This is a genomic window from Novosphingobium mathurense (assembly GCF_900168325.1).
GTDB classification, from domain to species: domain Bacteria; phylum Pseudomonadota; class Alphaproteobacteria; order Sphingomonadales; family Sphingomonadaceae; genus Novosphingobium; species Novosphingobium mathurense.
The window spans coordinates 504,721-619,818 of record NZ_FVZE01000002.1 but is presented as its reverse complement, the minus strand read 5'-3'; the positions used below and the strand labels follow the sequence as shown (position 1 = coordinate 619,818).

Below are 115,098 nucleotides of genomic sequence, written 5' to 3'. Positions count from 1 at the left end.
CGGCCCCATGCCGTACTGACCCAGCACTGCCGTCAGCACCGCGATGACCTCGTCCCAGAGCCCCTGCTGCACTTCCGGATTCGTCAGAGGAAGCTGACGCATCACGGCCTCGACGGTCGCTACCCACTTCACCGGGTCGGTGTAGTGCGATTTCTCGCCCGTGGCCTTGCCCAGCTGCTCGACCTGGAACTCGGCCCAGATCGACTGCAGGCGGCCGGCGACTTCCGCCCAGTGCACGGCTTTCTGCGCTTCCTGAGAACCTTCGCCCGGAAGCATCTGCCCAAAGAGTGTCGCCATTCCCATGGCCTGGCTGCGAAGCATATCCGAGAACACTTCCGTAGCGTCAGTAGCCATGAATCATGAAACTCCCTTGGTTCGTGACCCAGTCTTAGCTGCAGTGCACAAACTGTCGAGCCCCTTGCGGGCAATATCCTTGCGCAAACGGCGTGATCGCCATTTGCGCCGGGCGCGTAATCCCCTACAGGGAGCCACGCGGCAATCCCGCCGCCAGCATGGATTTACCGAGGTCATGGAAGACGAGTTCTACCGCATCAAGCGCCTGCCGCCCTACGTCATCGCCGAAGTCAACGCGATGCGGCATGCAGCACGCCAGGCGGGACGGGACATCATCGACCTCGGCATGGGCAACCCCGACCTGCCGCCGCCGCAGCACGTGATCGACAAGCTGTGCGAAGTGGCGCAGAAGCCCGATGCGCACGGCTACTCGGCGTCTTCGGGCATTCCGGGAATCCGCCGCGCCCAGGCGAACTACTACGGCCGCCGCTTCAACGTCGATCTCGATCCCGAGACCGAAGTGGTGATGACCATGGGTTCGAAGGAAGGCCTGGCCAGCCTCGCCACCGCAATCACTGCGCCGGGCGACGTCGTGCTCTCGCCCAATCCGAGCTATCCGATCCACACCTTCGGCTTCATCATCGCCGGGGCGACGATCCGCTCGGTGCCGACCACGCCGGACGAACGCTACTGGCACTCGCTGGAGCGCGCGATGGCCTTCACCGTACCGCGCCCGTCGATCCTGATCGTCAACTATCCGTCGAACCCCACGGCCGAGACCGTCGACCTCGCGTTCTATGAGCGCCTCGTCGCCTGGGCGAAGGAGAACAAGGTCTGGATCCTGTCGGACCTTGCTTACTCCGAACTCTACTATGACGGGCAGCCGACCCGCTCGATCCTCGAGGTCCCGGGCGCGAAGGACGTCGCGGTCGAGTTCACCTCGATGTCCAAGACCTTCTCGATGGCAGGCTGGCGCGTCGGCTTCGCGGTCGGCAACCCGAAGCTGATCGCCGCGCTCAAGCGCGTGAAGTCCTACCTCGACTACGGCGCCTTCACGCCGATCCAGGCCGCCGCCTGCGCCGCGCTCAATGGTCCGCAGGACATCGTCGAGAAGAACCGCGAACTCTACCAGAAGCGCCGCGACGTCATGGTCGAGGCGTTCGGTCGCGCCGGGTGGGAAATCCCCAGCCCCAAGGCCTCGATGTTCGCCTGGGCGCCGCTGCCTCCGGCCCTCAAGGACATGGGCAGCCTCGAGTTCTCCAAGCAGCTCCTCACGGAAGCCGAAGTCGCGGTGGCACCGGGGGTCGGATATGGCGAGGAAGGCGAAGGTTTCGTGCGCATCGCCATGGTCGAGAACGAACAGCGCCTGCGTCAGGCAGCGCGCAACATCAAGCGCTTCCTGAGCTCCAAGGGGGTCAACACACCAGGCGCCTGAAGCCCCGAAAACGGGCCGACATGGTATTTTCTCACATAAAAAACTGTGATCTGGATGACATTCCTGTAAGTTTTTATGTGTTGTTTTTGAACGCCCAAGACCGACAATCTGCGTGCATGAATTGAAGGCGTGCACGGAGATGGGGGAAATGATGGCCAGCCTGGATACCGCCAAGAATGCCGACCAGCGAAAGGGAGCCAAACATGGCTTCTGCTGGTTGGCCTCGGGCGACATACCCAAGGAACTGGATCTGCGTCGGTCAGGCTGGAAGCTTGTCGACCGCGATCGGCCGAGCGAGGAATGCATCGGCATCTTTCATGCCGTCGGCCTGGACAACATGGGCTGGATGCACATCCTCGCCTCGTTCGGAGTGGAGATGCGGCGCCACGTGCTGGTGACAGGCGTTGAACTTGCGCATGAACGGGCCACGCTGCTGCAGATCGGGTTCGGCGATGTCGTCTCGTCGGACATCAGCCTCGAGGAACTGGAAGCCCGCGCCAGCCGCGTCGCCGAAGCGCTGCAATGGCTGCCGCGCCATCGCAAGATCGGCGCCCTCTCGCTCGACCTTCTTGCACGAGAAGCGTTCGGGGGCGACAAGCCGCTCAACCTCAATCCGCGTGAATTCGCCCTGCTATGGCGCCTCGCGGACTCTGTCGGGCAGACTGTCAGCAAGCAGTCGCTGATCCAGGACGTATGGCGCATGGGCTTCGTGCCGGAGACCAACAGCATCGCCGTTCACATGTCCCGCCTGCGCCGCAAGCTCTCCTTCGTGGGGCTGTCGGGCATGATCGAGACGAGCTCGCCCGGCGGCTATCGCCTCACCCTGCCCGATGAACAGGAAGAGGGGCCCGGCGTGCGCTCGCAATACGGGAAAGTGGCTCCGGCGGGCTCTGGCCAGGCCCGCGCCTCCAAGCACTGACGAAAAAAAGGTGCGCCGCCGTCCTACGCCTTGCCGGAGATCGCCGAGAGGTCCGCTGGCGTATTGATGTTAGGGATCGCCCTGTCGATCTTCACCTTGCGCGCGCCGATCCGGTCGGCAAAGCGCAGCATCGAATGCTTCTCGTCGCTGTGGAGCAGCGCTTCGATCGTCTTCGTCGCCGAAGCGGGCCAGAGGCCGATCACCGGTTGATCCGCCAGACAGGCCGGCGCCGCGCCCAGAAGATCGAGCAGGTTGTCGGGCAGCATCGCGACATCGACACCGCAAGTGAGCACCGTTTCGTATCCCTCGTCCCGTGCATGGTGCAGGGCTGCGGCAATACCGCCCAAAGGCCCCACACCGGGGCGCGGCCAGTCGGGCAGTGTCGGTGCCGGCGCCGTCTCGCGCCCCACGACGATCACGTGATCGCACAATCCCGCAAGCGCATCGACCGCCAGAGCCAGCAACGTGTGCCCCTCCAGCTCCGCCAGAGCCTTGTCACTGCCGAAGCGACTGGATTGTCCACCTGCAAGAACGGCTCCAAGGATCATCAACGCGGCTCCTCCTGCGGCCCCGCCAGGTCCGGCGCGGCAAATCGGACCCAGCGTAGCGCAAGGAAGCCCTTAGCCAAACGATAGTTTTCAACCGACGCGCGAATCGGATTGCGCCCGGCCCAGAGGGTTGCTAGGGGCGCACCTCCACAGGAACACCACCTTGGATGGCCCGATGGCGGAGTGGTGACGCAGCGGACTGCAAATCCGTATACGCCGGTTCGATTCCGGCTCGGGCCTCCAGAGTTTTCAAGGGTTTAGGCGTAAAACCGCCAATGATGACTAGAGGGTGGGGCAATCTAGGTGGGGCAAATGCCCCTCCCCAAAAGACCCGAAGCAGTGGCCTGTCGCGCACCTGAGCCGCGAATCTCTCACTCCACCTTGCCGTTTTCGCGCCTTACGCCTGTCCCGATCAGATGGGGCGCAAATTTCTGCTGGTGACAACGTTGAGACTCACTGGCCGCAACGAAGCTCCTAGTTATATTGTTCGCTGCCGAGGAACGCGTGAGGGCAAGTTGTTGGCAAAGAAGCCGTTCAAGTATGGCCTAAAGACATGCATCTTCTGCGGCAAACCAGCCAATAGCAGCGAACACGTCTGGCCGAAATGGGCGCACAAACTCTTACCTCAGTTCCCGAACCACACCCAGCTCACGCTTGATGCGCCAGTAACAAAGAGCATCATGTCGCGGACGTCTGAACGAAAGCGTCAGGGTTCGGTCGCGAAAGTCGCGATCAAGCGAGTATGCAGTACGTGCAACAATGGGTGGATGAGCGCTTATGAGGAAAACGCCAAGGCGATTCTCAGCGCTATGATGAGAGGGGGACATTTAGCGCTTGGTGCGGAGTCCCAACAACTACTAACAGAATATTTCACGTTCAAGCTCATGGTCCTCGACTGGACTAATGCAGACCCAATATTCACCCAAGACGAACGCACAGCTTTTTACGTGAACCGCGCGATACCTGCCAGTTTGCAGCTCGCTATGGCCTATTGCCGCGATGCCAGTGCCCATTCTTACTATCGAACACACTTCATAGAAGCTGCGATGAAGACCCATCTCTCTACACATACGCCCGGAAGGAACGTAAAGACTATCGCGGTAGGCTTCGGCGGCATCTTCATTTTCGCGCTATGCATTCGAGGTGAGGTCGATCTTTCGCTCAAAACGATACCGGGCTTTGTTCAATTGATTCCGGGGAAGTTAGCAACGATCCGCTGGCCTCCGTTCCTTGTGATTGGCCGCACCACGCTTGAACGAGTAGCGAGCAGTCTTGACGCCCTGAAGCACCATAAGAAGGTTACGTTGATAGACGATCCCAATGACGCAGAGGCAAGTCAAACTAACAAATAGGCAGATACTTTGCCTTTCTTGACGTCCGCTTTGAGAGTTGATTTCTCGCGTCCCTGTTCGATCCTAAAAGGCGCTCCCCAGCCCCCCGGACATATCAAGGCGGTACTTCGACGGTTTTCTGCCGGTTTTCGGTAAGTGATCCGCAGATTCCCTACTATTGCGAGTGGTTCGCAAAACATGAATTTCGGCACTTCGAATGACGACTATCAAGCAACTGATTTCAAAAAGAAATATCAAAAATCGGAATATAGTGCCTACTTAAGGAGAACAGACAACAAGACCGCACTGTTCCAGCGTTTCCCGGCACCTGCCGAAACCCACGGTTTTCTGCCATTCGGAATAAAAGCCGGATTTAAGCAGGAGCCTGTGCTCTTGTTGCCAGTCCGGGAATAAAAGCCGGATTTAAGAAGATACGCTTTCGGCCACACTCAAAGCCAGCTCTCAGCCTTCACTTTTGAGTGACCCCTAAGCCCCGCCCATAGGATTGAAAATAAGGGTCATTCCCTTTCAGCCTTCCTTCTAACATCACTTCCAGACCTTACCCAAGGTCAATCCCACAAAATCACTATGACCAAACGATCCTTCGCGTCTCCTAAGCGGACGCGGAAACCTCCCCGTACGTCTCGGCCAGACACACCCGAAACTGTAGCCAGCTTTGTCGAAAAGGCACTGGCAGAACCTATGGCCCCGCCGCCCCCAGCGCCTCCTAAGCCCCGCAATCCGAATAGGAAGGCTGGAATCTGGGATAAGCTCAGGACGCCGGAAGAACGCTCAGCCTATGCCAAAGAACTAGCAGCCCGTCGCAAGCCTCAGAACATGGCTCGAAAGGGGCGTTTCCCCGGCACACCCGTAGGATGGGACCATCGATCCGCCGCTGTAGCGAAGACCGCAGCACGGCTAGAAGCCGACGCTCTCGTCTCCAAGCTCCAATCGCAAGGGGTCATTGCCCCTGACGACGAAGACGGCGCAAAGGCTACGGCTGAGGCTCTCGCCATCGTCCGGTCTCCGGGAGGCATAGGAGATAGGCGGAAGTGGGCGAAACGCCTGCTCAGTCATTATCACCCTGAAATCGCTCAGAGCATCGCCCTGTGAGAGACGGACTGCAACCATCCTATAGGCAAGCCACAACGATGCGCTTCTTTGCCCTGGAGGCCCCGCTTCCCGGATTAGCAAAGCCTTGCCAAGTCTGTGTCTCCCACAAGCCTAATGCAGACGGCTACCTCTACAAAACTTGGAAGGTGGGAGACCGAAAGGTCAAAGAGGCTTTTCATCGCTTCATCTTCCGCGCTCATAACGGCTGGAACGAATGGCCTAAGGGCCTCGAAATTGACCACAAGTGCGGCCAGCGGCTGTGCTGCGAACCAACGCACCTGCGGGCGCTTCAAGTCTCAGACCATAAGAGGGTCACAAACACCTTACGCTATGCGGCCAGACATGAGGCAGCTCACTGCCACTGGCTCGCCACCGGCTGCACAGGGACCGCGCTTGCCGAGAAGTTCGGCGTCACCGTTTCCTCCGGTTGTCGCTGGATTCGCGAATGGCGTGACAATCCAGACGCAGCCTGACCCCAACAACTAACCCCCTGCCTCTCACCCCTTCGTCACTGTGCGCACACCTTCAGACGAAACCACTGAGAGGTCCTGCAATTCCATGGAAAATATCTAATATGCCAACTATCGAAATCGACGGCGTAGGCCGTGTCGAAGTCGATGACAGCTTCCTGAAGCTCTCCCCTCAGGAACAGGAAGCCACAGTCGCAGAGATCGCTGCCTCAGCGCGATCTGCGCCTGCGTCACGAGACATTACCGTATCCTTCTCGGACGGGTCATCGCACGTTTACCGCAACGCTCCCGGAGACATTACGCCTGACCAAGTGACCTCCCGCGCTCAGCGTGAGTTTGGGAAAACGGTCGCCCACATTGACGGAGGCAGGAAGCCGACTTCCGCCACCGAAACGCCAACCTCGGTTGCTTCGTCTGAATCTGCGGGAAGCGAACCGGAAATCTACGCCCCGGATGGCTTCGGCGGAAACGCCTATGATCCAGCTCATGACCGTTTCAACGACACTTGGGCGGCTGAGCAAGAAGCCGCATATCAAGCCAGTCTCAAGGGCCAGCCGAACGGCCCTACGCCTCCGAAGGCACAAGCAACCCCCGCGCCTGAGCGCACCTCGCGTCTTGGGGCCTTTGGCCTTGGGGCGCTGGACGGCCTGACTTTCGGCCTAGATGACGAAATTGGAGGCGGTCTTGCTGCCGTCATTCCGGGCCTAGGCAAAAGCTCTGTCTGGGACGGCAAGGGTCTGTCCGAAGCCGCCAACGAGAACATTGACGCCTATCGCGACGTAAAGAAGGCCGCAGAAGATGAGCATTTCGGCTATTTCGCAGGCGGTGGCATTGCTGGGGGGCTTCTCCCTGTCACCGGAGGACTTGGAGGTCTCAAAGCCGCCACCACCCTCGGCAAGCTAGGCCGCAGCGCAGCCACTGGCGCAGCTTACGGCGCCGCTTACGGCTTTGGTTCTGACGAAGGCGACATTACCGACCGACTCGACGGAACAGCAGGAGGCGCGGCCCTTGGCGCTATCGGAGGCGCTGCGCTCCACGGCGCAGCCAAGGCAGGCGAAGCGGCTGTCAGTCCCCTCGCCCGTCGCCTCCTTCCGAAGCTGGCAGATGCTCAGTTTGTGAAGGAGCAGGCCGGGAATCCCCACGCCCTCACGGATGCCAAGGTAGCCAACGACTTGGATAAGATTGTGAGGACTCTCACTGTAGACAGTGCGAAGCGGAAGCTATCACAATCTCAGCAATCTACCCTCCTGAGCCGCATCAACGACCTTGAAGCGTCCTACCTCCCAGTCGATGAGATCAAGGCGCTAGACCTTCCTCCTTCGGCCAAGGCTCGCCTCCAGACTGCAATGGCGAAGCGGCATCTACTCTCGGATAACGAAGTCCAGTCCCTCCGCGATGGCACAGCAACCGGAGACGCAGTGGCGGAAGCAATCGAAAAGTCACGACGCCTTCGAGCTTACGTCCCTGAGGGTCGTGCCGGTGGTTCCGGTAGTCGCATCGCAGCGTCCTTGGGCGATGCAATCGGCTCCACCGCAGGCTGGAAGATCGGAGGTCCCATCGGCGGCGCGGTGGGTGGAAGTATCGGTCGTGCCGCTATGTCGCGACTGGACGCCAGAGCGGCAAAGGATGCATTGGCACTCGCAGACAAGGCACCGCGATTCGCTAAGCTGCCCGAAGTCATCGCGGCTAATGATGCAGGCAATGACAGCCTATCCCGTCTCTCTGCCGATGCACTGGACGCCTCCTATAATGCCGAGAAGGCAATGCAGCAGGAAACCGAACGCCTGACCAACGAGGGCCGCAAGGTAGCCATCGCCAACTCTCGCGATAACGTGAAGCCCTCGGGGGGCTGGCGCGGCACGATCTACGAAAGGACTGGTCTACTACCGGCTGAGCAAGACGCAGCGGCACTCAAGGCCCTGAAAGACGGGGCAATCAGCCAAGACCAGTTCCAAGCCTATCTGGATGACCCTGCTAAACTCATGGCGGGGAAGGCGGGGAACGCCTTGATCGATCGCTTCGCATCCATGGCAGACAATGGGGTCTTGAAGCGTGATCCCAAGTGGTCATCTTCGCCTGTTTCGCCCCGCATTGGCCGTGAGGCCGCACAAGCTGCCTTTGACGAGGCGGACGCTCTGTGGCGACAGGCTCATGATGCCGATGCCGCGCTATTCGAGCAGACTGGCCTTGATCGCACACAGCGACCCACTGCCCCAGCCGTCGCGGAGGCGTTCGCGAAGCGCGAGCAGGCCCAACGGTCGCTGCAAGAATCCACCACCGTTCGTAATCCCTCGGCCTACGCAGCCACGGCTAAGGCCAATCAGCAGCGTGTAACAGACACACTTTCTGCGGTGCGCGAAGACCGCTCGCTTCCGAACGACGCCAGAGAGACGATTGCCACGGCCATCACAGCCATCGGAAATACTTCCAGCCGTGAGAAGGCCCAAAGCCTCGCGACTGATGCTCTCGACCGTATCGGCGCTGAGCATCGCGATTTCGGACGCAGCCTGCTTAGCCCTCTTGTCGCCCAGATTAAGAAGTAAGCCCTAGAAACCCCTCAGGGACTCACTGGGCGCGAAGGTGACGAATAGGCCCTATGACAGCCTTGAAGTCTCCTTCGCGCTCCACGGAGTCCCTGAGGGCAATTCAGATGCCGTTCCCTTCTGCATCCCCCTGCGTCTATTAGTTCCAAAGTCTTACGCCTCCTTCGGGAAAGTGGGACTGACCCTGCAACGATCTTCCAACGAACCCGCCCCATGTCTCTCACTCAAGACTGCCCTGCGCTTCCTCAAGACCCTGCACCCCAGCCTCGTGTGCAATCACGAAACGAGGAACATGCGCGGGCTATCTACGCGACCCTACTGGACCGCCCTGCGTCTGGGGTGGCCGTGAGCCTGTGCGAGGAACTCTTAGACGGCTTGCTGCGCGACAAGCAGAAGCGGAATCCTCGCGCCAAGCAGAGGGTGGCGTTCGGCGCACTTATAGCCGACCTGTTGCATCGTGACCCTGCGGACAATGGCGGATGGCTTTACCGCTCACTTCGCCCTGAAGGCTTCACTGGGGAGGCTATCGGCTATCGGGTCTTTCGCCCCATCGTCGAGGCAATGGACGGCACGATGCTTGAGGTCGTGACCGGCAGACAATTCTGGACCAAAACCGAACTGACCGGAGGCAAGTGGCAAATCGCAAATCAGCAGGCCACCCGCTTTAGGGCGACAGACCACCTACGCCAGTTGTTCGAAGATCAGGGTATCAACCACGCCAACTGGTCTGAACATTTCGAACGCGATAGCGGAGCCGTGGAGAAGGCGCAGGGGAAACGCCCGGTCAGCGTGATCCTGAGGGGCGGAAAGCCTCCACGGTCTACAGGAGTTACTAAGGGGCATCCGCTTCCGATTGACCTGAAAGACCCTGTAGTCTCCGCAATGGTTTCGCGAATGGATAAACTGAATGATTATCTCAGCTCTCAGCGTATCGAGCCTTATGGCCCCACGGTCCAGCTCAAGCGCATCTTCTCCGAAGGCGACAAGCCTGACCATGATTGGAGACAGGGAGGGAGGCTGTATACCCCCGGAAGGGAGAGCTACCAGAACGCCAAGAAGGAGGCGAGGAAGGCCATATCGATCAATGGCGATCCTACAGTCGAACTGGACATTCAATCCAGCCATCTGACCCTTCTCGTAGGCTTGGGGCACCTTCCGGTCGAATGCCTTGATAGCGACCCCTATGCTGTTGAAGGCATCCCTAGGTCTGTCGTGAAACAGTGGGTCACGATGACCATGAGTCATGGCAAGCGGCACCTAAGGTGGCCAAAAGATGCATCCGACGAATTGCTCAGCAAGCATGGCATTGATGTGAAGAAGGATTATCCCATCGGTAGGACGGGAGACACTATCCTTGAGAAGCTGGCTCTCATTCAAAGCGATGGAAGGTCTGTCCCGGCAGGCTGGGGTGAGCTTCAGTTCCTAGAAAGTGAAATCATGTTGGCTTGCATGGAGACACTGGCCTTCGACCATGATGTGCCTTCGCTCACAGTCCACGATAGTCTTATCGTCCCGGTGGAGGCTGAGAGCTTGGCTAGGGCAACCTTGCAGGAGAAGTTCAAGGAAATGCTTGGGGTCATGCCTGAGGTCATGGCCTGAGGTAGGACTAGGAGAGGTAATCTCTATGTTATTTCCTCTCTGTCCCACTCCAAGCAGACTTGAAGCCCCCAGTACACTAAGGGTGGGCAAGGGGTATACCGGTAACGTTTTTTGCGTAACGACACCCACTCGCCTTCTCTTGCCTGTTAGGCCGCAAGCTCCGCAGGCCGCTCTGTGTTTTTCGGTTCGTAGCGAGGCCGCAGGACCTCCACAGCCTGTATAAGCTGAGGCCATTCCAGCACTACCCTGTGCAGGTCCCCTGACTCTGTGACTTGGCTAAGGACAATGCTTTCATCACCCATGTCATCGAGTTCCACGATAGTTTCGCCTTCAAGTTCAAAACTGCCTTGCATGTATTCCCTCATTGCCAGTGGAGGCGTTGACGTAGGGAATCGAGATTCCGGCGGCAATACAAAAAGATGCTGAAATGAAAATTATTTAGTCTACTATCATAGACTTACTGCATTTGCGGAATGCCCCAATAATCAAAAGTCAAAAACTCATCACATTGATTGCATTACATTCCGAACTTTCGCCGCGTCCCATGGTCCACCGCGCCTTGTCTGGACCCCCTTCTCGGTCAGGAACGATGCAATCTGCCGGAGACTGTTCGCCCCCGTAGCCTGAGCCTCCGCAATGACCGGACGGACGCGAGCTGCGAAGTCCTCAGCACGACGCTGACGCTCCGCAAGTCCTAAAGACGGATCGACCTTCTCGCCTCCACGGTAGCCGCCAAGCTGGACCCCTCGCTCTTTCGCAGCCTTTAGTGCTGCCTTAGTCCGTTCCGAAATCAATCCGGCCTCAAGCTCTGCAACGCCCGCCATCTGATTGACAATGAAGCGGCCCATCGCACCTTGCACCTGAGGGAGATCGCAGAAGGCAACCTCCACACCGCTTTCTAGGACCGAGTGCAGGAAGCGGACATTACGCGCCAAGCGGTCCAGCTTCGCGACGAGGAGCGTTGCCCCAGTCAGTTTGGCATGGCTCAGTGCCTTCGCCAGCTCTGGCCTGTCACTACGCTTGCCGCTCTCCACCTCTACGTATGTAGGTGCAAGCAACGTATCTTCTGGCTTGAGGTAGGCATTTATCGCTTGCTGTTGCGCTTCGAGGCCCAAGCCTGAGCGGCCTTGCTTAGCGGTCGAGACGCGAGCGTAAGCTATATAGGTGGTCATCGCAGTAGCCTGTGTGATTTCTGTCTACGGACGTTGACTGAAACAAAACACTATCTGACGCGTAATGTCCAGAGGGAAACAGCAGGGCGACAACAGGTACGACCTTATGTCCCGGCAACGCATGGTCGGATGATAGCTTGCGGGATGCACTGCGACGCGGGCGACTGGGAAGCACGGACTTAGGCCATGACGGCTATGGGTCCCCTTTTAGGGTCCCCTTTTCGCTTCTTAGGGTCCACCTGTCGCCTGCCGATTGGTGACTTCAAAAAGACCGTTAAAGGCTTCGGTTGTTAGTTGTTGTTCGGCCTGAGTGAGCGGAGTGTCCGCCCCGAAACTTGCGCAAGCCATTTAGCATTAAAATTCTGAAACTTGCGCAGGCCCGCCACCCCCAGTAACGGCCCGCACTGCAATAAAGCAACTAAGGGGGAAACCACCAACAATGAGGAAACTACTCGCCACCGCAACCGCAGCTCTGGCCCTTGCCTTCTCGCCAGCAGCAAACGCCAAGGGCGTCGCACTGGAAGCCAACGGCGCTCGCGCTCACTCCGTCTGGGGTGGTGAACTCGGCATCGGCTATAATGTGACCCTTGCCGGCTTCACTCTGCGCCCGATGGCAGGGGCTTTCATCTATAAGGGCGACAATGATCGCTACTACGAAGACGACCTTTCCAACGGCCAGACGCGTTGCCGTGACAGCTCAAACGGTCAGTTCGCGAGCGATGCGAAATGCGACAACACAGCCGTAAAGGGCTACGCCAAGATTGAGGCGACCTACACACTGCCCGCAAGCATTGAGTTCGGCGGCGGTGCTCGCTTCAGCAGTGATAAGGTCCGCCCCTATGGTACGCTCAGCTTCCCTGTCGCGCCGAAGGTTCGCGTGAAGGCAAACGCTGGCGACAAGTATTATGCAATCGGTCTTCGGGCTGACATTTAAGACCATCTTTCGCCGCCCGGTGTAAGCTGGGCGGCACTCCAAACTTCCTAACAAGTAACGCTATTGTAAGTATTTTCCTACCTGATACCCTCTAATCTAATAGCAGATGGGGCGGAAATGGACGACTTCGCTGATCGCTGGTACTGGGCCATCGGAGACTGGATAGGCGCTGTATTCGGCCTAATCGCGTTTTTGGGGTCATGGTGGTACTGCGTAGCGACCTATGGTTATCTATTCGGCTTTGGCCTCGGCTGGCTTCCTTCGATCATTCTAGCGGCAATCGTCGGATTCGCTTCCAAGCTCCTTTGGGGGCCTGCGGTTCTTTCTGTCGCCGGACTCATAGCCCTTTCGCTGAGCTAACCGCTCAACAAACTTGGGGGAAAGTTCCCTGAATGTTCTTGTTAGCTCTGCGATGACCGAATACATTATCGCCCCCACCAGGAGCAGCGAGTATGTCGTCGGAAAGTAGGAACAGACGCCGAGAGTTGAGAAGACAAGTAGGTAAGCGCGTACTGGAGCATCCCTATATGAAGCGGATGCGCATTAATTTGCGCGAAGCTGGTGATGCTGCAACTGAAGTTTACAGACTTGAGAGACAATCCCCAGAGGAACACCTCTATTTCGACGTTTACACAATGCGAAAGTGGACGCTGGGAAATCTTAGTGTCGTGGGCACGTTTCTAGATTGGGGACGCGCGGACCACCTCATAACATCGGGAGCTGTAGACCCGGATCGGATAAAAGATCACACAATTCTAGCAACACCTGAACCGATTATCATTGGCGTGAATGTTTGTGGTCCGGGTAACGATCAAGTTCTGGATGGTGCACACCGCTACGTGACCTGTGCGCTGGCCGCAGCGGCGATGGGCTTGCAAGGTCAACCCGTCCCTATGCCAGCCTATTTCCTAGAACCTGAACAGTGGAAGAAATTCTTGATACCGAATTTTATCGCCAAAGCACTCCGCTTCGATGAAAATTACGTGAATGATAGCCACAAGTGGACGGCGAGAAAGGACTAATTCGACTTTGGCAGCGCAACAAGATTCCCCTCCTAGTCTTGAAGTTACTCTGACTTCAGAGGAGTTGTTTGATCGAGTCCTAGATTTTCAGAGCGAGCTTATTGCGTACTTCACAGGGGGCAAGAACCTCGAAGAAGCCCAATATCAGCTAATGCGCCGCGAGCTGTTAGAGGACCCTCGTTATGGCGGTCTTGCGCCGTCATGGCTTCGTCGTAACCGCGATCTGAGCGCCCTGTGGTCCTTCGCGAAAACAGTAGACGGCAGTTGGGAGCCTCGACGCCAATTTCTGCGAGAGCAATTCGAACCATTATTGGATTTCCTAGAAAGAGGGGGAGCCGCATCGTCTCCGAAGATGCCCGGACCTTACGATGCGAGCGCTTGGACCGGCGTACAGTCCACAGCTCAACAGGCGAAAGCTATCAAAACGCTCATTCCTGTCGCTCAAGCTGCAATCGGTTCCCTTATTGCGCACTTGGAACAGCCCAACCACAACGGCGGGCCACCATTGGATGAAGTGGAATTTGCTCTTGAGCGTCTGCGCAAACTTCACGTGGCACTCGGCACCCTTCTCACCGCAGTTGAAGATGGAAAACTCAAAGACACGATCCAATGCGGCCTTGTGGCAGAAATCGCTAGATACGGAAAACAGGCTGCGCGAGCATTAAAACATGACCCACTGCCGTACGCCTTATCAGGGACGCTTCTAGCCGTCTTCACAGCCTGCGGGTTCGACGGTTTAGGCGGATATTTGGGAGGCATCGCCATGGCAATCAGAAAGGCTGGCCCGGAATAGATTTACAAGAGCGTTGACGACTACCCGGAACGCAAGCCAATCATATCCCATGCCAATCTATCCTGACCGCAAGAACGGAAAGCTCACAGGCCGCTTCCGTGTCGAAGTAACTGTCGAAGGCAAACGCCTCCGCAGGCGAGCTGCCGACATGAAGGAAGCCCGCGCGGTCGAAGCTGCCTTAATGCGACGACTGCAAGGCGTCGAAGACAACGCTGAGCCTGTGCCTACAGCACCCCCTCCCCCTCGCCCTGCAGTTCCCACTGCCCTGACTGTCAGGGACGGCATAACGAAGGCGAAAGGCATCCTCTGGTCAGGGCAGACCACGGAGCATGAGAGCTTCCGCAAGCTGGAACGCATAGCGTCTATCGTGGGCGATGCGCTTCCCTTGGATAGCTTCGACGTAAACAACGCGGACAGCATCGTCATGAAGCTCAGGGACGAGGGTTGTTCGGACTCGACAATCAACCGCTACATTTCCTGCGTCAGCGCCTTCCTGCGGTTCTGTAAGCGCAGAGGACTGAGGACCTGCGACCTCCCAGAACTCGAATGGAGAGACGAAGACGAAACCCGAATACGCTGGCTTACCGCAAAGGAAGAAGCTCAGCTCTGCGGCATCCTTCCTGACCCATACAACGATCTGGTATACATCGCCGTCCGTACCGGCCTTCGCGCAACTGAGCTGCTCACCCTGAAGCCCGATCAAGTCACGCCCGCTTGGGTCCACCTCTGGAAAACCAAAAACGGACACGCCCGGTCTGTACCTATCTCAGCAGACGTATATCAGCGCCTAGCGCCTCTGGTCACGAAGGGCCTGATGCCTGACTATTGGCAGCTCAGGAACGAATGGGACTACGCCCGAAAGGCGATGGGCTTGGAGCACGATAAGACCTTCGTGTTTCATGCCTGTCGTCACACCTACGCAACGCGGGCCGTACAGGCTGAAGTGAATCTGAGGGTCCTTCAGCAGCTCTTGGGCCATAGGACCATCCAGACGACACTTCGCTACGCCCACGTAGAAGATAAAACCCTATCTGATGCGGTCCAGAAGATGACCGTATTCCATGCCGACAAATCGCCTCCCAAGGGTGGGGCAAATGGTCCGAAATGCCCCACCCCACGCACTGAGGGGAGCGTCTACAAACCGCAGAAATCTGCGCCTTTCCGCAAACCGAGTGCCTCCCCAGCCATCCTGCAAATCCGTATACGCCGGTTCGATTCCGGCTCGGGCCTCCATCTCATTTTCTCAGAACTTCTGAGTGTGTTCGAAAGTGGTTCTTCTGCACCTCTATCTGCCGGCAGAACCCGCGGTGGCCGCAGGCGTTCTTCGATTGACGAGCATCGACCGGCCCTTGGGGCATCTGTCGAGCATAAGCCGAAGTGCCCCCTTGTACGATTTGTCACTTCCTCTGGAACGAACGTTCGAATTACCTGTCGCGTGAGCTTTCATGCCGAAGGACTGCCTCCGCCGGGACGATCCGCACGATGCCCCCGAAACGGATGAAATACGCAGCCAAGGCAGAACAGACCGGGAGACCGTAATGGGGATACTGCACACCAAGCGCATTCTTGCCGTCGCTGCCTCGCCATGCGCGCTGGCCTTCGCAGCACCCGCCCAGGCAACCTGTTCGGACCTGACGGACCTCGCTATCCGGGGCGGCAGGATCACCAGCGCCGGGATCGTCGCCAAAGGGGGCTTCGAACCACCTGCCGACTCGGGTCCGCCGCCCGGCGTTACCGCAGCGGCCTATTCGGGCGTACCCGCCTTCTGCCGGGTGCGCATGACGCTGACACCCTCTTCGGATTCGGACATCAAGAGCGAGGTCTGGCTGCCGCTCGATGGCTGGAACGGCAGATATGCCGGGGTCGGCAATGGCATTTGGGCCGGCTCGATCAGCTTCGCCGAACTGGGGCGCAATGTTGCGCGCAACTACGCTACAGCCGCCACCGACACGGGCCATACCGGCAATGGCATGACGGCCGAATGGGCCGTGGATCACCCGGAAAAGCTGGTCGATTTCGGCTATCGAGCCATACATGTGACGACCGTCGCGGCAAAACAGGTGATCGAAGCGTTCTACGGCCGCGCGCCTCAGCTCTCCTTGTGGAACGCCTGCTCCACCGGCGGCAGGCAGGGCCTCATGGCAGCGCATCGCTATCCGGAGGATTTCGACGCGATCAGCGCCATGGCTCCGGCCAATCCGATGACAGACCTGATGACCCAGAGCATGTGGCAAGGCTGGCAGCCGCAGCGCTTCAGGGTGCGGATCACGCCCGCCGAACTGGGCCTGGTCCACGCCGCGGCGGTCGCACAATGCGATCGGCTTGATGGCGTCAAGGATGGGCTGATCGGCCGACCGCAACAATGCAGCTTCACCCCTGCCAGCCTGCAATGCAAACCCGGGCAGGAGAAAGGTTGCCTGAGCGCAGGCCAGGTTTCCGCCATTCGCAACATGTATGACGGGGTGCGCGCCACGGACGGTACGCAGTTGCTGCCCGGATGGCCCATCGGTTCCGAAATGCAGATGGCCGCGCTGGTCATGGGCGCGGAGCCTTTCCCTGTTGCGATGAGCTATTTCCGCGACCTCGTCTATCGCGGCAGGGATCGTTGGGACTGGCGGGCGTCAGACTATCGCAGCCTGACGAACGACGCGCGCCAGTTCGGCGCGAGGATGCTCAACGTGCCTTCGGACGGGCTCGGCCCGTTCTTCGCGCGTGGCGGCAAGCTGCTTCTGAGCCATGGCTGGACCGATGGCTTGATCCCTGCAACCAATACGCTGCGCTTCTATCGGGACCTCTATGCAGCGCTCCCGCGAGAGACAGCGCAGAAGCAGCTGCGCCTGTTCATGGCGCCCGGCATGGATCACTGCTCGGGCGGCGAAGGGCCGAGCGAGTTCGACACGCTCGGCACGATCGATGAATGGGCGGCTACGGGCCATGCCCCCGATCGCATCACCGCCACACGCCCGACGCAATTGGTGCCCTTCCCCGGACAGCCGCCCATCCCGCCGCGCGCGCCAATGGAACGGCCGCTCTGTGCTTATCCATGGGTTGCGCACTATGACGGCGACGGCGATCCAATGGCTGCGAAAAGCTATTCCTGCGGCTTGCCCGACGATCTGTGAAGCAGCGCAACGATAAGTGAACGTACTGCCTCATGGCCATTGCGGCCGCTTGGGGCGAACGAACGGCATGACGCCCCCTTTCCCGTTCTAGACCATCCCAAGTGTCGCCGTGACCCTGCAGCACGGTCATCCCCAATGAGCGGCCGACCGATCCACCCGAGCCTGCCCCTTGTCCGCGCGGCCGCGCCGGGAGGCCGTCCAAGCGGACACTTTCGGTATTGATCGGGCTCATTATTCATGATAGCGGGAATAAATAATTCATTCATCAAAGAATAAATGGTGGAAAGCAGAGGGGAGAGTGGGATGAACGTCTTTCATCGTAGCGTATCTGCACTTGCGATTTGCGCGGCCATGGTGCTGCCGCAGATTGCTGTCGCTCAGGACAGCGATGCACAGACCCGCCTTGGAGGTCTGGAAGAAATCGTGGTCACTGCCCAACGCGTCAGCCAGAGCGCGCAAAAGGCGCCCTTGCCGGTCGATGTGGTGACGAGCGCGGATCTTCGTCAGCAGATCGTGACCCGGGCGGAAGACCTGTCGCGCACATCCCCGGCGCTCGCCACCGTCGGCGGTGCAGGCGGCACCACCACTTTCTACCTGCGCGGCGTCGGCAACAACACGGTGAACGCCTATTCGGACCCCGCCATCGCGTTCAACTATGACGGTGTCTATATCGGCCGACCCAGTTCGACATCCGGCATGTTCTACGATCTCGCGCGCGTCGAAGTGCTCAAGGGGCCGCAGGGCACGCTTTACGGGCGCAATGCGACAGGCGGCGCGATTAACGTGATCCCGAACAGGCCGCGCCTCGATGAGTTCGGCGTTGACGCCACGGTCGGCTATGGCAACTACAACTGGTGGACCGCGCAAGCTGCGCTCAATGTCCCGGCAGGCGACTCGGTCGCCATGCGCTTGGCGGGTACGCTGTCGCGGCACGATGCGTTCATGAGCGACGGCACCGGCAACCAGCGCGAATACGGCGCGCGCTTCCAGATCTACGCCGAACCCGCCCCGCAACTGGATCTGCGCATTGCCGCCGACTACGCCCATCAGGGCGGCGCCAGCTCCTCGAGCTATTATTTCGGCTCGGTAGATCCGACCTTCGGCCCGAGCGGCTTTGCCGGCTACGAATACAAGCGATCCGGTTTCTCGTCCCTGCAGGGCCTCGGTGATCCGGCATCCCAGGATTACCTGGCCTCACGCTACATCACGCAAGTCGGTCGCGCAGGTGCGGCGAGCGATGGCAACCCATCGAACGATAACGATTACTGGGGCGTGACCGCGGAACTGAACTACAAGACCGATATCGGCACCCTGACGATCCAGCCCGCCTGGCGCGAAGCGCACATCGATTACCGGTTCGCCAACATATTCCGCGAAGCCGGTTCGAAGGAGGACGATCGGCAGGCAAGCATCGAGGCACGCTGGGCGGGCCAGGCCGGTCCCCAGATCGACTATCTGCTTGGCGGCATGTATTTCGATGAGAAGATCGGCGCCACGGCCTACTATAACCAGTGGACGCTTTCGCCTTTCCAGGAGTTCGATACGCACACCAAATCCTGGGCGGGTTTCGGCAAGTTCACCTTCCGGCCCATCGAAAGGCTGAGCCTGACGGCGGCGGGACGCTATACGTCCGATCGCAAGTCCTTCGACGGCGTCTCGAACGTCTATATCCTGTTCTGCGGCAACCCGGCATTGCGTAATAGCTGCCCGACGCTGCCCTTCATGCCGCTCGCGACCAATGGCGCGGACGTCGAGAGCTTCTATGGCGCGGCAGGGATCCCGGTCACGTCAGTCCCGCTCTTTGTTCTGCCCGATGCCTTCGGCGGCTCGCAAACGGCGCCTTTCGTTCTGCGCTCGCCCATCGTCATCAATTCGTCGCTGAAGAACAACAAGTTCACCTACCGCCTTGCGGCGCAGTACGATTTCTCGCCCAGCAACATGGTCTATGCCAGCTTCGAAACCGGCTACCATGCCGGCGGCTTCTCGTTCGCCCGGGGGCTGGACAGCTATCAGCCCGAAACGCTGGACGCCTATACACTGGGCTCGAAGAACCGCTTCCTTGGCAATCGCCTGCAACTGAATGTCGAAGCCTTCCTCTGGAAGTATCGCAACCAGCAGTTCAGCCAATTCGGATACGATCTGGGCGATCCGCCGTCGACGGTGCTGCTGACCCGGAACATCGGCACCAGTACGATCAAGGGCGTCGATCTCGATGTCGAATTCCAGGCAACGCCCGATACGCTGCTTTCCGGTAGCATTCAGTATCTGGACACGAAATACGACAGCTTCGTCTATTACGCGCCGAACCAGGGCCTGCCGCCCAAGACAGCCTGCGGCTACAGCCCAACAACCCAAACCACGCCCGGCGGCTCGGTTGTCAACGTGTTCGAGATCGATTGCTCGGGACGGCAGGCCTTCAATGCACCGAAGTGGTCCTTCACGGTCAACGGCGAACAGACCGTGCCGCTTGGCGACCTCAAGCTCGTGCTGCAGGCCGGAACGCGCTACCGCAGTTCCACCTACTTCAGTGCCGATTATCTGCCTTTCCTCAAGAGCAAGAGCAATTTCGTCACCACGCTGTCCGCAACCCTGGCCCAGGCGAGCGATCGTTGGTCGATCACGGCTTACGCATTCAATGTCACGGACAGCCGGCGCCTGGCGAACGCGGTCATCAACAGCGCCAACCTCTATGTGGCCGATGCCGAACAACCGCGCACTTACGGGTTGCGCGCCAGCTTCCACTACTGAGGGCAACCCGTCCTGAGAGGACTGAAATGACAGCATCAGTTAACGATCTCCAGTATGTCGCGCTTGCCGTGCCCGATCTCGCGGCAGAGCGGACTTTCTTCAGCAACACCTGGGGCCTCGAGGAAGTCGCCGAGGTGGATGGCATGGTCTATCTCGCGACTGCCGCCTCCCCTCATCCCTATGTGATCCGACTGCGGCAGGACGATGAGAAGAAGACCGACCTGATCGGATTCACTGCCAACAGCAGCGCCGATGTCGACGCCTTGTTCGCGCAAGTGAAGGCGTCGGGCGCAAAGATCATTGCCGAGCCCGGTCCGGCCAGCGGTCCAGGCGGCGGTTACGCCTTCCGCTTCTTCGATCCCGATGGCCGCGCGGTGGAGATCATCGCGGATACTATTCCGCGCGCCATCCGAACAGTCGAAGAACATGAGGCGATCCCGCTGCAGATCAGCCATGTCGTCCTTCACTCACCCCAGCATGGGGAACTGGAACGCTGGTATCGCGAAGTCCTGGGCTTCCGCCTGACGGACTGGCTGGGTGACTTCATGGTCTTCCTGCGCTGCAATCCGGCCCATCATCGCCTTGCGATCCTGCCTGGTCCGCCCGCGCTCAACCACATCGCCTTCGATGTCGCGTCCATCGACGCGCTGATGAAGGGGCTCGGACGCATGACAAAGGCCGGTGTCCATCTCCAATGGGGGCCGGGACGGCACACCGCCGGCAACAACACCTTCAGCTATTACTCGACGCCGAACGACAACACGGTCGAATATACTTCCGATCTCGAAACGGTGGACGAGGAAAGCTGGCAACCCACCGTTTACAAACCGGGCATCGAGGTCATGGACCAGTGGGGCACCGGGCGCATCATCCCGGGCAATCGCCCGCATGCGGAAATGGCGCCGGACAAGGGCCTGTGGCAGGTGCCGGCATGATTGCAACCGCACTGGTCATCGGCGGTGGCATTGGCGGCATGACGGCCGCGCTTGCGCTGGCACGCCGGGGGGTCGCGGTCGAACTGATCGACGCGGATCCGAACTGGCGGGTCTACGGTGCGGGCATCAGCGTCACCGGCCTGTCGCTGCGGGCTTTCGACGATCTGGGCATCCTGGATGACGTACGCCAGCGCGGACACGTCGGAACCGGGATGCGCGGACGCGCGCCGGACGGCACGGTCCTGTTCGAGTCACCGGTGCCGGAAAACCCGGCACCGATCCAGTCGGGGGGCGGGATCATGAGGCCGGTACTGCATGACATCCTGTCCGCGCGGGTACGGGAGGCGGGCATTGCGGTGCGCCTGGGCGTGCGCGTGGATCGGCTCGAGGATGACGGCCTTGGCGTCGGCGTGGGCTTCGACGATGGCGCTGCGGGCCGATACGATCTGGTGATCGGCGCAGACGGCATCAACTCCCAGACGCGTCAGGCAGTCTTCCCCAAGGCCCCTGCGCCGCGCTTTACCGGGCAAGGATGCTGGCGCGCCATCGCGCCGCGCCCGGCGGGGTTCGACCGTGCGGAAATGTTCTTCGGCGGTCCGGTCAAGGTGGGCTTCAATCCGGTCTCCGACACGGACATGTACGTGTTCGTCCTTGAGCATGTTCCGGACAATCCCTGGTTCCCGGAAGATGCGCTCGTCGATCACCTGAAAGACCTGCTTGCCCCGTTCGGTAGCTACGTCGCCGAAGTGCGCGAGGGCCTTGGACCGCAATCACTGGTCAATTATCGTCCGCTCGAATGGCTGCTCCTCGAAGAGCCCTGGTACAAGGGTCGTATCGTGCTGATCGGCGATGCCGTCCATGCAACGACACCGCACATGGCATCGGGTGCGGGCATGGCAGTGGAAGACGGCCTAGTGCTCGCCGATGAACTGGCACGGCACGATGATATCGGGGCAGCGCTGGCAGCTTTCATGGCCCGGCGGATCGAACGCGCGCGGCTCGTCGTCGAAAACTCGGTGCGCATCGGCGAAATCGAGATGACCGGAGGCGATCAGGTCGAAGCCAACAGGATGCTGGGCGCCACCATGGCCCGGCTCCAGCAAGCCTACTAGGCGATCCCGGGAGAGTAAGATGAGCGACTATGGACTGGCGACACTGGCGCTGGACGGCAAGGCGCAGTCCGTCCTGGTCCGGGATGGCAAGGCCCTGCCACTCGTGCGACACGGCCTGAAGGACGATCTTCTGGCCCTTATCGACAACTGGGATGCGACCTGCGCGGCGATCGAACGGCTGGACGAAAGCGTCTGGGCCGATGCGGTTCGCTTCGACGAACGCACCGCGCTCGCGCCCTACATTCCCCGGCAGGTATTCTGCGCCGGCGCCAATTACCGCAAGCACGTGATCGGCCTGATGATGGGCGACCCCTCGATGCGAACGGCAGAGCAGGAGAATATGACTCCCGAGGAGATAAGGGCCGATGCCGAAAAAGTGATGGACGCAAAGGCTGCGACCGCCACGCCCTTCTGTTTCATCAAGCTGCCTTCGAGCGTGATCGGCCCGAATGACCCGGTGATCCTGCCCCACAATGTCCAGAAGCCGGACTGGGAGCTGGAACTGGGCGTGGTCATCGGCAAGCGCTGCCATCATGTGACGGCCGAAAGAGCCATGGACTACGTTGCCGGCTTTGCAGTGGTCAACGACATCACGGCGCGCGAACTCCTGTTTCGCCGTGACGGTTCGGCGATCGGACCGGATTGGCTATCGGGCAAGAGCTTCCCGACCTTTCTCCCCTTCGGTCCGCTGATCGTGCCGAAACAGGCGATCGCAAACCCGTACAATCTCGGCATCCGGCTGTCGGTGAACGGCAAAGTCTATCAGGACGAGAGCACGGCCGACATGATGATCAGCATCGAACGCCAGATCGCCTTCCTTTCCGAGCGGGTCGTGCTGCAGCCCGGCGACCTCCTCTGCACCGGCTCTCCCTATGGCAATGGCTCGGCCTTCGGGGTCTTCCTGCAGCCTGGCGATGTGATGGAAGGCAGCATCACCGGCCTTGGCAACCAGCGCAACCCCTGCGTTGCCGAAGAGATGCCGTGAGCGGGCCAAGCCACATGTCGCCTTCGTGCGACGCCCGGTTGGCTCAGGACTCGCGCCGACGCAACCCGTCCAGCAGAACACGCACGACAAACGCCTCGTAGCGCTTCTCCAGCTCTGCCAGGTCTTCCCCCTCGGGCGCCAGCATCTTCACCACGGATGCGCCGGAACGGAAGAAGTCGCTCATGCCGACAACCGCGAGATGGAGAAAGAGCGGATCGTATTCCGCCAGGGAATCACCGCCATCGCGCTGCCTGATCGCCTCGTAGACGGATACCGGCCGCTTCTGCCATTCGCGCAGCTTCTGCTGGATCTCCGGGGATTTCGCCTCGCTCAGTTCCTCCGTCATCAGCCGCTGCATGTACTTGGCCGATCGCGTGAAGGCGAAGGCGGCGTGAATGAAGGCTTCCAGCTGGTCGATCGGGTCGATGTCGGCATCAATGGCGAGAACTTCGGGCGGATTGGCAAGCCGCTGTGCGACTTCGAACAACAGGGCCTCGCGATTGCCGAAATAATAGCGGATCAAAGCGGGATCGACGCCCGCCTCGCGTCCGACCGCAGCGATCGTGACCTGAGCGGGCGGCAGATCCTGCAACAACTTGCACGTAGCTGCGATCAACGCATCGCGCCCTACGCCGTTCTTCGAGGCGATCGGTCGCCCCTGTCCGCGCTTCTTTGATTTCCCGGTCGTCATGCCGGGGACGCTAGACACAAATATTATTCTTGTGAACAGGAATTCAGGCGCTAGAGTCGGCGCAGGAGAAGGAGGCGACAGATGGCGAACTGGCCATTCACGCAAGGCGTACATGATATCGGCAACGGCGTTTACGGCTATGTTCAACCCGACGGCACCTGGGGCTGGTCCAACGCCGGCCTGATCGCATCGCAAGGCGAAACGCTGCTGGTCGACACATTGATGAGCCGGTCGCTCACGCGCGACATGCTGGATGATTTCGCCCGCGTTCCGGGCGGTGATCATATCGACAGACTGGTCAATACCCATGCCAACCCGGACCATTTCGTCGGCAACGGGCTCGTCGAAGGCGCAGAAATCATCGCTACGCGCGAAACGGCCAGCGAGATGGCAGATTTCAACCCGCAGCAATTCGCCAGCCTGCCCGACAACTGGGAAAAGATGGGTGATGCAGGCGCCTTTCTCTACGAGACGATGGGGCGCAAGTTCGACTGGACCGATCTGGACTCCGTTGCCATGCCGACGCGCACATTCGAGCATCGGCTGACATTGAACGTGGGCGACAAGCAGGTGGACCTGGTCGATCTCGGCCCGGCGCACACGGCCTCGGATACGATCCTTTGGCTTCCGGAGGATCGCGTGGTTTTCACCGGCGACTTGCTGTTCAACGAAGGCCACCCGATCATGTGGGAAGGTCCGGTGGAGAACTGGATCGCCGCCTGCGACCATATCATCGCGCTTGACCCGCAAGTGGTCGTGCCGGGTCATGGACCGATCACCGACAAGTCTGCGGTCGCCAGCCTGAAGGTCTATTTCGAATACGTTCGTGAAGAGACCCGCAAGCGCTATGAGGCGGGAATGGGTTGGAAGGAAGCCGCGCGCGACATCAATATGCGCGAATATCGCGGCTGGACCGATCCTGAACGGATCGTCGCCAATGTCTTTTCGCTCTACCGGCAATGGGGCGTCGAGATGCCGCCCGAGGATGCGCGCGACCTGTTCGGCGAGATGGGGCGCTACAGCCGTGAATTGGCGGCGCATGCTGACGGCTGTGGTCATGACCATTGACCTGAACGAAACGCACGATCCCGCGCGTCGATCCTGGTTCGCCTCTGCCAATTGCGAAGATACCGATTTCCCGATCCAGAATCTGCCGTTTGGCCTTTTTCGTTCCGCCGGGCGGACAAGAGGCGGCGTCGCGCTGGGCGATGCGATCATCGACCTCAATGCTCTGCTCGATGGTGGCCTGATAGATGGTCCGGCGTCGAGCGCAGCGCGCGCGGCATCGGGGGAAACGCTCGCGCCGCTACTGACCTGCGAACCCAAGGCAGTCAGCGTCCTGCGCGCCCGCCTTTCCGACCTGTTCCGCCAGGACGGCGGCGGCGATCCGAACGTGCTGCAGAACACGCTTGTGCCCATGGCCGAGGCAGAACTGCTGCTGCCGCTCAAGCCGAAGGCCTTCACCGACTTCTGCACTTCGATCGACCACATCGTCCGCATGGGCGGCACCCCGCCCAAGCTCGCGGCAATGAGCCTGCCGGTCGCCTACAACGGGCGTGCCAGTTCAGTCGCAGTCAGCGGGACACCGGTCGTGCGCCCCTGCGGCCAGTACGAATTGCCTTCGGGCAGCGGTGCCGTCAGCTTCGGCCCCGAACCGATGCTCGATTTCGAACTGGAATTCGGCGCATGGCTGCGGGCAGGCAACGCCCTCGGGGAACCGATGGGCATGGCCGATGCGCACACGTCCCTATTCGGCTGCTGTCTCGTCAATGACTGGTCAGCGCGCGGAATCCAGTTCTTCGAGTCCATCCTCGGCCCCCATCTGGGAAAGTCCTTCGTCACCACCATCAGCCCCTGGATCGTGACCATGGAAGCCCTGGCCCCCTTTCGCGTGGCCGCTCGCGGACGCGCCGAAACGGAAGCGCCTGTCCCCGCCCACCTGCTCTCTCCGGCCGATCAGGCACGGGGCGCAATCTGCGTCGAACTCACCGCCGAACTGACCAATGAGGCGGGCGCTTCGCAGCAAATCGTGCGCAGCAATCTGCGCGACCTGTTCTGGACGCTCGCCCAGATGGTCGCGCATCAAGGGTCGAATGGCGCACCGCTGGAACCGGGCGATCTTATCGCCACGGGCACCGTATCAGGCCCGGACGATGAGGCCCGCGCCTGCCTTGCCGAAATCACCCTGCGCGGCGGAGCACCGATCCGCCTGCCCGACGGCAGCGAACGCACGATGCTGGAAGATGGCGACACGCTGACCCTGCGCGGCCGCGCCATGGCCGAAGACTTCGTCCCCATCGGATTCGGCCCGTGCGCGGGTACCATTCATCCAGCACGGAGTTTCACATGACCCTTTTTACTTGCGGCGAGCGCAAGCCGATTCCCGTGCAGGCGCGGGGCAAGCACCTGGTCGTCGACATTCATTGTCATCTCGGCATTCCAGCTGCGGACGCCATAGTCCAGGCGAAGTACCCGGGACCTCCACCCGGCATCAACGATTTCACCAGCGCCAAGACCGCCGAAGTCAACCGGGCCCAGTTCGCCAGCATTGGGCGCACTCTCAACACCCTGGACACCCGCCTCGCGGACATGGACCGTCTGGGTATCGACGTGCAGGCCATCTCGCCCAGCCCGGGTCAGTACTTCTACTTTACCGACGCCGAAACCGGCCGTGATGCAGCTCGCGCCGTCAATGACGGGATGGCGCAGGCGGTGGCACAGCATCCCGACCGGTTCGTCGGCATGGGCTCGGTGCCGCTGCAGAATGTCGAGATGGCCGTCGCGGAAATGCGGCGCTGCGTAAAGGATCTGGACCTGCGTGGGATCGAGATCAGCACGAACGTGAACGGGATGGATTTCCATGCCGAAGCGCTGCGCCCCTTCTGGGCCGCAGCCGAGGAACTGGGTGTGCTCATCTTCGTCCATCCGCTCGGCTTCACGCACGCGCAGCGGATGAGCGAATATTACTTCAATAACCTGATCGGCAACCCTCTCGAATCCACTCTGGCGATCGGCCACATGATCTTCGGCGGCGTTCTTGATCGTTATCCGGGCCTGCGCATCTGCGTGGCCCATGGGGGCGGCTATATCCCGGGTTATTGGGGGCGCATGGACCATGGCTGGCGCGCGCGCGGCGATTGCAGCGAGCATTGCCAGCATCCGCCCTCAAGCTATCTGCGCAAACTCTGGCTCGACACGCTGGTGTTCGACCACGACGAACTCGACAGCCTCGTGCGCACCCATGGAGCGGACAGGCTGTGCCTTGGCACCGATTATCCCTTCGACATGTCCGAACCCGATCCCGTGGGGTTTCATGCAAGGCTCGACGCGGCCGACCAGGCCAGGATCCTCGGCCTCAATGCCGCCGCCTTGCTGGGCCTGGAGGTAGCGCCAGTGCAAATCTGACGCACGAACGGACGGTAGAGCCATCATCATGGCGCTGGCTCTCCTCTCCTTCGTGAACACCCTCGGGATGGCCAGGTTTTTAGTTTGGACTTATAGGCAGCCCGGATCCGGGAGGCATACGCGCAGCGGCGCGAGACGGACGCACCATGTTTGGCATCATAAGCAGCGCAAGGCCGCCTGCATGCCGCCGTCAGGTTCGTCCCGCCCCTGGCTGGGCAAGCGCGCAGACCAATTCAGCCAGACGCGAGCCTGCGGCATCCCACGATAGGGTCGCCGCACGATTGCGACCGCGCAGGCGCTGTCGCTCCGCCAACTCGGTATCGTCCAACAAGGCCAGGATTGCCTCCCGATAGGACCGCGGATTGTCCGCTTCGACCAGCAGGGCCGCGTCGCCGCAGACTTCCGGCATGGCGCCGGCACGTGCCGCCACCACCGGGGTATTGCAGTGCATGGCCTCGACGGGCGGCAGTCCAAACCCCTCGGTTAAGGACGGGAAGACGAAAGCGCCTGCAGATCCGTAAAGCGCGCGCAATTCGCCATCGGAGACGAAGCCGGTAAAAATCGTCCCCTCCGGCGGTTTCCAGCCGGCACGCCGATAGTTCACTTCATCGGGGCCACCGGCCACGACCAGTTTCTGGCGGCCGGGCAGCGGAGATGCCATGGTTTCAAACACACGGCGCAAATTCTTGTAGCCCTTGGTCGACCCGATCGTCAGCACGTAACCGCCCGGCTGCAAGCCGTGGCGGCGCAGAATGGAGGCATCTTCGGCCTCGGCGAGGATGTGGTCGGTCCCGTTGTGGACGACGTCGATCTTCGCAGCTGCCCCGATGCCGTGCGCGATCAGCGATTCCCGCGCGAAGTGCGACACCGTCAGGATCTTGCGCGCGCGCCGCGCGATACGTGGCAGGAGCGCGCGATAGGCCAGCGCCTGCCGCCCCCTGTAATCGCCGGGATATAGAAAAGTCTGCGCATCGTGGATCATGACCAGCGAATTGGCATGGGCCAGAGGCGCGAGATTGCAGAAGTTCACCAGCAGATGCCCACGTGCGCGGGCAGGCAAGGTGAGCATTTCCCAACCCTGTCCGGCGCCGAAAAGGCCCTTTGCCATTTTCGGCGCAAGGTCACGGAAGCCCGGAGGCACCGCAGCGCCTTGCGGTGCCAGGACCTGCACCCGATGGGACTCCCCGGCGCGCCGGATCAGTTCGCGCGCATAGAGTGCTGCCATGCGATGCACCCCATTGAGCGGTGCGCCGAGGAACTTGCCGTTGATGGTAATGCCCGCCATGAGTCAGGCTACGACCCCGAGGTCCTGCCGCTCGGCAAAGGTCACGGCTTCCGCATGAAGACGGGCATCGGCGGCATAATAGTCCGATATGAACCTCTCCACATCGGGGCCGAGATCGATCGCTTCGTACCGACCTGCCGCGTCGGCAAAGAGGCCGCTGTTCATCCAGAGCGGATATATCGCCTTCTTGACGGCCAAGGGCAGGACGCGGCGCCCCACCAGACGCGCGGCAGGCTGGAGTGCGCCTGCCCATTTGCGAGGTTCCCGTCGTGCGTGATCGTGGGCGAATTCAAGGTGCAACCCGGTTTCATTGCTGAGCCATTGCGCGGCGCTACCGATCCGATCGAGCGGAAAAAGCGCCGAGACGATCCGTTTACCTGCACGATCGGCATAGTCCACTTGCCGCGAGAAGTGGATGTATTCGACATCGGCAAAGACGCCGCGCCCTTCGAGCCAGGCGCAAACACGTTCCGCTTCCTGCCGCACGCGGGGATCGTCGGCACGGATCGAACGCATATCCGCGAATTCCCCCAGTCGCTGCAACAGCGCCGAAAAGAAACGATCGCGTGGCGGGCGCGTGAGGATGAAGCTGCGGGCGGACCGGATCGTCACCCAAGTCTGCGGAAAGTGCATTGCCATGATCGGCAGCGGCAGATGCGCCGGCTTGACGCGGCCGAGCCCGGGCACGTCGACTTCTTCGTCCATCGCCCGTTCGGCTCGCGCCTCACTGACACCAAGATCGCTCGCCAGAAACGACCACGAGAGAGCCGCATGACGGGACAGAGCATGACGCACGCTCTTCCCGGCATTCTTGGGGACATGGACGAACACCAGGTTTTCAGCAGGACAGTGAAGCAAGGCTTGATCTCCCGGAAAGTTAGCAGTCAGCCTGAAAAGGCATGGAGGCTGAAGATACGCAGACGCATCGCCAGAACGAGAAGAAAGGCCCCCAGAACGGTCGCGGCAACGAGACCGGCAAGGAGCATCTGGACAGGCGAAATCCCCGCCATCGGCAAGAGCTGGTGCCGGACGGCGGCAAGCGCGAGGCCATAGGCCAACGCCAGCACGCCGGCGCCCAGAAAACGCCGACCGGCATCGCCGATATCGACATTGCCACGTCCGCGCATGAGGAAGAAGGCCAGTCCCGTCATCGCGAGCACGGCGAGAACCTGCCCCCAGGCCAGCGCACCCAGTCCGAAGGGCGCCGTCACCGCGATAGCGGCAATCGACATGAAGCCGGCAACGAGGTTGAACATCAGGACCCAACTCGTCCTGCCCAGAGCTGCGAAGACCGGTTCGACGAGGGACTGCCCAACTCCGGCCATGCCCCGCAAAGCCATCGCCGCAGTGACGACGAGGGCTCCCCGGTATGAAGCCTGAAAGAAGGCAGCGATAACGTCCGGCGCAAGGACTATCACGACCGCCCCGACCATCCCCCCGAGCAAGGCAATCGTGCCGGTAAAGCGCGCAAGGACGGCACCGAGTTCACGGTCATCGCGGGCCGCCGCGCCGAATTGGGTCGCCGCGAAAGTGCTCATCGGCTGCATCGCGATATCGGTAGCTCCAGTGGCGACACGGTTGCCGAACCGGTACAGGCCCACGGCACCCGGGGAATGAAACAGGCCGAGCAGGATGTCCCCGGCATAACGCGAGAGAAAGCCGAGCAGGCGGGAGAGATAGAGCCCGCCCGAAAACCCGGTAGCCTCGATGGCAAGCGTGCGGGAGAAGCGCAGGCTGGGCCAATCGCGCCCCAGAGAGGCAAACAGCACTGCTCCCGAAACGACCCGCAGATAACGTACGGCTACGAGCGCGTAGAGCGAATGCCAGAACCAGATGAGCAACCCGCCAGCAAACAAGGCAATCAGGTTCTGCAGGAACATGATCGTGAAATTCAACATCACCGCCCGTCTCCGCAGCAGGGCAGCTGAAGACCAGGCCCCGATGCTGGCCAAAGGCTGGACCAAGGCGAGCAGGACAATGACGTTCCCCAGGTGCTTCGCACCGAAGAGCCGCTCAATCGGATAGGCTGCCGCGGCGAGGATGACGGACGCTGCGGTGACAAGCCCGAAGATCAGCCAGAAGCACGTCGACAGCACAGCGGCATCGTCTTGCCTTGCATTGAGAATGAACTGGTAAAAGCCGGTGTAGGTCAGCGTCTGGATCAGAACGACGAACACGATCCCCAGGGCATAGACCCCGTATTCGGAAGGCAGCAGGAAACGGGCTGCCAGAAAAGTCATGACGAGAGTCGACACCTGCTGCAGAGACCGCGCAAGAAATGCGAAGAGCGCTAATCCGGAGCGCCTTCCCGACGCGCGCAGATCCCTGATACGGCGCACCATGCCTTCCAGTTCTTCGGCTGTTCGTCGCTTCAACTGATCCTCGCGCACCGGGTCGAACGGACACAGCCGACCCTGCATGCGATCGACCTGCGGCAATTCGGGAGAAACAGGCGCACCGGGCTTGGCCACCTGCCAGGCTTCACTTCGGGAGTGACGCCTTCCTTTTAGGGGGCGCGCCCCGGCGATCCCAAGCGCGACTAGCTCCACGATGGACCCAGTTGCGGCGGCGTCCTGCCTGCCCGACCGCTAGAGACGAGCGCGATCCAGACCATGAAGGAGGCGTCCGCCCCATGATCCAGGCCCTGCGCGAAACGGGCAAGCGCTCAGCCGGCTGGTTGCTGAGCCGCACCAGCGACCTTTTCAGCTATCGCAATTGCGTCTTCGTCCTCGCGCATATGCGCTGCGGGTCCACTGCCCTGTCCAATATCCTGTGTTCGCGCGACGACATCAGCGGCTATGGAGAAGCCCATGTGCGCCACGACGGACCCGGCGCGCTCGGCCGACTGGCGATCAACCAGATGCGACGCGAAGGCTGGAAACCGGGGGCACGGCTGCTCTTCGACAAGATCCTGCACAACCGGCACGATGCACAAGCCTGGCCCGAATTTTTCGAAGCGCGTGCCATCTTCATTGCGCGCCGCCCGGATGAGACGATTGCCTCCATTGCCAATCTGTTCGCGCGCCTCGAACGCCAGGCTTACGACACGCCGCTCAAGGCAGCGGGCTATTACGCAGAACGAGTCGAAGCGCTGGCAAGGCTCTGGCCCCACTTCCCCCCGCACCGTCGGATCGGCATTCTGCACGAGCAACTCCTGCAGGCTCCGGATGAGACGCTAGCGCGGATTTCGGGGCGGCTGCGCTTCGATCCTCCCCTCAGGAACGAATACATCAGCACCGCCGCCTCGCGAGAACGGGGTGGCGGCGACCCCCTCGTCAGCGGCCAATACAACCGGATCGAACCGTCTCTCCTTTGCCCGAAAGGGACAACTATCATGGCCGAGCTGCCTGACCCCCTGCAAGCTCGAGTGAACGACGCATACCGGCAGCTCACAGCCGAGTTCGATCTTCCCCTCGGCGTACCGTTATTGCGATCCACACCCAATATTAGGATCAATTCCGATATAGTTCCATAAATTATCACGTAAACATGCGTATTCTTCAATTAATAATAATAATTTTCGAACTCATATCTTCGTAAACGAACCATTTCCAATATAGTAATATTTTTCATAATTTTCATATAATTACAATCAAGACGCTCTCACTTCACCGCTACAGAAGCCCTACTGCAAGACAATCTGGTGCAGTATGGAGGAAACTCCGGTTGTGAGCCTGATTTGGCCAATGATACCCAACCAACAATTATCAGCAACAATATCGATTACGATAATAGAGGGGTATCTGGTGAACAGGCCAATCATGGAAATAAATGTCGCCCGAAATGACAACTATTTCCTGCTGGATAATGCCGTTGAGCACACTCTAGCACCAAGCCCGTCATCGATCCTCGCAACAATTCTCTGGAGATTGTTCGATATCGTCGTGGCCATCGCACTGCTCGTGTTTGCCTTGCCCTTTCTCGTCCTACTTTCGGCGGTACTGCTGGTGAGCGACCCGGGCCCTCTGTTTTACAGACATCGGCGCATCGGCTTCAGGGGCCGCTATTTCGATTGCATCAAGTTCCGAACGATGAAGGTCAATGGCGATGCGATCCTTGCAGCCCACTTGCGGCGCAATGCGGCGGCCCGGCAGGAATGGAACGCAACCCGGAAATTGAGGAATGATCCGCGCGTCACCGGGATCGGCGCACTCGTCCGGAAACTGAGCCTCGACGAATTTCCCCAGCTTATCAATGTTCTGCGCGGCGAAATGAGCATTGTCGGACCTCGGCCGATCGTCGAAGCCGAAGTCGAACGCTACGGTCGCCATTTCGAACACTACTGTTTCGTGCGCCCCGGACTGACCGGCCTGTGGCAGACAAGCGGCCGCAGCGACACATCCTACCAGCAGCGTGTCAGCCTGGATGTCGCCTATGTCTCCCGCAAGGGCCTGCTGCTCGATACATGGCTGATCTGCAAGACGGTGCCGACCGTCATGCTGGCGCGTGGGTCCTATTGAGATGACACCCCGTTCAGCGCGACTGCCGCATTGCGGACGGCCCGATTCGAGGCGATCTGCGCATGCTTGATCCCAGACCCTCGCACGCGACCGAAACCGTCGTTGTGCTCGGCGCCGGCATTGCCGGACTCGCTGCGGCAGATCGTCTGACTAACGCGGGATTTCGCGTTACCGTGATCGATCGGCACAATGCCTGCGGCGGGATCCACCGCTCTCGCCAAATCGGCGAATACACCTTCGATGTTGGCAGCATCTTCTATGAAGACAATGCCAAGATCTTCGAGCTGGCACCGGACATCAAGGAACTGTGTCCCAGGGTGCGGCGCATTCAACGCCGGGTCAGTCCCTCAGGTCGTCTTCTGCATTATCCGCTCGATGTCCGGGAGATCGTTTCGGAACACGGCTTGCAGCTAATCCCTGCGGCGTTCGACCTTGCGCTATCCCGTCTTTGCGTAAAACGAGACGGGACGCTGGATGCCATTTCCCGGCAGCGGCTGGGCAGCCGCCTTTTCGACGCGACCGGCCTCAGGGCGTACATGGCGCGCTATCATCATCGACCGCCGAACCAGATCGACGAAGAATTCTTCTTTCGCCGCATGGGGCAAATCGAAAAGTCGACGCGCCTGAATGTCCTGCTGCGCACCGGCATTGCGTCGCTGCGCAGATCTTTTCAAGGTCAGGAACCGGTAAGGCGGCCCTTGCGGATTCGCCCGCGGCAAGGCTTCGATGCGCTGTTCGATCGGATCGTCGCCGCACTGGTCGCCAAAGGCGTTCTCTTCGAACTGGGTCAGGACCTGCAGACGATACGCTTCGACGGCAAGACCTACATGCTGAGGAGCGATAAGGCATGCCACCTCGCCGACGCCGTGGTCAGCACAATCCCCATCGATACACTGCACAGGGCCTTGTTCGGCAGGGCATCCGGCCTCGTTTCGCTGGACATGACAACGCTGTTCGTCTCCGCCAGTTGGATTGCGCCCGAAGCCGGAAATGTTCTTTTCAACTTCCACAACGACGGTCGGTGGAAGCGCGCGACGATATATTCCCGGCTATACGATAAAGGCGAGAACCAGAGGGAATACCTCGCGGTCGAGACGACCATTCCGCCAGGCGGTCAGCATGACCCGATCTCGATTTTCGACGACTTTCGCCGCCATGCCGCCGCTCTCGGCTTCGCCCGTGGCCTGTCGCTTGAAGGCCATGAGCGGGTAGCGGACTGCTATCCGCTGCATACGCCCGGCACGGGCCCAAGAGTGGAGTCACTGCTCGCCGCGATCTCGTCCAGGGGCGTCGTCACGGCAGGGCGGCAAGGGCGCTTCGAATACCTGCCGACTTCCAGCGGAGTCATTCGGCGCGTCCTCGAAGAACTTGAAGTCGCCGGCCTTGCTTCGCCTGCTCGAGAGTGGGCCGCATGATAGCGCAAGGCCTCACACAACTTCGCACGCAGGCCGATGCTTCGCCGCGGGTCGGCCCGCGCATCCGGCTATTCAACGTGAAGTTCAGCCCCAACCTGGGCGACGGACTGCTCTCCGAATGCCTTGAGCAGGCCCTGATCGATGGCGGGGCCGACGCCGATACATGGTCGGTCGATCTGGCGGCGCGCACAGCATATGGCGAAGGCGCGGAAGGCAGGGCCCTGAAAATGCGCGTGCTGGGCACCTTCCCCGACCCAGTGCGCAAGCTGGCCGTTCGCGCGCCCCTGGCTATTCAGGGCCGACGGTTCTGGATGCCGCATTACCTGCGATCACTCGAAGGGGCGCAGTGTGCCGTCATCGGCGGCGGCAACCTGATTGCCGATCTCGACCTGAACTTCCCGACGAAGCTTTCGCTCGCTCTTGCGGCTGCGGCATGGCGCGACTTGCCAGTGTTCATCTACGGCTGCGGCGTATCCTCCGGATGGAGCCGCCAGGGCCTGACCCTTCTGAAGAGCGCCGTGCGGCGGGGAAACATCCGCAGAGTCTGGGTGCGCGACGAGCGATCCCGCCTGATCTGGAACGACCTGATCGGCCACGACACAAGCCTTCCCGCCGATACCGTGCGAGACCCCGGACTGCTTGCCAGCACACGCTATGACATTCGTCCGAACCCCTTCGCACGGAGTGAACCGCTGATCGGCCTCAACCTGACAAGCCCGCTGGCGGTCCGCTACCACGCCAGCCATGCCCCCGGCGAAGCCGAACTGACCGAATGGTATGTCGCACTGGCGCGCAGCCTGCTCGCTCGCGGATACAGGTTGGCGGTATTCTCCAACGGCAGCCCGGAGGACCGCGAATATACCCGCAGCCTGCATGCTCCCCTGATGCAGCTGGACAAGTTGGGGCGCGTCAGTTTTCCGGTGATCGACACCCCTGCCGAACTCACAAGGCTGATCGCCAGCTGCGCCGGCATTGCCGCGTTCCGCATGCACGCGATCATTGCGGCCTATTCCTGCGGTGTACCGTTCCTGGCCCTGAGCTGGGATCCGAAGCTGGAATCGTTCGTACGCTCGGTGGACCGCGGCGACTGGCTCTGTACGCCGGTAAGGACCTCCAGCAACAATGCCGGCGACCAACTCATCAGGGCCATGGATCAGGGAATCGCACCCGGCGAACGCGCGCGGATCGCGGACCGGACGCGACAGGGCGTGTCCGATCTGCTGGCCGAGATCAATCGTGCAATCGGATAGCGGAAGCCCCCATGCCCAATTGCCTGACAAGATGCAGGACGCCGCTCGCAGGGCTGGCAGCCATTCCATTACTCGCACTCGCCTGCGTTTCCGTGCAGGCAGCGGACACGAACACGGGACCCACCGCGTCCTCGAAGGCTGTCGTCCACAACACCAATCGGCCTCCGATGGAGCTGGGGGCGGCATCGAACTTCTCGCAAGGATGGAACCTCGCGACATTTCAGTCCGCCGTACAATTGCCGATGCGCCGTTTCCGGGACGGCATACGCTGGAGCGAGGTTGAGCGCGAACGAGGCCGTTACGATTTCGAAACGCCGCGCACCGCTTATATGGCGCAGATCGGCCAGGCCGGCGCGCATCTGACCTTGACCCTCAACTGGGGCAATCCGCTTTACGATGCCGGCAAGACACCGCACTCGGCTGAAGCGCTGGAAGCCTTCGGGCGTTTCGCCGCCGCCCTGATTGCCCGGTTTCCTACCGTAGACCAGCTAGAGATCGGCAACGAATTCAACGGCGGCAATTTCGTGAGCGGCCCTGTTGCCAAGGGTGGGCTTGAGCAGCGTCGCCGCTATCACCTTGCCATGGTTCGCAGCGCTGCGCGGCATGCCAAGGCCGTTCGCCCCCAAGTAAAAGTGCTGGGCGGCGCAACCCATTCGCTGCCTGCGGGCTATCTCTGGCCCCTGTTGGAGGAGGACTCTCCGGCGGTCATCGAGGGGCTTGCGGTTCATCCCTACACGACGGCCATCGATCAACTCCAACGGCAGATCGCGGTGCTGCGCAGAAGTGCGCGAGCGGCACACATGCCGCTATACGTCACCGAATTCGCCAGCCGCGATCCGGCCCGCGCCGCCGACGATCTGGTCCGGGCCTATGCGACCCTGTCTTCGGCGGGCGTGAAGGAGATGGACTGGTATCCACTCAATGAGCGGGGCGATGGCCATGTTCCACTGCTGAATCGCGACCAGAGCCTGACCGTGGCCGGTCGCGCCTTCCGCTTCGTGCAAAACAGATTGGCGCGCCATGCCGCAGCCGATATCAGCCCGGATTTCTTCACCATGATCCATGCCTTCGGACCCAGGACCTGGGTGATGTGGGGTGCGTCCCGCCCGGTCATGGCCGATGGCAGCATCGTTCGCGCCTTCGATGCAACCGGATCTCCGCTTCCCGTCGATAGGCTGCAAATGGCGGCTGATCGTGCAATCGTGCTCGTCGGCAGCAAACCTCTCGTCCTTGGCACCAACGTGCGCATCGGCTGCAATCCGCTGATTGCAGACAGCTTTTACCAGTTCACCTACCCCGCTTCAACCGATACCGCCGATCTGCAGGAAGAGGACGGTTTCGAGCGCTTCATCAAACTTGGACAAGATAGGTTCGCGCTGGAAACCATGCCCGGGCAACAGCGGCGCGGTGTCCCCTGGACGCCCTACCTTGGACGGCAAGACCTGCCCGGCTTGCGGCTAACTGCCGATACCATCGCATGGGCGGGTAGAACGCGCCGGGAGTCGAGGAGAGATGCTCCTTATGACGGGGCTACGGAGATCGTCCATCGCTATCGTGTCCGAGAGGCCGGTCACCTCATGATCCGCGCCAGCTTTACCCCCGCTCAGGAGAGCGGCCCGGAATTCCGCGTCTCGATGGACCACAATGACCGCCAGCTCACGCATAGGTCCGGCAGGTCGCAGATCACCATCGAACGAGCGATAAGGGTGGATCGGGGCGACAGCCTATCCGTGGCCCTCGCCGTTCCTGCCGGAGTAAAAACCGGGCCGGTTGCCTATCGCATCCGCCTGCTTGACCCGGACAAATGCCCGAGCGCGGCCGTCGCCCTGTCAAACTGATCCAGCCCCCCGAGATCATCCTTCCCGCGTTACCACGATTCGCGCTTGCATATCTCTAGCGCAAAGGCGCGGCACGCCACCGGACTGGCCTGAACCTCACATTTCGCCATCGATTTCTTCCATGTGTGCGAAATCCGCCTTTCCGCACCACTATGGAAAGATCCCGAGGAATATGCCGGTCGAACGCTCTCCAGTGGATCCGGACGGGATTGCACCGCATGCACCCTGCTGCGACCCACCTTACGGAACTCACAACAGAACTTCTGCAAGAACCGTGAATATACTTAGAAACGACACCTAACCGGATATATACTTCGCGATCATGAATATATCCGAAATAGACCGAGATCCGTTTACCACACAAATACAGACTCCATTCAATACGCGACCGATATCCGACCTGCACTTTCGCAGAAACAGGGGCGCTCGTCACAATCGCCATTCTGCGAGTGAAGAAGAAACAGAGGGTCGCACATGTCGCAGATTTTCCATGCCGTGAAGGCATCCAGCAGCCTTGCGCCTGCCGGGCAGTATTACAATGACACCCGCGAGAACAAGCAATGGTACCTTGACGGATCCTCGCTCTCCTCGCTCAGCATCGACGTCTATTCGGTCTGGAAGGACTACGTCGGCACCGGCGTGAAGATCGGCGTCATCGATTCCCAGATCGATTATACGAACACCGAGCTGAAAAAGGCCTATGACATTGCGCACGATTACAACTTCGCGCTCGACACCGACGCCCCCGTCATCGACCCGAACGACCTCCCCCTGTTTCACGGTACATCGGTCGCGGGTATCATTTCCGCCGAAGCCAACAATGGCTTCGGGATCGTCGGCATCGCCTCAGGCGCAACCCTGATCGGCCTTGGCATCGACTACGGTTCCAGTGCCGTCACCGAACAGATCGTCTCCGCGCTCAAGGCCTCCACTGGCCTTGATGTGGTCAACAACAGCTGGAGCTTCGTATCGAACCTGGCCGACAACTTCGCCAAGAACTCACAGTATCGGGATGCGCTGGAGGAACTCGTATCGCAAGGCCGCGCGGGACTTGGCACATCGGTCGTCTTCGCGGCAGGCAATGCCGGCACCTCCGGCACGTCGAACTACCACAATTTCCAGAACTCGCCCTACACGATCGCAGTCGGCGCGGTCGATCCGGACGGATCGCCGTCATCCTTCACCAGCCTGGGCGCCAATGTCCTGATCTCGGCTGCCGGGCGGGACGTCTATACCACCGACCTCAAGGACCGGTTCGACACGGTCAACGGCACCTCCTTCGCGGCCCCGGCGGTATCGGCCGCAATCGGGCTGATGCTGGAGGCCAATCCGGAGCTGGGCTATCGCGACGTCCAGCAAATCCTCGCCTACTCCGCGCACCGCGAAGGCCTGGCCGATTCTGCCAATTGGGGCGACGGCTGGCGGACCAATGGGGCAACCGACTTCAACGGCGGCGGCCTGCACTTCAGCGATGCCTTCGGCTACGGCTTCCTCAACGTCCATGATGCGGTGCGCCTTGCCGAAACGTGGACGAGCCAGCAGACCTTCGCCAACCTCGCCCGTATTTCCGAAAGCGTCGAACTGTCCGAGCACCTCGTCGCCGGAACGTGCGACCATATCTCGGTCGCCATCGCGGTTGGCGAGGAGATCGACATTGAACACGTAGAACTGGCGATGGACCTGCGCTGGCTCAATACCGGTGATCTGGACGTTTACCTGACCTCTCCTGACGGCACGCAAGTACGCCTCGTCTATGACATGCCCTACGACGACCGGATCGGTAACCTGCGCAATTTCACGCTCGATTCGGTCGCCTCGATGGGAGAGCAGTCAGCCGGGACCTGGACTGTCGATATCTACAACCGCAATCCCGATGCCACCGACAAGAATGGCAGCCCGCTCACCGGCGAATTGCAGGGCGTTACCCTGACAGTCTCGGGCAATGGCCAGAACCTTGCCGATGATGTCTATATCTACACCGACGAATTCGGCTCGCTCTACTCCGGCGCTGACCTAGCCGCGCGCAAGGTCCTGCACGACACCGATGGGGGCAACGACACCCTGAATGCCTCGGCGGTGACCGGAAACTCCGTGATCGATCTGAGCGCAGCGAGTCACAGCGTGATTGCCGGCGTGTCACTCGCCCTCGACGCCAATGCGATAGAGAACGCCTGCGGTGGTGACGGCAACGACGTGCTGATCGGCAGCAAGTTGGCAAACGTGCTGGACGCAGGACGCGGCGACGACGTCATCTACTTCAGCTTCGGCGATGACCATATCGATGGCGGCCAAGGCCACGACACGCTGATCCTCGATTGCAGCATCACGGCCCTCACCGGCTATGCCACACAGGACGGCGAACTGGGGATCTCGGTGCGCGCCGGAGACGTTTCGACGGTCTGCGATGTCGAGACTTTCGTCTTTGCCGATGGCCAGTACACCCTTGCCCAGATCCTTGGCAGGCTTGCCAATGGGTCCGTGCCCGGGGAGGCCCCGGCGACCGACGAAACGGACCAGCCTGCGACGGACAGTGGAAGCGATGCCGAAAACGGCACCGACGATGTTCCTTCGACAGGATCGCCATGGGCCTTCAACGAAGCCACCCGCAGCTATGACAAGCATATGATCGGAACCGAGCTCGGCGAAAAGATCGTCGGAACCAAGGTGGCCGACCTGATCGAAGGGCTTGCCGGCGACGATGTCCTGCTCGGTCGGGGCGGCGACGATGCACTGCGGGGCGGCCAGGGCAACGACAAGTTGGCAGGCGGCGCGGGTAGCGACCTGCTCCAGGGCGGTGACGGCATGGACAAGCTCTATGGCGACATTGGCATCGACAAGCTGATGGGCGGCGCCGGCAATGACCTGCTCAGGGGCGGTGACGGCGACGACTGGATCGAAGGCGGCAGTGGCAGCGACCGTCTATATGGCGATGCCGGTGCGGACATCTTCGTATTCAACATGGCCGATCTCGACGGGCTCGACGTGATCTACGACTTCAATGCCGCCGAGGGCGACCGGATCATGGTGACCGGCCTTGGCGCCAGTAGCGATGCGACCTTCGAATTCGCCACCTACGGCACGAGCACCTACCTCGAGATGCACGTCGACGGCAGCGTGACGGAGATTGCCCGGATCAAGGGGGAAGGCCTCGACCAGCTCAGCCTGAGCGCGGCCGATATGGGCCTGATCTGGGCATAGCCCCGAGGGGCGGACGGTCGTCGCTTCCGAAAACGGGGGCCAGGCGAAGTGGCGACCGTCCGAATGTGCTTCCACGAGCGGGCAGTTAGCTTCCGGCCCCGCCATGGCGGGGCCATTTTGCGCGTTCACCGCGGGCGCAGCAGGCAGATAATGCTCTAAATTGGATTATGGGCGCGCAAGCGGCGTCCCGTCCTCCATGGCGGAAATCCCGCGCCAAAAGCAGTTCAAGTCTCGCGATCGGGGCGAGGTCGCCTAAAGAGGCCCCTCCGATACCGAGCCATCTAATCAGACAAAATATCGCGAATTTAAGAGGGTTGGGCGCGTTCAACAACGCGCCTTGTTTCGTGACGGATCGTCGCAAGACGGCCCGGCTCGCCGAAAAGACAAAAGGGACGCCGGCACCTCGAAGTCGGGGCAAATCAACTGACGGATCGATTGGAAAGGAATGTTCCCATGGCAGAAGTTCTTGGCACAGACGGCGGCGACAATATCGCCGGCACTGCGGATTCCGATGTCATCTTCGCCGGTGGCGCGCGCGATGTCGTGAAAGCCGGAGCGAGCGACGACGAAATTCATGGCGGTGCCAATGCAGACCGCCTCTACGGCGACGAAGGCAACGACTACATCGAAGGCGATTCTTCGAACGACAAGCTCTTCGGCGGCGCGGGCGACGACACCCTCGACGGCGGCGCCCAGAACGACCGCATCTACGGCGGCGACGGGAACGACATCATCATCGGTGGCGACGGTAACGACGTACTGTACGGTGACAATGCCGGTGACGGAAACGACAACGAAATGGGTCTCGACACGTTCGTTTTCGACAGTGACGACGGAACCGACAAGGTATTCGATTTCGAAGTGGGATACGACAATGTCGAACTCACGGACGGTGGCACCTACAGCCTGTCCTATGCCGGCAGCAACACGATCCTCACTTACGGCAGCACAACCATCACTTTCTATGATGAGCTTCTGACCGGCAGCGACATTTCCGGGGCGACCCTGGTCGTCTGAGGGGCGCGCCCGCCTGGCGGGCAACGTGAAGCCGGATCGGGAAACCCTACGCCCGATCCGGCGCTCGCACGTATCGCGAGAAAAACTCCGCGCGCCGTGCCTTCAGAGTAAAGCGATGGCGACAGCCACCCAGAAACATGCCGAAAAGGTCAAGGCGATGGCAAGGCCGAGCGCGGGCTTGCGCCCTTCGGATTGCGTATCGGTATCGGCCGGGGCCGCCGCGACAAGCCAGGGCGACGCTTCATTGCTCTCTCGCGCCGTTCCCGATGCAACCTTGGAGGTGGCGCCGGCGCCCCCCCGATGCATCGGCTTGCGAAGTGTTGAAGCGGCCATTTTCCAGCTCCCGCGTTGTAGCCGCGGCAATCCCCCTGTGCGCGACCTTGCAACCTTCTAACGTCAAGACGTTAATTTTCAGATAGTTCGTTAGGCGGGATTCCCTTCCAACCGCACTTACAGACATGGTTAAGTCGTGCCTTCCGGATTGCGTGACCCGGTTAACTGCAGTTGACTGAAACCTGACGCCCATCCCGGTAAGGCCCCGCAGATTTCATCCGGTTCCGGCAGAGCGCGCCGATGAAAGCCACGGGTCCGCACCGGAATGGAGCGAATAGCAGTCGATAGCGTCATTCCCGAAGCGTCTGGAATATCGGGGCATGGCTGGCCGGGTTAGGGTACCGACTTGCTCCACAACTGCACCGGGATTGCGCAATTGCCCCAGGATAGCGCCCTTCTCCTTACCGAGCCCCTGCCGGATCATGCCATTGACCGCGCGGGCGCCTTCCACGCGGGATCGCATGGATTGGCGCTGGGGTCACTCGCGCCCAACCTCTTCGTCATCGGCGCCTCCAAATCGGGCTCAAGTGCACTCCACGCCTACCTCAAACCGCATCCGGATATCTGCATGAGCAGTGAGAAGGAGCCATGTTTCTTCGTCGATCCGGGCGAACTGGAAAAGGCTTGGCCGATCATGGCCCGCAAGCCCTGCTCCCACGATCCAGCCGCCTATCTCGATCTCTGGAAGGGCGGCGAGGCAGCGCGCTACCGCGGCGAAGGCAGCGTCTATTATTCGCAGGCTCCGCATCGCAGCGGAGTTGCAGGCCGCATTGCCGCGGCCTGTCCCGACGCGCGCATCATCTACACGGTTCGTGAGCCGGTAACGCGGGCGATCGGTCATTACTGGCAGCGTTACAAGGAATTTCAGGAGCTCCGCCCCGTTGCCCAAGCCATGCGTGAAGATCCCCTCTATCGCGACACTTCGGATTATGCGCTGCAACTTCGCGAATATCTCGAATACTTCGATCGCGAGCAGATCCACGTGGTCGTTGCAGAGGAATTGCGCTCGAACCGGCGGGAAGTTTTGTCCGGCGTGCTGGACTGGCTCGGCCTTGCGCCATTCGACTATCACGAAGCGCAACTCAGCGACCGCCATCGCTCGCCGCCCACCAGTCGCCGACAGCGCTTCACCGCAGTCGGCAAGCTTCGCGATTCCGCCCTGTGGGCAGCCCTGCGCACACGCCTGCCACGCGGCTGGATCGACTGGCTGCGGGAGACATCGACCGTCACTTTCGACAAGGCGGAAGTCGACGAGACTGAAGCCCGGCAATATCTCTCGGAATATCTGACACCGCGCCGCGCCGCGTTCGAAACCCTGATCGGGCGGAAGCTGGACTTGTGGGACGCACAACACCCCAAGATTAAGGCCGGCACCACCGAAACTGCGCCCAAGGCCCTGATCGATCCCCACGCGGCGCCGAGGCACCGGTGATCAATCTGCTGCCCATCGCCGCATTCTGGAGCCTTGCTTTCTGGGGACTCGTCAGCCGTAAGCCGGTGTTGATATACCTGTTCTTCGCCACATTGCCCTTTGGCGCTTTCGCCGCGGTCCCGACGTTCCTGACCGGAGGGCTGACTTTTATACCCACGCCGCTCGTCACCCTGCTCATCATCCTGCGCACATTCTGCAAGCCGCAGGGCCCGGCTGCGATGCTGACCCTCGCCTTGATGCCGCAAAAGCTGAAGCTGCTGTTCCTGTTCTGGCTTGTCGCCGCCGTCACGACGTTCTTCATGCCGCGCCTGTTCGAGAACGCCGTCATGATCGTGCCGATCCGCGGCATATTGAGCGATACCGCTCCCTTGCGACCGACCCTGCAGAACCTCTCCCAATTCGCCTATCTCACGATTGCTGTCTTTTCCGTGTTCGCCTTTGCAGTGGTCCTGCAATCGGCGGTCATGCGCCAGCATGCGCTCAAGGCCCTGTGCCTGGGAGGAGCGATGACTGCGGCAACCGGTCTGGTCGATCATGCCAGTCGCTACCTGCCTCTCGATCCCTTGCTCGCGCCCTTTCGCACCGCGACGTATGCGCTCGTCACCGATGTGGAAGTTCTGGGCGCGCGGCGTATCGTCGGTCTCATGCCGGAAGCCTCGGCTTATGGCGGAATTTGCCTGGCGCTTATGGCAACCCTCTACTTCTACCGTCGCGCGATTTTCGATGACGCACTCCGCACGGTCTGGGTCCCGGTCATTCTTTCCCTGCTCGCGCTGTGCGCATGGCTTTCGACTTCATCGGGTACTTATGTAGGGGTTGCCCTGCTGGGCGGGGTCGCCGGGTTGGAATGGCTGCTTCGTGCCAATACAGATGGCCAGAGGTTCGCGATCTATCGTCGGGGCTTGGGCGGCGAACTCTGCGTCCTCCTCACACTGATCGTGGGCGTGTCGCTGCTCCTGATCATCCGGCCCGAAATCCTCAATCCGGTATTCGAGCTGGTGGATCGCATGGTCCTGCAGAAAACCGCTTCGAACTCGTTCGCCGAACGCGGCATGTGGCGCGCGGTGGCCTGGGACAGTATTCTGGCCACACACGGTTTCGGAGTGGGCATCGGCAGCACCCGGGCTTCAAGCAGTTTCGTGGCCATTCTCAGCGGCGCGGGACTGATCGGCGGCGCGCTCTATTACGGCTTCGTTCTGCAATCGCTTCTGCGGCCGACCGCGGGTGCCTCGATCGAAAGCCAATTGCTCATTTCGGGCTTCCGCTTCTCTTTCGTTCCCAGTTTTGTCGTGACCTTGATGGTCGGCGATGCCGACTTCGGCGGGATGACGGCTTTTGGGTTCGGTTTGGTCACCGCGCTTTCGATCACCGATGCCAGGCGCCGGGAAAATCTGCACGGATCGCCTCTTCCCCACTCACTTCATGCCTATGGGTAGCTTCGTACCGAAATCGATCAGTCGACATCGTTTGGATCAAGCGCACTGATTAGTGCCTGCTTCAGTCAGAACCTGACGATATTGACTGACGACTGCGTCCGCCCAGGTTTCCTCGGAATTGCAGAGCGATCTGAAACCCGCCTGCCCGGCGCGCGATATCGCTTCGACAACACGATCGTTGCGATGCAGGGCTGTCAGCGCGCCGGCGAAGGCATCCAGATCCGCCGTATCGATGGCCAGGCCAAAGCCCGCCTGCGCGATTTCCTGTGCAACAAGGGCGCGGTCGCTGACGATGACAGGAACGCCTGAGGCGACGGCTTCCAGCGCGACGAGCCCGAATGGTTCGGACCAGCGGCTAGGCATCACCGCGACGCGGGCCGATGACAAGGCGCGCGCAACGCCGGCTCGGTCCTGCCTGCCCACGAAGATCGCGGCCGGATTGCACTTGCGCACCACTTCGACTTCGCTGCCATCGCCCACGAAAGTGATCGGCAGGCCTGCCTTTTGCGCCGCTCTTGCAGCAAGGTCTGCACCTTTCTCCGCTGAAATCCTGCCAATAAAGACGATGCCGCAGTTGGCTTCGGCCGGAATGCGATCTGTCGAAAGGGGTGAAACGGGATTGCGGACTGCGCGAAGCCTGTCGGCCCTCCACCCGCTTAGCCGGAACTGCGCTTCCTGTCCCGGGTGGATCATCAGCAGGCGTGCTGCCTTGGTTCCGCCATGTTGCAGGCCGCGCCGCAAGACTTCCCTGCCCACGCGCCAGAGCTTCTGCGCATGGGAAGCCTTGTCGCAACGGCTTTGCAGGCATGCCGTGCCCAGCGGCGTCAATGTGCAGTCCCGCTCACGAGGGTAATCGAAGAAAGCCCCGTTGGGGCACCCATTGAAGTAATCATGGCCGTGCAGGATCAACCGATCCGAAACGTGCCGCAGGGCCGCAAATATCGCCGGGGTCAGGATCTTGGACCAGCCGTGGAGATGGTAGACTGTGCCCGGCGTATCGTTACGCGCGATCCAGTCACGGGTCTGCGCGTAGGCACGACGGTTGTACAAACCGCAGGTCAGCGCGCTCAGCGTCGAGCGTTCGAGCAAGGCCTTGCCGTGGAGTGGCAGAAACTCAACATCGCTGCGATCGAAGCACACGCCGCTATCACCTGCGATGAATGTCGTCGCTATGCCACGTCGGCGCAGTTCGCCGATCAAGACCTGTACCAGGTAGGAGGCACCGCCCAGAGCCTCACTGAAATCGTGCAGAACGACCACCCTTTCAGGCAAGGCTGCGACCTTCGAAGGTTTCACGAAGTTCCGATCAGAAATAGCGCTGGCCGACCCGAACCGTGTCACCGGGCAAAACGGCGGCGCCACTCGTCAAACGGTAGGCTGTTTCCTCGGTTTCGCGACCATGACGAATGTACACAACATGCTCGTTCGCACGATACGTGAACCCACCGGCTTTCGCGACAAGCCCATGGACAGACATCCCTTCTGCGTAAGGATATTCGCCCGGTTTCTCCACTTCGCCAAGGATGTAGATCGGCCGATATCCCACAACATCGATGGCGATGCGTGCATCCCGAACATATTCGCGGCTGAACAGGGTTTGCAGGTCCTGTCGCAATCGCGCGAGCGTCTTGCCTGCGGCTTGTACATCGCCGGCCAGCGGCAAGGTAATGAAGCCCGCATCATCGATCGCGTATTCTCCGCTCAAGGCGTCTTCCCGGAAAACATCGAAACGCAGCCTGTCACCGGGAGACAGATGATATACGAGACTATCGACATTGGGCAACGAACGCGTCGCGACCGTCGTACAGCCCGCGATCAGCATGAAAAGTGCGACTATCATCAAGCGAATTGCCATGATTTCCCATCCCTTGTGAAAGCCCAGTCAAAGCACCGATCGGGTCGTGACGGCCCACGCGCCGGAAATGGTCGAGCGCATCGAGGATGCCACGGGCGAAGGCATCCGGGCCAAACCGAGCCGCATTGCGGACGGCCTCTTCGGGCTGAAACTGCGGTTGCCATTTCTCGAAGCGACGGATCGCATTGACGAGGTCCATGGGCGTTTGACGGTCGAAAAAGATCCCCGTCCGCCCCTCGACGATGGAATCCGTTACACCGCCCCGACCGAAAGCTATGACCGGGCGGCCGCTGGCATTGGCCTCAACCGGAACGATGCCGAAGTCTTCCTCCGGCGTGAATACAAGCGCGCGGCACGTGGCATAGGCGTGCTGTAATTCGGGAAAGGAAAGCCGCTTGCGGACCTCCACGCTCGGCCCTGCGCTTGCGACAATCCTGTCGAACATTTCGCCATCGCCGACCATGAGTGCGGGTACACCCAGCCGATTGAATGCCTCGAGCGCCACGTCCGCGCGTTTGTAGGGGGTCATCTGGCTCACCCAAAGATACCGGTCGCTCACTTGAGTGGATGGCGCGAAAGCATCCACGGCAACCGGCGGATGCACCACGCGTGCCTCACGTCCCCAGACCTTGGCGATGCGCCTTGCGATGAAGCCGGAATTCGCGATGAAGCCATCGACCCTGCTTGCCGAAGTGACATCCCACTGACGAAGGCGGTGGAAGGCAAGGGGCATGATCCGGCGGCTGAGCCAGCCCGCGCTTTCCCGGTAGTCCTGGTAATGATCCCAGAGATAGCGCATCGGCGAATGACAGTAGCAGAGGTGCAGGGTATCGGGCCCGGTGATCACGCCCTTCGCAGGCCCGGACTCGCTGCTGATGACAAGATCGTAACCGCGCAAGTCCAGTTCCTCGAGAGCGAGGGGCATGAGCGGCAGGTACTTCTGATAGTGCCGCCGTGCGCCCGGCAGGCGGCCGATGAAGCTCTGCCTGACTTGGGCCTTGCGGATCCGGGCAGAAACCTTCTGCGGGTCGTAGACATGGGTGAACAGGTCCGCATCGGGAAAGAGGTCCAGCAGATGCTCGATCACGCGCTCCCCGCCGCGCATTCCGACAAGCCAATAATGCACGATGGCCACGCGAAGCGGTCGCGTAAGCGCCCCTTCCCTCATCATCGGTAGTATCCCTTATAATGCGCGTAGAAGCTGGCGACATCCTCTCCGCCGAAGCGCACCTGCTTCTTCATGTCGACCTGGTTCAACACCACGCCGCATTGCTTGAGGGTACGCCCGGGCAATTGCCGGATCGCCGCCTTGACGATCCGATCGACGGTCATGCGCCATCGCACGACCAGCAGCACGCTATCGGCCTGGGCGACGATCGCACGCGTTTCCGCAATCGGCAGGATCGGGGGACAATCCAGGATCACCACGTCGAACTCTTCCCGCAGGCGGGCAACCACCCTGTCGAGCCTGCCCCGCTCCGTCAGGCGTTCGCCCTGCGGGAAAGCGCGGGTGATCGGAACGATCCGCAAGGGAGAACAAGCATCCTCGTATTGGGCGATATCCAGGCTTTCGTCATGAAGAGCTTCGTACAGGCCGGGCTCTCCCTCAGGCGCGCAGAAGCGCTTGCTGAGCTGCGAGCGGATGACGTCGCAATCGATCACCACCACTCTTTCGTTGGCCATCGCCAGGGCCCGGCCGATGCAGGCGGCTAGCGTCGATTTTCCCTCGCCGGGAATGGCAGAGGTGATCGCCAGGACCTTGCCCGATCCCGATACCGAATGGCGCACCGAAACGATGATGTTGCGCAGCGCTTCGGAGAAAGGACCTTCCGGGTATTCGCGCAGGGTATCCATCGGCGTATTCGCGTGGGGTTCGATCGAACGGATGGCCGGAACGAAGCCCCAACCCGGCAGTCCGATGCGCGTCTCCACATCGCCCAGGGTGGTCAGCCCGCCGTAAGAAAGTTCCGAAAGTATCGCCAACATCGCGCCAGAAAGCACCCCTACGACGAGCGCAAGCGCCAGATTCAGTAACAGGTTGGGCGAGACCGGAAGGACCGGAACATTGGCCGCGGATATCAGTCGCGCAGAGGGCTGCTCCGACCCGCTTCCTGCCACCACCGCATTGTAACGGCGCAGGTAGGATTCGTAGAGCGTCTTGGACGCGTCCGCCTTCTTTTCCAGATCGGCCAGTTCAACCAGCGCGCTGTTGCCCGTCTGTAATTGCGATTGCGTGCCGCCTCGGCTGCGACGCAACGAGGCCAGCCGCTGCGCCGAGGCCATGGCCTTGGTTTCCAGCCCGCGCAGGGTCCGCGAGACTTCCCCGGAAATCTGCCGGTCGAGATCGGCGATCTGCTGTCGCACGGTCACAAGGTCGGGATTGTTGTCAAAATAGCGCTGCGAAAGATCGCGTTCGCGGATCACCAGTTGCGCGCGTTGCGACCGCAAGGTCGCGACCACAGGAGACCCTGCACCGAACCCCACACCTTCAGGGCCGCCACTGCGCAACTGAGCCCGCGCGCTGGCGAGCGCTTCGGCATCCTGTGCCGCTTCCGCCTCTGCGTTGACGATCTGCTGGTTATAGGTCGACAGTTCCTGCTCGGTCAGGCCCGTGGCCTGCGAACTGAGCAGTTGATGGCGGTTGCGATAGGCCTGCACTTCGGCGAAATCACGGTTTGCCTGCACGCGCAGGGCATCGACCTTCGATTTCAGCACACGTGCGGCCGTGGCGTTGGTCTGCGCCCGTTCACGGGCATCGTCAGTCGTGAAAAGGCGCGCATAGCCATTGGCGATCGCGGCTGCGCGTGACGCTTCGGCATCTTCGAAGGCAATGCGCAGGTTGAACGAATTGCCCACCCTGGTCACATCGAGACGCTTGCTCAGGTAATTGACCGCGCGTTGGCGAAACTGCACTTCGTCCCCAGTGGCCCTGTCCGACTGCCTGATGGCGCCGAAGCCGACGGACGCCAGGATGTTGTCGAGCGCGGTGCGGGGCATCTCCACGTCGCGGCGGAACAGCCGGTCATGTAGAAGTCCCGTTGCGTCGAGCACCTGCCCGGCCATCTCCCGCGATCGGATGAGTTGGATCTGCGTCTCGACTTCTTCGGCCCGGGTCGGCGCATCGCGGGTCTGCGCATCTTCGTTCGGCACGACGTCTGTCGACCCGGTGATCATCACCACATCGGCCCAGCTGCGGAAAATGCGCGGCAAAGCGGAAGTCCAGACCACCGCCAGCCCAAGGCACAGGATCAGCGTCATGACCATGACCGGCTGCCGGCGCCGCAGCAACGAGAGCAGATAACGCACGGAAATCTGCTCATCCCTGCTACGAAAGTGCCCGGCACCGCCCGGCATGAGTGACGGCAGTCCCGTTTCCGGTTCATAGATGGCGGGGAGATTCAAGCAGCAGGCTCCTGGCAGCAAGAATTTGGGACACCGGGCGCGTCGTCAGAATTGGACTGGCTCTCTCCGAATACGAAAAAGACGCGTGCAACCCCGAACTGATACGTATACGAATAAGCCCTCATTACAGGGCCGGGAATATCCAGGTTCATCCGATCTCGTCCCTATCCCGCAATTATAGATCCATTCCGGAAGACACATCACCAGGCATGAAAGACGCCATCAGCCTGAATTGGGTTCATTCACGCAGAGCACGTCTCAGTTGATCGCCCAAGGGGCGCAAGATGTAGTGCAACATCGTGCGCTCGCCCGTCTGGACGAAGACTTCGACAGGCATTCCCACGGCCAGACGCGTCTTGCCCAACTTGCGCAGCTCCGCTGCCGGAATCGCTATCGTCGCAGGATAGAATGCCGTATTCGTCGCGCGGTCGATTGTCCTGTCAGCGGCGAGTTGAACGACCTTGCCTTCAAGTTCGGGCGTCGTGCGCATGCTCAAGGCGGTAAAACGCAGGTGCGCCACCCGATCCTGCGCCACCTGGTCGATATCCGTGGGGCGAATGCGGGCCTTCACGACGAGGCGGTCCTGCTCCGGAACGATTTCCAGCAAAGTTTGACCTGCAGGTACAACACTGCCCAACGTCCGCACAGCCAGCTTGTCGACAATCCCGGTCTGCGGGGCGCGAATGACCGAGCGATCGTTCTGATCGCTTGCCGCTACCTGCTCCTTGCGCACTTGTGCGATGGCACTGCCCACCTGTGCCAGTTCGAGCGCCGCCTGACTGCGGGCCACGCTCTCGATCGAGGCCATCTGCGCGCGCAGTTCGGCGATCCGCGCCCGCGCCTCGGCCATGCCCGATCGCGCTGCGGCATTATCCGCCTCCACACCAACCGCGGCGCGTTCAAGCGCATTGAGCCGGTCCAGCGTCGTCAGCCGTTCTGTGTAGAGTTGGCGTGTCTGCGACAGTTCCTCATGAACAAGATCCGATTGCCGGGCATAAGCCGCGGCGCGGCTGCTTTGCGCCGCAACTTCCGCCTGGGCTTGCGCGATGCGCCGGGCCAATTGCAGCCGTTGATCGCCGCGCGCCGCCCGTTCGAGTTCGAACGACCTGCGCTCGTCTGCCAGAATGGTCGCCACTTGCGGCTTCTCTGACCGACTTCGTAATTCGTCAGGGAATGCAATATTCGCGGCATTGTTTCGCAGGGCCCGCAGCCTCGCTTCCTTTGCAAGCAACTGATCGAGATCGAGCCCGATGTACTGGGCTGCGGCACCGGCGACGCGTGCATCGAGGCGGATCAGCGCCTGCCCCTTGTGAACGTGATCGCCGTCCTCGACCAATATCGCCTTCGCGACGCCGCCGAAGGGATGCGAAATCTCCTTCACATGCGTTTCGACGCTCACTTCGCCGGGCGCGATGACTGCGCCAGCCATTGGCAGAAATGCGATAAGCACACCGACCCCCAGAACCAGAACAGCCACGGCGCCCAACCCAAGCCGCAGAAGGTCCGAGAGGCCGCGTTCCACCCCGGCGGAGAATTCACGCCCCGCAAGTGCTGCATGGATGGGGGGCGCCAGCATTGTGGCTTGGGCCAAGGCGCTCACTCACTCACCTCCACTGGCCTGGCAGCAGATTCGACGGATTTCGAGGGATCGCCCGGGGGGGCCTCACTTCGGTTTTCACCGGGACGGGATCGCAAACTGCTGTCTGACCCCGCCGGCGATGCGATGCGCGCCTCGAATTCTTGCCTTGTTTCGAACCTTTCGATCCTGCCGTTGTTCATCGCCATGATGTGACTGGCATGGGCGATCACGCTGGGGCGATGGGCAATGACGACGACGATCGCCCCGCGCTGACGGGCCTGCCTGATCGCCAGACCCAAGGCCCGCTCACCATCGTGATCGAGATTGCTGTTGGGTTCGTCAAGTACCAGCAGGAAAGGATCTGCAAACAGCGCCCGCGCGAGTGCGATGCGCTGTTGCTGCCCGGCAGACAGACCGCTGCCATGCGCCCCGATGACGTGATCGTAGCCTCCTTCCAAACGCACGATTAGATCGTGGCAGTCCGCCGCATTTGCCGCGGCCAGAATCGCCTCGCGATCGGCATCGGGCTGGAACCGGGCGATGTTCTGGCCGATCGTTCCCTCGAACAGTTCGATCGACTGCGGCACGTAGCCGAGAATCCGCGCGATCTCGTCCGGCGACCACTGGTCCAGAGTCGCGCCATCCAGCCGAATCGCACCGCGAAGGGGCTTCCAGACGCCGCAAAGCACGCGCGCAAGTGTCGTTTTCCCGGACCCGCTTCTGCCTACTACCGCCAGTGCATCGCCCGCGCTCAACCGGAAGCTCAGATCGAGGACCGCGACTTTCTGCGTCCCCGGAGGTCCGGCAGCGAGCCCCTGCACTACGAGATCGCGCCGGGGGCCTTCCAGTCCCATGGGCGCAACGCGAAACGGTACAGCTTCGAACAGGTTGCGCAGGCGATCCAGCGCCTGCCGGGCCGAAACCATCCCCTTCCAGTTGGCGATGACCTGTTCGACGGGAGCAAGCGCGCGGGCGGACAGGATCGACCCGGCAATAATGATCCCACCGGTCGCACGCCCGTCGATCACCAGAAACGCGCCCAGAGCCAGCGTCGCCGACTGGAGCAGCATGCGAAAGGCCTTGGTCGATCCCGACAGGGTGCTGGAGATCGCCGAGAACCGATCATTGGCGCGAAGGAATTCGGCCTCGACACTGTGCCATTCGCTTTGCCGCGCGCTTTCCATGCCGAGCGCCTTGAGCGTTTCGGCGTTGCGCAACGTGGATTCTGCCAGACCGACCCGCCTTGCTCCCGAACGCATGGTCGCCAGCGCCAGCGGTTCGGTCATCCGGTTGTTGACGAGCATCAGCGTCACCAGCACCGCCACACCGAACAGGGCGAGCAGACCGATGTTCCAGTGGAATATGGCGAGAATGAGCAGATAAACCGCGATCCACGGCAGGTCGACGCAGGCCAACGGCCCCGGCCCCGACAGACAGGCCCTGACGGTATCGGCGTCGCGCACGATTTGCGTTCCATTGGGCATCGCGCCGCGCGTCAGTTCATGGCGTGACAGGACATCGAGCACCCGGTCGCTAATCCCGCGCATGAACAGCGAGCCGACCTGCACCATCACCCGCCCCCGCACCACGTCGAGTAACGCCTGGAAGGCATAGGCAAGCGCCACCATCAGCAGCAGGCTGACGAGCGAGGGAACGCTGCGGCTGGGCAGGACATCGTCATAGACGAGCAACATGAAGAACGATCCGGACAGCAGCAGCACGTTGTAAACGCTGCTGATTGCCAGGACCGGCAAGAGCACGCGCCTGAGCGGCACAAGCGCCTGCTTCAGTTCCGTATTCAACCGGGGCGCGAGGATCATGCAGTCACTTCCATGGCGAGGGCCGCATTACATATCGCCGGGCATGGTTCTGGCGATCAGAAGTAGGTCCGTTCCCGAACCAAACCGGATGCAGTCGCGGTTCCCATCTGCCTCGTATCTCCTAGGATCAGTGCAGCAATCGCGCCTTTGCCGGAGGGAGGCGGCGGAGCGGGCAACCGGAATCCGGACAGCCCGCTCCGCACGGTTCCCCCGCGCCCGGTGCGATGCCTTCCAAACCATCTCATGAGGAACCATGCGTGAAGTGCAGGGCATTCTTGCATCTGTCGATTGGCCTGTTCGCGGCCCTGTCCGCCCTCAAGGCGAAGGCGGACACGCTGGAACAGGCCATTGCCAGGGCGCATGAAAACAATCCGCAACTGAAAGGAACCAAATTTCTGGCCCGGGCCGCCGATGCCGCAGTCATCAGGGCCAAGGGTGCCTATGGTCCCAGCCTCTCGGTTTCGGTCCGTCATGAATATACTTTCGATCGCACGACGCTGGACGATCTCGCTTTTGACGATCAGGGCTTGGGCACCACCGCCTCCCTTTCGCTTTCGCAACCGCTGTTCACATCGGGGCGCCTTGCCGCTGGCCTGGATTCAGCGCGCGCGAACCGGATGATCGCGCAGGAAAACCTACGCGCCGCCAGCCAGCAACTGACGCTCGATGTCGTGAATGCCTACGCCTCGCTGCAGCGGGACATCGCCCTCTATCGCGTCGCCCGGGACATCCACGCCCTGCTTGCGCAACAACGCGACGTCACAGCCGCCCGGTTCAGGCTGCGCGATTCGACAAGATCCGATCTCGATCAGACTACCAACCGGCTGGAGATCGCTGCCGGACGGGTGATCCGGGCCCGCGCTGCCGTGGAAACGAGCGCAGCGCGCTATCGCAATATCGTCGGCGCTTATCCCGACGATCTGGCCGCGCTTCCCGACATTCCGCCCGTTCCGCCGCTCTCTGACCTCTATGCACAGGCGGACGCGAGCAATCCACAGGTCCGGGCGGCCCGCTATACGGCGCTCAGATCACGGGCCGCGGTCGCCTCGGCCCGCGCGGCGATGGGCCCGCAATTCAGCGCCTTCGCTTCGGCCGAACGCGCGCCGTTAACCCCTTACCAGAACACCCGGCGGGTTGAACGGGTAGTGGCCGGTGTCAGTCTGGCGATGCCGCTTCATTCGGGCGGACAGCTAACCGCGGCCCTGCGGGAAGCGGAGCAGCGCAACCTTGCCGACAGCCAGTTCGCCGAACAGACCCGCCGCGACGTGCGCGAAACGCTGGCGACCGACTGGAACCTCTATCGCGCCGCAGCCGAGGCACTCCCGCGCTTCGACGCGGCCGTTCGCGCGGCAGAGAGCGCCGTCGCCGGGGTGAAGCGTCAGGAAACCGCCGGCATACGAACCCTGCGCGAAGTTCTGGAGGTAACCAACGACCTGCTCACTGCCCGCACCAGCGCGGCCGAGACGCGCGCCGAACTGTTCATCCGCAAGGTCGCGGTCCTGCGCGATGCCGGAATTCTCGGCCCGGAGATGTTCGATATCAGCTCAACGCATCTTGAAAATGACGTGGCGGACGAGAGCGCGCCGCAACCGTTCATCCCGGCTGGGTTGCCCTTGCGCCCGATCCTCGATCCGTTCGACCGCATCCTGAGCAACAGTCATGTTCCGCAAGTCCCCGTCCTGATCGAGAACGATGAAACCTTCCTCTGGGACGATGGGGCGGACGGATTGAAGAAACCCTCACCTTGAGCCGTGCGCGCGCTTAATCCACTTGGCACAGGTCGGCAACGAAACCCCTGTGATCCGAACCCAGATCGGGGCTGGTCCGGATGGCTTCGACCTTCCAGTCACGACCCACCAGCAAGTGATCGATTTGCCAGAACCCGGGATAACGGTGTCCTTCGTAAGTAAGCGGCCACGTGGGCCGATCGGTACGCGTCAGGCTCATGCCGTTGCGTGCGGCGTAATCGGCCAGGAGCCGCATTCTTGGCGAAAGGTTGAAATCACCGATGATCACCGACGATGCCGGTACGGTCAGCGCCTTGCCGAGTTGCTGCAGTTCATGAGCCTGTCGCCCCAACGGCAAGGGGCGTGACAGGTGGACCGCAAAGACCTGCAGATCCCCCGCGCGCCCGGCATGATCAGAAAGTCCTTTGAACGGGAGGTCCATTCTTGCGGCCGGCAACGACTTGCGGTTGAAAGGATCGCCGTGGGTCAGCGCCTCCATCCCGGCAGGTTCGATGCTGGAGAACAGCGCCGTCGAGCATCGGCCGTTGTCGAGACACGATTGCCAGTGGGGATAGCGCTTTTCGAGCATGCCGTGCAGCGGCAGGTACCTGGGCAATTCGGCCACACCGACGACCTGCGGCGATTCAGCGTCGAGCCAGGCGGCGATGCGATCCGGCTCCTTCGGCTTGTGGGTGTTCATCCAGGCGATCCGCAGACGCGCGCCGGAGGGCGAACAGGCCGGGGATCGGGTCAGGTCCGGCCAGAACAGGCCAAGCGCCGGCAGGCAGCAGAAAGCCAGTGCGCCACGCCCCGTCCACGATCGGGCCCACATGGCGAGGACCGCGACGAGAAGCAGACTGATCCCTCCGAGCGGTGCGGCAAGAAGGTTGATGAGGTCGAGCGCAGGATGCGCATTGCCGAAGCGCGCAAGGATCAGAAGCAGAAGAATTATCGCCAGCAGGCATTGCCCCAGGCAGTACCAGCAGGAACGTCTGGTGGAGCGCGACTTGCCATCCATGCACCGCTTCTCCTTGCTGAATCGACAGGTCACTGGATTGCAGCCTCCCGCCGGAACTGCAACGCCCTCACCCGATTTCGCGTCGCCCCGAAGATGAAATTGGGTCCGATTTGGCGGAGTCAGATCCGCGCATCGCGTCCCGATGGCGCTAGCCTCGTCAAGTACGCAGCGCGCGGCTGCTTGCCTGCGGCAGGAGTCGCGGACCCAATCCAGCTCGGGAGCAACGGACCTTGCGAGAATCCTTCTTTCTGGCGCTTGCCAACCGCATGCCACGCGGCCGCTTTGGAATCCGGGCGCGCCGGGAATTGCTGAGGCTTGCCGGCATCGCAGTAAAAGGAAAGGTCATGGTTCTGGGTCCGGTGACGATCGTACCGGTCGGTGGCGGCCGGCGTATACGCATCGGCGAGCGGACCTTCATCAACAATGACGTGCGCTTCGCCAGCCACGGCGGCGTAACGATCGGGCGCCATGTGCAGATTGCCGCACGGGTCAATTTCGAAACCGCAACGCACCCGCTCACCGCCACGCCGGGCTGCGCAAGGCCAAGTGTTTACGCGCCGATCGTCGTCGAGGACCATGCCTGGATCGGCGCCGGGGCCATCGTGCTGCCCGGAGTGACGATAGGTCACGGGGCAGTCGTGGCTGCCGGAGCCGTGGTGCACCGCAACGTGGCGCCGATGACTGTCGTCGGGGGCGTGCCCGCACGCTTCCTACGCGACGTGCCCACAGCAAGCGCAATCCCGACCGAAACGGCGACAGATTGTACCACGCGCGACGAACGCTGGCGCGCCTGACCAGACCTGTCTGCGCAGGGCTCAGGCCCACGCTCGATCGTCCCCGGGCATGGATCGGATTCGGATCCGCCTGACGTTCCGGCCCTGACCTTACCGTCCTAGAACAGCTGAAAAACAAAACCCAAGTTGCGGAGACGTGAGCAATGACTGCATGTGACCAGATCCCGGCCCTTGAGCCATCGGTGGCCGTTATCGTCGCCAGCCTCGGCCGCCCTGACCTCGTCCATCAGTTCCAGGACCTGATGGCACGGCAGACAAGCAGCCCGGACATGCTTCTTTTCTCCGTCGTCAGCGCGGCAGACCTTCCATCCGGCCTTGAGGAAAGCACGCGCCTGCGTGTCGTCCGGGGCAGCAAGGGCCTGTGCGCCCAACGCAATCGCGCGCTGGACTGGCTGAACGCGCGCTTCGATATCGTCGTATTCTATGACGACGATTTCGTCCCGTCGAAGTTCAGCATCGAACATATCCGCGCATTCTTCGCCGAGCACCCGCACGTCGCAGGAGCGACCGGCACCGTCCTGGCGGACGGCATCAACGGCGCAGGCATCTCTTACGACGAGGCGCTGCAGATCGTGCGCGGACATGAGGAACGCGGGTTCGCGCCCAACTGCATCGTCAGGGAATTGCGGGGACTTTACGGCTGCAACATGGCCTATCGCACCGCCGCCATCGGAGAACACCGTTTCGACGAACGGCTTCGGCTCTATGCCTGGCAGGAGGACATCGACTTTGCCGCCTCGGTCGGCAGGAATGGCCGGATCGTCCAGACGTTCGCCTTTGCGGGGGTCCATCGCGGCGTCAAGCTGGGCCGCACGCCCGGAATGAAGCTCGGCTATTCGCAGATCGTCAACCCCTCCTACCTCGTGCGCAAGGGTACGATGTCACATCGCTTCGCCGCCCGGCTGATGCTGCGCAATCTCGCGGCCAATCATCTGAAGGCCTTTCGGCCGGAACCCTGGGTGGACCGCGCGGGACGGGTGAAAGGCAACTGGATCGGCCTGTTCGATCTGATTCGCGGCCGCCTGACTCCGGAACGGATCGAAACGCTGTGATTTCAGATAATTATATCCAATGTAACCTAACCAACGTCTTCCACCGACTTGCCCGTGCAGGATCGCGGCGGGGACTACGCACCTGTTGCGGCAGGAGCAAACAACCGCGGGTTGACGGTTCCATAACCACACAAGTTCCTCTATAAGCGCACAAACAGGTGCGTTATGTACGCTCCTCAACAGTAAAAACGATGAACGAAGGTCCGCACATATCCAGTCCCATGCAGCGGGGACGACGCGAGCAGAGTCGCTTACGCGTCCGCCTGCCCTTGCGCCTGGAAACGAGGACGATGACCTGTCGGGCGATACTGATCGATCTGTCATCGAGCGGCGCGCGGCTGGCCCTTGAGGAACTGCCCCGGGTGGGTACGGACGCGCTGATCCTCTGGGACAAGTACGAGGCATTCGGCGAAGTGGTCTGGGCCGAAAGGATGCAGTGCGGCATTGCCTTCTTCGACCCGATCCCTGCAGACGTGGTGCTGAAAACCCGCGAACTCGATGATGCCGCCCACCTGCCGCAGGACAGGGAGCTGCTGCGACAGGTGGCACGGCAATGGGTCGAGGGGTCGACCCGTCTCTGACCGAAGAGGGAAATCCCCTTGCCTGAGGGGGTCAGACAGGCGCGGGAGCGGCCAGAGAAACTTCTGAAAAATAGCGAGCCATGGCATCGACGGCCGGCTCGGTCAGTTCGATGAAGGCACGGCGGCGATCGCTGTCGTCGCACACGCGGACGAACAGGCCCGCTTCGACCATCTGCCCGATCCAGCGCAGCGCCGTCGTCGGCGGCACGCCTGAAGCGATGCACAGCGAGGTTACCGAGACCCGCTTGCGTTCCAACCCGGCAGCCGTGAGATCGAGCAGCATGTCCCACGCCGGGTCCGCGAAGAGTTCCTCGTCAAGGAAACGCCCCCGCAATTGCCGCAAGCGAATGATCTGCCGCACCATCTGCGCGTCGGGCAGCGTCGGGCGTGCAACCTCCCGCCCGGCATAAGCGCCGCGCGCTTGCCCCTGCGATCCTGCGGGTTCGAACGAGAAGGCCGATGCCGCACTGGCCGGAGCGGGATTGGCGCCGGGCGCCAGCCGCTCGATACGTCCGGCGATCTGGCTGACCTGCTCGGTGAGCCGCAAGAGCATCAGTCGATCGTTCTCGGACAATTCGCGCAGGCGCCCCTGCGGGAATTCCGCAAGGACGCGGCCAAGCGCCAGAACCCGCTCGGCCCGGTTGGGATCGACAAGCAGAATGGGGGCTGACTGATCCATGCAGGCAAAGACCGCATCGAGCGCATCGACCGTAGTCGAGACGATCAGCCGACAGCCCCCCGAGGCCGCTCGCTGGTCCAGTTCGGACAAAGTCGCCATCGCCTTCCCATCGACTTGCGGACAATCGAGCAGAACCACGTCGCCCAGGGCGCGCAACGGCGCATCGACAATGTCCTGCAACGGCCCCGCGGCTGACACCGTCAGCCCGGCGGCGGCGGCATCTTCGCGCAGGCTTGCCCGCAAGTGACCGCGATTGGCAAAAATCGAAATCGAGACCGACTGCCCGGTGTCGCCATTGCCGGCCGGGCCACTGCCGCTATCCGCCTTGACGTAGGAAAAATCGCTCTGGGCAAAGTCCGTCGCTGCCATGTCGTCCCGCCCTCATGCTCCTTGATGAGAACATAGTTGGAACAAATTGGCCTCAAGTCAATGAGGACTGGCGTTAACTTACTGTCACCAGCCGGAAAGCTCCCGCGTGACCAGAGATTTCAGCATGGTCATGCCCAGGTCGGTATCGTTGAGGCAGGACAGCACGGCGTAGCGTTCTCCACCGGCCGCCTCGAAGACTTCACGTCCGCGAATCGCCAGTTCCTCCAGCGTTTCCACGCAGTCGGCCGAAAAGCCAGGCGCTGCGATCGCCAGTCGCCGCGTGCCTGCCTTGGCCTGTTCTTCAAGAACCGTCTCGGTCGCCGGTTCCAGCCACTTGGCGCGACCGAACCGCGACTGGAAGCTGGTCTCGATCCGCAGGTCCGGGTGGCTTTGGGCAAGACGCTCTGCCAGCAGGCGCGCGGTCTTGCGGCAGTGACAGTGATAGGGATCGCCCAGGTGCAAGGTACGTTCCGGCATCCCGTGGAACGACAGCAGCAGCGTTTCGGGCGTAAAGTCGAGCCCCTCGACCTGCGCGGCGATGTCCGCCTCCAGCGCGCCGATATAGGCTTCGTCGTCATAGTAGGGCGGCAGGGTACGCAAGGCAGGCTGCCAGCGCAGGTCGCGCAGCGCAGCGCCCAACTTGTCCATGACCGAAGCCGTCGTCGCGCCCGAGTATTGCGGGTAAAGCGGGGCCACGAGGATGCGGTCGCAACCGGCGTCCATCAGCGCCTTGAGCTTCGAGGGGATCGACGGATTGCCGTAGCGCATCGCCCAGTCCACCCGCACGCTATCGCCCAGCATGTCCTGCAGCTTGCGTGACTGTGCGGCGGTGATGGCGGCAAGCGGGGAGCCCTCGTCGGTCCAGACCTGTGCATAGGCGTGGGCGGATTTCGCAGGCCGGGTGCGCAGGATGATGCCGTGGAGGATCGGCTTCCATGCGATCGCCGGGATTTCCACCACGCGCTTGTCCGAGAGGAATTCGGCAAGGTAGCGCCGGACCGCATCGGGAGTGGGCGCGTCTGGGGTGCCCAGATTGACGAGCAATACCGCGACGCCTCCACTCGACACCGTGGGGTGATCGGCAGGCTGGATCTCGGGGCTGGTCATTACAGTTCCTCGGCAAAGAGCGGAAGGCGCCGGAAGCGGTATCCGGTCGCGGAGTAAAGCGCATTGGCGACCGCCGGAGCAACGGCGGCGACACCCAGTTCACCCGGGTCGGCAGGCTCGGCATCGCTGGCGATGAAAGCCACGTCGATCTCCGGGCTGTCGGCCAGGCTCGGCAAGGCAAGGTCGCCCAGACCGTCGGTATCGGGGCGGCCATCGGTATAGCGCGTACTGCTGCCCAGCGTCAGGCCGAGGCCGAAGATCAGCCCGCCTTCGATCTGCTGGCGGGCAATGTCGAAATTGACGATCCGCCCGATGTCGGCCACCGCGCTCAGCTTCTCGACCCGCACGCCGTTCTCGTCGCGCCGGGCGCTGGCGACGACGGCGATGCGCCCTTCGCCGATCATGTGGCAGGCGATCCCCTGCCCACTGTTGTCCCCGCCGCCGCCCCACTCGGCCAGCGCGGCAACGCGCTGGAGGCATTCGGCAAGGCGCGGGTTCTGTCCGAGCATCGCCATGCGGAAGGACAGCGGCTCGCGCTCGGCCTTGTGAGCGAGCTCGTCGATGAAGGATTCGGTGAAGAAGGCGGTATAGCCGTGCGCATTGCCGCGCATGCGCGCCGTGGGCAGATCTATGCGCGCGGGCACGTGATCGACCGCGACATTGGCGATGCGATAAGGCGGGATTGCGCCGTCGACCGCCATGGCATCGCTTTCACCGACGACAGCGCGGATCGCCTCCTGCGGCGTATCGCCATCGAACAGGCGCCTGCCGAATTCATGCGCCGTGGGCGGAGCGGCAATGCGCGCCCGCCAGCCGACCGGATTGCCCTCTGCATCGGTTCGCGCCGCCATCACGGCAACCGCGGGCGTGCGTGGCAGCCCTGCCGCCTGCTCCTGCCGGCGCGACCACGTCAGCTGCACCGGTTTTCCCACCTCGCGAGCGATCAGCGCGGCCTCCACCGCGTGATCGAGCTCAAGGCGCCGGTCGAAGCTGCCGCCGATCGGCATGGGATATAGCACGATGTCCGCCACGCTCATGCCCAGAGCCTGTGCAGCGGCCTTGCGCGTTGCCTCGGGCGCCTGCGTGCCGACCCATAGCTCCAGCCTGCCGCCCTCGATCCGAGCCGTTGCGCTGGCGGTCTCGATGGTGGCGTGAACGGCCGGAGCGATTTCATAGCGGATCTGCAGGGGCAGCCCGCCCTTCACCTGCTCCATGTCGCCATAAGCGAAGATGCGGTGGGCCTCGCCCTGCTGCATCGCCGCGTCGAGCGCGGTATCTGCCTGGCCGCTGTCGGCTGCGCCGGACACCCGGTACCGGGGCGCTGCGCGGGAAAGCGCGGTGTCGGCCGTCCACCAGTCGCGGGCGACGGCGGCGAGCCAGGGACCGTGCTGCACGAAGCGGTCGAAGGCACGCAAGCCCTTGCCGGCATCCTGCTTGTAGCCGATGACTTCGGCGCGACCGAGCGGCGCGTGGCGGATCGCGGCGTGGACCATGCCCGGAATGCGCACATCGCCGGCGAAGGTCCATGTCCCGTCGACCTTGGAGGGAAGATCGAGGCGCGGAAAGGCAAGCTGCAGGCCAGGCACGAAATCGCCGGGATCCTCGCTCATCGGCTGCGGGTCGAGCGGCGGCGGATCGGGCGGCGAGAAACCGACCGCTTCGCTGGCGAGCGTGCCGAAAGGCAGGCGCTTGCCCTCGTGCATCACGAAACCGCCCTGTACCCGGCACTCCTCCCAGGCAACGCCCCAACGGACGGCGGCAGCCTGCATCAGCATCGCGCGGGCCGAGGCGGCCGCTTCCCGGGCGGGGGTTTCGAAGGCGGCTAGCGCGGTGCCATCCGCAGTCACGTTGAAGCGGGTATCCTGCGCCCAGCGGCGGGTGAAGACGCTGTCCGGTTCCTCGGCGAGCTTGGGAAAGGCCGGCATCCACAGCGGCGCCCAGCGCGCGGCGAGGACCAGATTGGCATAGATCGCGCTGGTGGGGGCAGGCTCTACCGCCACCTGCCGCCAGTCGGCGCCGAGTTCATGCGCCACGATCTGCGGGATGAGAGTGGTGACGCCCTGCCCCATCTCGACTTGCGGAACCGCGACCGAGACGACCCCGTCGCTGCCGATCTTGATCCAGGCATCGAAGGCATACTCGTCCCGCCCCGGCTCAAGCGGCAGCGGAAAATGGCGCGGACGCAAGGCGTAGCCGATGGCAAGTCCGCCACCTGCAAGGGCGCCGATCAATATGCCTCGGCGCGTGATCGCCATCAGGGGCGAGCCTTGCCCGCGCCGCCGTCGAGCCACTCACCGACCTTGCGCGCAAGATCCGCGAAACCTTGCGCCTGCGGCCCTTCCCCGGCAGCGGGTGGCTGTCCCGCATCGCTGTCGAGCCGAATCGACATGTCGAGCGGGATGCGCCCCAGGAAAGTCTGGCCCATGGTTTTGGCCACCGCTTCCGCGCCGCCGGCGCCGAAGGGATCGCTCACTTCGCCGCAATGCGGGCAGGCGTAGCCGGCCATGTTCTCGACGACGCCGACGATCGGCACGCCGCCCTTCTCGAACAGTTCGATCGCGCGGGTGGCGTCCATCAGCGCGAGATCCTGCGGCGTCGAGACGATCACCGCGCCGGCCGGCTTGAACTTCTGCAGCATCGTCAGCTGCACGTCGCCGGTGCCGGGCGGCAGGTCGACGATCAGGATTTCCGCGCCGTCCCAGTGGCCCTCGAGCAATTGGGTCAGGGCACCGGCCGCCATCGGCCCGCGCCAGGCGATGGCCTGCCCGGGATCGGAAAGGTGTGCCATCGACAGCACCGGAACGCCCCAGCGGCTCGCGATCGGCACAAGCTTGCTGTCATGCGCGACCGGGCGCTGCCCCTCGGTGCCGAGCAGGCGCGCCTGCGACGGGCCGTAGATATCGGCATCGACGAGGCCGACCTTGCGCCCCTGCCGGGCGAGCGCGACGGCCAGATTGGTGGCCAGCGTCGACTTGCCGACCCCGCCCTTGCCCGATCCGACCGCGATGATCCGGCGCTCGACCTTGTCGGCCATCATCGCCACGCGCACTTCGGAAACGCCGTCGGCGCTTGCAAGCGCCTGCTTCGCCGCAGCTTCGAGCGCGTTGCGCGCCGACGAATCGAGTCCGGTCGCATCGAGCACCAGCGTGGCCCGGCCGTCTGCCAGCCGCACCGACTGCAACCGCGTTGCCGCCTCCTGCGGCAGCAGCGCTTTCAGTCCCTCGGCTTGATCGTTCGACATGTCTACTCCGGCCCTAGTTCAGGGGCTCAGGTGGCAAAGGGAATGAAAAAGGGCAAGAGAGGCACTGTTTTTGTGGGGATAGGCTTCCTATAGATGGTCCCATGAAAGCAATCGGTGGTGCAATCGCACGAGCAGGCCTTGCCATGTCCGGACGTCGCAGTCCCTGGGGCGGAAGTGACAAGGGCGGCGAAGGGCCTTCGGACGAGTCCGGCAAGGACGGCGAAGACAACGACGGGGACGGCGCGTCCGACGGGGACGCGGATCGTTCCGGGGACAAGCGCGGCCCGCGCAACCCCTGGCTGCCCAGCGGCTCCACGCCGCCGCGCCGGTCTGCCAGCATCGAAGACATCTTCCGCACGCGCGACCCGCGCCGGCCCGGCGGCGGCTCGGGCGGCCCCGGCGGCGGCGGTGGCGGCTTTCCGCGCCTGCCGCAGCGCCCTGACGGCAAATCGTGGCTGCCGCTCGGCATCGGTGCAGCGGTCGCAGCGCTGCTTGCGCTGTCGAGCGTTCACATGATCGGCCCGAAGGAACAGGCCGTCGTGACCCTGTTCGGCAAGTATGCGCGCACGATCGATTCGGGCGTGAACTTCACCCTGCCCTGGCCGGTCGAGCAGGTCGACGTGGAAGACGTTCGCACCTTCACCGTCGATTCGATCCCCGAGGGCGAGACCGAGAAGCTGATGCTGACGAGCGACAAGAACCTTGTCGACCTTAGCTATCTGGTGCGCTGGAACATCAAGAACCTGGTGAACTACAAGTTCCGCCTCACCGATCCGAAGGAAACCGTGCGCGAAGTGGCCGAGGCCGCGATGCGCGCCTCGATCGCGCAGATCTCGCTGAACGATGCGCTTTCGGGCGCAGGCCGCGCGCAGGTGGAGCAGGACGTGCGCGAGCGCATGCAGCGCATCCTCGACTACTACAAGGCGGGTGTGGCCGTGCAGGGCGTGGAAATCAAGAAGGCCGACCCGCCCAGCAAGGTGGTCACCGCCTTCCAGCAGGTCACCGTGGCCCAGCAGGAAGCCGAGCGCGACCGTTCCGAAGCGCGCGCCTGGGCGCAGCAGCTGCTGGCCCGCGCGCAAGGTGACGCGGAAGCCTTCGACAAGGTCTATCAACAGTACAAGCTGGCCCCAGAGGTCACCAAGCGGCGCATGTATTACGAAACCATGGAGCGGGTGCTGCGCGACAACGACACGGTCGTGGCTGAAGCCAAGGGTGTGACGCCCTACCTGCCGCTGTCCGAAGTGAGACGCCGCGCCGCGGACACTGCCCCGGATGCAACCGCCAAGGGAGGCCAGTGATGTCCAACGTCTGGCAGGACTACAAAGCCTTCTGGATCGGCGCCGGGGTCATCGTCGTCGCCATCCTGATGAGCATGATCGTCGTTCCCGAAAGCGAACAGGCCGTCGTCATCCGCACCGGCAAGCCGATTGCGGTCTACAACGGCTACGACCCCAAGGCCGCCTTCGGCCAGACCGACGCGGGCGTGCATTTTCGCATCCCGCTCGTCGACAAGGTCCAGCGCATCGACAAGCGCCTGCTCTCGGTCGACATGGAACAGCAGCAGGTGCTCTCCACCGATCAGGACCGCCTGATCGTCGATGCCTATGCGCGCTATCGCATCATCGACCCGATCAAGATGGTCGAAACCGCTGGCACGACCGAGCGCGTCACACAGCAGCTTGAGCCGATCCTGTCCTCGGTGCTGCGCCAGGAGCTGGGCAAGCGCACGTTCCAGTCGCTGCTCACCGCAGAGCGCGGCAAGGCGATGGAGAACATCCGCGACGGTCTCGACCGCGAGGCGCGCGAATATGGCGCCCAGGTCGTCGATGTGCGCATCAAGCGCGCCGACCTGCCCGAAGGGGCGCTGGCCAGCGCCTTCACCCGCATGGAAGCGGCGCGGCAGGAGGAGGCCAAGACGATCACCGCCGGGGGTCAGAAGGACGCACAGATCATCCGTGCCGGAGCCGAAGGGCAGGCCGCGAAGATCTACGCCGACAGCTTCGGCCAGGATCCCGGCTTCTACGACTTCTATCGGGCCATGCAGAGCTATGACGTCTCGTTCGCCAAGAGCGAGGACGGCAAGACCATTCTGCTGGGTTCCGACAATGCTTACCTGAAGCATTTCAAGGAACCGTGAGAGCGGCCTACTTGGCCGAAAACTGGCGGAAATCAGGCGCCATTCAAGGTCGGTTAAGCTCATGGAGCGTCAATCGGCAGGGGGTCGATGGATGGTGTCGAACACCGTCGAAATGGAGGAATCAAAGGACGTGAAGCCCGTGCGATATGCTTATGGATTGACCACAGCCCTCCTGCTTGGAGGCGCCACCCTGTCGCTCGCAACCGGCTATCCGGCAGGAGCGCAGGTCGCCCAGAACGAAGCCGGCCAGATGGCCCATGTAGTGCCGCGTGCCGGCGCTCCGGCCAGTTTCGCGGACCTGACCGAACAGCTTGCGCCGGCGGTGGTCAACATCTCGACCCGGCAGCGAATCCAGGTCCAGCAGAGCAACAATCCGTTTGCCGGAACGCCTTTCGAAGGACTGTTCGGCGGTGGCGGCGGCGGCGCCAGCCCGCAAACGCGCGAGGCGCAGTCGCTCGGCTCCGGCTTCATCATCAGCGCCGATGGCTACATCGTCACCAACAATCACGTCATCACCGCCGAAGGGCGCGGCGAGGTGGAATCGATTACGGTGACCACGCCGAGTGGCGAGGAATACCCCGCCAAGCTGATCGGCAAGGACGCGGCCTCGGACCTCGCCGTGCTGAAGGTCGAACGCTCGAAGCCCTTCCCCTTCGTGAAGTTCGGCGATTCCTCGCATGCGCGCGTAGGTGACTGGATCATCGCCATCGGCAACCCGTTCGGCCTGGGCGGCACGGTGACTTCGGGCATCATCTCGGCGGTCTACCGCAACACCGGCGGCGGCGGCGCCTACGACCGCTACCTGCAGACCGACGCGGCGATCAACCGCGGCAACTCGGGCGGCCCGATGTTCGACATGAACGGCCAGGTCATCGGCATCAACAACGCGATCTTCTCGCCCACCGGCGGCAGCGTCGGCATCGGCTTCGCCATCCCGGCGGAAACCGCAGCGCCGATCGTACAGAAGCTGATCAAGGGCGAAGCGATCGAGCGCGGCTATCTGGGTGTACGCATCCAGCCGCTTAACGACGATCTTGCCGACTCTCTGGGCCTCGATCGCAACAAGGGCGAGTTCATCCAGTCCGTCGAACCGGGCGGCGCGGCTGACAAGGCCGGGATCAAGGCCGGCGACGTCGTCGTCAGGGTCGGTGGCAAGGAAGTCACCAAGGAGCAGACGCTTTCCTACCTCGTCGCGAACACCGAACCGGGCAGCCGCGTGCCCGTCGACGTGATCCGCAACGGTCGCAAGATGACTCTCAACGCTACGGTCGCCAAGCGCCCGAGCGACGACGAGCTTCAGCAGAGCTTCAACTCTGACGACGACCAGCAGAACGCCGATCCCTTCAACAACCCGCCCAAGCAGCAGGAGCAGGGCTATATCGAGAAGTCGATCGGCCTCTCGGTCACCCCGCTCACGCCGCAGATCGCGCGCCAGCTCGGTGCGTCGGACAGCGTCAAGGGCCTCGTCATCGTCGCCGTGGACCCCAACTCGGACGCCGGTCAGAAGGGCTTTTCCCGCGGCTTCATCCTGCTCCAGGCCAATGGTCAGGACGTGAACACGCAGGCCGACCTCGAAAACGCCATCCGCGCCGCCAAGACGGACGGCCGTTCGGCCATCCTGCTGCGCGTCCAGCCGCGCGGCCAACCTTCCGCCTTCGTGCCCGTCCGCATCCGCTGACGGGATCTAGCGCCCCGACCGCAGGGTCGGGGCAGCGGACATACAGGAACACCCGCCGGAGCGATCCGGCGGGTGTTCCTGTATGGGCCGATGGTTCGCGCGTGCCGCGAGGTCCGACCCGACCTCGGCAAGCGCCAGGCAGGATCGAAGACGATCCTGCCTGGCAGGGCGTCAGTAATTGGGCACCGGCGTGCGCGTTGCGCCGGGTGCCGGAATGCGGGTCGCGCCCGGCGCTGGCGGGGTGACGATCTTGGGCGCAAGGCCCTGTCCCGGCCTGAGACCCGGATCATTGGCCGGGGCACGGCCGGTCGCACGGTCGAGGAAATCGTCATTGGCGGCAGGCGGATTGCCATAGTCGGGAACCATTGCCGGGCCGGGCCCCGGTCCGGGGCCGACCGTGCCGTCCTCATAGATCGGCGCGTCATCTCCGGAGCCGCTCCCCGGGTGCACCAGGTTGCCGTTCTCGTCGACATAGTAATAGTCGTCCGGGTTACCCTGGAGATACTCGTCGTCCGGCTCGAGCTGCCACTCGGGAAGCTGCAGTTCGGTATCGAAGTTTTCGACCGGTCGCTTGGCGACGGCAACCTTCATGAAGTCGGCAAACGCCCGCGCCGGGGCGTGGCCGCCGGACAGACCCGGCACCGCCTTGGCATCATCGCGGCCCATCCACACGCCGGTGGTCACGCCGCTCGAAAAGCCGAGAAACCAGCCGTCCTTGTTCGAACTCGTCGTGCCGGTCTTGCCGGCCACGGGTCGGCCGATCTGCGCCGCCCGTCCGGTGCCGGTTGCAACCGCAGACTGCAGCAGGTCGGTGATGCCGGCCGCGACGTAATGCGGCACCAGCACCTGACCGCGCACCGACTTGTGCTGGTAGAGCACTTCGCCATCGGTCTTCGTGACCTTGGTGATACCGTAAGGCTCCACCGAAGTGCCACCGGCGCTGACCGCGGCGAAGGCGCGGGTCATGTCGATCAGCCGCACTTCCGAAGTGCCCAGGACCATGGCCGGCTGGGTGTTGATCGGCGTGGTGATGCCGAAGCGGCGGGCCATGCTGGCCACCGTTCCGAAGCCCACCTCATTGCCGAGTTGCGCGGCAATGGTGTTCTTCGAATAGGCGAAGGCGGACCGGATATCGATCTGCCCGGCATACTTGCGCCCGGCATTGTGGGGGCTCCAACCGTCGATCGTCACCGGTTCGTCGACCACCGGATCGCTTGGCGTATAACCGGCTTCAAGCGCGGCCAGGTACACGAACAGCTTCCAGGCCGACCCCGGCTGGCGCTGCGCATTGGTGGCGCGGTTGTAGTTCGAATTGACGTAGTCGGTGCCACCGACCAGCGCGAGCACCGCGCCGTCGTTGTCCAAGCTGACGAGCGCGCCCTGTGCACCCTTTGGCGCATTGGCGATGATCGCTGCGGTCGCAGCCTCCTGCATCCGGGGGTCGAGCGTGGTCCACACTTCGATCGGCTCGTTGGTCTCGGGCAACAGCATGTCGAGCTGCGGCAGCGCCCAGTCGGTGAAGTAGCGAACCGAGTTCTGCCCCTTCTCCTTGGCGAGCTTGACCTTGGTGAGGTCGGTATTGTCGGCCTCGCTCTGTGTAATGACGCCGTTGTCGGCCATCGTACCCAGTACGACCTTGCCGCGCGTGATCGACGCCTGCACGTCGGCAGTCGGCGAATAGTTCGAGGGGGCCTTCACCAGACCGGCAATGATCGCAGCCTCTCCGGTCGAAAGCTCGGTCGCGGGATGGCCGAAGAACTTGCGGCTCGCTGCGTCGATGCCATAGGCGCCGCCGCCGAAATAGACCTTGTTCAGGTAAAGCTCGAGGATCTGGTCCTTGCTGAACTTGCGCTCCAACGCCAACGCCAGCACCATTTCGCGCGCCTTGCGCCCGAAAGTGCGGGCGTTGTTCAGGAAGATATTTCGCGCCAGCTGCTGGGTGATCGTCGAGGCACCCTGCTTCCAGCGTCCGGCTTCGTAGCGGACCATGACCGAGCGCACGATGCCGATCGGATCGACGCCGTAGTGATCGCGGAAGCGGCGATCCTCGACCGAGATCATCGCATCCTTCATGATGTGCGGAATCTGGTCGTAGCCCAGCCACTTGCCATAGCTCGGCCCGAGCGAGACAAGTTCGCTGCCGTCGCGCGCGCGCACGACAATCATCTGCCCGTTCTGGCTGCTCTTGAGCGCATTGAAATCGGGCAGTTCGCGCATGGTGAACGTCACGGCCGCAGCAAGGAAAAGACCGCCCAGCAATGCCAGGGCAAGCCCCCAGATCATCAGTGAGCGGATTGCGCGGAACCAGAGCGGTTTCCTGGTCGGCTTGGAGGAAGGGCCGCCCGATGTGCGGCGCCGGCCGGTATTCTTGGCCATCTTCTAGATGCAAACCCCTTTGACGGACATTCTGGTCCGAACGCGTCGTACACCTTGTACGCCGGATTTGTAACCCGACCTTAACAACGAGATGTGCATGAAGCGGCGCGTTCCGGCTCAGTCTTCCTTGGGCTGAAAGTCGAGCGAGGCACTGTTGATGCAGTAGCGCAGGCCGTCGGGCCCGGGACCGTCCGGGAACACATGGCCCAGATGCCCGGCGCAGCGGGCGCAGGTCACTTCGGTGCGCACCATGCCATGCGACACATCGCGATGTTCGTCGACAGCATCACCGGTCACGGGCGCCGTATAGCTCGGCCAGCCAGAGCCGGAATTGTACTTGGTATCGGAGGAAAACAGCGGCGCCCCGCATCCGGCACAGGTGTACATGCCTGCCTGCTTGTTGCTCTCGTACTTGCCGGTGAAAGCCCGTTCGGTGCCGGCCTGCCGCAGGACGTGATACTGCTCGGGCGACAGCCGTTCACGCCATTCTTCTTCGGTGAGGTTGAGCTTGTCGGTCATGTCTGCACTTCTCCTTGGGCGCAGATATGGGGCGGTGAAGCGCCGGTTTCCAGTGCGCACGCCGCCGCTTTCCCGCCGAACCGGCTCCCTGCTCAGCCGATCGGCTCGACGACCAGCACCACCCCGTCATGCCCGACAACCTTGAGGCGCGTGCCGACGATGGCATCGGCGCCCTTGGCGAGCCATTCGCTGTCGCCCAGCCGCACGCGGCCCGAACCGCCCTCGATCGCCTGCGTCACCACCACGGTTTCGCCCACCACGCGCTCGCCGCGCTGGTTCATCTTGGGATCGGCGGCCACCACCGGATGATCCCTGAGCACGCGCTTGCCGGTGAACACGGCGATGATCGACAGGAGCGCGAAGATCACGATCTGCAGCGGCAGGCCGATCGGCACGATCCACGCGACCAGTCCCGTGATCAGCGCCGCCCCGGCCATCCAGATGAGGAACACCCCCGGGATCGCCATTTCGGCGATCGCCAGCACGAGGCCGATGGCCAGCCAGGTGTAATGCACCTCCAGGTTCATCAGGTCGTCCATCAGCGGTCACCGCCGGCAGAAGGCGGCACGCTCGGCGCTGCACGGCGCGGCTGGGCCGGAGGCGCCGGGGGCGAAGACGGCGGATTGCTGTTCAGCGCTTCCTTGGCCAGTTCGCCGATACCGCCCAGCGTGCCGATGAGCTGGGTCGCCTCGACCGGGAACAGGATCGTCTTGGCATTGGGCGAAGTCGCGAACTTGGACACCGCCTCGGTGTACTTCTGGGCGATGAAGTAGTTGATCGCCTGCGAACCCGATTCCGCAATCGCCTGGCTGACCATGTGCGTCGCGCGCGCTTCGGCCTCGGCTTCGCGTTCGCGCGCCTCGGCGTCCCGGAAGGCCGCTTCGCGCCGTCCTTCGGCAGAGAGGATCTGCGACTGCTTTTCGCCTTCGGCACGCAGGATCGCCGATGCCCGGCTCGCCTCGGCCTCGAGAATCTCGGCGCGCTTCTCGCGCTCCGCCTTCATCTGGCGGGCCATGGCATTGGAAATGTCGAGCGGGGGACGGATGTCCTTGATCTCGACACGGGTGATCTTCACGCCCCAGGGCGATGTCGCATGGTCTACCACCGACAGCAGGCGGGCATTGATCTCGTCCCGCTTGGACAGCGTCTCGTCGAGGTCCATCGATCCCATGACCGTGCGCAGGTTGGTGGTCGTCAGCGCCATGATCGAGCTATAGAGGTTGTGCACCTCGTAAGCCGCCTTGCCGGCATCGAGCACCTGGAAGAACACCACCGCGTCGACACCGACCATTGCGTTGTCCTTGGTGATGATCTCCTGCCCCGGGATGTCCAGGACCTGCTCCATCATGTTCACCTTCTGGCCGACGCGGTCGACGAAAGGAATGATGACATGGAGCCCGGGTTGCGCCGCAAGCGTGAACTTGCCGAGCCGTTCGACCGTGTAAACGTAGCCCTGACGCACGACGCGTACGCCCATCATCAGGAAGACGACCACGACGACAATCAGGGCAATAAGAAATTCAGTCACGGCGCAATCCCCTCATTACATGCCGATAAACCACGATCCTAGCGGCAGGGCCGTAACGGACAAGTAAAACCGGAAGACTGTTAGATGCGATCGGGGCGACTGGCCGCCTCGACATTCACTCGCGCCGAGCCTGTCGAAGCCGCGCAGGCGCGCCGACACATGTTCGACAGGCAACCGGATCAGAGCTTGGCGAACAGGGCCAGCATCCGGTTCCATGCCCTGTCGGCCTCGGTCGGATCCCATGACGGCGAGTCCGGCACGCACCAGCCGTGATCGGCCTGGTAGACCTCGATCTCGGCAGGGCGGCCCGCGGCGTCTGCGGCCTTGCGCAGCTCGACCTTGACCTGCGGATCGGGCGCGTCGTCGTTGCGGGCGATGGCGAAGAGATAGGATGCCTCGGTCTTCGCAAGCAGGCGGTGCGGGCTGTCCGGTTCTTCGGTCACTAGTCCCCCGCCGTGCAGCGAGGCCGCAGCCCCCACGCGATCGGGCACGGCCGCCGCGGTGCGCACGGTGAACGGGCCCCCCATGCAATAACCGTTGCTGCCGATCCCGCGGCCCTTGTCCACTTCCTGCTGGCCATCGAGGAACGCAACATAGGCCTTGGCATCGCTGGTGATCGCCGCGGGGGTGAGCTGTTCGCGCAAGGGCTCGATCTTGGCCTGCCCTTCGGGCGTGCGCCACTCGGCAAAGCTCTCCAGCAGTGGCGCCGGGCCGCCCCGGTAGTACTGGTTCACCACCAGGACCGCATAGCCTTCGGCCGCCAGGGTGCGGGCCATGATCTTCTTCGCTTCGCGCAGGCCCGCGATGTCGGGCCACATGACGATGCCGGGATGGGCACCTTCGGACGGGTGGACGAAGAAGGCATCGGAAACGCCATCGGGCGTGGCGATCGAAACCATGCGCTCGGCAACCTGGCTGCCGCCACCGGCCTCGACCGACTTCGAACAGCTCGCCAGGGCAATCGTCGCTCCCATGGCCGCAAACTGGCGACGGCTCAGACCGCGCCGGGCCAGATTGGCGTCTTCGCTAGCTAGACTGAATTCATCGCACATCGAACCACGTCTCCCGGATTGTCGAGATTTGCCGAGAGGTTACCAAGCCGCTAGCGAGATTGCGAGCGAATGGTTTCTTCTGGAGTTATGGCCCCATGCCGAACGATCCCGACGACATCCCCTGCTGGCAGCGCATCGATGCGCGCCTGACGACATCCGGCAAGCTGTCGCCCGCCGACCCCGAGCGGCTGCGGGCTCTGGGCGTGCGGCATGTCATCAACCTCGCGCTAACGGATTCGCCCGGTGCGCTGGCGAACGAGGCGGCGCTGCTGGCCGAGGCGGGAATCGCCTACAGCCACATCCCGGTCCCGTTCGACGCCCCAGACGAGGCGCATTTCGCGGCCTTCAGCGAGACCATGGCAGCGGCGGCCGAGGTGCCGGTCCACGTCCACTGCATCCTCAACTGGCGCGTATCGGCCTTCGTCTATCGCTGGAACCGGCAGGTCCGCGGCATGCCCGAAGACGAAGCGCGAGACCTGCTGCAGGTACAGTGGGACCCGGCGCAAAGCGACCACAAGGACGCCCCCGCCTGGGCCCGCTTCATTGACGATCCACGCTGAATATCAGGCCGCGACGATCTGGTTGCGGCCCTGTTCCTTGGCGGAATAGAGGGCGACGTCCGCCGCCTTGAGCGCATCGCGCGTAGTCGGATAGGCGAAAACGTCGGCGACGCCACCGGAGAAGGTGATCGTTCCGATCGGCTCATCGGTGCGCCGGTTCACGAACTTGCGACGGGCGAAGACCTCGCGCACCGTATCCAGCTTTTCCTTGGCTGCCGTCTTGCCCAGACCGCGAAACAGCATGACGAATTCCTCACCGCCGTGGCGCGCGACATGGCAGTTGTCGTCAGTGATCTTGGCAAGCGTGGTCGCGACGGCCTGCAGCACACGGTCGCCGGCATCGTGCCCATGGGTATCATTGATCTTCTTGAAGTAATCGATGTCGCAGAAGGCCACGCTGAGCGCATCGAGTTCCTGCTGCGCCTCGCGATAGTGGCGTTCGAGAAGACCTTCGAAGGCGCGTCGGTTGGGCAAGCCCGTCAGGTGATCGTGCTCGGCATCGCGCCGCGCCTTGGCCAGGCTCACGCGCAGTGAATCCGCCTCGCTCTCGCTGCGGCGCATTTCCTGTTCAAGGTGGCGCGTGCGCTCGATCATCGCCATCGCAACGGCCGTCAGGTTGCGGATTTCCTCGCGCTCGTCAGCGGAATCGACCTTGTCGACCTGCGCTTGCATCTCGGTGTTGTATTGCGCGGCGGTATCGCGTGCACTGCGGCTGGTCTGGGCGAAGCTTTCGAGGGTTCGCTCCAGCTTGTCCGAGATACGATTTATGGCCTCGTCGCCATTCTTGCGCTGCTCGTCGAGCCAGGCCTGATTGATCGGCAGCCCGTTCGCGCTACGTTCGGCGACCCGGTTGGCAAGGCCGATGTCGTTGCCCGAGCAAAGGCCGAGTGCTGCCGAAAGATTGGCCTCGGAAATTTCCAGATCGTTGCCGATCAGGAACTCGCCGATGTCCTCCATCAACTGCTTGCGGACAAGATCACGCGCGGAAATGGCGCCCTCGCCTGCCTGAGACTGTTCGACGGAGTGATCGGCCGACGAAGCTGATTCTGAGCGCCCGCCCGACAGAAACCGCATGATACTCAACGAATTGCCCCCCAACTTGCCATCAACCCCGAATTACCGTGCACCATCTATCTCGAACAGACCGTTCACTTGGGCGCTCTAAGTAACAGCCCCTATATCTAGAAAGAATGAATGAAAAATTGCAATCGATTGCCATCAACCATCTCATGAGACTATTTGGCAAGCCGGTGCCCGCTGCGTCCGCTGATCCGTCTCAGGTGTCGGCGAAATTCAACTCGAGGTTGACCGCGTTGGGGTCACGCAGGTTGATCTGCATGATATTGATATGGGACAGGTCGTTGACGCGATAGGCGCAGCCCAGTTCGTCCAGCCGCGCGCACATCGCTGCGAAGCCTGCACAGCGCAGGGCGACGTGATGCAGCGCGTTGGTCAGCTCGCCCGGCCGATAGGCGTCGTAGCGCCCCGAGACGGTCCCGCGGTCGATGAGGTGCACGATAGGGGCACCGGTCACGTCCCGCATCCAGTACCCGGCAACGCCGCTGGCGATCGCCGGGTTTTCGCTGCGCGTCAACCCCAGGACGGTCTCGTAGAACGACGCCGACTTTTCCAGATCGTCGGTAAGGATGTTGACGTGGTCGATGCCACTGACTGTCATGACGTTGCTCCGCTGGATTTCCAGCCGAGCATGGCCTTGCGGACCGTCCCGGACAAGGGCCGCGTCGCTCAGCTGCGGAAAACCACCGTACGGCTGCCGTTGAGCAGGACCCTGTCCTCCAGGTGCAGGCGCACCGCCTCGGCCAGCACGCGCCGCTCGATGTCACGGCCCTTGCGTACCATGTCCTCAGGCGTGTCGGCGTGAGTCACCGCTTCGACGTCCTGGTGGATGATCGGCCCTTCGTCGAGGTCGGCGGTCACGTAGTGCGCGGTCGCACCGATCATCTTCACCCCGCGCGCATGCGCCTGGTGATAGGGCTTGGCCCCCTTGAAGCCGGGCAGGAACGAATGGTGGATGTTGATGCAGCGGCCCGAAAGGAACGAGGCCATTTCGTCCGAGAGGATCTGCATGTAGCGCGCCAGAACCACGAGCTCGGCGCGGCTTTCCTGCACCAGAGCGCGAACCTGCGCTTCCTGTTCGGCCTTGGTTTCCTTCGTCACCGGCAAGTGGTGGAAAGGAATGTCTCCGATCATCTGGGCATTGATCGCATCGCGCGGATGGTTGCTGACAATGCCTACCACCTGCATCGCGATTTCGCCGATCTGCTGGCGATAGAGCAGGTCGACAAGACAGTGGTCGAACTTGCTGACCATGAGCAGCACACGGCGCGGCCGGTCGCGGCGCACCATCGACCAGGCCATGCCGTATTCGTGCGCAATGGCACCGAAGCCCTCGCGGATCTCCTCGCGATCGGCCGAACCCGGATCGAAGGCGACGCGCATGAAGAACTTGTCTTCATCCAGGTCGTTGAACTGCTGCGCCTCGATGATGTTGCCGCCCATCTGCGCGAGATAGCCGGTAACGCGGGCGACGATGCCCGGACGGTCGTTGCAGGACAGTGCAAGGATCAGGGGCTGGGCCACGCGTGCGAACCTCAGGCTGCCGCGGCGCCGCGATTGGAAAGCGCCGCTTCGCTCTCGGTCAACAGCTCGGCGATGATGTCGGCGACCGGCTCTTCCCTGGTGACCATGCCCACTGACTGCCCGGCCATGACCGAACCGCTCTCGACGTCGCCGTCGATCACGGCGCGGCGCAGGGCGCCAGCCCAGAAGTGCTCGATCTCGAGCTGGGCCGCACCCATGTCGACGACGCCCTCGTCGAGCAGGCGAGCCACTTCGAGCTGCTTGGCCGTGAACTCCTCGGTGCCCTTGTTGCGCAGCGCGCGCACCGGGATCACCGGCAGGCGCGGGTCGACCTGCACGGAGGCGATGGCATCGCGCGCCGAGGCGCGGAAGAACGCCTTCTTGAAATCGGCATGGGCGATGGATTCGCTGGCACAGGCGAAGCGGGTGCCCAACTGCACGCCGGCAGCGCCCATCTCGAGGTAGCCGGCGATCAGCTCGCCGCGACCGATGCCACCGGCGACGAACACGAGGTTGTCGGCAGCAAGATTGGGCAGGATTTCCTGCGCCAGAACCGAAGTGGAGACCGGGCCGATGTGGCCGCCCGCCTCCATGCCCTCGATCACCAGCGCGTCGGCACCCGAACGCAGCAGCTTCTTGCCCAGCGCCAGCGTCGGCGCGAAGCAGATGACCTTGGCGCCGCCCGCCTTGATTGCCTCGACGCTGCCCTTGGGCGGAATGCCACCGGCAAGCACCACATGGCCCACGCCATGCTTCTTGCAGACTTCGATCAGGTCGAAGAGCTGGGGGTGCATGGTAATCAGGTTCACGCCGAAGGGCTTGGAGGTCAGCGCCTTCGTCCCCGCGATCTCGGCATCGAGCAGATCGGGCGTCATCGCGCCACAGGCGATCACGCCGAAACCACCGGCATTGCTGATCGCCGAAACCAGGTTGCGTTCCGACACCCAGGACATCGCGCCGCACAGGATCGCGTGCTCGGTGCCGAGGAATTCACATCCCCGCGCCATCAGCGCAGAGGTCTTGGAGTAGGCGGCCATCGATGCTCCCGTAACCCGCTTTGAACCGGGCATGGGCCATAGGCGGACGTGCCGCGGCGCACAAGCGGCGAGAACACCTCGCCTTCGGCTATTTCGCGTGTTCAGCCGCTGCGGAAGGTTCGATGCGGTCCGTCGCCGAGGCATCGTGCGGGGCCGCCGACTTGATCTTGTCGCATGGCAATGCGAGCCTTGCACGCAATGGACGTCCAGGAACTCTATCGCTCGAAGCTGATGTCCGCGCGGGACGCGGCGCGGCTTCTCGTTGCCGACAGCGACGTCGCCATGGGCATGGCCGTTGCCGAGCCACCGGCACTGCTTGCCGAAATCGCCCGGCGCATCGAGGCACGTGACCTTTCCGCCCTGCGCCTGTGGTACTTCCACTCGATGACCCACGCGGCCGGAAGCGTGCTGCGGCGCGACCTGCTCGACCGGGTACGTCCACACTGCATGTTCCTGTCCAGCGTCGAGCGCAGCCTGATGAAGAACGATCCGGCGCGTTGCGACGATCTGATCGAATTCGTGCCCACCGCCTTCAGCGCCTCGCCGCAGCTCCTGCGTGAGGACGTATCGCTCGACGCCTGCGTCACAATGGTCTCCCCCATGGGCAAACATGGCTATTTCACCTTCGGCACGGCGAACGACTACACCTCGGTTGCGGCACGCGCGGCAAAGAAGCTGATCGTCGAGGTCAATCCGCTGATGCCGCGCGTCTTCGGCGAATCGCCGCTGCACGTCTCGGAGATCGACGCGATCGTCGAGAACCGGTCACCGCTGATCGCCGTAGGCGATCGCACCGCAGCTCCAGAGGACGAGGCTATCGCGCAGATCGTCGCCGGGATGATCGACGACGGGGCCTGCCTGCAAATGGGCATCGGCAATCTGCCCGCCGCCGTCTGCAGCCGCCTGAAGAGTCGCAGGGATCTGGGCATCCATACCGAACTTCTCACGCCCGCGCTCGCCGGGCTGATGCAGTGCGGGGCTGTGAACAATCGCCGCAAGGCCACCTTCCCGGGCCGCAGCATCTTCACTTTCGCGATGGGCGATACCCCGTTCTACGAATGGCTCGACGACAATCAGGCGATCTATTCGCTACCGGTCGACCTCGTGAACGACCCGCGCCACATCGCCAAGAACGACAATGTCGTCTCGGTCAACGCGACGCTCCAGGTCGACCTGTCGGGCGCGTGCAATTCCGAGCACATGATGGGGCACCAGTACTCGGGCTCGGGCGGACAGCTCGATTTCGTGCGCGGCGCCAATGCTTCGAAGGGCGGCATCTCGATCATCGCCTGCCGATCCACCGCCAAGGGTGGAACCGTCAGCCGCATCGTCCCGCGCCTCGAAGGCCCGGTGACGACGCCGCGCAACGACGTCCACTGGATCGTCACCGAATTCGGCGCGGCCAACTTGCGCGGCAAATCGCTGAGAGAGCGGGCCGAGGCGATGATCGCCCTCGCCCATCCGCACTTTCGGGACAAGCTGGCCAAGGCTATCTGAAACCCGACCCTGGCTTGGGCCGAGCCACTCACCGCACGGCCCGATGACCAACGCGATTATGCGATAGCGTTATGCCGCCACGGGGTCCGCGCAAAAGCGCGAAGCCCGGTCTGGCGGGAAATCAGGCTGCAGCGTCGAGCCCGTAGGCGGTGTGCAGCACGCGCACGGCCAGTTCGGTTTCGTCCGAGTCGATCAGCACCGAGACCTTGATCTCGCTGGTCGAGATCGCCTGGATGTTGATGCCGCGATCGGCCAGCGTCTTGAACATCGTCGAGGCAACGCCGGCGTGGCTGCGCATGCCGACGCCAACGACGCTGATCTTGGCGACCTTGTCGTCGGCGATCAGGCGGAAGAAGCCGATCGTGTCCTTGCGCTCTTCAAGCATCGCCTGCGCGCGGGCGAGGTCCGCCTGCGGCACGGTGAAGGTCACGTCGGTCTCGCCCTTGTCCTTGGGGACGTTCTGGATGATCATGTCGACGTTGATGTTCGCTTCGGCAAGCGGCGCGAAGATCGCGGCAACCGAGCCCGGGTGGTCGGGCACGCGGGTCAGGGTGATCTTCGCTTCATTCTTGTCGGCGGCGATGCCGGTGATCAGCTGGCGTTCCATGTCGCTTCCTTCCAATTCCTCATCGCTGACGATCATCGTTCCGGGCAGGTCGTCGGCCGGCGGGGCATTCTCGTCGATGAACGAAGAGAGCACCTGGACGCGTACGTTCTCCTTCATAGCAAGGGAGACCGAACGGGTCTGCAGGACCTTCGAGCCGACCGAAGCCAGTTCGAGCATTTCCTCGTAAGTGACGAGAGGCAGCTTGCGCGCCTTGGCGACGATGCGCGGGTCGGTGGTATAGACGCCGTCGACGTCGGTGTAGATATCGCAACGGTCTGCCTTGACCGCAGCAGCCACGGCAACGGCCGAAGTGTCGGAACCGCCACGGCCCAGCGTGGTCACGCGGCCATCGGGCGAAACGCCCTGGAATCCCGGGAAGACGGCGATCTCGCCGCCCGCCATAGAGGCCAACACGGCCTCGGAATCCATTTCCTCGATGCGCGCCTTGGCGTGGGCGTCGTCCGTCCGGATCGGCAGCTGCCAGCCCAGCCACGACCGGGCCTTGCAGCCCATCGACTGCAGCGTCAGCGCCAGGAGACCGGCAGTAACCTGCTCGCCGCTGGCGACGACGACGTCATATTCGGCCGGATCGTAAAGGGCATTGGCCTCGCGGCAGAAGTTCACGAGGCGGTCGGTCTCACCGGCCATCGCGGAAACCACCACGGCAACCTCGTGCCCGGCTTCCTGCTGGCGTTTGACGATGCCCGCCACGCGACGAATGCGCTCGGTCCCGGCCATAGAAGTGCCGCCGAATTTCATCACGATACGTGCCAAGGTGCCGGTGCTCCCGTCAAATTGCGCGAGTAGATAAGAGTTCGGCGCGCTGTTAGGGATGGTCCATGAACAATGCAACTGCCACGAGCACTGACGTGAACAAGCCTTCCGCAAGTGCGACGATCCGCCCTGAAGAAGCCGCACATTTCGGGGCTTTGGCAGCCGAATGGTGGGACCCGAAAGGCTCCTCCGCGATGCTGCACAAGCTCAATCCGGTGCGACTTTCGTTCATCCGCGAGGCGATCGACCTGCATTTCGGCAGTGATTCGCACGAACTGCGCCCCCTGTCCGGCAAGCGCGTGCTCGATGCCGGGTGCGGCGCGGGGCTGCTGTGCGAACCGCTCGCGCGGCTGGGCGGACAGGTCACCGGCGTCGATGCCGCGGCCGAGAACGTCGCGACCGCCAGCGCCCATGCCGCAGCCATGGGCCTGGCCATCGACTATCGCCACGGCGAACTCGGCGCGCTGGGCCTGAAGGACCATGACCTCGTCTGCTCACTGGAAGTGATCGAACACGTGGCAGACAAGGCGCAGTTCATGGGCGAACTGGCTGGAGCACTGGCAGCGGACGGGTTGATGATCCTCTCGTGCCCCAACCGCACCCCCGCCTCGCGCCTGTTGCTGGTCGAGGCCGCAGAGCGCCTCGGCAAGGTCCCGCGCGGCACGCATGACTGGAACCAGTTCGTCACGCCCGAAGAACTGCGCGAACTGCTCACCGGAGCCGGTCTCGCAATGGGCGAGCCCAAGGGGATTTCATGGTCGCCGGTGAGCGGCCTGCACCTCTCTTCGGACATGTCCCTCAACTACATCGTCACCGCGCGCGCGGCCTGACCCTTCCGGTCGGGAACGCAGCACCGATGACCGCCGACATGATCGACATCGCCATGGCCGTGGCCGGCATCGCCGTGGCTGCGCTGCTGTTCTTTCCTCCCCTGGCGAAAGCCAAGCTGTGGCGCGCCACGGTGACGCCGCTCGCTTCGATCATAGGCAGCGGCTTTCTCATCCTCGGCCCGATCCTGACCGATACCTTCGGCACCTGGGGCATCGTCGCCATGGGGATGCTGTGCCTTGCCGGTTACGCCTTCGGTTCGGCGATCCGCTACAACATCGCCCGTCTGGACCAGCCGGACCGCGACACCGATTTCGCCAATCGCGTGGAAGGGATCGCCAGCTGGGCACTGGCCTTCGCCTACGTCATTTCGGTCGCCTATTACCTCAACCTGTTCGGCGCCTTTGCCGCGCGCATCTTCGGCGCGCCTTCGGACCTGCTGGGACGCGCCATCACCACCGGCGTCTATCTGGTGATCCTGGCTGCGGGGCTGACCAAGGGCTTCTCGCTGCTTGAGCGGATGGAGCAGTTCACGGTATCGATCAAGCTGGTGGTCATCGCCGCGCTGATCGCCGCTCTGGGCGTCCATGCCGGGGTCGAATGGAACGGCCACCATCTCGAAACCAGCGGCATGAAGCTGGGCTTCATCGGCTCCGTCCAGCTGATGTTCGGCCTGATCGTGACCGTGCAGGGCTTCGAAACGTCGCGCTATCTCGGCTCGCACTACTCGCCCGACGAACGGCAGCGGTCCATGCGCCTGTCGCAGTGGATCGCGACCGGCATCTATCTCGCCTATGTCGCGCTGCTGGCGGTCAGCTTCGAAAGCGGTTCGTTCACGCTGGAGGAGACCGCGATCATCGACATGATGCGCGGCGTTTCCGTCGTTCTGGGCCCGCTGCTGATCCTGGCCGCGCTCAGCGCGCAGTTCAGCGCGGCGGTGGCGGACACCAATGGTTCGGGCGGGCTCGTGCGGGAACTGACGCAAGGCAAGGTCGGCGGCAAGACGACTTACCTGATTCTCGTCGGCGTCGGCCTCGCCATGACCTGGCTCGCCAACGTCTTCGAGATCATCGCCTACGCCTCGCGGGCCTTTGCCTTCTACTATGCGGCGCAATCGCTTCTGGCCGCCCTGCGTGCCTGGTATGGCGGCGCGCAGGACGGACGCAATCGGCGGGTTGCGACTTACTCCGCCCTCGCCGTTCTCGGGGCCGCAGCGGCTGTCTTCGGCACGTCAGCCGAAGGCTGAGCCGAGGGGCGCTTCAGCCCAGCGCGCTTTCCCATTCCGGCTGCTTGAAGCCGACGAGGATGCCGCCGGGATGTTCCACCAGGGGGCGCTTGATGCAGCTCGGGTTGGCTTCCATGATCCGCACCGCCTTGGCCGCGTCGAGATCGGCCTTGTCCTCTTCAGGCAGCTTGCGGAAGGTCGTGCCTGCGCGGTTCAGGACGCTTTCCCAACCGGCTGCGGCAACCCACTTCTCCAGCTTGGCCGCATCCGCGCCTTCCTTCTTGTAGTCATGGAAGGTGTAGTCGAGCCCCCGCCCCTCCAACCACTTGCGCGCTTTCTTGACGGTGTCGCAGTTGGGAATGCCGTAGAATTCGAGGCTCAATGTCAGCTCCTTTCAAAGCGGTGGATGCGCGGCGAATCGCACGCGAAGAGAGTGTAGTCCTGATAGTAGTCGGCGCGGCCGCGGCCCTGCACGGTTGCGTGCTCGGCCTGGCGCCCCCACGCCCGGGCGCTGGCTTCGTCCTCCCATTCGGACAGCGCGATGACTTCGCCGTCTTCGCTTGCATAGCTCTTGAACGAGATGAAACCGGGCTGGCTGCGGGCCAGCGCCTCCATCGCGTCGGCATCACGGGAATAGGCTTGCGCATCGATGTCGGCGCGCTTGCGGTTGCGGAAGACGACGAGGAACATCCAAGCCCCCTATCCCACTCGCCAAGTTCGCGAAAGCGGCGATGACGCAGCCCAGGTACAGGCTCAGGCCGACGGACCCCGCGAAACGCTGGACAAACCGCCCTTGTCGGGACAAAGCGCAAGCCATGAGCGTCAACACCTTCGGCCATATCCTGCGTTTCACCACTTGGGGCGAAAGCCACGGTCCCGCGATCGGCGCGGTCGTCGACGGGTGCCCTCCGGGCCTCGAGATCGACGAAGCGCTCATCCAGCCGTTTCTCGATGCGCGCCGTCCCGGCCAGTCGAAGTTCACGACCCAGCGCCAGGAACCCGATCAGGTCCGCATCCTGTCCGGAGTCTTCGAGGCGCCCGACGGCGTGCGCCGCACCACCGGCACGCCGATCAGCCTGATGATCGAGAACGTCGACCAGCGCTCGAAGGATTACTCCGACGTCGCCAAGGCCTATCGGCCCGGCCATGCCGACTATGCCTACGACGCCAAGTACGGCTTTCGTGACTATCGCGGCGGCGGCCGCAGTTCCGCGCGCGAAACCGCCAGCCGCGTCGCGGCCGGCGCGGTAGCGCGCCTCGTCATCGATGACGTCTCGATCCTCGGTTACGTCTCGGAGATCGGTGGCGACACCATCGACATGGCGAACTTCGATCCCGCCGAGATCGGCCGCAATCCCTTCTTCTGCCCCGATGCCAAGGCCGCTGCACGCTGGGAGAAGATCGTCGACGATGCGCGCAAGTCCGGTTCCTCGGTCGGCGCCGTCGTCGAGTGCGTGGCGACGAACGTGCCCGCAGGCTGGGGGGCGCCGCTCTACGGCAAGCTCGATGCCGACCTCGCCGCCGCGATGATGGGCATCAATGCCGTCAAGGGCGTTGAAATCGGCGACGGCTTTGCGGCCGCACGTCTGACCGGCGAACAGAACGCCGATCCGATGCGGCCCGGCGAACATGGGCCCGACTTCCTTGCCAACCACGCCGGCGGCATCGCCGGAGGCATCTCGACCGGCCAGCCGGTGACCGTGCGCGTCGCCTTCAAGCCCACCAGCTCGATCCTCACCCCGCAGCCGACGGTCACGCGCGAAGGCGAAGCGACCGAACTGTTCACCAAGGGCCGCCACGACCCCTGCGTGGGCATTCGCGGCGTACCGGTGGTAGAAGCGATGATGGCGCTGGTGCTGGCGGACCACAAGCTCCTGCATCGCGGCCAGTGCGGTTGAACGCGATCGGCCGGGTGAGGCGCGAAAGTGCTGCGCGGCCTAGATCACCCGGTTCCTGACCAGCGTCTTTTCGATCGTCGTGCGCTCGACCGCAGGCATGCGGATACCCTGGCTGGCTTCGAAGGCGGGCGGAACCCGGCTCATCGTGGATCGCCACTGAAGCTCCAGCCCGCGATCCGATGCGAACTGCTCGAACTGCGCCAGCACATCCCGCGGCTCGGCACAGAAGTCCACGTAGTCGATTTCGTGGAAGCGGTTATCGGGCAGGCTTTCCTGCGCTTCGCGCATGGCAATTTCGGTCATGGCGACCTGTTCGGCGACATACTCCACCGGGGGTAGATCGCCGAGTTCCTCAAGCCCCCGCGGAATGACGGAATAATGCCCGCGCGCGTTTCCGCAGCGCTCCCGGCGCGCCTTGAGCAGCGATTGCGCCACTTCCATCAGGTCGCGCCGAACGACGACGAAGAGCGCGTCGGGGAAGATCGCGGCCAACGCGGAGATCCGCAGGCTGTTGCAGGGAACCTTGGACAGGAATGGCGCATCGAACTGTTCGGTCAGGCTGGCCACCGAGTTCACCAACCAGCGCTCGCGATGGGGATCCACTTCCTCCGGTTCCACCGCCTCGTGCGTTTCGCTGGGGAAGGCGTGCTGCCAGAAAGCGATGCCCTCGCTGGGCCCGGACGGCCCCGGCGTCCTGCCGACATAGCTGCTGAACTCCGGCGGCACTCGCCAGGTATGCGTGCGCAAGAGCCGGGAAACACGTGCATTGCTCCGGGGGAAGCGCTCGGTGATGTTGTTGATGTAGGCGAAGCGCCAGACCGTCGTCATCGCCTGATAGACGACCGTGGTCCCGGACCGGGGCAAGCCGACGATGAAGATCGGGGGCAGCTTGGGCCCGGTCGCACGGACAGGCACGAATGGAGCAAGGGATGCATCCAGCAGCTTGAGAGCCGAACCGGCAACGCCGCGCGCAACGCGCTCCATTCTGGCGTGCATGTTCAGTTCCTCGTTCCCACTCACACCGCGACTCCGAAACCGCTTTTTTAATCTATAGTTACAGGGAACAGGACCGGAGCCGGGGGAGTCAATTACCCGTTCGGGATAGCGGACCGCAGCACCCCGGCCACCCAAGGTAACCCTTCCGGCATGGTCCGGGTCGGCACTTTCTGCGACCTGCGGAACCCGCAGCAACGCTTTATCGATGAAATCGGTCAATCCGGCTTCGAGTAATCGAGCAATCCGATCAAGCCAATCGAATCATCGCGCTACAAATCGTCATGCGTTGCGCCTATCTCCCTCTCGTCCATTCAACACCCAATCTAGAGGGAAACACGACCATGGGTATCATCGGCAGCACCATCAAGCCGTTCAAGAACACCGCTTTCCAGGCGGGCAAGGACTTCTTCGACGTCACCGAAGCCGACATCGCGGGCAAGTGGGCCGTGTTCTTCTTTTATCCGGCCGACTTCACCTTCGTCTGCCCGACCGAACTGGAAGACCTCGCCGACCAGTACGAAGCACTGAAGGGCATGGGCGTCGAAGTGTTCGGCGTTTCGACCGACACGCACTTCAGCCACAAGGCCTGGCACGACACTTCGGAAAAGATCGGCAAGTGCGGCTACGCTTTCCTCGGTGACCAGAACCACGCCCTGACCAACAACTTCGGCGTTCTGCGCGAAGATTCGGGCCTTGCCGACCGCGCCACCTTCGTGGTCGACCCGGACGGCGTGATCCAGATCATGGAAATCACCTGCGAAGGCGTTGGCCGCAACGCTTCGGAACTCGTGCGCAAGATCAAGGCCGCCCAGTACGTGCGCGCCCACCCCGGCCAGGTCTGCCCGGCCAAGTGGGAAGAAGGCAGCGAGACCCTCGCTCCCTCGCTCGACCTCGTCGGCAAGCTCTGATTTCCTCCGGGTCGTACCGGAGAACGGCGGCCTGAGGGCCGCCTGAAGGACGCGGCTCGGGGCGGATCCCTCCCCCCGAAAGCCCCGGGCCGCGGACCTTCGCAACCTCTCCCAACATTCTCACAGGACCCAACACGATGCTTGATGAAAACCTGAAGCAGCAGCTCTCGCAATATCTCGGCATGCTGCGCGAACCGATCGAACTCGTCGCCTCGCTCGGCGATGATGCCAAGTCGGCCGAAACCCGCGACCTGCTGACCCAGATCGCCGCGCTTTCCGACAAGGTTACCGCCCGTTTCGACGGCGACGACGCGCGCAAGCCCAGCTTCATCATCCGTCGTGCCTCGAACACCGAAGTATGGGTCCGTTTCGCCGGCGTGCCGCTCGGTCATGAATTCACGTCGCTGGTCCTCGCGCTGCTGTGGACCGGCGGCCACCCGCCCAAGGTATCGGACGAGGTCCTCGACCAGATCCGCCAGCTGGAAGGCAACTTCGATTTCGAGATGTACTTCTCGCTCTCGTGCCACAACTGCCCGGACGTCGTTCAGGCGCTGACCCTGATGGCCCTTTACAACCCGCGCATCAACGCCACCCTGATCGAGGGCGGCGCATTCAAGGACGAAGTCGAAGGCCGCGGCGTCCTCGCCGTGCCCGCCGTCTTCCTGAACGGCGAGATGTGGGGCTCGGGCAAGATGAGCATCGAGGAAATCCTCGGCAAGCTCGACAAGGGCGCGAACGCCAAGGCTGCAGCCAAGCTCGCCGACAAGAAGCCCTTCGAAGTTCTCGTCATCGGCGGCGGTCCCGCCGGCGCCTCGGCCGCGATCTACACCGCGCGCAAGGGCTTCAGCACCGGCATCGCCGCAGAACGCATGGGCGGCCAGGTGATGGACACCATGGGCATCGAGAACTTCATCTCGGTTCCCTACACCGAGGGCCCGAAGCTTGCCGCCGCGCTGGAACAGCACGTGGGTGAGTACGACATCGACACGATGAACCTGCTGCGCGCCGAAAAGCTGATTCCGGCCACCGAGGCCGGCGGCTACCACGAAGTGCAGTTCTCGAACGGCGCCTCGCTCAGGGCCCGCTCGCTGATCCTCACCACCGGTGCGCGCTGGCGCAACCTGGGCGTGCCCGGCGAGGCGGAATACCGTACCAAGGGCGTAGCCTATTGCCCGCACTGCGACGGCCCCCTGTTCAAGGGCAAGCGCGTGGCGGTCATCGGCGGCGGCAACTCAGGCGTCGAGGCGGCGATCGACCTGGCCAACATCGTCGGCCATATCACCCTGATCGAGTTCGACGCCAGGCTGCGCGCCGACCAGGTCCTGCAGGACAAGCTGCGGTCGATGAAGAACGTCGACATTATCGTCTCCGCCCAGACCACCGAAGTGACCGGCGACGGCGAGAAGGTCAACGGCCTGACCTACAAGAACCGCGAGAGCGGCGAGGAACACCACGTCGAACTCGAAGGTGTCTTCGTCCAGATCGGTCTCGTGCCCAATACCGAATGGCTCAAGGACTCGGGGCTGGAGATGACCCGCTTCGGCGAGATCGTGATCGACGGCAAGGCGGCGACCAACCTGCCCGGCGTCTTCGCCGCAGGCGACGCTACCACGGTACCCTACAAGCAGATCATCATCGCCATGGGCGAAGGATCGAAGGCGGCACTCTCCGCGTTCGACTACCTGATCCGCAACGAGGCGCCCGAAGAGATCGCGCAGGCCGCCCAGGCAGCCTGATCGCACGGCAGCGGTGGCCGGATCGTCCGGCGCACCGCACGGGAAAACCGGACGCGGGCGGGGATCGCAGGATCCCCGCCCGTTTTCGCATTTCGGTCAATGCCGAACGAAAGGCATCAAGCGCAGGGGAAATGAGCATAGGAACCGGCGAAAAAAATCGTGCTGAAATCGCGCATGCGAACGGCAAAATATCGCAAACCCTTGCGGTTGAAAATTTCGCAATCTTCGTATATACTTCGCCACATGACCAACAATATATCGGACTTTCACCGCTTTACGTATAGAGAAGACAAATTCCACGAACTTCGTGACTATTGCGAAGATCATGGCATCTGGATTTGCCAGTCTTTGAGAAGATCTGGACCCATGACTTTCGCGCTCGCAAGAACTGACACAGTCGCGTCGGATCTGCACAGTCGATTTGGGTGAATTTGACTGAGCCCTTTCGGGCTCAGCGCCTTCTTTTCAACACCACGTAGATAGCCCCCTGCCCGCCATGGCGGCGATGCGCGCCGCGAATGGCGACGATGTCGGAGGCATGTTCGCTGGCGGCCAACCAGTCATTGATCTTGGCCCTGATAGCCCCGCGCCGCTCACCGCGATCCATCGCGTCGACCGGCCGGGGTTTTCCCGTCACCACCAGAACCACGCGCGCGCCCATGGCCTTGGCCTGCCCCAGCCCATGCATGAGGCGATGATAGGCGCTGTCCAGCGTCGAGCCATGCAGGTCGAGACTGAAGTCCGGCACAAGCGTACCCTTGGCGATGCGTTTTTCCCATGACCCGTCGAGATGCAACTGCGTCTCGCCCTTCGGCCTGGCCGGTTGGGGTTTTGGCGGCAGCGGCGGCGGCACACGCCCCTTCACCTTCTTCGGCGTCGGTATCGGCGGAGACGAAATGCCGGAACGTTCCGCAGGCGCAGTCGGGACAACCGGGATCGGCTTGCGCTTCTCCAGCGGCGCGACCGTGCGCGCGACACGCGCCCACACTTCCGCCTCGTCGGGCGACAGCTTGCGGCTGGGGCGCCTCATTGCGCGCCGATGCGCTTGAGCGTTCCCTTGGGCAGGAAAATCAGCGCGCTACCCCGGCTGCTCATGCCACCGGCAGTCAGTCGGGCCTGCTCACCCGCACCCCAGAACGTATCGAATCGATTGGCGCCCTTGATTGCCCCGCCAGTGTCCTGTGCGATCCACAACCCACCTGCCTCGCGGCGATCGAGGTCCAGCCAGACCGGCGCCCCGAGCGGCACGAAACGCGGATCAGCCGCAAGCGAACTGAGCGGGCGCACCGGCACATTGAGAGCGCCGAGCGGGCCCTCGCCCTTGAGCTCCCTGAAGAAGACCCACGAACGGTTCTCCCGCATCAGGGCCGCACCCTCGGCCGGGTAATCGCGGATGTACCGGATGATCCCCTGCATCGAGCCGGGATACTGACCCGGCCCGGAACCGATCAGGCCGCGTTCGCGCATAAGCCCGCCGATGCCGGTGTAAGGCTGGCCGTTCTGCCCGGCATAGCCGATCCGGACAACCGAACCGTCGGGCGCACGCAAGCGCCCCGAACCCTGCACCTGCAGGAAGAACACTTCGACCGGGTCGGCCGCCCAGGCGATCTCCAGCCCGCGCCCCATAAGCGCGCCCTGCTCGATCTCCGCCCGGTCGTAATAAGGCACGAAGCGGCCGTCGCGATCGTAACGGCCCAGCGGCATGCGACCGCTCTCCAGCGGCTGCGCATCGCCCGGCCGCGCCCGTACGAGGTCGGGCGGCAGGCCGTAGATCGGTACGTCATAGCCCGGGCGGCGAATGCGCGAGCCTGCAATCTCCGGTTCGTAGTATCCGGTCGCGAAAGCAGATCCGTCGCCGACGCGCGCGGCTTCGAAGAACGTGGTGAAAAACTGCGGCGCGGTCGCAGGCGCCCAACTGGCCGCAGCGACACAGGCCTGGCGCCAGTCCTCCGGCCGGGTGAGCCCGCTGCCATCGGCTCGCGCCGTTACCCGCGGGCAGCTTTCGCGGAACGAGGCCAGCGCGGAAACCGCGTCGGACTGCCCGAGTCGCAAAGCGGCGATGGCCGGCCCTTGCCGCACGCCGAGGGCGAGGGCCGATTCGGCGGTCGGTGGCGCAACCGGCGGCGTCACCGGTCCGCTCACGCTGCCGCCCGGGATCAGTCGCACGCACGAGGCCAGCAGAACGGCGAGCGAGAGAGCGGCGATCTTGCGCGCGGGAGCGCCGATGCTGCCCGATGCGCGCTTGTCCTCCGGTGCTTTACCTGCGGTATGAAATGCCTGCCGCAAGACCATGCTCCCCAGACGGAACGGGGCCGGTAAACCGGCCCCGCGCAGTTCAGTTTCGAATGCGTGACATTCGAGCTGCCGTGATCCTGAACCTCAGGCCGCGTCGGTCTCGTCGAGCAGCCAGTCGGGATCGGGCGAATTGACAGCGCGCGCGAACGTCCACATGTCGACGGCCTCGATCGCATCGTCGAGCGAACCGGCCACGACGTGCCCTTCCGCATCGCGGGTCACCGCAGCGATATCCGAACGGAAGCGCAGGGTGATACGGGCGAAGCCATTGTCCACACCGGCCGCCGTAACGGCGCATTCCTCGATGCGAATCAGGCGGTTATCCAGCGTTTCGCCAGCGTCGATGCGGGCATCGATCGCGGCCGAGAAGCTCTCGTACACGTCGTCGTCGCACAGGGCGCGAAGCTCTGCCTTGTCGCCCTTCCAGAACGCCTCGAGGATCATCCGGTAAGCGCTGCGCGCACCTTCGAGGAAGGCGAGCGCATCGAACCGGCGATCGACTTGCGCGATTTCGGCAAGACCGCGCTCCACCGACGGCGGTGCCAATGGCATTTCACGCAGGCGCTGCGCCTGGCGAGCCGGGTTGCGATCATCAGTCTTGGCGTCGGGCTTGGGAGCCGGAACGCGCGCTGCACCCGGCTGCCCCTGGCGGCCTTCGAAGCGTCCCTGAATGGGCTCTTCCTCATGCTCGGCACGACGCCCAAGCACGGAATAGAGCCGCAAGCCCAGGAAGGCTGCGATCATGGCCAGGATCACGATTTCCGGTGTCACGTTCCTTATTCCATCCCTTCTTCGCTGTCAGGGTAACCTGTGAAACTGCGGTTGCGCCATGTTCCGGCAAACAACCCTTCAGGCATTCAACTCGAAAGACGAGCCCCCGTTCCAGCGATTCAACATAACCTGAGATAGGTAGCCTTTACAAATGAACAACGCGTGAGTGGGCCGGTCGGGGCATTTTTTCGCCCGTCCGTTGCCCGATTGCCCGATGGCACCCCCTAACTTGATGAAAATCCCCTGCGCGAATCCACGTTGGAAGGCAAATTCACACGCTTCGGGTGTTCCACAGGGGGGCAAAATGCTTTAGGCGCGCGGCCAGAGTTTATTTCAGACCTACTTGCGGGAAGACAGCAAAATGGCCGACGACGGCAACATCATCTCCGATCTCAACCTCGGCAATGGCGAGGACACCGGTCCGTCCGCGGGCATCATCACCCAGTACGTCAAGGACCTCTCGGTCGAGAACCCGAGTTCGCCGCAGAGCTTCCAGTGGCAGGACCAGCCGCAGGTCGACATCCAGTTCAACATCGGCGCGCGGCCGATCGACGGCGAAGTCCATGAAGTCGAACTGAAGATCACCTGCACCTCGAAGGCCGAGGCCGGCACCGCCTATGTCGTCGACCTGTCCTATTGCGCGCTCGTGGGCATGCGCAATCTCGATGACGGCCAGGCGCACGCCTTCCTGTTCGCCGAAGCGCCACGCATCCTGTTCCCCTTCGCGCGCCGAATCGTTTCCGACGCCGTTCGCGATGCCGGCTTCGCGCCGCTGATGCTCGAGCCGATCGACTTCAACGGGCTCTACGTCCAGCAGCTCCAGGCCCAGCAGCAGGCTGCCGAAACCCAGCCCGCAGGCCACGCCTGACCTCTGCCGAAACGCGGCTAACGCACCGGACGCCAAGGGACTGACACGATGAGTCTCGTCCGCAATGTCGGCACGATCGGCGGCCTGACCGCCCTCAGCCGCGTCTTCGGTTTTGCCCGCGACATGCTGCTGGCCCGCGTCCTTGGCGCCGGGCTGGCGGCAGACGCGTTCCAGCTCGCCTTCGTCCTTCCCAACACCTTCCGCCGGCTGTTCGCCGAGGGCGCCTTCTCGGTCGCCTTCGTGCCGATGTACACGCGCACGCTGTCCGGGGAAGGCGGCGAGGACGCCGCCGACCGCTTCGCCAGCGACGTGCTGGCGGTCTTCGTGTGGGTCCTGCTGGGCTTTTCGGCGCTGGCCATGCTGGCAATGCCGCTGATCGTCTGGCTGCTTGCCGGCGAGTATCAGGCGATACCCGGCAAGTTCGAGCTGGCCGTCACGCTCAGCCGCGTGACTTTCCCCTACCTCGGCCTCGTCAGCCTCGTCGCGATGCTCTCGGGCCTGCTCAATGCCCATTCGAAATTCGCGCCCGGCGCCTTCGTGCCGGTGCTGCTCAACATCGTGCTGATCACCGGCATCCTCACCGGTTACTTCCTGCGCGAGCACGGCGGCAGCGACGTAACGGTCGCCTGGTCGATCGCGGTCGCCGTGACGGCCTCGGGCGTGGCCCAGCTCGCCTACATGGCCTGGGCTACGCGCAAGGCCGGCGTGACACTGAAGCTCACGACGCCCAGGTTCACGCCCGAAGTGAAGCGCCTTGGCATGCTGATCCTGCCCGCCACCTTCGGCGCGGGCGTCTACCAGATCAGCCAGTTCGTCGACACTTTCTTCGCCACTTCGCTGGCGCAGGGCTCGCTCACCCTGCTCAAGTACGCCGACCGCCTCAACCAGATGCCGCTCGGCATCGTCGGCATTGCCCTTGGCACCGCGATCCTGCCGATGCTGGCGCGTCACATCCAGAGCGACGACAGGGCCGGCGCCCAGCGCCTTCAGGCCAATGCCGTCGAGATCGCCACCCTGCTCACGCTGCCTGCCGCCACTGCGCTGGCGATCTGCGCGCCCGCCTTCGTCACCGCCTTCTTCGTGGGCGGCAAGATGACCGGCGCGAACGGGGCGGTCATGGCCGACATCGTGGTGGCGCTGGTCATCGGCCTGCCCTCCTACGTGCTGGTCAAGGTGTTCCAGCCCGCCTTCTTCAGCCGCGAGGACACCCGCACCCCGGTCTGGATCGCGGCCGGCGCGCTGATCGTGAACATCGCCATCAACATCGTCGTCGTGCCGATCTACGGCATCGTCGGCCTGGCCGCGGCCACAGCATTCACCTCCACGCTCAACGTGCTCACGCTCTATACGATCCTGCAGGTGCGCGGCTGGTTCCACTTCTCCGGCAAGCTTGCCTCGCGCATCGCGCGCCAGATCGTCGCGAGCGCGGCGATGGGGGCCGTCCTGTGGCTGCTCATGCCGACCATGGCCTCGCGCTACGGCGGCAACGTGTTCGAGAAGGTCTGGTCCCTCGGCGTGCTGTGTGCGGCGGGCCTCGTGGTCTTCTTCGGCGTGGCCTATCTCGTCGGCGCTCTCGACAAGAACCTGCTTGGCCAGCTACGGCGTCGCCGGCCGACCGCGAAGGCGGAACCGGTCGATCTTTCGGAATAACATCAGGCTTCATCCATCATGCGTATCGTCTCCGGCATCCAGCCCACCGGCAACCTGCACCTCGGCAACTACCTGGGCGCGATCCGCAACTGGGTGAAGATGCAGGACGACATGGCCGCCCAGGGCGGGCAGAGCCTGTACTTCCTGGCCGACCTCCACGCGATCTCGATGCCCTTCGAGCCCGAGACGCTGTCCGCCAACACGCGCGAGATGGTCGCCGCGCTGGTCGCCTGCGGCATCGATCCGGACCGCTCGATCCTGTTCAACCAGGCGCAGGTTCCCCAGCATGCCGAACTGCAATGGCTGCTCAACGGCACGGCCCGCATGGGCTGGCTGAACCGCATGACGCAGTGGAAGGACAAGGCCGGCAAGAACCGCGAAGGCGCTTCGGTCGCCCTGTTCACCTATCCGGTGCTGCAGGCCGCCGACGTCCTGCTCTACCAGGCGACCCACGTGCCGGTGGGAGAGGACCAGAAGCAGCACCTCGAGCTGGCCCGCGACATCGCGCAGAAGTTCAACAACGACTTCGCATCGGAAGAGAACCCGGTCTTCACCCTTCCCGATCCGATCATCCCGCCCGAGGCGGCGCGCATCATGTCGCTGCGCGACGGCACGGCCAAGATGAGCAAGTCCGACCCTTCGGACATGGCGCGCATCAACCTGACCGACGATGCCGAAACGATCATGAAGAAGGTCAAGAAGGCCAAGACAGATCCCGAACCCCTGCCCTCCGAGAAGGCCGGGCTTGAGGGCCGAGCGGAAGCCGCGAATCTCGTCGGGATATACGCGGTGATGACCGGCAGCACGGTCGACGGCGTGCTTGCCGATTTCGGCGGTGAAGGCTTCGGCAAGTTCAAGCCGGCGCTGGGCGAACTGCTGGTCGAGAAGCTGGCGCCGATCAACGCGCGCTTCGTCGAACTGCGCCGGGACCGCGACGCGCTCGACGCGATCCTGCACAAGGGCGCCGAAAAGGCCCGCGCGCTGGCCGTGCCGACGCTCGACGCGACCTACAAGGCGCTCGGCCTCGTCAGGGGCTGAGCGTCCCTCAGCGGAAAGGCCGTCAGCCCAGGAGTTGCGTGCGCCGCCGGGCCCAGGGCTCGGCGAGCGGCGCGACTTCGCCCAGCGCTTCCAGGCTCGCCCGGTCGCGCTTGTGATCCCCTGCGATGAGCAGGCCGAAGACGCGCAGCACCGTCCACTCCGGATAAGGCCGTAACTCCAGCGCCATCGCGTCACCGGCGGCGACTTCGCCTTCCTCGATCACGCGATAGTACCAGCCCGGTCGCCGCGCCCTGACCGTTCCGGCATTGACCGGTGCGCCATCGAAGCGGTGATCCAGCTTCCAGCAAGGCTGCCGCCCCTGGCTCACCTCGACCAGCGCCGTGCCGAGCCGCCAGCGGTCGCCGATGCAGACCATGTCCTCGGTCAGCCCCTGCGTCGAAACGTTCTCTCCGAAGGCGCCAAAGTCATCGAGCAGCGGATGCGCACCGATCGCCTCGCGCCAGAAGGCGTAATGATCGTGCGGAAAGTGATGGATCGCCTTGTCCGGACCGCCGTGGACGGCAAGATCGGCCTGCTCGTCGCCCGCAAGACCAAGGCGGCCCACGCGCACCGGCCCTGCGACCGGTCGCTTGCCGATGGCGCTCGATTCGTCTGCGCCGCGAAAGCTGCGGACCTTGCCGCACTGGATGGAAAGAACGGAAATGGGCATCGGGGACATCGGACTCGCCATTTGCCTTTGTCTTCCTACATATAGACCGAAGCGCGTACGCCAAGACAGCCTGAAGCGCACCATCGGTCCGTCGCGGCTGCGCCTCCATTCAACAGCTATTCAGGCCGTTGAATCTAGGACAGTATCGCAAGGAATCGCGGGTCGCGTCAGGCGGGGCAAGACAGACCCCGCACGGATCGTGGAGAAAACCAGGATGTCACATCAATCCGGATCATTTTTGGGCAGGTTGCGCTTCGTCGCTGCTGCCATGCTGCTGATGGCGGTTGCCGCCTGCGCCACGCCGTTCAAGGCGGACGTCTCGCGCTTCCAGTCCCAGCTTCCGGCCCCTTCGGGGCAGACTTTCGCCATCGTCGCAGACGATCCCAAGCTGTCCGGCGGCCTCGAATTCGCCCAGTACGCCACGCTCGTGCGCGAGCGCATGGCCAACCTCGGCTACGTAGCGACCGAAGATCCGGCGAAGGCGGACATGATCGTGCGCTTCGACTACGGCGTCGACAACGGCCGCGAACGTATCCGTTCGACCGGCATCGGCCCGTCGTCCTACTGGGGCCCGTGGTATGGCTACAACCGCTTCGGCTACTGGGGCCCGTCCCGCTTCGGCTATTGGGGCGGACCGTGGCGCTACGGCCTCTACGACCCGTTCTTCGATGGCGGCGTCGACAGTTACACCGTCTACACCAGCGGCATCAGCCTGAAGATCGACCGTGCGGCCGACGGCCTGCGGCTGTTCGAAGGCAAGGCAGAGGCCCTCTCGACCTCCAATCGCCTGCAGTATCTCGTTCCCAATCTCGTCGAAGCGATGTTTACCGGTTTTCCCGGGAACTCAGGCGAGACCGTGCGCATTACAGTCGCACCGGAAAAGAAGTGATCTGACAGGCTCCCCCTTCGCATAGAGGGAGACACCGAGGGGCGGGTCCGCTGAGACATGCGGGCCCGTCCTTTTTTCATCTGCTTGCTGGCTGCGCTGCCTATCGGGCCAGCCGTCTTCGCCCGATTTCATGCCCGGACGGACCCGACGGGCCGGTTCATGCGTTGCGATAGCTTGACGCGCCCGCCCCTAACCCGGACAAGCCCGAGCAATGAACACGTTCATGGCCATCATGTCGCAGCTCTTCTGGGGCGTGACCGTGGGCGCGCTTTCGGCGGCCTTCTCCTCGCTCGCCAAGGGGTTCGCGACTGTCGGCACGCTCGGCCTTGTCGGCTGGTACGGCGTGAAGCGCCGGCGGGCCAAACGCGAAAGCGCCAGCCGCGACGACTGAGGCAGCTCAGTTACCGAGGGCGACGACCCCGCCGGTCGACCCGAATCCACCCTCACCACGCTCGGTCTCGTCGAGTTCCTCCACCGGCAGCCACGACGCCAGCGTGACCGGCGCAAGAACGAGCTGGGCGACGCGGTCGCCGCGCCGGATCTCGAAGGGCGCGTTGCCGTGGTTGATGAGGATCGCCTTCACTTCGCCGCGATAGTCCGAATCGACCGTTCCCGGCGCGTTGGCGACCGTAATGCCATGCTTGAGCGCCAGGCCCGAACGCGGGCGCACCTGGATCTCGAAACCCTGCGGGATCGCCACGGCAATCCCCGTCGCCACCGCATGGCGCGCGCCCGGTGCGATCGTCACGTCCTCGGCCGAGACGACGTCCATGCCGGCCGCGCCCGACGTCGCATAAGCGGGGAGCGGAAGCCCCTCGCCGTGCGGCAGGACCTTGATCGGCACGGGAACGTTAGTGGGCGAGTGCATCTGCAAACCTTTCTACGAGGATGCGCGCGACATCCTCCTTGGGCATTTCGGGGAGGCTGACGACGTCGGAGCCGGTGACGATGTGCACGGCATTCGCGTCGCCGCCCATGACATCGCCCGACACGTCGTTGGCAATGATCCAGTCCGCGCCCTTCCGCTTGCGCTTCTCCTTGGCGTACTCGAGCACGTTGTCGGTTTCTGCAGCGAAACCGATGAGGAGCGGCGGCCGGTCCGGCCGCGCGGCAACGGTGGCGAGGATATCCGGGTTCTCGGTCAGCAGCAGCGCCGGCGGGGCCGAACCGCGCTTCTTGAGCTTTGCCTTGGCGGTATTGATCGTGCGCCAGTCCGCGACCGCGGCGACCATCACCGCGATGTCGGCCGGAAGCGCATTCTTGACCGCGTCGGCCATTTCCAGCGCGCTCTCCACGTCGACGCGGTCGACGCCCGGCGGAGTGGGCAGGTGCACCGGTCCTGCAACCAGCGTCACACGGGCACCCGCAGCAGCAGCAGCAGCGGCAATCGAGAAGCCCTGCTTACCCGAGGAGCGATTGGCGATGTAGCGCACCGGGTCGATCGGCTCCCAGGTCGGACCGGCCGTGACGAGCACGTGACGACCGGTCAGCGGACCGTCCACGGGGAAGACCTGCTCCGGCGTGCCGGAAGCACTGGAATTATGAACCGCGCCCATGTCGGCGACCATCTCGACGCCACCATCGAACGGTTCGGGCCGCGAGAAGTCCGAGGCGCCGGAAACGAGGTGGTTGATTGCGGCCGGATCGGTCGGCGGCGCGGCGCGGGCGGCGCCCTTCTTGGCCACGAGCAGCGAGGATGCCGGCGACGGCGCAGCTTCGCGCGTTGCGGCCAGATCATGCTCGTGGTGCCCGAAGGAAATCGCCTGCTTGGCCTTCTTCAGCCCGCGCGAGATCATCGAGCCCGAAAGACCGCCCAGCCCCTGTCCTTCACCTTCGGGAAGGTCCGGTTCCGGCTCTTCGAATTGCGGCTGCCACTGAAGTGGATCGTGCTGGGGTTCGGGAAGCGCCCGGCCCGGCGTTTCACCGGGCAGCGGCGCGACTTCGACCGGGCCGAGCCCGAGCGCCCAGGCGATGCGCTGCCAGATCGCAATCGGGTCGGGCAGGCGGCCGGGACCGAATTCGCCGCAGGCCATCGTGCCCTCGTCGGGCTCCATGACGTCGACGCCCGCCTCGCGCAGGACCTGCACGTTGCGCACCGTGGCGGCATGCTGCCACATACGCACGTTCATCGCCGGCACGGCCATCACCGGCTTGTCGGTCGCCAGCATCATCGTAGTGGCAAGATCGTCGGCAATCCCCGAGGCCATCTTGGCCAGCAGGTCGGCCGTCGCCGGGCAGACGACCACGAGGTCCGCCTCGCGGCTGAGCTGGATATGCCCCATCTCCGCCTCGTTCTTGAGGTCCCAGAGCGTGGTGTAGACAGGTTTTTCGGACAGCGCCGCGAGCGCCATCGGTGTCACGAACCTGGAGCCGCCCTCGGTGAGAACGCAGGTAACCTCGCCACCTTCCTTGCGGATGTGGCGGACTAACTCACAGGCCTTGTAGGCGGCTATACCTCCGCCAATGACCAGAAGAATCCTGGGTCCACTCATCGTCGGCGCTTGTGCAACAGCATCGAAGTTCACGCAATTACTTTACCGCGACTAACCGCGGCCTTTCCCCTGATCCGGCTGCTTCCAACAATGCGGCAATTGCACGCGGAGCGAAAACGATGCCAGCGAACATCGCCGGCGCGATCATCGCGCCCCAGTAGAAGTTGTCCCAGCGTCCGGCGAGCATGAAGACGAAGCCATACCCCGCGCTGAGCAGGAAGCCGAAGGTCCCGGCCCGCGAATTCCAGCCCAGCCAGCCAAAGGCCATGAGCACCACGGCGGGTCCCGCCAGCCAGTGCGGCAGGAACCGCAGATTGCTCGCCTGCACGACATTGGCCAGCCAGCCTGACAGCCCGCGCATCACCAGCCAAGGCGCGGAATGCGGGTCGCTGGGCAGGACATCGCGCGAGACGATGTCCAGATGCCATGCCAGCGCGGCGAGGAAGACCGCGACCAGCGCGATCCAGGCCCCGGCCTCGCGCCAGTTGCGGTAATAGAGCGCAGTTGCCGCCATCAGCAGCACGAAAGGCAAGGTATGCTCCCGGATTGCCAAAGCCAGTGCCGCGGCGAGGAAAGCCCCTGCCCAGCGCCCGCCCTGTCCAGCCGTACCGATGCGGTGCAGGCCGAAGGAGAGCGCGACGAGCATGCCCGCCCATAACTCATGGAGCGGGAAATAGTGACGGTTCAGCCCCAGCGAAGCGTCGACGAAAACCATGGTCGTCGCCATGCGCGGCAGGCGGCCGAGCGAGGTATCCTCGCGGAAGCGCGACCACCACGCGGCGATCACCCCAAGCATCAGCGCAATGGCAGCGACGATCTGCCCCGGCTCTCCCAGCCACGCATCGAGATAGGCCAGCGTCGGCAGGCGCACGGCAAGGCCCGGATTCACCGGATAGTTGCGCGCCCGCTGCTCAGGGACGATGAAATCGTAATAGTTCTCGCCGTGGCGAATGCGCTCGATGGCCGCTTCGTAGAGGGCGATATCCTCGTCGTAGGGCTCATCGGCGGTGTCGACCGGCCCGTCCGGCGAGGCGACGATGGCCCCGGGCGTGCCTTCCGGTCGGCCGACCGGCACCATGGCCGAGGCGACAAGCAGCAGGCCGAGGATCGCCAGGACCAGCCGGGCGAGCATCGGCGACCAGTCGGAAAAACGCGGCGCGACAGGAGCATGAGCCGAGGCAGGCGCAAGCCCCCCGGCCCTCGGGCCTAGCCCAGAATGCTCCAGTACGTGACGGCCCATGCAGCAATGCCCCCAGCAAGCGCTGCCACAACATAGCCCCCCCAATGGTTAACATCAGGTGTGCCCGAAGCCTCCCGCGCCGATCTTCCGGCCCAGATCAGGTCCACTTCAGGCAGCGGCGCCTGTTCGGGCGCACCGCCCTTGGGCGGGAACTTCTCCTCGATCCGGCGTACCAGGTCGGGCAGGCGCGCCAGTGTGCCGAGGTCTTCGCGCAGGCGGTCGGCGATCTTCGCTTCCGGCCCCAATTCGTCGCGCAGCCAGTCCTTCACGAAAGGTCCTGAGACGTCCCACATGTTGATCTGCGGATCGAGCGCGGTCGCGAGCCCTTCAACCATGACCATGGTCTTCTGCAGCAACAGCAGATGCGGCTGGACCTGCATGTCGAAGTCACGGGTGATGGCGAAGAGCCCATCGAGCATCTGCCCGACCGAAAGCTCCGACACCGGCTTGCCGCGCATCGGCTCGCCTACCGCGCGCAGCGCCGTCGCGAACTCCTCGACGGTGTGATAGCTCGGCACGTATTGGGCTTCGAAGTGGATCTCGGCGACACGGCGATAGTTGCCGGTGGTCAGGCCATAGAGGATCTCGGCCAGCCAGAGGCGTGCCTGTCGGTTGATCCGGCCCATGATGCCGAAGTCGATGGCGACGATGGTGCCGTCATCGCGCACGAACAGGTTGCCCTGGTGCATGTCGGCATGGAAGAATCCACTGGAGATCGCCTGGGTCAGGAACGTCAGGACCAGCTTGCGGGCAAGCCGGGGCAAGTCGTGCCCGGCGGCGCGCAGCGCTTCGAGGTCGCTCATCTTGACGCCGTCGACCCATTCGACCGTCAGCACCGAGCCGTTGGTGCGGTCCCAGTCGATGTCGGGGACGGCGTAGCCTTCGATGCCCTTCATCGCCTCGGCCAGTTCCGAAGCCGAGGCTGCCTCACGCCGCAGGTCGAGCTCGCGCAGGGTCCAGCGCTTGAGGTTGTCGATCACCGCGCGCGGACGCAGGCGCGTCGCCTCGCCGCCCAGCGCCTCGAGGTGTGCCGCGGCCCATTCGTAAGTGCCCACGTCCTGGGCGAACTTCTCGCGAATGCGCGGGCGCAGGACCTTGACCGCGACATGGCGGCCATCGGTCGTCACGGCCCGGTGCACCTGCGCAATCGACGCCGCGCCGATGGGCTCTTCGTCGAACGAGGAGAACATCGCCTCGATCGGTCTGCCGAAGCTCTCCTCCACGCGTTCGCGGATCAGCCCGAAGGCTACGGGTGGCAGGCTGTCCTGCAGGGTGAGCAGATTGCGCGCCGGCCCTTCGCCGACGAGATCCGGGCGCGTCGCCAATGCCTGGCCCAGCTTGATCGCCGCAGGGCCGATTTCCTGGAAGGCGCCGGCATAGTCCGGTTCCTTCGGCTGGCGCGTCCCGAAACGGGCGATGCGGCACAGGCGCTTTACCGGCGCCGGGGCATTGCGGTCCTTCTCGATCCCGCGCAATGCACCGTGGCGCGCCAGCACCCGCCCCCATTTGAGCAGGCGGGCGATATGCATCACCTTGCCGGTCACGCGGTCGCACCCGAATGCCGCGCGCCTGCGGCCCTCGCCGTGGCATTACCGTTCGGGACCATGGCTGGCTTACACCTTCCAGCCCGAATGGATCGCGACGAGGCCGCCCATGATCGGCTCGACCTTGGTGTGCCGGAAGCCCGCCTCGCGGATCATCGCCTCGAATTCGGGCATCGGCGGGAAGCGCCGGATCGATTCGATGAGATAGCGATAGGAATCCGCGTCGCCGGCAATCGCCTGCCCGATCCTGGGGACGAGGTGATGCGAATAGGCGTCGTAGACTTCCTTGAAGCCCGGCCATTCGGTCGTCGAGAATTCGAGGCAGAAGAAGCGTCCGCCGAACTTGAGCACGCGGTGCGCCTCGGCCAGCGCCTTGTCGATATGCGTGACGTTCCGGATGCCGAAGGCGATCGTGTAGGCGTCGAAGAAGCGGTCCGGGAAGGACAGTTCCTCGGCGTTCTGGCGCGACCAGACAAGGCTGTCGATGCCGCGTTCCATGGCCCGCTCGATGCCGACGTCGAGCATGTCCTGATTGATATCGGAGACCGTAATCGCCGCGCCCGAAGGCTCCATGCGAAAGGCGATGTCGCCGGTGCCGCCCGCCATGTCGAGGATCTGCTCGCCCGCCTGCGGCTTCACGCGGCGCACGAACTTGTCCTTCCACAAGCGGTGCATGCCGGCGGACATGGCATCGTTCATGACATCGTACTTGCGCGCGACGCTGGAGAAGACCGCGCCGACGCGGCCCTCCTTGTCCTCGGGGGCGACTTCTTCGTAGCCGAAGGAAACCTTTTCGTTCATGCGCCGTCCTCTAGCGTCGTGCCGCCCCGGGCGCCACCGGAGTTTTGCCCGCTGCACTGCTGCACAACGCAAGGGCCGAGAGAATGATCCCGCCGAGAATCAGGACGATACCGGCAAAGTGGTAGCCGTGCAGCCGCTCGCCCAGCAGCAGCGCCGAAAGCAGGGCTCCGAACAGCGGCATGAGAGTGATGCCCTGACCCGCGCGCGCCGGTCCGATCTTGGCAGTCGCGGCATTGTAGATGAAGTAGGCCAGGATCGAGGGAAACACGCCGACATAGGCGAAGGCGCCCAGCACCGGCAGGCTCCAGTTCACCCGCTGCCCCTGCAGCCATTCCATCGCGGCCAGGGGCGCCAGCACTACCGAGCCCAGTGCAAAGGTCAGCAGCACGAACACGAGGGCACTGACCGGTGGCTTCTTGCGCAAGAGCACGGTGTAGAGCGACCAGACCACCACGGCGCACAGGATCACGGCATCGCCCTTGCCGCCGATCTCCAGCTTCAGAACCGCGGAAAGCTCACCGCGAAAAACGATAGCGGCCACCCCCAGCGTCGATGCACCGACACCGATCGCCTGCATCCTGTCGGGCCGCGACTTGAAGAAGATGCGGTCGAACAGCAGCACGAGCGCCGGCACCGAGGCCTGCAGCAGAAGAGCATTGGCCGCCGTCGTATAATGCAGGCCGGAATAGATCAGCGAATTGAAGCAGACGATGCCCAGCACACCGAGCGCGACGATCCAGCGCCAACCCGCCCGCACCGCCTCGCGTTCCAGTACCAGCTGACGCCAGGCGATCGGCAGCAGGATCAGCACTGCGATCGTCCAACGCCCGAAGGCCAGCGTCAGCGGCGGGATATCGTCGCGCACGGCGCGCCCGATGATCGAATTGCCTGCCCAGCACAGCATGACGATGCCCAGCATGAGAAAAGCGCGAAGGTGCGACCGGTCGTTGCCCATGCCCGCGGCCTTAGCCGGGAGCTGCGCGATTGGCGAGCGCGACCGGGCCCAACGATCACGGACGATGACAGGAGGGCATCGCGCGCCTATCTGCATGGCGATGCCAGAATTACCCGAAGTAGAGACGACCGTGCGTGGGCTTGCCCGCTTTCTCGAAGGCGAGAGGATTGCGCGCATCGCGGTCAACCGCCCCGACTTACGCCGCCCCTTCCCGCCCGATCTCGTGCAGGTCATGACCGGTGCCACGGTCACCGCGATGGGACGCCGGGCGAAATACGGGCTGATCCATAGCGACCGCGGCCAGACCATGGTCTTCCATCTCGGCATGTCCGGTCGCTGGCGGATCGAGCCGGAACGGCCCGAGAAACACGACCACCTCGTGATCGAAACGGGCTCCGGCCATGTCCTCGCGCTCAACGACGCCCGGCGCTTCGGCTCGGTCGACCTCGTTGCAACCGAAGGACTCGAAGCTTGGGGCCCGTTTGCCGACATGGGGCCGGAACCGCTGGGCGACGCGCTCACGCCCGCGCACCTGCGCGCCGCCTTCAAGGACCGCACCGCGCCGATCAAGCAACTCCTGCTCGACCAGACGATCGTGGCTGGCCTCGGCAATATCTATGTATGCGAGGCGCTGTTCCGGTCCGGCATCCGCCCGGACAAAGCGGCGGGCCGGGTATCCCTGCCCGCCCTCGCCCGACTCGTGCCGGCGATCCGCGAGGTGCTGACCGAATCGATCGCGGCCGGCGGGTCGACCATTCGCGACTATGCGCAGCCGACCGGCGAACTGGGTTATTTCGCCGCCTCCTGGCAGGTCTACGGCCGCGAAGGGCAGGCCTGCACCTGCGGCGCGCCGGTCCTGCGCTTCGTCCAGGGCGGGCGCAGCACCTTCTGGTGCAGGCGCTGCCAGAAATAGTGCGAGGCCGCTTGCCATTGCGAGTCTGCGCCAAGGTCGCCCGCAACAGGCCCGGCCACGCGCACCGGGAGCGGCGATATTGGGCCAAAGCTGCAGAATCAGGCGGTTTGCAGCCATGCCTGCGGCTTGACGCAAGCACCGCCTGCCGCTAAGGGGCGCGCTTTCCGGCGAGTCCGCTCGCCAGCAGCAGATTCGACAGGCAATTGGGCCGCCCGGCGGCCAGACAGAGGAAAGTTCATGGCCAACACGCCGCAAGCCCGCAAGCGCATCCGTCGCAATGAGCGCCGCGCCGAGATCAACATCAACCGCGTCAGCCGCATCCGCACCTTCGTGAAGAAGGTCGAGAGCGCCATCGCCGGTGGCGACAAGACTGCCGCTGCGGAAGCCCTGAAGGCTGCCCAGCCCGAGCTGGCCCGTGGTGTTGCCCGTGGCGTGCTCCACAAGAATACCGCTGCGCGCAAGATGTCGCGCCTCAGCAAGCGCGTCGCCGCTCTCTGAGTCGCCGCGAATCACCTGAGACTGGAGTCGCGACTCCAAACGCAGGGTGAAGCAGGCACGAAACAAGAACGGAGCCGGAGAGATAATCTCCGGCTCCGTTCTTGTTTCCGGTGCTGCAGTGCGGAAGAATCCGCAAGTGCGCGGAATAGCTGCGATTCGTCATAGGCATTTTCGTAAGTTACTGAAATTTCAGTAAGAAAATACTTCATGACGCTTTTTCGGCAGTCTTCCGTGAGTCAAGCCGAGATAATTTTATTTATTTGAACCGACCGTCTTGCCTGTCGGCCCAAGGCCTCCTTATGAAGGTCCTCGGCCGTTGCGGAACTGGCCGGGGAATATCGAAAGCATGTAAGACAATTGCCGCAAACTCGCGTTTGCGGTGACGGGGTCGTTTTGCCTTGCAATCGTGATGAGACCAGTTCCGTTGCCGGCCCGAATATCGGGGGTTGGTTGCGGGCAAGGGGAGTTCGACCAAGTGACAGGTAATTCGGCGGGTCAGGGCGCAAACCAGACAGTGAAGAAATCGAAGGCAGGAAAAGTGGTGATGGAAGAGGATCAGGAAGCCGTGAATTTGGCGGCGGACTGGGCAGACATCAGCCAGGGCCTGCGCAAGGACCTGGGACACCAGGCTCACAGCCAGTGGATCAAGCCGATCCAGCCCGGCAACTATTGCAAGGAAACGGGTACGCTCGATCTGTACCTGCCGACCGAGTTCTCGGCGAATTGGGTCAATGACCGATTTGCCGATCGCCTCTCGCTGGCATGGAAGATCGCCCGTCCCGACGTGCGCCACGTGCGCATTCTCGTTCACCCGGGCCGTCGCCAGCTGCCCGAGCTGCGTCTCGGCCATGGCGGCCGTCCCAGCCACGCGCCGGCGAACGATTCGGTCGTGGGTGCAAGCGACGCGATCTCGGCGGCGCTGAGCGGCGATGCCTTCGCGTCGCTGGGTCAGGGGCCGGCAGGCATCGATGCGTCGCAGACCTTCTCGACTTTCGTGACCGGCACCGCCAACGTGCTCGCCTGCAATGCCGCGCAGCGCATGGCAGCCGGTGAAAAGCCCCAGTTCTCGCCGCTTTACCTCAAGGCAGCGACCGGACAGGGCAAGACGCACCTGCTCCACGCGATCGGGCATGCCTACCTTGCGAACCACCCGCATGCGCGGATCTTCTACTGCTCGGCAGAGCGCTTCATGGTCGAATTCGTCCAGGCGCTGCGCCAGAACCAGATGATCGAGTTCAAGGCGCGCCTGCGTGGTTTCGACCTGCTGCTCGTGGACGACATCCAGTTCATCATCGGCAAGGCCTCGGCGCAGGAAGAGCTGCTCTACACGATCGATGCCCTGCTTCAGGAAGGCAAGCGCCTCGTCTTCGCAGCCGACCGCGCGCCCCAGGCGCTCGACGGCGTCGAGCCGCGCCTGCTCTCGCGCCTGTCGATGGGCCTCGTCGCCGACATCCAGCCGGCCGACATCGAACTGCGCCGTTCGATCCTGGAGAACCGCCTCCAGCGTTTCTCCTCGATCGAGGTCCCGGCCGACGTCATCGAGTTCCTTGCACGGACGATCAACCGCAACGTGCGTGAACTCGTCGGTGGTCTCAACAAGCTGATCGCCTATGCCCAGCTTACCGGGCAGGCCGTCTCGCTGCAGCTGGCCGAGGAACAGCTCACCGACATCCTGTCGGCCAACCGCCGCCGGATCACCATCGACGAGATTCAGCGCACGGTCTGCCAGTTCTACCGGATCGACCGGACCGAGATGAGTTCGAAGCGCCGCGCGCGTGCCGTGGTTCGTCCGCGGCAGGTCGCCATGTATCTCGCCAAGGTGCTGACGCCGCGCTCCTACCCGGAGATCGGCCGCAAGTTCGGCGGACGCGATCACTCTACGGTGATCCATGCCGTGCGCCTGATCGAGGAACTGCGCACCCGCGATGCCGACATGGACGGCGACGTCCGTTCGCTGCTGCGACAGCTGGAAAGCTGAGTTTTCCCGGGCTTGCCCCGGTAAATTCACAGGGTTCCCAACAGGGATATCCCATGAGGAGCGCGAAAGGTTCGAGCCTTTCGCGCTCCTTGCGTTTGGACATTTGACGCCCGCGGGCCGATAACCCGTAAAAGCGCAAAATCACCTTACAAGAAATTAATCTCCATTTTTCAGATGGTTCGAAAATTCAATTAACTATTGGAAAAGCACTTCCCGTTACTTTTCGAGTAGAAAGGCCGAATTGCAACGAGAAGGCACCCCCCCCATGCGCTTCTACCGAGCCACGACATTCTTGTTCCCGCGCAATTACGAATGGCGGATCCTCCTGATCTGCTTCGGCGCAGTTCATGTCCCGCTGATCACCTACGTCAGCCTGCAAGTCATCACCGGTGAGTGGCAACCGACCGCCCTCATCGCCCTGCTCCTGGCGACATTGCTGGGCACCGGGTTTGGGATCACCGCGATCCACGCCCTGCTCTCGCCGATCGCCCGGGCCACGGCAATGCTCGAGGCTATCCAGAACGGCGAGCGCATATCCCATATACCGGACGGCGGCAGCGATCTCGTCGGGCGCCTGCTCCATGGCGTCGCGACCGCCGCCAACGAGTCCGCTGCGCGTATCGAACAACTGGTCACCGCAGCCGAACGCGATGCCCTGACCGGCATCCGCAACCGCCGCGGTTTCCTCGATGCAGCCGAGAAAATCCTGCAGGGCAACGCCAATGCCGTCCTCGCCTTCATCGACATCGACCACTTCAAACTCATCAACGACCAGTTCGGCCACGATGCCGGCGACTCGCTGCTGCGCGCGCTGGCCAAACGCCTTGAAGGGGGGCTGCGCCGCACCGACGTCGCCGCGCGCTGGGGCGGCGAAGAATTCGCGGTCCTGTTTCCCGACACCCAGCTCGACGAGGCCCGCCTCGTGCTTGAGCGCCTGCGCGCCTCGATCGCGCTCGACTGCGAACTGGGGCAAGACAGTTGGCCGGTCACCTTCTCCTGCGGGCTGGCGCCGCTGCGCAGCTTCGCCGAACTGGGCGATGCAACCAGGCGAGCGGATGCGGCGCTCTATGTCGCCAAGGCGCGCGGACGCAATCGCCTGCAGATCGCCGAGGAGGAGCAGCTCGAAGAGGAATGATCGCGCGGCAGGCTCGCCCCCTGCCCCTCGCCTTCCTCCTTTCCCCGGCCTCGCTCCTGCTCTAAGCGGGCCGCATGGCTCCCGGTCTCACCCCTTCGTTGCCCGCCACGTTCTGGCAGGCTGCCCTGCGCGGAATTCGCAGCAGGTGCCCCCGCTGCGGGGAAGCACCGCTGTTTCGCAAGTGGCTCAAACCGCTCGACGCATGCCCGCATTGCGGAATCGACTGGAGCCCGCAGCGGGCTGACGATTTCCCGGCCTACATCGCGATCATCGTCACCGGCCACCTCATGGCGCCGCTCATCATCGCCCTGTCCAAGGACTTCGACCTGGGCCCCGCGGGCATGTTCGCGATTCTTGTGCCGCTGGCGCTGGCGATGATGCTGGGCATGCTGCAACCTTCCAAGGGCGCAGTGATCGCCGCGCAATGGTGGTATGGGCTGCACGGCTTCACCAGGGAACGGCTGCCCGAGGGCCAGGATGCCAAGGCGGGTTCGGACAAGATATGACTCTCACACCGGATCGACTTGAACGGTTCGCCCGGCACATCGTGCTGCCCGAAGTGGGCGGCGCCGGTCAGATGGCGCTCACCGATGCGCACGTGGTGCTTGTCGGCTGCGGCGGGATCGGCAGTCCTGCCCTTCAATACCTCGCCGCAGCCGGCATAGGCCGACTGACCCTGGTGGATGACGACGTCGTCGACGTCAGCAACCTCCAGCGCCAGACGATTTTCACGCCGTCTGATATCGGCAAGCCCAAGGCGGAAGCGGCAGCCGAATGGGTGCGGCGTTTTGATCTTGGCCTTGAGGTGCGTGCGATCGTCCAGCGGGTGGGAATTGACAACGTCGCACAGATCCTCGCCGGCGCGAGCGTCGTACTGGACGGTTGTGACAACTTCGCGACTCGCCTTCTGGTGTCAGATACCTGCGTCAAACTGGGGCTGCCCCTGACGAGCGCCGCGGTGGGTCGCTTCCAGGGTCAGGTCGCGAACTTCGCCGGGCACCTGTCCGACCAGCCCTGCTACCGTTGCTTCGTGGGCGATGCCTTCGATGCCGAAGATTGCGACACTTGCGCGGCCGACGGCGTATTGGGCGCGATGGTAGGCATGGTCGGCACATTCGCGGCCATGCATGCCATGCGCGTCCTGCTTGCCGGGCAAGCCGCGCTGGGCGTGCCACAGTTCGGCACGCTGCAACTTATCGACGGGCTGGCCCCTTCGATGCGACCGCTGCGAATCGCCAAGGACCCCAACTGCAAGGGCTGCGGCTCCACGCGCTGAGGCCGCACCGGTCCCGGCCTCATTGCCGGGCCAGCAGTTCATCCACCCAAGCCGGGACCACTTCGGTGGCCGGGCCGTGCCGCGCCTCGTCGAACCAGCCGGTCCCCTGGCTCGGCTCCAGATTGAGTTCAAGCGTTGCCGCGCCCAGATCCCGCGCATTGCGCACGAATCCGGCGGCGGGGTAGACCGCACCGGATGTGCCGATCGACACGAACAGATCTGCATCACGCAGCGCCGCGAAGATCTCTTCCATGCCGTAAGGCATCTCGCCGAACCATACGACGTCGGGCCGAAGCGCGGCCTCGCCGCACTCGGGACAGGGGGGACGGTCCAGCAGCGGGCCGGTCCACGGCGAACGCACGTCGCAGGCCGTGCACCATGCATTGAGATGCTCGCCATGCATGTGCAGGACCCGGCTCGCCCCCGCCCGCTCGTGCAGGTCGTCGACGTTCTGGGTGACGATCAGCAGTTCTCCCCGCCACTCGGCGTCGAGACGGGCAAGCGCGTGATGCGCGGCGTTGGGCTGCCTGGTCTGGATTGCCTCGCGCCGCATGTCATAGAAGCGCAGGACAAGCTCCGGATCGCGCGCGAACGCCTCGGGCGTCGCCACGTCCTCCACCCGGTGCTTTTCCCACAAGCCGCCGCCGTCGCGAAAGGTATCGATACCGCTTTCGGCGGAAACGCCGGCGCCGGTGAGGATCACGATATTGCGAATCTGGTTCATGCAAATTCCCGTAACATCACCCCGACCTTGTTTCAGGGGCCATTTTTCGCCATGCGCAGGACAAAGTCTGGGGCACGAACCACGCCGAAACAAGTTCGGCTTGCCGCCCCCATGGAGATTGTAACGTGGCACGCATCGGAATCATCGGCAGCGAAGGACGCATGGGTCGCGCAATCGCGGAAGCGATCGGTGCGGCGGGCGAGGAGCTGGCTGGCGGAGTGGACAAGGACGGCGACGTCGCCGCACTGGCCGCCAGGGCCGATGTGCTGATCGATTTCTCCAGCCCCGGTGCCCTCGAAGGCAATCTCGAGGCGGCGATCGCGGCGAACAAGCCGATCGTCATCGGCACCACCGGGCTCGAGGAACGCCACCACTGGCTGATCGACACGGCGGCCGAATCGATCCCCGTGCTGCAGACCGGCAATACTTCGCTGGGCGTCACCCTGCTGGCGCATCTCGTGCGCGAGGCCGCGAGCCGCCTGGACGAAGACTGGGACATCGAGATCGTCGAAACGCACCATCGCATGAAGGTCGATGCGCCTTCGGGTACTGCGCTGCTGCTGGGCGAAGCCGCCGCCAAGGGGCGCGGCATCGCCCTGGCGGACAATTCCGAGCGCGGCCGCGACGGCATCACCGGCAAGCGCGGAACCGGCACGATCGGCTTTGCCGCCTTGCGCGGCGGCACCGTGGCGGGCGATCACACCGTCCACTTCCTGGCCGATAACGAACGCATCGCCGTGTCCCACATGGCCGAGAACCGCGGCATCTTCGCACGCGGGGCAGTCAAGGCCGCGCAGTGGATGCTGGAGCGCAAGCCCGGCCGCTACACGATGCCCGAGGTCCTCGGGCTCTAAGGCGCGCTCCGGTGAAGAAGGACAACGTCTTCGAGTTCTTCCGGCGCCTTGCCGAGCTCAACCCCTCGCCGGAGACGGAGCTGGAATTCGGCAATACCTACCAGCTCCTCGTCGCCGTGGTGCTCTCGGCGCAGGCGACTGACGTCGGCGTCAACAAGGCGACCCGCGCGCTGTTTCGCGAGGTAAAGACGCCTGCGCAGATGGTCGCACTGGGCGAAGCCGGGCTGAAGGAGCACATCAAGACGATCGGCCTGTTCAACTCCAAGGCCAAGAACGTCATCGCCCTGTCCGAGATCCTGGTCGAGCGTTACGACGGCGAAGTCCCGCAGGACCGCGATGCACTCGTCGAATTGCCTGGCGTCGGCCGCAAGACCGCGAATGTCGTGATGAACTGCGCCTTCGGGGCCGAGACCTTTGCGGTCGACACCCATATCTTCCGCGTCGGCAACCGCACCGGGCTTGCCAAGGGCAAGACCCCGCTCGCGGTCGAAAAGCAGCTTGAGAAGAAGGTGCCTGCCCCGTTTCGCGTCGGCGCACACCACTGGCTGATCCTGCACGGCCGCTACATCTGCAAGGCCCGCAGCCCGGAATGCTGGCGCTGCCCGGTCGTTGACTTGTGCGCCTACAAGCCCAAGATCATGGAGAAGGGAGCCGCGAAAAAGGCTTCCTGACAGGAGGTTGCCATGAAGCGTTCCGTCGCATTGTCGATTGCCGTGCTGCCACTGGCACTTGCCGCCTGCGCGAAGACCGCGCCGGGTGAGGCACCGCCGGCGTCACCGGCCGCCGAAGTCATCGGCAAGGCCGTCAGCTGCCTGCCGCTCAGCAGCTATTCCACCACCCGCATCCGCGATGACTGGACCATCGATTTCATCGGCGGCGCAGGCAGCAAGGTCTGGCGCGTCACCCTGCCCCAGCGGTGCGCGGGCCTCAAATCGGCCGACAGCTTCAGTTTCGAAACCTCGCTGACCCAACTGTGCAGGAACGACATCATCTATCCCATCCGCCAGTACGGCGGCCAGTATCAGCGCCAGGGGGCCTGCGGACTGAGCGACTTCGTTCCGGTCAAGCTGCTCGACAAGTAAACCGGTCCGGCGACGGGCGCCGGACGAACGCCTAGACGTCGTCGGCGCTGATCATCTTTGCGCGGTCGATTTCGTTGGTCATGACCGCAACCGCCGTCGTCACCGCCGAATCGCCGGTGACGTTGGTCGCGGTGCGCATCATATCCATGATCCGATCCACCCCGGCGACGAAGGCGATGGTCTCCAGGGGAACGCCGACCGCCCCGAACACGAGCGCCATCATGATCAGCCCCGCTCCCGGAATGCCGGCCGCGCCGACCGAGCCCAGCGTCGCGAGCACCGAGATCAAGATGTAATCCGAAAAGCCGAGATGAATGCCGAAGATCTGCGCGCCGAAGAGCGTCGCCAGACCCAGGTACATCGCCGTACCGTCCATGTTGATCGTCGCCCCCAGCGAGACGACGAAGCTTGCGGTGGGGCGGCTCACGCCGAGATTGCGCTCTGCACAGCGCAGGGTCACCGGCAAAGTCGCATTGGAAGAGGCAGTCGAAAAGGCGACGGCCATGGCATCGATGATGCCGCGGAAAAAGTGACGGACCGGCAGGCGGGCAAGGAACTTTATGATCGAAGCGTACATGACACCGATGATCAGCAGGCAGCCGAGGTAGTTGAGCACCACGAGCTTGGCCAGCGCGACGAGGGCATCCTGCCCCAGTGTCCCGGCCACCCATGCCATCAGCGAAAAGACGCCGAAGGGGGTCAGCTCCATCACGATCATCGTCACTTTCTGCATGACGATCGAGCCGCTGTCGAAAACGCGGACGAGCGGTTGGCCTTCCTCCTTGGCCATGACGATGCCGATGCCGATCAACAGGGCGAAGACGATGAGCGGCAGTACCTGCGCATCGGCCATGACCTTGACCGGGCTTTCCGGCACCATCGAGAGGATCATGTCGACCGCACTCGTCGCAACCGGCTCAGGCGTCGCGCCCGCCGCAATCGCGCTCGTGTCGAGGCCGACACCGGGCGTGAAGATCGTGCCGAGGGCCAGGCCGAGCCAGACGGCGATCTGACTGGTCACCACGAACAGCACCATGGCCCGCCAGCCGACCGCGCCCAGCTTGCGCAAGTCGCCGATGGATGCGATGCCGCCGACGATCGAGACGAAGATGAGCGGCACGACCAGCATCTTGATCGACTTGATGAAGAAATCGCCGATCCACTTGATCGATTCGGCTTCAGGCCCCCACAGCAGGCCGGTAATCACACCCAGCACCAGTGCAGCGACCACGCGCTGCCAGAGGGGCACGGCAAACCAGAAACGCAGCATCGATTACCCCTTCCGGCACCGCGGGAAGTGCCCCGCAGGCCATTGGCCGTCACCGCGAAGGGGCGACGCAATCCAGATCATCGCCCAAGGCTCGCAAGCGCGGGGCGATAATTCAAGCCTTCAGAGCGTTTTGTACCGTCCTTCGATAGATCCGGGTCAGAACCTCGAGGTCTTCCACCGCCACGGCCTCGTCGCGCTTGTGCATCGTCGCGTTGCACAGGCCGAATTCGATGACCGGAGAAATGTCCTTCAGAAAGCGCGCATCGGACGTGCCGCCGCTCGTCGACAGTTCCGGCTCGATGCCGGTTTCGGTGCGGATCGCGTCGGCCAGGAGGTCGGAGAACGTGCCCGGCTCGGTCAGGAACGCCTCGCCGGAGATCACCGGGCGCGCTGTGCCGCCGTGCTTCTCGGCGATCTCGGTCACCCGTGCGCCCAGTCGCGCGCCGGTATGCATGTCGTTGAAGCGGATCGAGATGCGCGCCATCGCCTTGGCGGGGATCACGTTGTGTGCCGGGTTGCCGACGGTGATGTCGGTCACTTCGAGGTTCGAGGCCTGAAACCAGTCCGTCCCCTCGTCGAGCAGCAGCGCGTTGAGTTCGGCCAGCATCGCGACCAGCGGCGTGATCGGATTATGCGCGAGGTGCGGGTAGGCGACGTGGCCCTGCGTTCCCTCGACCTCGAGGAATATGTTCACCGAACCGCGGCGACCGATCTTCATCATGTCGCCGAGACGATTGACCGAGGTCGGTTCGCCGACGAGGCACAAGTCCGGAATGTCTCCGCGTTCGCGCATCAGGTCGATCAGCGCGACCGTGCCGAAGCGGGCCGGGCCTTCTTCGTCGCCTGTAATGACGAAGCTGATCGTCCCGGCTTCCTGCGGGATCTCGCGCGCGGCCGCGACCATCGCCGCGATCGAACCTTTCATGTCGACGGCACCGCGGCCATAGAGCAGCTCTCCACGCCGCTCCGGCATGAACGGAGCGCTGGTCCAGCCCTCTCCCGGCGGAACGACGTCCAGGTGCCCGGCGAAGGCGAAGTGACGCGAGCCCTCGGGGCCCTTGCGGATCGCGAAGAGATTCTCGACCGGACCATCGGGCGCCTCGCCCGCAACGAAGCGCACGACTTCGAACCCGAGCGGCTCGAGCTGACCTTCGAGACAGTCGAACACCATCCCCATGGCGGGGGTGACGCTCGGGCAGGCGATCAGGGCTTCGGCAAGCTCGGCAACGCTTGCAGTGGAAGGCGCGGTCTGGGACATATCGCGGCCCATCGCACATGCCTGCGGCCTTGACCATAGGCGGCAAGGAGGAAGTCATGCCGAAAATCGATCTCGATGCGATTCCGCAGTCCAATGCCACCGGCTATCCCGCCCCCTTCGACAAGGCCGTAGAGGGCCGCTGGTGGAAGCGCCTCGCCCCTGCGGGCGGGCTGACCGAGATGGGCGCAAGCCATGTCGTCCTGAAGCCCGGCGCTTGGTCCAGCCAGCGGCACTGGCACGAAGGCGAGGACGAGCTGCTCGTCATGCTGAGCGGCGAGGCCGTGCTGATCGAGGACGAAGGGCGCACCGTGCTGCGCGCAGGCGACATCTGCGCCTGGCCCAAGGGCGTGGAGGACGGGCACCACCTCGTCAACGAGAGCGGGCAGGACTGCGTGTTCGTCGCCATCGGTGCCGGCAGGAATACCTGCGGGTCCTATCCGGACATCGACATGATGTGGAACGAGACGGGCTACGTCCACAAGGACGGCACGCCCTATTGAACACGCGCAGGTCCTCTCGGGGGCCGCTCAGGTCGCGGGGACCTCGAACTGCTCGATCACCCAATCCTCGGATTCGGCAGCACCGACCCACTGCTGCATCCATTCGTGTTCCCAGACCGCCTGCATGTAGGCCTGGGCGAAACCGGGGACGCCGACACCGTAAGTCAGGAACCGGCTGACGACCGGGGCGTAAAACACGTCCGCGGCGCTGAACGTTCCGAACAGGAACGGCCCGCCGCCGCCGAAGCGCGCCCGCGCCTCGGCCCACAGCGTCAGGATACGCACGATGTCGCCGCGCACCTCGTCATCCACCTGCGCGCCTTCCACCCGCGCACGCACGTTCATCGGCAGCGAGCGACGCAGCGGGAGATAGCTGGAATG

103 protein-coding genes and 1 tRNA gene (2 of these 104 cut by a window edge) are annotated in these 115,098 nt (G+C 63.2%); 58 read left to right on the top strand and 46 right to left on the bottom strand.

The window, feature by feature from the left end:
• Positions 1–354 carry the 5' end (the start) of a PHA/PHB synthase family protein gene (locus B5483_RS09765; RefSeq protein ID WP_079730184.1) on the bottom strand. The gene continues 1,509 nt to the left of window position 1, outside the view, so only the first 354 of its 1,863 coding nucleotides appear in the window; its start codon is at positions 352–354; its stop codon lies off the left edge, out of view.
• A 175-nt stretch (positions 355–529) separates the two neighbouring features.
• On the opposite strand from B5483_RS09765, the gene B5483_RS09760 reads away from it, so the two are divergent.
• Together B5483_RS09760 and B5483_RS09755 are read left to right on the top strand one after the other, a co-directional pair.
• On the top strand, positions 530–1,729 hold the full coding sequence (locus tag B5483_RS09760) for an LL-diaminopimelate aminotransferase (protein ID WP_054945921.1): 1,200 nt from the start codon (positions 530–532) through the stop codon (positions 1,727–1,729).
• 148 nt (positions 1,730–1,877) lie between these two features.
• Positions 1,878–2,648 carry a response regulator transcription factor gene (locus tag B5483_RS09755; RefSeq protein ID WP_231634615.1) on the top strand — a complete coding sequence of 257 codons (771 nt, stop codon included), beginning with the start codon at positions 1,878–1,880 and terminating at the stop codon, positions 2,646–2,648.
• Positions 2,649–2,671: 23 nt separating this feature from the next.
• Here the strand turns inward: B5483_RS09755 and B5483_RS09750 are convergent, their stop codons facing one another.
• Positions 2,672–3,196, bottom strand: coding sequence for a molybdenum cofactor guanylyltransferase (locus B5483_RS09750; protein WP_079730183.1), 525 nt, complete (start codon positions 3,194–3,196; stop codon positions 2,672–2,674).
• A 169-nt stretch (positions 3,197–3,365) separates the two neighbouring features.
• Here B5483_RS09750 and B5483_RS09745 point away from each other — a divergent pair.
• The 6 genes from B5483_RS09745 to B5483_RS09715 all read left to right on the top strand — a co-directional run bounded on the left by B5483_RS09745 (position 3,366) and on the right by B5483_RS09715 (position 10,252).
• A tRNA-Cys gene (locus B5483_RS09745) sits at positions 3,366–3,439 on the top strand.
• 173 nt (positions 3,440–3,612) lie between these two features.
• Entirely contained in the window at positions 3,613–4,548 is a 936-nt protein-coding gene (locus tag B5483_RS09740) for a hypothetical protein (RefSeq protein WP_079730182.1), read from the top strand.
• A 177-nt stretch (positions 4,549–4,725) separates the two neighbouring features.
• Positions 4,726–4,941: a hypothetical protein gene (locus B5483_RS09735; protein WP_079730181.1), complete on the top strand. Its 216-nt coding sequence runs from the start codon at positions 4,726–4,728 to the stop codon at positions 4,939–4,941.
• 737 nt (positions 4,942–5,678) lie between these two features.
• Positions 5,679–6,113 (top strand): HNH endonuclease signature motif containing protein, encoded by a 435-nt coding sequence (locus tag B5483_RS09725; RefSeq protein WP_079730179.1) that lies wholly within the window; start codon positions 5,679–5,681, stop codon positions 6,111–6,113.
• 101 nt (positions 6,114–6,214) lie between these two features.
• Positions 6,215–8,653, top strand: a complete 2,439-nt coding sequence (locus B5483_RS09720; RefSeq protein ID WP_079730178.1) for a hypothetical protein — start codon at positions 6,215–6,217, stop codon at positions 8,651–8,653.
• A 375-nt stretch (positions 8,654–9,028) separates the two neighbouring features.
• Entirely contained in the window at positions 9,029–10,252 is a 1,224-nt protein-coding gene (locus B5483_RS09715) for a hypothetical protein (RefSeq protein ID WP_139383948.1), read from the top strand.
• A gap of 503 nt (positions 10,253–10,755) precedes the next feature.
• Here B5483_RS09715 and B5483_RS09705 read toward each other — a convergent pair.
• Complete coding sequence (locus tag B5483_RS09705; RefSeq protein ID WP_079730175.1) at positions 10,756–11,424, bottom strand: recombinase family protein; 669 nt, start codon at positions 11,422–11,424, stop codon at positions 10,756–10,758.
• A 439-nt stretch (positions 11,425–11,863) separates the two neighbouring features.
• On the opposite strand from B5483_RS09705, the gene B5483_RS09700 reads away from it, so the two are divergent.
• The 9 genes from B5483_RS09700 to B5483_RS09660 all read left to right on the top strand — a co-directional run bounded on the left by B5483_RS09700 (position 11,864) and on the right by B5483_RS09660 (position 23,075).
• Positions 11,864–12,358 carry a hypothetical protein gene (locus B5483_RS09700; protein ID WP_245828911.1) on the top strand — a complete coding sequence of 165 codons (495 nt, stop codon included), beginning with the start codon at positions 11,864–11,866 and terminating at the stop codon, positions 12,356–12,358.
• Between the two features lie 527 nt (positions 12,359–12,885).
• On the top strand, positions 12,886–13,380 hold the full coding sequence (locus B5483_RS22820; RefSeq protein ID WP_139383947.1) for a hypothetical protein: 495 nt from the start codon (positions 12,886–12,888) through the stop codon (positions 13,378–13,380).
• A 64-nt stretch (positions 13,381–13,444) separates the two neighbouring features.
• Complete coding sequence (locus B5483_RS22815; RefSeq protein ID WP_176167993.1) at positions 13,445–14,173, top strand: hypothetical protein; 729 nt, start codon at positions 13,445–13,447, stop codon at positions 14,171–14,173.
• Between the two features lie 49 nt (positions 14,174–14,222).
• Positions 14,223–15,674 (top strand): tyrosine-type recombinase/integrase, encoded by a 1,452-nt coding sequence (locus B5483_RS09685; protein ID WP_079730172.1) that lies wholly within the window; start codon positions 14,223–14,225, stop codon positions 15,672–15,674.
• A gap of 37 nt (positions 15,675–15,711) precedes the next feature.
• Positions 15,712–17,295, top strand: a complete 1,584-nt coding sequence (locus B5483_RS09680; protein ID WP_079730369.1) for a tannase/feruloyl esterase family alpha/beta hydrolase — start codon at positions 15,712–15,714, stop codon at positions 17,293–17,295.
• 303 nt (positions 17,296–17,598) lie between these two features.
• On the top strand, positions 17,599–20,043 hold the full coding sequence (locus tag B5483_RS09675; protein ID WP_079730171.1) for a TonB-dependent receptor: 2,445 nt from the start codon (positions 17,599–17,601) through the stop codon (positions 20,041–20,043).
• Between the two features lie 26 nt (positions 20,044–20,069).
• On the top strand, positions 20,070–20,978 hold the full coding sequence (locus B5483_RS09670) for a VOC family protein (RefSeq protein ID WP_079730170.1): 909 nt from the start codon (positions 20,070–20,072) through the stop codon (positions 20,976–20,978).
• A complete protein-coding gene (locus tag B5483_RS09665; protein WP_079730368.1) occupies positions 20,975–22,090 on the top strand; it encodes an FAD-dependent oxidoreductase in 1,116 nt (371 codons plus the stop codon). Before B5483_RS09670 ends, B5483_RS09665 begins: the two co-directional genes overlap by 4 nt.
• A gap of 19 nt (positions 22,091–22,109) precedes the next feature.
• Positions 22,110–23,075 (top strand): fumarylacetoacetate hydrolase family protein, encoded by a 966-nt coding sequence (locus tag B5483_RS09660; RefSeq protein WP_079730169.1) that lies wholly within the window; start codon positions 22,110–22,112, stop codon positions 23,073–23,075.
• A gap of 43 nt (positions 23,076–23,118) precedes the next feature.
• On the opposite strand, the gene B5483_RS09655 is transcribed toward B5483_RS09660, so the two are convergent.
• A complete protein-coding gene (locus B5483_RS09655) occupies positions 23,119–23,766 on the bottom strand; it encodes a TetR/AcrR family transcriptional regulator (protein WP_176167992.1) in 648 nt (215 codons plus the stop codon).
• An 81-nt stretch (positions 23,767–23,847) separates the two neighbouring features.
• Here B5483_RS09655 and B5483_RS09650 point away from each other — a divergent pair, with 81 nt between their 5' ends.
• The 3 genes from B5483_RS09650 to B5483_RS09640 are packed head-to-tail and all read left to right on the top strand — an operon-like array spanning position 23,848 to position 27,171.
• Entirely contained in the window at positions 23,848–24,834 is a 987-nt protein-coding gene (locus B5483_RS09650; protein WP_079730168.1) for an MBL fold metallo-hydrolase, read from the top strand.
• On the top strand, positions 24,824–26,116 hold the full coding sequence (locus tag B5483_RS09645) for a fumarylacetoacetate hydrolase family protein (protein WP_079730366.1): 1,293 nt from the start codon (positions 24,824–24,826) through the stop codon (positions 26,114–26,116). The genes B5483_RS09650 and B5483_RS09645 overlap by 11 nt, the downstream gene beginning before the upstream one ends.
• Positions 26,113–27,171 (top strand): amidohydrolase family protein, encoded by a 1,059-nt coding sequence (locus tag B5483_RS09640; protein WP_079730167.1) that lies wholly within the window; start codon positions 26,113–26,115, stop codon positions 27,169–27,171. The genes B5483_RS09645 and B5483_RS09640 overlap by 4 nt, the downstream gene beginning before the upstream one ends.
• A 190-nt stretch (positions 27,172–27,361) precedes the next feature.
• Here B5483_RS09640 and B5483_RS09635 read toward each other — a convergent pair whose 3' ends face one another.
• Genes B5483_RS09635 through B5483_RS09625 form a run of 3 tightly spaced genes read right to left on the bottom strand, consistent with a single transcriptional unit; the run spans position 27,362 to position 30,798 of the window.
• Positions 27,362–28,456, bottom strand: a complete 1,095-nt coding sequence (locus B5483_RS09635; RefSeq protein ID WP_079730166.1) for a glycosyltransferase family 4 protein — start codon at positions 28,454–28,456, stop codon at positions 27,362–27,364.
• 3 nt (positions 28,457–28,459) lie between these two features.
• Complete coding sequence (locus tag B5483_RS09630) at positions 28,460–29,314, bottom strand: hypothetical protein (RefSeq protein ID WP_139383945.1); 855 nt, start codon at positions 29,312–29,314, stop codon at positions 28,460–28,462.
• A gap of 26 nt (positions 29,315–29,340) precedes the next feature.
• Positions 29,341–30,798 (bottom strand): oligosaccharide flippase family protein, encoded by a 1,458-nt coding sequence (locus B5483_RS09625; protein ID WP_281251239.1) that lies wholly within the window; start codon positions 30,796–30,798, stop codon positions 29,341–29,343.
• Between the two features lie 290 nt (positions 30,799–31,088).
• Here B5483_RS09625 and B5483_RS09620 point away from each other — a divergent pair, with 290 nt between their 5' ends.
• The 7 genes from B5483_RS09620 (at position 31,089) to B5483_RS09590 (ending at position 41,634) form a co-directional block, all read left to right on the top strand.
• Complete coding sequence (locus tag B5483_RS09620; RefSeq protein ID WP_079730163.1) at positions 31,089–31,931, top strand: sulfotransferase family protein; 843 nt, start codon at positions 31,089–31,091, stop codon at positions 31,929–31,931.
• Positions 31,932–32,124: 193 nt separating this feature from the next.
• Positions 32,125–32,916, top strand: a complete 792-nt coding sequence (locus B5483_RS09615) for a sugar transferase (RefSeq protein ID WP_245828907.1) — start codon at positions 32,125–32,127, stop codon at positions 32,914–32,916.
• Positions 32,917–32,978: 62 nt separating this feature from the next.
• Positions 32,979–34,331 carry an FAD-dependent oxidoreductase gene (locus B5483_RS09610; RefSeq protein ID WP_079730162.1) on the top strand — a complete coding sequence of 451 codons (1,353 nt, stop codon included), beginning with the start codon at positions 32,979–32,981 and terminating at the stop codon, positions 34,329–34,331.
• On the top strand, positions 34,328–35,581 hold the full coding sequence (locus tag B5483_RS09605; protein WP_245828985.1) for a polysaccharide pyruvyl transferase family protein: 1,254 nt from the start codon (positions 34,328–34,330) through the stop codon (positions 35,579–35,581). Before B5483_RS09610 ends, B5483_RS09605 begins: the two co-directional genes overlap by 4 nt.
• Before the next feature lie 242 nt (positions 35,582–35,823).
• Positions 35,824–37,419 carry a hypothetical protein gene (locus tag B5483_RS09600; protein ID WP_245828905.1) on the top strand — a complete coding sequence of 532 codons (1,596 nt, stop codon included), beginning with the start codon at positions 35,824–35,826 and terminating at the stop codon, positions 37,417–37,419.
• A gap of 474 nt (positions 37,420–37,893) precedes the next feature.
• A complete protein-coding gene (locus B5483_RS09595; protein WP_079730160.1) occupies positions 37,894–40,617 on the top strand; it encodes a S8 family serine peptidase in 2,724 nt (907 codons plus the stop codon).
• A 453-nt stretch (positions 40,618–41,070) separates the two neighbouring features.
• Positions 41,071–41,634 carry a calcium-binding protein gene (locus B5483_RS09590; protein WP_054946874.1) on the top strand — a complete coding sequence of 188 codons (564 nt, stop codon included), beginning with the start codon at positions 41,071–41,073 and terminating at the stop codon, positions 41,632–41,634.
• A gap of 102 nt (positions 41,635–41,736) precedes the next feature.
• Here the strand turns inward: B5483_RS09590 and B5483_RS09585 are convergent, their stop codons facing one another.
• On the bottom strand, positions 41,737–41,967 hold the full coding sequence (locus B5483_RS09585) for a hypothetical protein (RefSeq protein ID WP_054946873.1): 231 nt from the start codon (positions 41,965–41,967) through the stop codon (positions 41,737–41,739).
• A gap of 346 nt (positions 41,968–42,313) precedes the next feature.
• Between B5483_RS09585 and B5483_RS09580 the strand changes: the two genes are divergently transcribed.
• Both B5483_RS09580 and B5483_RS09575 read left to right on the top strand, forming a co-directional pair.
• The gene (locus B5483_RS09580; RefSeq protein ID WP_342743663.1) at positions 42,314–43,399 is read left to right on the top strand and encodes a sulfotransferase family protein; all 1,086 of its coding nucleotides are present in this window, start codon (positions 42,314–42,316) and stop codon (positions 43,397–43,399) included.
• Positions 43,396–44,835, top strand: coding sequence for a hypothetical protein (locus B5483_RS09575; protein ID WP_079730158.1), 1,440 nt, complete (start codon positions 43,396–43,398; stop codon positions 44,833–44,835). Before B5483_RS09580 ends, B5483_RS09575 begins: the two co-directional genes overlap by 4 nt.
• 36 nt (positions 44,836–44,871) lie before the next feature.
• On the opposite strand, the gene B5483_RS09570 is transcribed toward B5483_RS09575, so the two are convergent.
• The 6 genes from B5483_RS09570 to B5483_RS09545 form a co-directional block, all read right to left on the bottom strand.
• The gene (locus tag B5483_RS09570) at positions 44,872–46,131 is read right to left on the bottom strand and encodes a glycosyltransferase family 4 protein (RefSeq protein ID WP_079730157.1); all 1,260 of its coding nucleotides are present in this window, start codon (positions 46,129–46,131) and stop codon (positions 44,872–44,874) included.
• Positions 46,132–46,141: 10 nt separating this feature from the next.
• Positions 46,142–46,618 (bottom strand): polysaccharide biosynthesis/export family protein, encoded by a 477-nt coding sequence (locus B5483_RS09565; RefSeq protein WP_079730363.1) that lies wholly within the window; start codon positions 46,616–46,618, stop codon positions 46,142–46,144.
• Positions 46,602–47,861 (bottom strand): glycosyltransferase, encoded by a 1,260-nt coding sequence (locus B5483_RS09560; RefSeq protein WP_139383944.1) that lies wholly within the window; start codon positions 47,859–47,861, stop codon positions 46,602–46,604. The genes B5483_RS09565 and B5483_RS09560 overlap by 17 nt, the downstream gene beginning before the upstream one ends.
• The gene (locus tag B5483_RS09555) at positions 47,858–50,092 is read right to left on the bottom strand and encodes a GumC family protein (protein WP_079730156.1); all 2,235 of its coding nucleotides are present in this window, start codon (positions 50,090–50,092) and stop codon (positions 47,858–47,860) included. The genes B5483_RS09560 and B5483_RS09555 overlap by 4 nt, the downstream gene beginning before the upstream one ends.
• Positions 50,093–50,330: 238 nt before the next feature.
• Positions 50,331–51,668 (bottom strand): HlyD family type I secretion periplasmic adaptor subunit, encoded by a 1,338-nt coding sequence (locus tag B5483_RS09550; protein ID WP_245828903.1) that lies wholly within the window; start codon positions 51,666–51,668, stop codon positions 50,331–50,333.
• 20 nt (positions 51,669–51,688) lie between these two features.
• Entirely contained in the window at positions 51,689–53,491 is a 1,803-nt protein-coding gene (locus B5483_RS09545) for a type I secretion system permease/ATPase (RefSeq protein WP_079730155.1), read from the bottom strand.
• A 275-nt stretch (positions 53,492–53,766) separates the two neighbouring features.
• Between B5483_RS09545 and B5483_RS09540 the strand changes: the two genes are divergently transcribed.
• Positions 53,767–55,239 carry a TolC family protein gene (locus B5483_RS09540; RefSeq protein WP_245828901.1) on the top strand — a complete coding sequence of 491 codons (1,473 nt, stop codon included), beginning with the start codon at positions 53,767–53,769 and terminating at the stop codon, positions 55,237–55,239.
• A 13-nt stretch (positions 55,240–55,252) separates the two neighbouring features.
• Here the strand turns inward: B5483_RS09540 and B5483_RS09535 are convergent, their stop codons facing one another.
• A complete protein-coding gene (locus B5483_RS09535) occupies positions 55,253–56,236 on the bottom strand; it encodes an endonuclease/exonuclease/phosphatase family protein (RefSeq protein ID WP_176167990.1) in 984 nt (327 codons plus the stop codon).
• A gap of 344 nt (positions 56,237–56,580) precedes the next feature.
• Between B5483_RS09535 and B5483_RS23660 the strand changes: the two genes are divergently transcribed.
• The 3 genes from B5483_RS23660 (at position 56,581) to B5483_RS09520 (ending at position 58,663) form a co-directional block, all read left to right on the top strand.
• The gene (locus B5483_RS23660) at positions 56,581–57,030 is read left to right on the top strand and encodes an acyltransferase (protein ID WP_054946878.1); all 450 of its coding nucleotides are present in this window, start codon (positions 56,581–56,583) and stop codon (positions 57,028–57,030) included.
• A gap of 143 nt (positions 57,031–57,173) precedes the next feature.
• The gene (locus B5483_RS09525) at positions 57,174–58,082 is read left to right on the top strand and encodes a glycosyltransferase family 2 protein (protein ID WP_079730152.1); all 909 of its coding nucleotides are present in this window, start codon (positions 57,174–57,176) and stop codon (positions 58,080–58,082) included.
• A gap of 191 nt (positions 58,083–58,273) precedes the next feature.
• On the top strand, positions 58,274–58,663 hold the full coding sequence (locus B5483_RS09520; protein ID WP_342743662.1) for a PilZ domain-containing protein: 390 nt from the start codon (positions 58,274–58,276) through the stop codon (positions 58,661–58,663).
• Positions 58,664–58,694: 31 nt separating this feature from the next.
• On the opposite strand, the gene B5483_RS09515 is transcribed toward B5483_RS09520, so the two are convergent.
• The 4 genes from B5483_RS09515 to B5483_RS09500 form a co-directional block, all read right to left on the bottom strand.
• Positions 58,695–59,711: a helix-turn-helix domain-containing protein gene (locus B5483_RS09515; protein WP_079730151.1), complete on the bottom strand. Its 1,017-nt coding sequence runs from the start codon at positions 59,709–59,711 to the stop codon at positions 58,695–58,697.
• An 84-nt stretch (positions 59,712–59,795) separates the two neighbouring features.
• A complete protein-coding gene (hemH, locus tag B5483_RS09510; RefSeq protein WP_054946863.1) occupies positions 59,796–60,818 on the bottom strand; it encodes a ferrochelatase in 1,023 nt (340 codons plus the stop codon).
• A complete protein-coding gene (locus B5483_RS09505; RefSeq protein WP_079730150.1) occupies positions 60,818–63,073 on the bottom strand; it encodes a xanthine dehydrogenase family protein molybdopterin-binding subunit in 2,256 nt (751 codons plus the stop codon). The genes hemH and B5483_RS09505 overlap by 1 nt, the downstream gene beginning before the upstream one ends.
• Positions 63,073–64,059, bottom strand: a complete 987-nt coding sequence (locus B5483_RS09500; protein WP_079730149.1) for an Mrp/NBP35 family ATP-binding protein — start codon at positions 64,057–64,059, stop codon at positions 63,073–63,075. Before B5483_RS09500 ends, B5483_RS09505 begins: the two co-directional genes overlap by 1 nt.
• Before the next feature lie 143 nt (positions 64,060–64,202).
• Here B5483_RS09500 and hflK point away from each other — a divergent pair, with 143 nt between their 5' ends.
• The 3 genes from hflK to B5483_RS09485 all read left to right on the top strand — a co-directional run bounded on the left by hflK (position 64,203) and on the right by B5483_RS09485 (position 67,874).
• On the top strand, positions 64,203–65,357 hold the full coding sequence (gene hflK, locus B5483_RS09495; protein ID WP_079730148.1) for a protease modulator HflK: 1,155 nt from the start codon (positions 64,203–64,205) through the stop codon (positions 65,355–65,357).
• Positions 65,357–66,196: a protease modulator HflC gene (gene hflC / locus B5483_RS09490; RefSeq protein ID WP_054946859.1), complete on the top strand. Its 840-nt coding sequence runs from the start codon at positions 65,357–65,359 to the stop codon at positions 66,194–66,196. The genes hflK and hflC overlap by 1 nt, the downstream gene beginning before the upstream one ends.
• A 91-nt stretch (positions 66,197–66,287) precedes the next feature.
• Complete coding sequence (locus B5483_RS09485) at positions 66,288–67,874, top strand: Do family serine endopeptidase (RefSeq protein WP_245828900.1); 1,587 nt, start codon at positions 66,288–66,290, stop codon at positions 67,872–67,874.
• Positions 67,875–68,045: 171 nt separating this feature from the next.
• Here B5483_RS09485 and B5483_RS09480 read toward each other — a convergent pair whose 3' ends face one another.
• The 5 genes from B5483_RS09480 to B5483_RS09460 form a co-directional block, all read right to left on the bottom strand.
• A complete protein-coding gene (locus B5483_RS09480; protein ID WP_079730147.1) occupies positions 68,046–70,250 on the bottom strand; it encodes a transglycosylase domain-containing protein in 2,205 nt (734 codons plus the stop codon).
• 117 nt (positions 70,251–70,367) lie between these two features.
• A complete protein-coding gene (gene msrB / locus B5483_RS09475; RefSeq protein ID WP_079730146.1) occupies positions 70,368–70,769 on the bottom strand; it encodes a peptide-methionine (R)-S-oxide reductase MsrB in 402 nt (133 codons plus the stop codon).
• 92 nt (positions 70,770–70,861) lie between these two features.
• Entirely contained in the window at positions 70,862–71,308 is a 447-nt protein-coding gene (locus tag B5483_RS09470) for an NfeD family protein (protein ID WP_054946856.1), read from the bottom strand.
• The gene (locus tag B5483_RS09465) at positions 71,308–72,246 is read right to left on the bottom strand and encodes an SPFH domain-containing protein (protein ID WP_054946876.1); all 939 of its coding nucleotides are present in this window, start codon (positions 72,244–72,246) and stop codon (positions 71,308–71,310) included. Before B5483_RS09465 ends, B5483_RS09470 begins: the two co-directional genes overlap by 1 nt.
• A gap of 230 nt (positions 72,247–72,476) precedes the next feature.
• Complete coding sequence (locus B5483_RS09460; protein ID WP_079730145.1) at positions 72,477–73,349, bottom strand: dienelactone hydrolase family protein; 873 nt, start codon at positions 73,347–73,349, stop codon at positions 72,477–72,479.
• Between the two features lie 95 nt (positions 73,350–73,444).
• Here B5483_RS09460 and B5483_RS09455 point away from each other — a divergent pair, with 95 nt between their 5' ends.
• A complete protein-coding gene (locus B5483_RS09455; protein WP_079730144.1) occupies positions 73,445–73,909 on the top strand; it encodes a protein tyrosine phosphatase family protein in 465 nt (154 codons plus the stop codon).
• 3 nt (positions 73,910–73,912) lie between these two features.
• Here the strand turns inward: B5483_RS09455 and B5483_RS09450 are convergent, their stop codons facing one another.
• The 4 genes from B5483_RS09450 to B5483_RS09435 form a co-directional block, all read right to left on the bottom strand.
• Positions 73,913–74,983 (bottom strand): GGDEF domain-containing protein, encoded by a 1,071-nt coding sequence (locus tag B5483_RS09450; protein WP_079730143.1) that lies wholly within the window; start codon positions 74,981–74,983, stop codon positions 73,913–73,915.
• Positions 74,984–75,185: 202 nt separating this feature from the next.
• Complete coding sequence (locus tag B5483_RS09445) at positions 75,186–75,587, bottom strand: VOC family protein (RefSeq protein ID WP_079730142.1); 402 nt, start codon at positions 75,585–75,587, stop codon at positions 75,186–75,188.
• A 68-nt stretch (positions 75,588–75,655) separates the two neighbouring features.
• Positions 75,656–76,510 (bottom strand): formyltetrahydrofolate deformylase, encoded by an 855-nt coding sequence (gene purU, locus B5483_RS09440; protein WP_054946851.1) that lies wholly within the window; start codon positions 76,508–76,510, stop codon positions 75,656–75,658.
• 11 nt (positions 76,511–76,521) lie between these two features.
• On the bottom strand, positions 76,522–77,547 hold the full coding sequence (locus B5483_RS09435; protein ID WP_079730141.1) for an NAD(P)H-dependent flavin oxidoreductase: 1,026 nt from the start codon (positions 77,545–77,547) through the stop codon (positions 76,522–76,524).
• A gap of 198 nt (positions 77,548–77,745) precedes the next feature.
• Between B5483_RS09435 and B5483_RS09430 the strand changes: the two genes are divergently transcribed.
• Entirely contained in the window at positions 77,746–79,044 is a 1,299-nt protein-coding gene (locus B5483_RS09430; protein WP_079730140.1) for an acetyl-CoA hydrolase/transferase family protein, read from the top strand.
• Positions 79,045–79,165: 121 nt separating this feature from the next.
• On the opposite strand, the gene B5483_RS09425 is transcribed toward B5483_RS09430, so the two are convergent.
• Positions 79,166–80,425: an aspartate kinase gene (locus B5483_RS09425; protein ID WP_054946848.1), complete on the bottom strand. Its 1,260-nt coding sequence runs from the start codon at positions 80,423–80,425 to the stop codon at positions 79,166–79,168.
• Between the two features lie 65 nt (positions 80,426–80,490).
• Between B5483_RS09425 and ubiG the strand changes: the two genes are divergently transcribed.
• Complete coding sequence (gene ubiG, locus B5483_RS09420) at positions 80,491–81,255, top strand: bifunctional 2-polyprenyl-6-hydroxyphenol methylase/3-demethylubiquinol 3-O-methyltransferase UbiG (RefSeq protein WP_079730139.1); 765 nt, start codon at positions 80,491–80,493, stop codon at positions 81,253–81,255.
• 26 nt (positions 81,256–81,281) lie between these two features.
• Complete coding sequence (locus tag B5483_RS09415) at positions 81,282–82,499, top strand: APC family permease (protein ID WP_079730138.1); 1,218 nt, start codon at positions 81,282–81,284, stop codon at positions 82,497–82,499.
• 13 nt (positions 82,500–82,512) lie between these two features.
• On the opposite strand, the gene B5483_RS09410 is transcribed toward B5483_RS09415, so the two are convergent.
• Together B5483_RS09410 and B5483_RS09405 are read right to left on the bottom strand one after the other, a co-directional pair.
• Positions 82,513–82,860 carry an arsenate reductase gene (locus B5483_RS09410; protein WP_054946845.1) on the bottom strand — a complete coding sequence of 116 codons (348 nt, stop codon included), beginning with the start codon at positions 82,858–82,860 and terminating at the stop codon, positions 82,513–82,515.
• A gap of 2 nt (positions 82,861–82,862) precedes the next feature.
• Positions 82,863–83,168: an antibiotic biosynthesis monooxygenase family protein gene (locus tag B5483_RS09405; RefSeq protein WP_079730137.1), complete on the bottom strand. Its 306-nt coding sequence runs from the start codon at positions 83,166–83,168 to the stop codon at positions 82,863–82,865.
• 125 nt (positions 83,169–83,293) lie between these two features.
• On the opposite strand from B5483_RS09405, the gene aroC reads away from it, so the two are divergent.
• Positions 83,294–84,376, top strand: a complete 1,083-nt coding sequence (gene aroC, locus B5483_RS09400; RefSeq protein ID WP_054946843.1) for a chorismate synthase — start codon at positions 83,294–83,296, stop codon at positions 84,374–84,376.
• A 39-nt stretch (positions 84,377–84,415) separates the two neighbouring features.
• On the opposite strand, the gene B5483_RS09395 is transcribed toward aroC, so the two are convergent.
• A complete protein-coding gene (locus B5483_RS09395; RefSeq protein ID WP_054946875.1) occupies positions 84,416–85,372 on the bottom strand; it encodes a sulfotransferase family protein in 957 nt (318 codons plus the stop codon).
• A gap of 341 nt (positions 85,373–85,713) precedes the next feature.
• Between B5483_RS09395 and ahpC the strand changes: the two genes are divergently transcribed.
• Positions 85,714–86,280: an alkyl hydroperoxide reductase subunit C gene (gene ahpC / locus B5483_RS09390; RefSeq protein ID WP_054946842.1), complete on the top strand. Its 567-nt coding sequence runs from the start codon at positions 85,714–85,716 to the stop codon at positions 86,278–86,280.
• A 137-nt stretch (positions 86,281–86,417) separates the two neighbouring features.
• Positions 86,418–88,016: an alkyl hydroperoxide reductase subunit F gene (ahpF, locus tag B5483_RS09385; RefSeq protein ID WP_079730136.1), complete on the top strand. Its 1,599-nt coding sequence runs from the start codon at positions 86,418–86,420 to the stop codon at positions 88,014–88,016.
• Between the two features lie 451 nt (positions 88,017–88,467).
• On the opposite strand, the gene B5483_RS09380 is transcribed toward ahpF, so the two are convergent.
• From B5483_RS09380 to B5483_RS09370, 3 genes are all read right to left on the bottom strand, one after another.
• Positions 88,468–89,046 (bottom strand): Smr/MutS family protein, encoded by a 579-nt coding sequence (locus tag B5483_RS09380; RefSeq protein WP_079730135.1) that lies wholly within the window; start codon positions 89,044–89,046, stop codon positions 88,468–88,470.
• Entirely contained in the window at positions 89,043–90,308 is a 1,266-nt protein-coding gene (gene mltA / locus B5483_RS09375) for a murein transglycosylase A (protein ID WP_054946839.1), read from the bottom strand. Before mltA ends, B5483_RS09380 begins: the two co-directional genes overlap by 4 nt.
• Positions 90,309–90,395: 87 nt before the next feature.
• Complete coding sequence (locus B5483_RS09370) at positions 90,396–91,082, bottom strand: Tim44/TimA family putative adaptor protein (protein ID WP_054945549.1); 687 nt, start codon at positions 91,080–91,082, stop codon at positions 90,396–90,398.
• 361 nt (positions 91,083–91,443) lie between these two features.
• Here B5483_RS09370 and secB point away from each other — a divergent pair, with 361 nt between their 5' ends.
• Genes secB through trpS form a run of 3 tightly spaced genes read left to right on the top strand, consistent with a single transcriptional unit; the run spans position 91,444 to position 94,638 of the window.
• Positions 91,444–91,950: a protein-export chaperone SecB gene (gene secB, locus B5483_RS09365; protein WP_054945548.1), complete on the top strand. Its 507-nt coding sequence runs from the start codon at positions 91,444–91,446 to the stop codon at positions 91,948–91,950.
• A 48-nt stretch (positions 91,951–91,998) separates the two neighbouring features.
• Positions 91,999–93,600 carry a murein biosynthesis integral membrane protein MurJ gene (gene murJ / locus B5483_RS09360; RefSeq protein ID WP_079730134.1) on the top strand — a complete coding sequence of 534 codons (1,602 nt, stop codon included), beginning with the start codon at positions 91,999–92,001 and terminating at the stop codon, positions 93,598–93,600.
• Between the two features lie 18 nt (positions 93,601–93,618).
• On the top strand, positions 93,619–94,638 hold the full coding sequence (gene trpS, locus B5483_RS09355) for a tryptophan--tRNA ligase (RefSeq protein ID WP_079730133.1): 1,020 nt from the start codon (positions 93,619–93,621) through the stop codon (positions 94,636–94,638).
• Between the two features lie 22 nt (positions 94,639–94,660).
• On the opposite strand, the gene B5483_RS09350 is transcribed toward trpS, so the two are convergent.
• On the bottom strand, positions 94,661–95,317 hold the full coding sequence (locus tag B5483_RS09350; RefSeq protein ID WP_079730132.1) for an MOSC domain-containing protein: 657 nt from the start codon (positions 95,315–95,317) through the stop codon (positions 94,661–94,663).
• A gap of 205 nt (positions 95,318–95,522) precedes the next feature.
• On the opposite strand from B5483_RS09350, the gene B5483_RS09345 reads away from it, so the two are divergent.
• Complete coding sequence (locus B5483_RS09345; RefSeq protein WP_054945544.1) at positions 95,523–96,197, top strand: DUF4136 domain-containing protein; 675 nt, start codon at positions 95,523–95,525, stop codon at positions 96,195–96,197.
• A gap of 211 nt (positions 96,198–96,408) precedes the next feature.
• Positions 96,409–96,588 carry a hypothetical protein gene (locus B5483_RS09340; RefSeq protein ID WP_054945543.1) on the top strand — a complete coding sequence of 60 codons (180 nt, stop codon included), beginning with the start codon at positions 96,409–96,411 and terminating at the stop codon, positions 96,586–96,588.
• A 6-nt stretch (positions 96,589–96,594) separates the two neighbouring features.
• On the opposite strand, the gene dut is transcribed toward B5483_RS09340, so the two are convergent.
• The 6 genes from dut to B5483_RS09310 all read right to left on the bottom strand — a co-directional run bounded on the left by dut (position 96,595) and on the right by B5483_RS09310 (position 103,229).
• Complete coding sequence (gene dut / locus B5483_RS09335) at positions 96,595–97,065, bottom strand: dUTP diphosphatase (RefSeq protein WP_054945542.1); 471 nt, start codon at positions 97,063–97,065, stop codon at positions 96,595–96,597.
• A complete protein-coding gene (locus tag B5483_RS09330; protein ID WP_079730131.1) occupies positions 97,049–98,689 on the bottom strand; it encodes a bifunctional phosphopantothenoylcysteine decarboxylase/phosphopantothenate synthase in 1,641 nt (546 codons plus the stop codon). The genes dut and B5483_RS09330 overlap by 17 nt, the downstream gene beginning before the upstream one ends.
• Positions 98,690–98,726: 37 nt before the next feature.
• Positions 98,727–99,821 (bottom strand): hypothetical protein, encoded by a 1,095-nt coding sequence (locus tag B5483_RS09325; RefSeq protein WP_079730130.1) that lies wholly within the window; start codon positions 99,819–99,821, stop codon positions 98,727–98,729.
• A gap of 74 nt (positions 99,822–99,895) precedes the next feature.
• Positions 99,896–101,458, bottom strand: a complete 1,563-nt coding sequence (ubiB, locus tag B5483_RS09320) for a 2-polyprenylphenol 6-hydroxylase (RefSeq protein WP_079730358.1) — start codon at positions 101,456–101,458, stop codon at positions 99,896–99,898.
• Positions 101,459–101,542: 84 nt separating this feature from the next.
• Positions 101,543–102,274 carry a class I SAM-dependent methyltransferase gene (locus B5483_RS09315; protein ID WP_054945540.1) on the bottom strand — a complete coding sequence of 244 codons (732 nt, stop codon included), beginning with the start codon at positions 102,272–102,274 and terminating at the stop codon, positions 101,543–101,545.
• A gap of 10 nt (positions 102,275–102,284) precedes the next feature.
• Positions 102,285–103,229, bottom strand: a complete 945-nt coding sequence (locus B5483_RS09310; protein WP_079730129.1) for a DMT family transporter — start codon at positions 103,227–103,229, stop codon at positions 102,285–102,287.
• 100 nt (positions 103,230–103,329) lie between these two features.
• Here B5483_RS09310 and mutM point away from each other — a divergent pair, with 100 nt between their 5' ends.
• From mutM to B5483_RS09280, 6 genes are all read left to right on the top strand, one after another.
• Positions 103,330–104,142, top strand: coding sequence for a bifunctional DNA-formamidopyrimidine glycosylase/DNA-(apurinic or apyrimidinic site) lyase (mutM, locus tag B5483_RS09305; protein ID WP_054945563.1), 813 nt, complete (start codon positions 103,330–103,332; stop codon positions 104,140–104,142).
• Between the two features lie 237 nt (positions 104,143–104,379).
• Positions 104,380–104,640, top strand: coding sequence for a 30S ribosomal protein S20 (gene rpsT, locus B5483_RS09300; protein WP_007012246.1), 261 nt, complete (start codon positions 104,380–104,382; stop codon positions 104,638–104,640).
• 544 nt (positions 104,641–105,184) lie between these two features.
• The gene (gene dnaA / locus B5483_RS09295) at positions 105,185–106,618 is read left to right on the top strand and encodes a chromosomal replication initiator protein DnaA (RefSeq protein ID WP_054945538.1); all 1,434 of its coding nucleotides are present in this window, start codon (positions 105,185–105,187) and stop codon (positions 106,616–106,618) included.
• Positions 106,619–106,883: 265 nt separating this feature from the next.
• A complete protein-coding gene (locus tag B5483_RS09290; protein WP_079730128.1) occupies positions 106,884–107,753 on the top strand; it encodes a GGDEF domain-containing protein in 870 nt (289 codons plus the stop codon).
• A gap of 74 nt (positions 107,754–107,827) precedes the next feature.
• Positions 107,828–108,259: a DUF983 domain-containing protein gene (locus B5483_RS09285; RefSeq protein ID WP_054945536.1), complete on the top strand. Its 432-nt coding sequence runs from the start codon at positions 107,828–107,830 to the stop codon at positions 108,257–108,259.
• Entirely contained in the window at positions 108,256–109,029 is a 774-nt protein-coding gene (locus B5483_RS09280) for a HesA/MoeB/ThiF family protein (RefSeq protein ID WP_079730127.1), read from the top strand. Before B5483_RS09285 ends, B5483_RS09280 begins: the two co-directional genes overlap by 4 nt.
• A gap of 19 nt (positions 109,030–109,048) precedes the next feature.
• Here B5483_RS09280 and B5483_RS09275 read toward each other — a convergent pair whose 3' ends face one another.
• Positions 109,049–109,753, bottom strand: a complete 705-nt coding sequence (locus B5483_RS09275) for an NAD-dependent deacylase (protein WP_054945534.1) — start codon at positions 109,751–109,753, stop codon at positions 109,049–109,051.
• Between the two features lie 125 nt (positions 109,754–109,878).
• Here B5483_RS09275 and dapB point away from each other — a divergent pair, with 125 nt between their 5' ends.
• The 3 genes from dapB to B5483_RS09260 are packed head-to-tail and all read left to right on the top strand — an operon-like array spanning position 109,879 to position 111,689.
• Positions 109,879–110,607, top strand: a complete 729-nt coding sequence (dapB, locus tag B5483_RS09270; protein WP_079730126.1) for a 4-hydroxy-tetrahydrodipicolinate reductase — start codon at positions 109,879–109,881, stop codon at positions 110,605–110,607.
• Positions 110,608–110,618: 11 nt separating this feature from the next.
• Positions 110,619–111,278 (top strand): endonuclease III, encoded by a 660-nt coding sequence (gene nth, locus B5483_RS09265; RefSeq protein ID WP_054945532.1) that lies wholly within the window; start codon positions 110,619–110,621, stop codon positions 111,276–111,278.
• Between the two features lie 12 nt (positions 111,279–111,290).
• Positions 111,291–111,689, top strand: coding sequence for a hypothetical protein (locus B5483_RS09260; RefSeq protein WP_079730125.1), 399 nt, complete (start codon positions 111,291–111,293; stop codon positions 111,687–111,689).
• A 31-nt stretch (positions 111,690–111,720) separates the two neighbouring features.
• Here B5483_RS09260 and B5483_RS09255 read toward each other — a convergent pair whose 3' ends face one another.
• Together B5483_RS09255 and dapE are read right to left on the bottom strand one after the other, a co-directional pair.
• Positions 111,721–112,959, bottom strand: a complete 1,239-nt coding sequence (locus B5483_RS09255) for a dicarboxylate/amino acid:cation symporter (protein WP_079730124.1) — start codon at positions 112,957–112,959, stop codon at positions 111,721–111,723.
• Between the two features lie 112 nt (positions 112,960–113,071).
• Positions 113,072–114,217, bottom strand: coding sequence for a succinyl-diaminopimelate desuccinylase (dapE, locus tag B5483_RS09250; protein ID WP_079730357.1), 1,146 nt, complete (start codon positions 114,215–114,217; stop codon positions 113,072–113,074).
• A 56-nt stretch (positions 114,218–114,273) separates the two neighbouring features.
• Between dapE and B5483_RS09245 the strand changes: the two genes are divergently transcribed.
• Positions 114,274–114,717, top strand: coding sequence for a cupin domain-containing protein (locus B5483_RS09245; RefSeq protein ID WP_079730356.1), 444 nt, complete (start codon positions 114,274–114,276; stop codon positions 114,715–114,717).
• Positions 114,718–114,744: 27 nt separating this feature from the next.
• Here the strand turns inward: B5483_RS09245 and B5483_RS09240 are convergent, their stop codons facing one another.
• Positions 114,745–115,098, bottom strand: partial view of a glutathione S-transferase family protein gene (locus tag B5483_RS09240; protein WP_054945529.1) — the 3' portion only. The gene runs 309 nt beyond the window's last position; the window shows 354 of its 663 coding nt (coding positions 310–663); its start codon lies beyond the right edge, outside the window; it ends in the stop codon at positions 114,745–114,747.

Excerpts from the sequence above, each read along its gene's own strand:
- B5483_RS09760 (WP_054945921.1), top strand. The coding sequence starts at position 530 with ATGGAAGACGAGTTCTACCGCATCAAGCGCCTGCCGCCCTACGTCATC.
- B5483_RS09755 (WP_231634615.1), top strand. The coding sequence starts at position 1,878 with ATGATGGCCAGCCTGGATACCGCCAAGAATGCCGACCAGCGAAAGGGA.
- B5483_RS09750 (WP_079730183.1), bottom strand. The coding sequence starts at position 3,196 with ATGATCCTTGGAGCCGTTCTTGCAGGTGGACAATCCAGTCGCTTCGGC.
- B5483_RS09740 (WP_079730182.1), top strand. The coding sequence starts at position 3,613 with ATGGGGCGCAAATTTCTGCTGGTGACAACGTTGAGACTCACTGGCCGC.
- B5483_RS09735 (WP_079730181.1), top strand. The coding sequence starts at position 4,726 with ATGAATTTCGGCACTTCGAATGACGACTATCAAGCAACTGATTTCAAA.
- B5483_RS09725 (WP_079730179.1), top strand. The coding sequence starts at position 5,679 with ATGCGCTTCTTTGCCCTGGAGGCCCCGCTTCCCGGATTAGCAAAGCCT.
- B5483_RS09720 (WP_079730178.1), top strand. The coding sequence starts at position 6,215 with ATGCCAACTATCGAAATCGACGGCGTAGGCCGTGTCGAAGTCGATGAC.
- B5483_RS09705 (WP_079730175.1), bottom strand. The coding sequence starts at position 11,424 with ATGACCACCTATATAGCTTACGCTCGCGTCTCGACCGCTAAGCAAGGC.
- B5483_RS09700 (WP_245828911.1), top strand. The coding sequence starts at position 11,864 with ATGAGGAAACTACTCGCCACCGCAACCGCAGCTCTGGCCCTTGCCTTC.
- B5483_RS22820 (WP_139383947.1), top strand. The coding sequence starts at position 12,886 with ATGAAGCGGATGCGCATTAATTTGCGCGAAGCTGGTGATGCTGCAACT.
- B5483_RS09685 (WP_079730172.1), top strand. The coding sequence starts at position 14,223 with ATGCCAATCTATCCTGACCGCAAGAACGGAAAGCTCACAGGCCGCTTC.
- B5483_RS09680 (WP_079730369.1), top strand. The coding sequence starts at position 15,712 with ATGGGGATACTGCACACCAAGCGCATTCTTGCCGTCGCTGCCTCGCCA.
- B5483_RS09675 (WP_079730171.1), top strand. The coding sequence starts at position 17,599 with ATGAACGTCTTTCATCGTAGCGTATCTGCACTTGCGATTTGCGCGGCC.
- B5483_RS09670 (WP_079730170.1), top strand. The coding sequence starts at position 20,070 with ATGACAGCATCAGTTAACGATCTCCAGTATGTCGCGCTTGCCGTGCCC.
- B5483_RS09665 (WP_079730368.1), top strand. The coding sequence starts at position 20,975 with ATGATTGCAACCGCACTGGTCATCGGCGGTGGCATTGGCGGCATGACG.
- B5483_RS09660 (WP_079730169.1), top strand. The coding sequence starts at position 22,110 with ATGAGCGACTATGGACTGGCGACACTGGCGCTGGACGGCAAGGCGCAG.
- B5483_RS09655 (WP_176167992.1), bottom strand. The coding sequence starts at position 23,766 with ATGACGACCGGGAAATCAAAGAAGCGCGGACAGGGGCGACCGATCGCC.
- B5483_RS09650 (WP_079730168.1), top strand. The coding sequence starts at position 23,848 with ATGGCGAACTGGCCATTCACGCAAGGCGTACATGATATCGGCAACGGC.
- B5483_RS09645 (WP_079730366.1), top strand. The coding sequence starts at position 24,824 with ATGACCATTGACCTGAACGAAACGCACGATCCCGCGCGTCGATCCTGG.
- B5483_RS09640 (WP_079730167.1), top strand. The coding sequence starts at position 26,113 with ATGACCCTTTTTACTTGCGGCGAGCGCAAGCCGATTCCCGTGCAGGCG.
- B5483_RS09635 (WP_079730166.1), bottom strand. The coding sequence starts at position 28,456 with ATGGCGGGCATTACCATCAACGGCAAGTTCCTCGGCGCACCGCTCAAT.
- B5483_RS09625 (WP_281251239.1), bottom strand. The coding sequence starts at position 30,798 with ATGGTGCGCCGTATCAGGGATCTGCGCGCGTCGGGAAGGCGCTCCGGA.
- B5483_RS09620 (WP_079730163.1), top strand. The coding sequence starts at position 31,089 with ATGATCCAGGCCCTGCGCGAAACGGGCAAGCGCTCAGCCGGCTGGTTG.
- B5483_RS09610 (WP_079730162.1), top strand. The coding sequence starts at position 32,979 with ATGCTTGATCCCAGACCCTCGCACGCGACCGAAACCGTCGTTGTGCTC.
- B5483_RS09605 (WP_245828985.1), top strand. The coding sequence starts at position 34,328 with ATGATAGCGCAAGGCCTCACACAACTTCGCACGCAGGCCGATGCTTCG.
- B5483_RS09600 (WP_245828905.1), top strand. The coding sequence starts at position 35,824 with ATGCGCCGTTTCCGGGACGGCATACGCTGGAGCGAGGTTGAGCGCGAA.
- B5483_RS09595 (WP_079730160.1), top strand. The coding sequence starts at position 37,894 with ATGTCGCAGATTTTCCATGCCGTGAAGGCATCCAGCAGCCTTGCGCCT.
- B5483_RS09590 (WP_054946874.1), top strand. The coding sequence starts at position 41,071 with ATGGCAGAAGTTCTTGGCACAGACGGCGGCGACAATATCGCCGGCACT.
- B5483_RS09585 (WP_054946873.1), bottom strand. The coding sequence starts at position 41,967 with ATGGCCGCTTCAACACTTCGCAAGCCGATGCATCGGGGGGGCGCCGGC.
- B5483_RS09560 (WP_139383944.1), bottom strand. The coding sequence starts at position 47,861 with ATGATGAGGGAAGGGGCGCTTACGCGACCGCTTCGCGTGGCCATCGTG.
- B5483_RS09550 (WP_245828903.1), bottom strand. The coding sequence starts at position 51,668 with ATGCTGGCGCCCCCCATCCATGCAGCACTTGCGGGGCGTGAATTCTCC.
- B5483_RS09545 (WP_079730155.1), bottom strand. The coding sequence starts at position 53,491 with ATGATCCTCGCGCCCCGGTTGAATACGGAACTGAAGCAGGCGCTTGTG.
- B5483_RS09535 (WP_176167990.1), bottom strand. The coding sequence starts at position 56,236 with ATGGATGGCAAGTCGCGCTCCACCAGACGTTCCTGCTGGTACTGCCTG.
- B5483_RS23660 (WP_054946878.1), top strand. The coding sequence starts at position 56,581 with ATGGTTCTGGGTCCGGTGACGATCGTACCGGTCGGTGGCGGCCGGCGT.
- B5483_RS09525 (WP_079730152.1), top strand. The coding sequence starts at position 57,174 with ATGACTGCATGTGACCAGATCCCGGCCCTTGAGCCATCGGTGGCCGTT.
- B5483_RS09520 (WP_342743662.1), top strand. The coding sequence starts at position 58,274 with ATGAACGAAGGTCCGCACATATCCAGTCCCATGCAGCGGGGACGACGC.
- B5483_RS09515 (WP_079730151.1), bottom strand. The coding sequence starts at position 59,711 with ATGGCAGCGACGGACTTTGCCCAGAGCGATTTTTCCTACGTCAAGGCG.
- hemH (WP_054946863.1), bottom strand. The coding sequence starts at position 60,818 with ATGACCAGCCCCGAGATCCAGCCTGCCGATCACCCCACGGTGTCGAGT.
- B5483_RS09505 (WP_079730150.1), bottom strand. The coding sequence starts at position 63,073 with ATGGCGATCACGCGCCGAGGCATATTGATCGGCGCCCTTGCAGGTGGC.
- B5483_RS09500 (WP_079730149.1), bottom strand. The coding sequence starts at position 64,059 with ATGTCGAACGATCAAGCCGAGGGACTGAAAGCGCTGCTGCCGCAGGAG.
- hflK (WP_079730148.1), top strand. The coding sequence starts at position 64,203 with ATGTCCGGACGTCGCAGTCCCTGGGGCGGAAGTGACAAGGGCGGCGAA.
- hflC (WP_054946859.1), top strand. The coding sequence starts at position 65,357 with ATGTCCAACGTCTGGCAGGACTACAAAGCCTTCTGGATCGGCGCCGGG.
- B5483_RS09485 (WP_245828900.1), top strand. The coding sequence starts at position 66,288 with ATGGTGTCGAACACCGTCGAAATGGAGGAATCAAAGGACGTGAAGCCC.
- B5483_RS09480 (WP_079730147.1), bottom strand. The coding sequence starts at position 70,250 with ATGGCCAAGAATACCGGCCGGCGCCGCACATCGGGCGGCCCTTCCTCC.
- msrB (WP_079730146.1), bottom strand. The coding sequence starts at position 70,769 with ATGACCGACAAGCTCAACCTCACCGAAGAAGAATGGCGTGAACGGCTG.
- B5483_RS09470 (WP_054946856.1), bottom strand. The coding sequence starts at position 71,308 with ATGGACGACCTGATGAACCTGGAGGTGCATTACACCTGGCTGGCCATC.
- B5483_RS09465 (WP_054946876.1), bottom strand. The coding sequence starts at position 72,246 with ATGGGCGTACGCGTCGTGCGTCAGGGCTACGTTTACACGGTCGAACGG.
- B5483_RS09460 (WP_079730145.1), bottom strand. The coding sequence starts at position 73,349 with ATGTGCGATGAATTCAGTCTAGCTAGCGAAGACGCCAATCTGGCCCGG.
- B5483_RS09455 (WP_079730144.1), top strand. The coding sequence starts at position 73,445 with ATGCCGAACGATCCCGACGACATCCCCTGCTGGCAGCGCATCGATGCG.
- B5483_RS09450 (WP_079730143.1), bottom strand. The coding sequence starts at position 74,983 with ATGCGGTTTCTGTCGGGCGGGCGCTCAGAATCAGCTTCGTCGGCCGAT.
- B5483_RS09445 (WP_079730142.1), bottom strand. The coding sequence starts at position 75,587 with ATGACAGTCAGTGGCATCGACCACGTCAACATCCTTACCGACGATCTG.
- B5483_RS09435 (WP_079730141.1), bottom strand. The coding sequence starts at position 77,547 with ATGGCCGCCTACTCCAAGACCTCTGCGCTGATGGCGCGGGGATGTGAA.
- B5483_RS09430 (WP_079730140.1), top strand. The coding sequence starts at position 77,746 with ATGGACGTCCAGGAACTCTATCGCTCGAAGCTGATGTCCGCGCGGGAC.
- ubiG (WP_079730139.1), top strand. The coding sequence starts at position 80,491 with ATGAACAATGCAACTGCCACGAGCACTGACGTGAACAAGCCTTCCGCA.
- B5483_RS09415 (WP_079730138.1), top strand. The coding sequence starts at position 81,282 with ATGACCGCCGACATGATCGACATCGCCATGGCCGTGGCCGGCATCGCC.
- B5483_RS09405 (WP_079730137.1), bottom strand. The coding sequence starts at position 83,168 with ATGTTCCTCGTCGTCTTCCGCAACCGCAAGCGCGCCGACATCGATGCG.
- aroC (WP_054946843.1), top strand. The coding sequence starts at position 83,294 with ATGAGCGTCAACACCTTCGGCCATATCCTGCGTTTCACCACTTGGGGC.
- B5483_RS09395 (WP_054946875.1), bottom strand. The coding sequence starts at position 85,372 with ATGCACGCCAGAATGGAGCGCGTTGCGCGCGGCGTTGCCGGTTCGGCT.
- ahpC (WP_054946842.1), top strand. The coding sequence starts at position 85,714 with ATGGGTATCATCGGCAGCACCATCAAGCCGTTCAAGAACACCGCTTTC.
- ahpF (WP_079730136.1), top strand. The coding sequence starts at position 86,418 with ATGCTTGATGAAAACCTGAAGCAGCAGCTCTCGCAATATCTCGGCATG.
- B5483_RS09380 (WP_079730135.1), bottom strand. The coding sequence starts at position 89,046 with ATGAGGCGCCCCAGCCGCAAGCTGTCGCCCGACGAGGCGGAAGTGTGG.
- mltA (WP_054946839.1), bottom strand. The coding sequence starts at position 90,308 with ATGGTCTTGCGGCAGGCATTTCATACCGCAGGTAAAGCACCGGAGGAC.
- secB (WP_054945548.1), top strand. The coding sequence starts at position 91,444 with ATGGCCGACGACGGCAACATCATCTCCGATCTCAACCTCGGCAATGGC.
- murJ (WP_079730134.1), top strand. The coding sequence starts at position 91,999 with ATGAGTCTCGTCCGCAATGTCGGCACGATCGGCGGCCTGACCGCCCTC.
- trpS (WP_079730133.1), top strand. The coding sequence starts at position 93,619 with ATGCGTATCGTCTCCGGCATCCAGCCCACCGGCAACCTGCACCTCGGC.
- B5483_RS09350 (WP_079730132.1), bottom strand. The coding sequence starts at position 95,317 with ATGTCCCCGATGCCCATTTCCGTTCTTTCCATCCAGTGCGGCAAGGTC.
- B5483_RS09345 (WP_054945544.1), top strand. The coding sequence starts at position 95,523 with ATGTCACATCAATCCGGATCATTTTTGGGCAGGTTGCGCTTCGTCGCT.
- B5483_RS09340 (WP_054945543.1), top strand. The coding sequence starts at position 96,409 with ATGAACACGTTCATGGCCATCATGTCGCAGCTCTTCTGGGGCGTGACC.
- dut (WP_054945542.1), bottom strand. The coding sequence starts at position 97,065 with ATGCACTCGCCCACTAACGTTCCCGTGCCGATCAAGGTCCTGCCGCAC.
- B5483_RS09330 (WP_079730131.1), bottom strand. The coding sequence starts at position 98,689 with ATGAGTGGACCCAGGATTCTTCTGGTCATTGGCGGAGGTATAGCCGCC.
- B5483_RS09325 (WP_079730130.1), bottom strand. The coding sequence starts at position 99,821 with ATGCTCGCCCGGCTGGTCCTGGCGATCCTCGGCCTGCTGCTTGTCGCC.
- ubiB (WP_079730358.1), bottom strand. The coding sequence starts at position 101,458 with ATGCATATCGCCCGCCTGCTCAAATGGGGGCGGGTGCTGGCGCGCCAC.
- B5483_RS09315 (WP_054945540.1), bottom strand. The coding sequence starts at position 102,274 with ATGAACGAAAAGGTTTCCTTCGGCTACGAAGAAGTCGCCCCCGAGGAC.
- B5483_RS09310 (WP_079730129.1), bottom strand. The coding sequence starts at position 103,229 with ATGGGCAACGACCGGTCGCACCTTCGCGCTTTTCTCATGCTGGGCATC.
- mutM (WP_054945563.1), top strand. The coding sequence starts at position 103,330 with ATGCCAGAATTACCCGAAGTAGAGACGACCGTGCGTGGGCTTGCCCGC.
- rpsT (WP_007012246.1), top strand. The coding sequence starts at position 104,380 with ATGGCCAACACGCCGCAAGCCCGCAAGCGCATCCGTCGCAATGAGCGC.
- dnaA (WP_054945538.1), top strand. The coding sequence starts at position 105,185 with ATGGAAGAGGATCAGGAAGCCGTGAATTTGGCGGCGGACTGGGCAGAC.
- B5483_RS09290 (WP_079730128.1), top strand. The coding sequence starts at position 106,884 with ATGCGCTTCTACCGAGCCACGACATTCTTGTTCCCGCGCAATTACGAA.
- B5483_RS09285 (WP_054945536.1), top strand. The coding sequence starts at position 107,828 with ATGGCTCCCGGTCTCACCCCTTCGTTGCCCGCCACGTTCTGGCAGGCT.
- B5483_RS09280 (WP_079730127.1), top strand. The coding sequence starts at position 108,256 with ATGACTCTCACACCGGATCGACTTGAACGGTTCGCCCGGCACATCGTG.
- B5483_RS09275 (WP_054945534.1), bottom strand. The coding sequence starts at position 109,753 with ATGAACCAGATTCGCAATATCGTGATCCTCACCGGCGCCGGCGTTTCC.
- B5483_RS09260 (WP_079730125.1), top strand. The coding sequence starts at position 111,291 with ATGAAGCGTTCCGTCGCATTGTCGATTGCCGTGCTGCCACTGGCACTT.
- B5483_RS09255 (WP_079730124.1), bottom strand. The coding sequence starts at position 112,959 with ATGCTGCGTTTCTGGTTTGCCGTGCCCCTCTGGCAGCGCGTGGTCGCT.
- dapE (WP_079730357.1), bottom strand. The coding sequence starts at position 114,217 with ATGTCCCAGACCGCGCCTTCCACTGCAAGCGTTGCCGAGCTTGCCGAA.
- B5483_RS09245 (WP_079730356.1), top strand. The coding sequence starts at position 114,274 with ATGCCGAAAATCGATCTCGATGCGATTCCGCAGTCCAATGCCACCGGC.